The organism is Kocuria sp. WN036 (genome assembly GCF_002287015.1).
Classification (GTDB): domain Bacteria; phylum Actinomycetota; class Actinomycetes; order Actinomycetales; family Micrococcaceae; genus Kocuria; species Kocuria rosea.
The window spans coordinates 169531-282727 of record NZ_NSKF01000003.1 but is presented as its reverse complement, the minus strand read 5'-3'; the positions used below and the strand labels follow the sequence as shown (position 1 = coordinate 282727).

General features: G+C 74.3%; 101 protein-coding genes (2 of these 101 running past the window's edge). 50 read left to right on the top strand and 51 right to left on the bottom strand.

Annotated features, from left to right (window positions below; translation table 11 throughout):
• Positions 1 to 240, top strand: the 3' end of a protein-coding gene (locus CK505_RS04065) for a serine hydrolase (protein WP_141246776.1). Its footprint begins 690 nt before the window's first position; only the last 240 of its 930 coding nucleotides appear in the window; its start codon lies beyond the left edge, outside the window; the stop codon is at positions 238 to 240.
• 66 nt (positions 241 to 306) lie between these two features.
• Here CK505_RS04065 and CK505_RS04060 read toward each other — a convergent pair whose 3' ends face one another.
• From CK505_RS04060 to CK505_RS04045, 4 genes are all read right to left on the bottom strand, one after another.
• Complete coding sequence (locus tag CK505_RS04060; protein ID WP_095650309.1) at positions 307 to 1734, bottom strand: FAD-binding oxidoreductase; 1428 nt, start codon at positions 1732 to 1734, stop codon at positions 307 to 309.
• Between the two features lie 111 nt (positions 1735 to 1845).
• Entirely contained in the window at positions 1846 to 3663 is a 1818-nt protein-coding gene (locus tag CK505_RS04055; protein WP_095650308.1) for a M23 family metallopeptidase, read from the bottom strand.
• 184 nt (positions 3664 to 3847) lie between these two features.
• A complete protein-coding gene (locus CK505_RS04050; protein WP_095650307.1) occupies positions 3848 to 4372 on the bottom strand; it encodes a DinB family protein in 525 nt (174 codons plus the stop codon).
• A 113-nt stretch (positions 4373 to 4485) separates the two neighbouring features.
• Complete coding sequence (locus tag CK505_RS04045) at positions 4486 to 6003, bottom strand: MFS transporter (RefSeq protein ID WP_095650306.1); 1518 nt, start codon at positions 6001 to 6003, stop codon at positions 4486 to 4488.
• Positions 6004 to 6125: 122 nt separating this feature from the next.
• On the opposite strand from CK505_RS04045, the gene CK505_RS04040 reads away from it, so the two are divergent.
• Complete coding sequence (locus CK505_RS04040; RefSeq protein WP_031283706.1) at positions 6126 to 6671, top strand: TetR family transcriptional regulator; 546 nt, start codon at positions 6126 to 6128, stop codon at positions 6669 to 6671.
• Positions 6672 to 6704: 33 nt separating this feature from the next.
• On the opposite strand, the gene CK505_RS04035 is transcribed toward CK505_RS04040, so the two are convergent.
• On the bottom strand, positions 6705 to 7931 hold the full coding sequence (locus tag CK505_RS04035; RefSeq protein WP_095650305.1) for an FAD-dependent oxidoreductase: 1227 nt from the start codon (positions 7929 to 7931) through the stop codon (positions 6705 to 6707).
• Positions 7932 to 8124: 193 nt separating this feature from the next.
• On the opposite strand from CK505_RS04035, the gene CK505_RS04030 reads away from it, so the two are divergent.
• Positions 8125 to 8682, top strand: coding sequence for a dihydrofolate reductase family protein (locus tag CK505_RS04030; RefSeq protein WP_017834740.1), 558 nt, complete (start codon positions 8125 to 8127; stop codon positions 8680 to 8682).
• 21 nt (positions 8683 to 8703) lie between these two features.
• Here CK505_RS04030 and CK505_RS04025 read toward each other — a convergent pair whose 3' ends face one another.
• Complete coding sequence (locus tag CK505_RS04025; RefSeq protein WP_095650304.1) at positions 8704 to 10401, bottom strand: ATP-dependent DNA helicase RecQ; 1698 nt, start codon at positions 10399 to 10401, stop codon at positions 8704 to 8706.
• A 211-nt stretch (positions 10402 to 10612) separates the two neighbouring features.
• Between CK505_RS04025 and CK505_RS04020 the strand changes: the two genes are divergently transcribed.
• Positions 10613 to 11365: a sulfite exporter TauE/SafE family protein gene (locus CK505_RS04020; RefSeq protein WP_017834738.1), complete on the top strand. Its 753-nt coding sequence runs from the start codon at positions 10613 to 10615 to the stop codon at positions 11363 to 11365.
• A gap of 13 nt (positions 11366 to 11378) precedes the next feature.
• On the opposite strand, the gene CK505_RS04015 is transcribed toward CK505_RS04020, so the two are convergent.
• Entirely contained in the window at positions 11379 to 11801 is a 423-nt protein-coding gene (locus CK505_RS04015) for a ChaB family protein (protein ID WP_017834737.1), read from the bottom strand.
• Positions 11802 to 11836: 35 nt separating this feature from the next.
• Entirely contained in the window at positions 11837 to 12739 is a 903-nt protein-coding gene (locus CK505_RS04010) for an SDR family oxidoreductase (protein ID WP_035923348.1), read from the bottom strand.
• Positions 12740 to 12927: 188 nt separating this feature from the next.
• Between CK505_RS04010 and ilvD the strand changes: the two genes are divergently transcribed.
• Entirely contained in the window at positions 12928 to 14619 is a 1692-nt protein-coding gene (gene ilvD / locus CK505_RS04005; protein ID WP_031283704.1) for a dihydroxy-acid dehydratase, read from the top strand.
• Positions 14620 to 14715: 96 nt separating this feature from the next.
• Here ilvD and CK505_RS04000 read toward each other — a convergent pair whose 3' ends face one another.
• Positions 14716 to 15543, bottom strand: a complete 828-nt coding sequence (locus CK505_RS04000; protein WP_095650303.1) for an SRPBCC family protein — start codon at positions 15541 to 15543, stop codon at positions 14716 to 14718.
• 216 nt (positions 15544 to 15759) lie between these two features.
• Between CK505_RS04000 and CK505_RS03995 the strand changes: the two genes are divergently transcribed.
• From CK505_RS03995 to CK505_RS03975, 5 genes are all read left to right on the top strand, one after another.
• Positions 15760 to 16317: a hypothetical protein gene (locus CK505_RS03995; protein ID WP_126346600.1), complete on the top strand. Its 558-nt coding sequence runs from the start codon at positions 15760 to 15762 to the stop codon at positions 16315 to 16317.
• A 10-nt stretch (positions 16318 to 16327) separates the two neighbouring features.
• Entirely contained in the window at positions 16328 to 17560 is a 1233-nt protein-coding gene (locus CK505_RS03990; RefSeq protein WP_095650301.1) for a sensor histidine kinase, read from the top strand.
• Complete coding sequence (locus CK505_RS03985) at positions 17557 to 18261, top strand: response regulator transcription factor (RefSeq protein ID WP_095650300.1); 705 nt, start codon at positions 17557 to 17559, stop codon at positions 18259 to 18261. Before CK505_RS03990 ends, CK505_RS03985 begins: the two co-directional genes overlap by 4 nt.
• A gap of 179 nt (positions 18262 to 18440) precedes the next feature.
• The gene (locus CK505_RS03980) at positions 18441 to 18977 is read left to right on the top strand and encodes a hypothetical protein (RefSeq protein ID WP_017834730.1); all 537 of its coding nucleotides are present in this window, start codon (positions 18441 to 18443) and stop codon (positions 18975 to 18977) included.
• 126 nt (positions 18978 to 19103) lie between these two features.
• Positions 19104 to 19427, top strand: coding sequence for a hypothetical protein (locus CK505_RS03975; protein ID WP_017834729.1), 324 nt, complete (start codon positions 19104 to 19106; stop codon positions 19425 to 19427).
• On the opposite strand, the gene CK505_RS03970 is transcribed toward CK505_RS03975, so the two are convergent.
• From CK505_RS03970 to CK505_RS03950, 5 genes are all read right to left on the bottom strand, one after another.
• A complete protein-coding gene (locus CK505_RS03970; RefSeq protein ID WP_095650331.1) occupies positions 19402 to 19929 on the bottom strand; it encodes an Lrp/AsnC family transcriptional regulator in 528 nt (175 codons plus the stop codon). The two genes, CK505_RS03975 and CK505_RS03970, sit on opposite strands and share 26 nt — an antisense overlap.
• Positions 19930 to 20228: 299 nt before the next feature.
• Positions 20229 to 21248: a permease prefix domain 1-containing protein gene (locus CK505_RS03965; RefSeq protein ID WP_095650299.1), complete on the bottom strand. Its 1020-nt coding sequence runs from the start codon at positions 21246 to 21248 to the stop codon at positions 20229 to 20231.
• A 5-nt stretch (positions 21249 to 21253) separates the two neighbouring features.
• Entirely contained in the window at positions 21254 to 21610 is a 357-nt protein-coding gene (locus CK505_RS03960) for a PadR family transcriptional regulator (protein ID WP_031283698.1), read from the bottom strand.
• 81 nt (positions 21611 to 21691) lie between these two features.
• A complete protein-coding gene (locus CK505_RS03955; RefSeq protein ID WP_095650298.1) occupies positions 21692 to 22483 on the bottom strand; it encodes a nitroreductase family protein in 792 nt (263 codons plus the stop codon).
• A 25-nt stretch (positions 22484 to 22508) separates the two neighbouring features.
• Positions 22509 to 22895, bottom strand: a complete 387-nt coding sequence (locus CK505_RS03950) for a hypothetical protein (protein WP_017834724.1) — start codon at positions 22893 to 22895, stop codon at positions 22509 to 22511.
• 129 nt (positions 22896 to 23024) lie between these two features.
• On the opposite strand from CK505_RS03950, the gene CK505_RS03945 reads away from it, so the two are divergent.
• The 5 genes from CK505_RS03945 to CK505_RS03925 all read left to right on the top strand — a co-directional run bounded on the left by CK505_RS03945 (position 23025) and on the right by CK505_RS03925 (position 28990).
• Positions 23025 to 23792 (top strand): methyltransferase domain-containing protein, encoded by a 768-nt coding sequence (locus CK505_RS03945; protein ID WP_095650297.1) that lies wholly within the window; start codon positions 23025 to 23027, stop codon positions 23790 to 23792.
• 51 nt (positions 23793 to 23843) lie between these two features.
• The gene (locus CK505_RS03940; RefSeq protein WP_095650296.1) at positions 23844 to 25082 is read left to right on the top strand and encodes an NAD-dependent epimerase/dehydratase family protein; all 1239 of its coding nucleotides are present in this window, start codon (positions 23844 to 23846) and stop codon (positions 25080 to 25082) included.
• An 8-nt stretch (positions 25083 to 25090) separates the two neighbouring features.
• Positions 25091 to 26248 (top strand): glycosyltransferase family 1 protein, encoded by a 1158-nt coding sequence (locus tag CK505_RS03935; protein WP_255250883.1) that lies wholly within the window; start codon positions 25091 to 25093, stop codon positions 26246 to 26248.
• A 113-nt stretch (positions 26249 to 26361) separates the two neighbouring features.
• Positions 26362 to 27771, top strand: coding sequence for an MBL fold metallo-hydrolase (locus tag CK505_RS03930; RefSeq protein ID WP_095650294.1), 1410 nt, complete (start codon positions 26362 to 26364; stop codon positions 27769 to 27771).
• 418 nt (positions 27772 to 28189) lie between these two features.
• Positions 28190 to 28990 (top strand): hypothetical protein, encoded by an 801-nt coding sequence (locus CK505_RS03925; protein ID WP_141246775.1) that lies wholly within the window; start codon positions 28190 to 28192, stop codon positions 28988 to 28990.
• A gap of 49 nt (positions 28991 to 29039) precedes the next feature.
• Here the strand turns inward: CK505_RS03925 and CK505_RS03920 are convergent, their stop codons facing one another.
• The gene (locus CK505_RS03920) at positions 29040 to 30122 is read right to left on the bottom strand and encodes an aromatic acid exporter family protein (protein ID WP_095650292.1); all 1083 of its coding nucleotides are present in this window, start codon (positions 30120 to 30122) and stop codon (positions 29040 to 29042) included.
• Positions 30123 to 30203: 81 nt separating this feature from the next.
• On the opposite strand from CK505_RS03920, the gene CK505_RS03915 reads away from it, so the two are divergent.
• Together CK505_RS03915 and CK505_RS03910 are read left to right on the top strand one after the other, a co-directional pair.
• The gene (locus tag CK505_RS03915; protein ID WP_095650291.1) at positions 30204 to 30614 is read left to right on the top strand and encodes a CrcB family protein; all 411 of its coding nucleotides are present in this window, start codon (positions 30204 to 30206) and stop codon (positions 30612 to 30614) included.
• On the top strand, positions 30611 to 30982 hold the full coding sequence (locus CK505_RS03910; protein WP_095650290.1) for a CrcB family protein: 372 nt from the start codon (positions 30611 to 30613) through the stop codon (positions 30980 to 30982). The genes CK505_RS03915 and CK505_RS03910 overlap by 4 nt, the downstream gene beginning before the upstream one ends.
• Before the next feature lie 20 nt (positions 30983 to 31002).
• Here the strand turns inward: CK505_RS03910 and CK505_RS03905 are convergent, their stop codons facing one another.
• The 4 genes from CK505_RS03905 to CK505_RS03890 all read right to left on the bottom strand — a co-directional run bounded on the left by CK505_RS03905 (position 31003) and on the right by CK505_RS03890 (position 36535).
• A complete protein-coding gene (locus CK505_RS03905; RefSeq protein WP_095650289.1) occupies positions 31003 to 32766 on the bottom strand; it encodes an ABC transporter ATP-binding protein in 1764 nt (587 codons plus the stop codon).
• A gap of 13 nt (positions 32767 to 32779) precedes the next feature.
• Entirely contained in the window at positions 32780 to 33742 is a 963-nt protein-coding gene (locus tag CK505_RS03900) for an ABC transporter permease (protein WP_095650288.1), read from the bottom strand.
• Positions 33739 to 34743: an ABC transporter permease gene (locus CK505_RS03895; RefSeq protein ID WP_017834714.1), complete on the bottom strand. Its 1005-nt coding sequence runs from the start codon at positions 34741 to 34743 to the stop codon at positions 33739 to 33741. Before CK505_RS03895 ends, CK505_RS03900 begins: the two co-directional genes overlap by 4 nt.
• A gap of 97 nt (positions 34744 to 34840) precedes the next feature.
• Positions 34841 to 36535 carry an ABC transporter substrate-binding protein gene (locus CK505_RS03890; RefSeq protein WP_095650287.1) on the bottom strand — a complete coding sequence of 565 codons (1695 nt, stop codon included), beginning with the start codon at positions 36533 to 36535 and terminating at the stop codon, positions 34841 to 34843.
• A gap of 287 nt (positions 36536 to 36822) precedes the next feature.
• On the opposite strand from CK505_RS03890, the gene CK505_RS03885 reads away from it, so the two are divergent.
• Entirely contained in the window at positions 36823 to 37080 is a 258-nt protein-coding gene (locus CK505_RS03885) for a DUF6480 family protein (RefSeq protein ID WP_017834712.1), read from the top strand.
• A gap of 74 nt (positions 37081 to 37154) precedes the next feature.
• Here CK505_RS03885 and CK505_RS03880 read toward each other — a convergent pair whose 3' ends face one another.
• On the bottom strand, positions 37155 to 38018 hold the full coding sequence (locus tag CK505_RS03880) for a VOC family protein (RefSeq protein WP_095650286.1): 864 nt from the start codon (positions 38016 to 38018) through the stop codon (positions 37155 to 37157).
• A 281-nt stretch (positions 38019 to 38299) separates the two neighbouring features.
• Here CK505_RS03880 and CK505_RS03875 point away from each other — a divergent pair, with 281 nt between their 5' ends.
• Both CK505_RS03875 and CK505_RS03870 read left to right on the top strand, forming a co-directional pair.
• Positions 38300 to 39298, top strand: a complete 999-nt coding sequence (locus CK505_RS03875) for a zinc-dependent alcohol dehydrogenase family protein (RefSeq protein ID WP_095650285.1) — start codon at positions 38300 to 38302, stop codon at positions 39296 to 39298.
• 169 nt (positions 39299 to 39467) lie between these two features.
• Positions 39468 to 41054: a DUF4389 domain-containing protein gene (locus tag CK505_RS03870; protein ID WP_095650284.1), complete on the top strand. Its 1587-nt coding sequence runs from the start codon at positions 39468 to 39470 to the stop codon at positions 41052 to 41054.
• 58 nt (positions 41055 to 41112) lie between these two features.
• Here CK505_RS03870 and CK505_RS03865 read toward each other — a convergent pair whose 3' ends face one another.
• Positions 41113 to 41874: a DUF6544 family protein gene (locus tag CK505_RS03865; protein WP_141246774.1), complete on the bottom strand. Its 762-nt coding sequence runs from the start codon at positions 41872 to 41874 to the stop codon at positions 41113 to 41115.
• A gap of 360 nt (positions 41875 to 42234) precedes the next feature.
• Between CK505_RS03865 and CK505_RS03860 the strand changes: the two genes are divergently transcribed.
• Positions 42235 to 42468, top strand: coding sequence for a hypothetical protein (locus tag CK505_RS03860; RefSeq protein ID WP_172604889.1), 234 nt, complete (start codon positions 42235 to 42237; stop codon positions 42466 to 42468).
• 279 nt (positions 42469 to 42747) lie between these two features.
• Positions 42748 to 43983, top strand: coding sequence for a VCBS repeat-containing protein (locus tag CK505_RS03855; protein ID WP_095650282.1), 1236 nt, complete (start codon positions 42748 to 42750; stop codon positions 43981 to 43983).
• A gap of 43 nt (positions 43984 to 44026) precedes the next feature.
• Here the strand turns inward: CK505_RS03855 and CK505_RS03850 are convergent, their stop codons facing one another.
• From CK505_RS03850 to CK505_RS03830, 5 genes are all read right to left on the bottom strand, one after another.
• Positions 44027 to 45073: a DNA topoisomerase IB gene (locus CK505_RS03850; protein WP_241482788.1), complete on the bottom strand. Its 1047-nt coding sequence runs from the start codon at positions 45071 to 45073 to the stop codon at positions 44027 to 44029.
• 63 nt (positions 45074 to 45136) lie between these two features.
• Entirely contained in the window at positions 45137 to 46249 is a 1113-nt protein-coding gene (locus CK505_RS03845; RefSeq protein ID WP_017834703.1) for a hypothetical protein, read from the bottom strand.
• 95 nt (positions 46250 to 46344) lie between these two features.
• Positions 46345 to 48744, bottom strand: coding sequence for a GNAT family N-acetyltransferase (locus CK505_RS03840; RefSeq protein ID WP_095650281.1), 2400 nt, complete (start codon positions 48742 to 48744; stop codon positions 46345 to 46347).
• Positions 48741 to 50063, bottom strand: coding sequence for a lysine N(6)-hydroxylase/L-ornithine N(5)-oxygenase family protein (locus CK505_RS03835; protein ID WP_095650280.1), 1323 nt, complete (start codon positions 50061 to 50063; stop codon positions 48741 to 48743). Before CK505_RS03835 ends, CK505_RS03840 begins: the two co-directional genes overlap by 4 nt.
• On the bottom strand, positions 50063 to 51532 hold the full coding sequence (locus CK505_RS03830) for a pyridoxal-dependent decarboxylase (protein ID WP_095650279.1): 1470 nt from the start codon (positions 51530 to 51532) through the stop codon (positions 50063 to 50065). Before CK505_RS03830 ends, CK505_RS03835 begins: the two co-directional genes overlap by 1 nt.
• 207 nt (positions 51533 to 51739) lie before the next feature.
• On the opposite strand from CK505_RS03830, the gene CK505_RS03825 reads away from it, so the two are divergent.
• Genes CK505_RS03825 through CK505_RS03805 form a run of 5 tightly spaced genes read left to right on the top strand, consistent with a single transcriptional unit; the run spans position 51740 to position 57032 of the window.
• Positions 51740 to 52852 carry an iron-siderophore ABC transporter substrate-binding protein gene (locus tag CK505_RS03825; RefSeq protein WP_255250882.1) on the top strand — a complete coding sequence of 371 codons (1113 nt, stop codon included), beginning with the start codon at positions 51740 to 51742 and terminating at the stop codon, positions 52850 to 52852.
• A gap of 13 nt (positions 52853 to 52865) precedes the next feature.
• Positions 52866 to 53957: an iron ABC transporter permease gene (locus tag CK505_RS03820; RefSeq protein ID WP_095650278.1), complete on the top strand. Its 1092-nt coding sequence runs from the start codon at positions 52866 to 52868 to the stop codon at positions 53955 to 53957.
• The gene (locus CK505_RS03815) at positions 53954 to 55033 is read left to right on the top strand and encodes an iron chelate uptake ABC transporter family permease subunit (RefSeq protein WP_095650277.1); all 1080 of its coding nucleotides are present in this window, start codon (positions 53954 to 53956) and stop codon (positions 55031 to 55033) included. The genes CK505_RS03820 and CK505_RS03815 overlap by 4 nt, the downstream gene beginning before the upstream one ends.
• The gene (locus CK505_RS03810) at positions 55030 to 55983 is read left to right on the top strand and encodes an ABC transporter ATP-binding protein (RefSeq protein ID WP_095650276.1); all 954 of its coding nucleotides are present in this window, start codon (positions 55030 to 55032) and stop codon (positions 55981 to 55983) included. The genes CK505_RS03815 and CK505_RS03810 overlap by 4 nt, the downstream gene beginning before the upstream one ends.
• Positions 55980 to 57032: a siderophore-interacting protein gene (locus CK505_RS03805; protein ID WP_255250881.1), complete on the top strand. Its 1053-nt coding sequence runs from the start codon at positions 55980 to 55982 to the stop codon at positions 57030 to 57032. The genes CK505_RS03810 and CK505_RS03805 overlap by 4 nt, the downstream gene beginning before the upstream one ends.
• Positions 57033 to 57086: 54 nt before the next feature.
• Here the strand turns inward: CK505_RS03805 and CK505_RS03800 are convergent, their stop codons facing one another.
• The 3 genes from CK505_RS03800 to CK505_RS03790 form a co-directional block, all read right to left on the bottom strand.
• Complete coding sequence (locus CK505_RS03800) at positions 57087 to 58262, bottom strand: DUF418 domain-containing protein (protein WP_095650275.1); 1176 nt, start codon at positions 58260 to 58262, stop codon at positions 57087 to 57089.
• A 118-nt stretch (positions 58263 to 58380) separates the two neighbouring features.
• Positions 58381 to 59562: a glycosyl hydrolase family 8 gene (locus CK505_RS03795; protein WP_095650274.1), complete on the bottom strand. Its 1182-nt coding sequence runs from the start codon at positions 59560 to 59562 to the stop codon at positions 58381 to 58383.
• A 194-nt stretch (positions 59563 to 59756) separates the two neighbouring features.
• The gene (locus tag CK505_RS03790; RefSeq protein WP_095650273.1) at positions 59757 to 60932 is read right to left on the bottom strand and encodes a sorbosone dehydrogenase family protein; all 1176 of its coding nucleotides are present in this window, start codon (positions 60930 to 60932) and stop codon (positions 59757 to 59759) included.
• A 93-nt stretch (positions 60933 to 61025) separates the two neighbouring features.
• On the opposite strand from CK505_RS03790, the gene CK505_RS03785 reads away from it, so the two are divergent.
• Positions 61026 to 61988: a DMT family transporter gene (locus CK505_RS03785; RefSeq protein WP_095650272.1), complete on the top strand. Its 963-nt coding sequence runs from the start codon at positions 61026 to 61028 to the stop codon at positions 61986 to 61988.
• Between the two features lie 210 nt (positions 61989 to 62198).
• Here CK505_RS03785 and CK505_RS03780 read toward each other — a convergent pair whose 3' ends face one another.
• The gene (locus CK505_RS03780; RefSeq protein WP_095650271.1) at positions 62199 to 63779 is read right to left on the bottom strand and encodes an alpha/beta hydrolase; all 1581 of its coding nucleotides are present in this window, start codon (positions 63777 to 63779) and stop codon (positions 62199 to 62201) included.
• 195 nt (positions 63780 to 63974) lie between these two features.
• Complete coding sequence (locus tag CK505_RS03775) at positions 63975 to 65435, bottom strand: MFS transporter (RefSeq protein ID WP_017834689.1); 1461 nt, start codon at positions 65433 to 65435, stop codon at positions 63975 to 63977.
• 221 nt (positions 65436 to 65656) lie between these two features.
• On the opposite strand from CK505_RS03775, the gene CK505_RS03770 reads away from it, so the two are divergent.
• Positions 65657 to 66583 carry a DUF5996 family protein gene (locus tag CK505_RS03770; RefSeq protein ID WP_095650270.1) on the top strand — a complete coding sequence of 309 codons (927 nt, stop codon included), beginning with the start codon at positions 65657 to 65659 and terminating at the stop codon, positions 66581 to 66583.
• 7 nt (positions 66584 to 66590) lie between these two features.
• On the opposite strand, the gene CK505_RS03765 is transcribed toward CK505_RS03770, so the two are convergent.
• The gene (locus tag CK505_RS03765) at positions 66591 to 67028 is read right to left on the bottom strand and encodes a GNAT family acetyltransferase (RefSeq protein WP_017834687.1); all 438 of its coding nucleotides are present in this window, start codon (positions 67026 to 67028) and stop codon (positions 66591 to 66593) included.
• Between the two features lie 130 nt (positions 67029 to 67158).
• On the opposite strand from CK505_RS03765, the gene CK505_RS03760 reads away from it, so the two are divergent.
• Together CK505_RS03760 and CK505_RS03755 are read left to right on the top strand one after the other, a co-directional pair.
• Entirely contained in the window at positions 67159 to 67773 is a 615-nt protein-coding gene (locus CK505_RS03760) for a hypothetical protein (RefSeq protein ID WP_095650269.1), read from the top strand.
• Entirely contained in the window at positions 67770 to 69368 is a 1599-nt protein-coding gene (locus CK505_RS03755) for a GMC family oxidoreductase (RefSeq protein ID WP_017834685.1), read from the top strand. Before CK505_RS03760 ends, CK505_RS03755 begins: the two co-directional genes overlap by 4 nt.
• A 21-nt stretch (positions 69369 to 69389) precedes the next feature.
• Here the strand turns inward: CK505_RS03755 and CK505_RS03750 are convergent, their stop codons facing one another.
• Positions 69390 to 70187 carry an IclR family transcriptional regulator gene (locus CK505_RS03750; RefSeq protein WP_017834684.1) on the bottom strand — a complete coding sequence of 266 codons (798 nt, stop codon included), beginning with the start codon at positions 70185 to 70187 and terminating at the stop codon, positions 69390 to 69392.
• 82 nt (positions 70188 to 70269) lie between these two features.
• Positions 70270 to 70590 carry a putative quinol monooxygenase gene (locus tag CK505_RS03745; RefSeq protein ID WP_017834683.1) on the bottom strand — a complete coding sequence of 107 codons (321 nt, stop codon included), beginning with the start codon at positions 70588 to 70590 and terminating at the stop codon, positions 70270 to 70272.
• 136 nt (positions 70591 to 70726) lie between these two features.
• On the opposite strand from CK505_RS03745, the gene CK505_RS03740 reads away from it, so the two are divergent.
• From CK505_RS03740 to CK505_RS03730, 3 genes are read left to right on the top strand one after another with little or no spacing between them, the layout of a single operon-like run.
• Positions 70727 to 71110 (top strand): hypothetical protein, encoded by a 384-nt coding sequence (locus CK505_RS03740; RefSeq protein WP_017834682.1) that lies wholly within the window; start codon positions 70727 to 70729, stop codon positions 71108 to 71110.
• 45 nt (positions 71111 to 71155) lie between these two features.
• Positions 71156 to 71866, top strand: a complete 711-nt coding sequence (locus CK505_RS03735; RefSeq protein WP_095650268.1) for a FadR/GntR family transcriptional regulator — start codon at positions 71156 to 71158, stop codon at positions 71864 to 71866.
• A 7-nt stretch (positions 71867 to 71873) separates the two neighbouring features.
• A complete protein-coding gene (locus CK505_RS03730) occupies positions 71874 to 73976 on the top strand; it encodes a bifunctional anthranilate synthase component I family protein/class IV aminotransferase (RefSeq protein WP_095650267.1) in 2103 nt (700 codons plus the stop codon).
• Here the strand turns inward: CK505_RS03730 and CK505_RS03725 are convergent.
• Genes CK505_RS03725 through CK505_RS03715 form a run of 3 tightly spaced genes read right to left on the bottom strand, consistent with a single transcriptional unit; the run spans position 73973 to position 77184 of the window.
• Complete coding sequence (locus CK505_RS03725; protein ID WP_095650266.1) at positions 73973 to 75382, bottom strand: aminomethyltransferase family protein; 1410 nt, start codon at positions 75380 to 75382, stop codon at positions 73973 to 73975. The genes CK505_RS03730 and CK505_RS03725 overlap by 4 nt on opposite strands.
• A 57-nt stretch (positions 75383 to 75439) precedes the next feature.
• The gene (gene purU / locus CK505_RS03720) at positions 75440 to 76294 is read right to left on the bottom strand and encodes a formyltetrahydrofolate deformylase (protein WP_035923823.1); all 855 of its coding nucleotides are present in this window, start codon (positions 76292 to 76294) and stop codon (positions 75440 to 75442) included.
• 17 nt (positions 76295 to 76311) lie between these two features.
• Positions 76312 to 77184, bottom strand: coding sequence for a methylenetetrahydrofolate reductase (locus CK505_RS03715; RefSeq protein WP_095650265.1), 873 nt, complete (start codon positions 77182 to 77184; stop codon positions 76312 to 76314).
• 215 nt (positions 77185 to 77399) lie between these two features.
• On the opposite strand from CK505_RS03715, the gene CK505_RS03710 reads away from it, so the two are divergent.
• The 4 genes from CK505_RS03710 (at position 77400) to CK505_RS03695 (ending at position 83157) form a co-directional block, all read left to right on the top strand.
• Positions 77400 to 78533 (top strand): mandelate racemase/muconate lactonizing enzyme family protein, encoded by a 1134-nt coding sequence (locus CK505_RS03710; protein WP_095650264.1) that lies wholly within the window; start codon positions 77400 to 77402, stop codon positions 78531 to 78533.
• Positions 78534 to 78681: 148 nt separating this feature from the next.
• Positions 78682 to 79956: an ABC transporter substrate-binding protein gene (locus CK505_RS03705; RefSeq protein ID WP_043739617.1), complete on the top strand. Its 1275-nt coding sequence runs from the start codon at positions 78682 to 78684 to the stop codon at positions 79954 to 79956.
• Between the two features lie 112 nt (positions 79957 to 80068).
• Entirely contained in the window at positions 80069 to 82096 is a 2028-nt protein-coding gene (locus CK505_RS03700; RefSeq protein ID WP_095650263.1) for a DUF6807 family protein, read from the top strand.
• Entirely contained in the window at positions 82093 to 83157 is a 1065-nt protein-coding gene (locus CK505_RS03695; protein WP_095650262.1) for a Xaa-Pro peptidase family protein, read from the top strand. The genes CK505_RS03700 and CK505_RS03695 overlap by 4 nt, the downstream gene beginning before the upstream one ends.
• A gap of 80 nt (positions 83158 to 83237) precedes the next feature.
• Here the strand turns inward: CK505_RS03695 and CK505_RS03690 are convergent, their stop codons facing one another.
• From CK505_RS03690 to CK505_RS03650, 9 genes are all read right to left on the bottom strand, one after another.
• Complete coding sequence (locus CK505_RS03690) at positions 83238 to 84329, bottom strand: mandelate racemase/muconate lactonizing enzyme family protein (protein ID WP_095650261.1); 1092 nt, start codon at positions 84327 to 84329, stop codon at positions 83238 to 83240.
• On the bottom strand, positions 84326 to 85291 hold the full coding sequence (locus tag CK505_RS03685) for an NAD(P)-dependent oxidoreductase (protein ID WP_095650260.1): 966 nt from the start codon (positions 85289 to 85291) through the stop codon (positions 84326 to 84328). Before CK505_RS03685 ends, CK505_RS03690 begins: the two co-directional genes overlap by 4 nt.
• The gene (locus CK505_RS03680; RefSeq protein ID WP_095650259.1) at positions 85288 to 86676 is read right to left on the bottom strand and encodes a Gfo/Idh/MocA family protein; all 1389 of its coding nucleotides are present in this window, start codon (positions 86674 to 86676) and stop codon (positions 85288 to 85290) included. Before CK505_RS03680 ends, CK505_RS03685 begins: the two co-directional genes overlap by 4 nt.
• A 110-nt stretch (positions 86677 to 86786) precedes the next feature.
• A complete protein-coding gene (locus CK505_RS03675) occupies positions 86787 to 87731 on the bottom strand; it encodes a carbohydrate ABC transporter permease (RefSeq protein ID WP_172604323.1) in 945 nt (314 codons plus the stop codon).
• Positions 87724 to 88680, bottom strand: coding sequence for a carbohydrate ABC transporter permease (locus CK505_RS03670; RefSeq protein ID WP_017834668.1), 957 nt, complete (start codon positions 88678 to 88680; stop codon positions 87724 to 87726). Before CK505_RS03670 ends, CK505_RS03675 begins: the two co-directional genes overlap by 8 nt.
• Before the next feature lie 163 nt (positions 88681 to 88843).
• The gene (locus CK505_RS03665) at positions 88844 to 90052 is read right to left on the bottom strand and encodes a glycerate kinase (protein WP_255250880.1); all 1209 of its coding nucleotides are present in this window, start codon (positions 90050 to 90052) and stop codon (positions 88844 to 88846) included.
• Between the two features lies 1 nt (position 90053).
• A complete protein-coding gene (locus CK505_RS03660) occupies positions 90054 to 90953 on the bottom strand; it encodes a sugar phosphate isomerase/epimerase (protein WP_095650258.1) in 900 nt (299 codons plus the stop codon).
• Positions 90950 to 92215, bottom strand: a complete 1266-nt coding sequence (locus tag CK505_RS03655; RefSeq protein WP_017834665.1) for a dihydrodipicolinate synthase family protein — start codon at positions 92213 to 92215, stop codon at positions 90950 to 90952. The genes CK505_RS03660 and CK505_RS03655 overlap by 4 nt, the downstream gene beginning before the upstream one ends.
• Positions 92212 to 93414 carry a Gfo/Idh/MocA family protein gene (locus CK505_RS03650; protein ID WP_095650257.1) on the bottom strand — a complete coding sequence of 401 codons (1203 nt, stop codon included), beginning with the start codon at positions 93412 to 93414 and terminating at the stop codon, positions 92212 to 92214. Before CK505_RS03650 ends, CK505_RS03655 begins: the two co-directional genes overlap by 4 nt.
• Before the next feature lie 153 nt (positions 93415 to 93567).
• Between CK505_RS03650 and CK505_RS03645 the strand changes: the two genes are divergently transcribed.
• On the top strand, positions 93568 to 94566 hold the full coding sequence (locus CK505_RS03645; RefSeq protein WP_095650256.1) for a LacI family DNA-binding transcriptional regulator: 999 nt from the start codon (positions 93568 to 93570) through the stop codon (positions 94564 to 94566).
• A 74-nt stretch (positions 94567 to 94640) separates the two neighbouring features.
• Here CK505_RS03645 and CK505_RS03640 read toward each other — a convergent pair whose 3' ends face one another.
• Genes CK505_RS03640 through CK505_RS03625 form a run of 4 tightly spaced genes read right to left on the bottom strand, consistent with a single transcriptional unit; the run spans position 94641 to position 98259 of the window.
• Entirely contained in the window at positions 94641 to 95045 is a 405-nt protein-coding gene (locus tag CK505_RS03640) for a universal stress protein (RefSeq protein ID WP_017834662.1), read from the bottom strand.
• On the bottom strand, positions 95042 to 96595 hold the full coding sequence (locus tag CK505_RS03635; protein ID WP_017834661.1) for a tripartite tricarboxylate transporter permease: 1554 nt from the start codon (positions 96593 to 96595) through the stop codon (positions 95042 to 95044). Before CK505_RS03635 ends, CK505_RS03640 begins: the two co-directional genes overlap by 4 nt.
• A 39-nt stretch (positions 96596 to 96634) precedes the next feature.
• Positions 96635 to 97243: a tripartite tricarboxylate transporter TctB family protein gene (locus CK505_RS03630; RefSeq protein ID WP_229587592.1), complete on the bottom strand. Its 609-nt coding sequence runs from the start codon at positions 97241 to 97243 to the stop codon at positions 96635 to 96637.
• 14 nt (positions 97244 to 97257) lie between these two features.
• Entirely contained in the window at positions 97258 to 98259 is a 1002-nt protein-coding gene (locus tag CK505_RS03625; protein ID WP_017834659.1) for a tripartite tricarboxylate transporter substrate binding protein, read from the bottom strand.
• A 163-nt stretch (positions 98260 to 98422) separates the two neighbouring features.
• On the opposite strand from CK505_RS03625, the gene CK505_RS03620 reads away from it, so the two are divergent.
• The 6 genes from CK505_RS03620 (at position 98423) to CK505_RS03595 (ending at position 105729) form a co-directional block, all read left to right on the top strand.
• Positions 98423 to 99307: a LysR family transcriptional regulator gene (locus tag CK505_RS03620; RefSeq protein WP_095650255.1), complete on the top strand. Its 885-nt coding sequence runs from the start codon at positions 98423 to 98425 to the stop codon at positions 99305 to 99307.
• Positions 99308 to 99439: 132 nt separating this feature from the next.
• Positions 99440 to 100387 carry a 5-dehydro-4-deoxyglucarate dehydratase gene (kdgD, locus tag CK505_RS03615; protein WP_095650254.1) on the top strand — a complete coding sequence of 316 codons (948 nt, stop codon included), beginning with the start codon at positions 99440 to 99442 and terminating at the stop codon, positions 100385 to 100387.
• A 49-nt stretch (positions 100388 to 100436) separates the two neighbouring features.
• Complete coding sequence (locus CK505_RS03610; RefSeq protein ID WP_095650253.1) at positions 100437 to 102062, top strand: aldehyde dehydrogenase (NADP(+)); 1626 nt, start codon at positions 100437 to 100439, stop codon at positions 102060 to 102062.
• Positions 102059 to 103387, top strand: a complete 1329-nt coding sequence (locus tag CK505_RS03605; protein ID WP_095650252.1) for an enolase C-terminal domain-like protein — start codon at positions 102059 to 102061, stop codon at positions 103385 to 103387. The genes CK505_RS03610 and CK505_RS03605 overlap by 4 nt, the downstream gene beginning before the upstream one ends.
• Before the next feature lie 19 nt (positions 103388 to 103406).
• The gene (locus CK505_RS03600; RefSeq protein WP_095650251.1) at positions 103407 to 104384 is read left to right on the top strand and encodes an AEC family transporter; all 978 of its coding nucleotides are present in this window, start codon (positions 103407 to 103409) and stop codon (positions 104382 to 104384) included.
• A gap of 127 nt (positions 104385 to 104511) precedes the next feature.
• Positions 104512 to 105729 carry an MFS transporter gene (locus tag CK505_RS03595; protein WP_017834653.1) on the top strand — a complete coding sequence of 406 codons (1218 nt, stop codon included), beginning with the start codon at positions 104512 to 104514 and terminating at the stop codon, positions 105727 to 105729.
• On the opposite strand, the gene CK505_RS03590 is transcribed toward CK505_RS03595, so the two are convergent.
• Positions 105716 to 106756 (bottom strand): LacI family DNA-binding transcriptional regulator, encoded by a 1041-nt coding sequence (locus CK505_RS03590; protein ID WP_017834652.1) that lies wholly within the window; start codon positions 106754 to 106756, stop codon positions 105716 to 105718. The genes CK505_RS03595 and CK505_RS03590 overlap by 14 nt on opposite strands.
• Positions 106757 to 106948: 192 nt before the next feature.
• Between CK505_RS03590 and CK505_RS03585 the strand changes: the two genes are divergently transcribed.
• The 5 genes from CK505_RS03585 to CK505_RS03565 all read left to right on the top strand — a co-directional run.
• Positions 106949 to 108298: an extracellular solute-binding protein gene (locus CK505_RS03585; RefSeq protein WP_081615857.1), complete on the top strand. Its 1350-nt coding sequence runs from the start codon at positions 106949 to 106951 to the stop codon at positions 108296 to 108298.
• Entirely contained in the window at positions 108298 to 109203 is a 906-nt protein-coding gene (locus CK505_RS03580) for a carbohydrate ABC transporter permease (protein ID WP_017834650.1), read from the top strand. Before CK505_RS03585 ends, CK505_RS03580 begins: the two co-directional genes overlap by 1 nt.
• 4 nt (positions 109204 to 109207) lie before the next feature.
• The gene (locus tag CK505_RS03575) at positions 109208 to 110122 is read left to right on the top strand and encodes a carbohydrate ABC transporter permease (RefSeq protein ID WP_095650250.1); all 915 of its coding nucleotides are present in this window, start codon (positions 109208 to 109210) and stop codon (positions 110120 to 110122) included.
• A 29-nt stretch (positions 110123 to 110151) separates the two neighbouring features.
• Positions 110152 to 112509: a glycoside hydrolase family 3 N-terminal domain-containing protein gene (locus CK505_RS03570; RefSeq protein WP_095650249.1), complete on the top strand. Its 2358-nt coding sequence runs from the start codon at positions 110152 to 110154 to the stop codon at positions 112507 to 112509.
• Between the two features lie 88 nt (positions 112510 to 112597).
• Positions 112598 to 113197, top strand: the 5' portion of a protein-coding gene (locus tag CK505_RS03565; protein ID WP_095650248.1) for an endo-1,4-beta-xylanase. 570 nt of this gene lie beyond the right edge of the window; only the first 600 of its 1170 coding nucleotides appear in the window; it begins with the start codon at positions 112598 to 112600; the stop codon falls past the right edge of the window.

Below are 113197 nucleotides of genomic sequence, written 5' to 3'. Positions count from 1 at the left end.
CAGACCTGGGGCGTGGGCGCGGCCCGCGCGGACGGGTCCGGGGCGGCGGACTCCCTCGTCAAGAACGGGTGGCTGCCGGACGCCGGCGGCGCGTGGGACACCCACAGCGTGGGGCGCACGGTGTCGGGCGGGACCGCCCACCACATCGCGGTGCTGGGCTCCGGCTACCCCTCCGCGGCCTGCGGCCAGGACGTGGCCACCGCCGTGGTCGACCTGTACCTCGCGCTCGGGACCGGCTGAGCTCACGCGGCCGCGTGCGGCGCCCCGGACCGCGCGCCGGTGGCGGGGGCCCTGCCCGGTGTCCGCTCAGGGCCGGCCGGGCGGCACGTTCAGGTTGTGCCGGAAGAGGTTACCGGGATCGTAGCGGTCCTTGAGGGCGGCCAGCCGCTGGTGCTTCTCCCGCCCGTAGGCCAGGCGGACCGCCTCCGCCGGGTCGCCCCCGAGCTCGGCGTCGGGCCCCATGAGGCCGACGTACTCGCCGTGCTCGGCGAACGGCTGCATCGTGTCCCGCACGGTCCGCACGAAGGCCGCGAGGTGCTCGTCGTCGGCCGGGTCGTGCCGGACGCCGTGCACCGTCAGCCAGTACCGCGCGGACCGGTTGGGGAAGGCGGTGGCCTCCTCGGGCACCCTGCCGAAGGCGCCCTCGAGGTGGTGGACGTCGATGCCGGCGCCCCGGCAGGTGATCCCGGCGGCCAGCCCGACGAGGACGTCGACGACCTCGTCGTCCAGCCGGGAGAAGGGAAGGTTGCGCCAGTGGCCGTGCGAGCCCCGGGGGAAGAGCCCGTCCCGCGCCCCCTGCCACGCGAGCCAGGGCGTCGGGCCCATCTCCTCGGCGTCGGGCGGAGCGTCCTCCCGCAGTCCGTCGACGACGTCCAGGCCTGCTGCGTGGTCCTCCGAGACCCAGCTGAACCCCACGGTCAGCACCGGCGCCTCGCCCATCCCGGCCGCCGGGGGCGGGATCGCGAAGGTGAGGACCGGGTTCATCTCGTCCGGCAGACCGCGCGACCACGCGGCGAAGGCGGACAGGGCGCCCTCCCAGCGCGGCCTGCGGTAGTGGAGGTTCCCCGCGAGCACGGCGGACGGCAGCCGGCGGGCCCGGAAGGTGAAGGAGGAGACGACCCCGAGATTGCCGCCGCCGCCGCGGAGCCCCCAGAACAGCCCGGCGTTCTCCTCCTCGCTGACGTGCAGGTGGTCGCCGGCGGCGGTCACGACGTCGGCGGAGTCCAGGTTGTCGAGGCTCAGCCCGTTGCTGCGGGTCAGCCACCCCATGCCCCCGCACAGGGTGAGCCCCGCCACGCCCACCGCGCCGGTGAGGCCGCCGGGAACGGCGAGGCCGTGCCGGGCCGTGGCACGGTCGAGAACGGCGAAGTTGGTGCCGGGCTCCACGCTCACGAGCTGGTTCGCGGGATCGACGACGACGCCCCGCAGCCGCCCGAGGTCCAGCACCAGGCCGCCCTCGACCGTGCCGTGGCCCGCCACGCCGTGCCCGCCGCCCCGCACCGCCAGCGGCAGGCGCGTGCGCTGGGCCGCGGCCAGCGCCAGATCGATGTCGGCGAGGTCCCCGGCCCGCACGAGAGCCCGGGGACGGGCGTCGATCAGGCCGTTCCAGACGCGGCGGGCCCTGTCGTAGTCGGCGTCCCCCGGCTCCACCAGCGCCCCGGCGAGACGGCCCCGGAGTTCCTGGAGCGCCCTGGTCGTCCCGTGGTCCGGCGCACCGTGGTCGGTGGTGCTCATGGCTCCCGCTCCCGCGCGAAAATAATTCGTCGGCCCGGGGCAAATTCTAGTCGTCCGCGTTCCCGACTCGGCAGATGACCTCGTCACGCCTGCATAACTCCGCGCGGGACGTCAGGGACGGACTGTCCCGTCCGCTCCGGCGGCCGGCCCGGGCGCGGCGTCCGGCTCCGCCCCGGCGGCACCGGCGCCCTCTGCGGGGCTGGCCGGGTCGGTGGCCCCGGTCCGGCCGGTGGCCGGCTCGGCCGCGGCCTTCGGCGCCGGGCTGTCCGGCTCCGCGTCCTGGGCGTTCGGGATCCCGTCGCCGTCGCGGTCCGGGTCGTCCTCGTTGCGCAGGCCGTCGCCGTCCAGGTCCGGGTCCTCGTCGTTGCGGAAGCCGTCCCCGTCGAGATCCGGGTCCCCGTGGTTCAGCAGGGGGACGCCGTCGAGGAGATCGCCGTCCAGGTTGTCGTCGTCGACGTCCGGGATCCCGTCCTTGTCGGTGTCCCGCTCCGCGTCCGGAATCCGCGGGGCGACTCCCGGTTCGAGCTCGGGCTCCGCCTCGGGCTGAGGCGCGGGCTTCACCACGGGCTGAGGCTCGGGCTTTACCACGGGCTCGGGTGCCACCGGAGGCAGGTCTGGCTCCTCGAGTACTGGCGGGGCCGGAACGGGATCGGGCACGTCAGGATCGACCGGAGGAGCAGCCGGCACGGATGGGGCAGCCGGCACGGCCGGGATGGCAGGGGTGGCCGGGGTGGCCGGCACGGGTGGGACAGCCGGAGCCGGGGCGGCCTCCGCCTGCTGCACGGGCGGCTTGGCGTTTCCGGCCTTCTCGGCCTCTGCTCGTTTCGCGGCCTCGGCCTCTGCTCGCTTCGCGGCCTCGGCCTTCTTGGCGACCTCCGCCTTCTTCACCGCATCGGCCTTCTTCGCGGCCGCCGCCTTCTTCGCGGCCCCTGCCTTCTTCGCCGCCTCGGTCTTCTTGGCGGCCGCCGCCTTCTTCATCGCATCGGCCTTCTTCGCCGCCTCGGCCTTCTTGGCGGCCTGCGCCTTCTGCGCGGCCGGGTCCTCGACCGTGTCCGGGACGGGGACCTCGAGGGAGTACTTGCTGCGGGAGGCGGGGATGACGCGCATGCCGTCGACCCAGTCGAAGGACTGCGGGTCGACGGCCTGCCCGTCCACCCAGGTCTCGAAGTGCAGGTGCGGGCCCGTGACCCGGACGCCGGTGGCCCCCACCGTGCCGAGCTGCTCGGAGGCGGCGAGCCGGTCCCCGGTCCGGACCCGGACGTCCTCGAGGTGGTTGTAGGTGGTCCTGATCCCGTCCGCGTGGGTGACCTCCACCCGGTTGCCGCCCCAGACGTCCCAGAACACGGCCGTCACCACGCCGTCGAGGGCGGCGACGACGGGCAGGCCCGCCGCGGCGGAGACGTCGGTGCCGTTGTGGAACTCGCGCCCGCCGCGGTCCGGGGCGATCCGCCAGCCGAACTGGCCGCCGGGCAGGACGGCGCCGGGACGGGCCGGCGCGATGATCGTGTTGACGGGCAGCTCGCCCTGGTACAGCTTCGGCGCCTGCCGGCCCGGGCGCACGGTCGAGGCCGACTCGCGCCCCCCGTCACCGCGGCCCGTCCCGGCCCGCCAGGAGCCCTGGCCCGCGCCGCCGTCCCGCACGGGGGAGGTCGTGCGGTCGTCCCGCAGCGGTCCGGCCGGCGGAGCGGTCCGCTCCTGCCCAGCCGCGAGCAGGCTCCATCCGCTGTCCCGCTGCTCCGTCCGCTCCGCGGAGGCCGCCGGGGCGCCGAAGGCCGAGCCCCGGCCCTGCCCGGTGTCCGGGCTGATGCCGGAGCTGACCGCCACGCTGACGGCCACCAGCGCCGAGAACGCGGTGAGCGCGGTCACCGGCGAGGACGCGCGCTGGCGCAGACCGGGGCGGGCGGAACGGCGAGAGGAGTCGCGGGGCATGACGGTGTTTCCCCCAGGATGTCGCGACGAGCGACGTGAAGATCGTGCAGGAGTTCGAGGTGCTGGGACCCAGCGTGATCAGCTTAAGCGAACGGAGTCTGACCACCGAGGAAACTCCCGTCCCCACATCAGCGCCTTGTCATGCGACGACTTGATGCAAACGCAAACACCTCGGGACAGGCGGTCAGCAGGGCCCCGACCACCCGTCCTCGAGCAGACCGCGGGCGTAGGCGGCCTGGCCGAGGTGCTGCGCGGCGTCGTCGACCGTGCTCACCAGGCGGGCGCCACGGGTGACGGGCGGGGTCCACGACCGGTCCACCACGTCGTCCAGCTGAGCCTCCGTGAGTCCGTGCACGTACGCCACGGTGCGCTCGACCACCGCGTCGAGGTAGCCGCGCAGCAGGTCGGGGGACGCCACGCGGATCCGTGCGACGTCCTCCGGCCCGTCTCCGAAACCCATGGAGGAGTCGGGGACGTCGAGGCCGAACCGCCCGCTCCACCCCTCGGCGGTCCACACCTCCTCCGTGCCGGCGAGCTGGGCCACCTGTGCGTCCTGCTGGCGGGACGCGTGCCACACCAGCCAGACCACGGAGTTCGCGGTCCCGCCCGGCATGGTGTGCAGCACCTCCGCCGAGATGCCCTCGAGCACGTGCTCCGCCACCTCGGACGGGCGGCGGGCGGCGTCCTCGAACAGTTCCTGCGGCGTCATCGCGACCACTCCTTCCACACCGGGGGCCGGGCCGGCCCCTGCCGCCGAGCCTACGTCCCCCGGGGCCCGTGGCGCCGGGTCCCGGTGAGGTGACGGCCCGGGGGGCGGGCGGGTCAGCGCACGGCCGGCCGCAGCATGCGGGCGACCGTGAACGCCGCCAGGACCACCACGGCCGTCATGACCAGGGCCGTCCAGTGCATGCCCGCCGTGAACGCGGCGACCGCCGCCTCCTGCACCGCGGGACCGAGCGCCCCGGCGCCCTCCGCGACCTCGACGGCTCCGCCGAGGGTCTCGTGCGCCGCGGCCGAGGAGCCGGCGTCCAGGGCCGCGGGCAGGTCGAGGTGGCGCTGGTAGAACGCGGTCAGCAGTCCGCCGAGCACGGCCGTGCCCAGCACCGCACCGACCTCGTAGCCGGTCTCCGAGATCGCCGAGGCCGCGCCGGCCTTGTGCGGCGGGGCCGCCGTGAGGACGAGGTCGTTGGACAGCGTCTCGGCGAGTCCGATGCCGGTGCCCACCAGGCAGAAGGCCACGAGGACCACCACGGCGCCGGCGGTCGCGGAGAGGTCCGCGAGGGTGACCACGAGGAAGCCGGTCGAGGACAGGAGGATCCCCGCCATGATCACGGTCCGGGGGCTCAGCCACCGCACGGCGCGCACGGCCACAAAGCCGGCGAGGACCGTGAGGACGAGGCCCGGGACCATGGTCAGGCCCGCGGTCATCGGGTCCAGACCGACCACGAGCTGCAGGTACTGGGTCAGCATGAACAGGAACCCGTAGAGCCCCACGTTGCCGAGCACGTTGACGGTGACGCCGCCGCGGAAGCCCGGGTGCCGGAACAGGCCGAGGTCGAGCATCGGGTGCGCCAGGACCGCCTGGCGCCGGACGAACAGCACACCGGCCAGCACGCCGAAGGCCGCGCTGAGCAGACCCTGGAAGAGCTCCCCGGAGGCCGTCGCCGCCTTGATGCCGTAGACCACGGGGGTCATGGCGAGCATGGCGAGCAGCACGGACGGGACGTCCACCGGCCCGGGCCGGGGGTCGCGCGACTCCGGCACCAGCAGGGGGCCGAGCACCAGCAGGGGCAGCAGCACGGGCACGGACATCAGGAACACCGAGCCCCACCAGAAGTGGTTGAGCAGGAAGCCCCCGACGATGGGGCCCAGTGCGGCGCCGCCGCTGAAGCCGCCGGCCCACACCGCGATCGCGATCCGGCGCTGCCCCGGGTCCAGGAAGATGTTGCGCAGCAGGGACAGGGTCGCAGGCATCAGCATCGCGCCGAAGAGCCCCATGGCGGCCCGCCCCGCCACGAGCAGCTCGGCGGTGGGCGCGAAGGCCGACGCCGCGGAGACGGCGGCGAAGCCCGTGCCGCCGATCAGCAGCAGCCGCCGGCGGCCGATCCGGTCCCCCAGGGAGCCCATGGGGATGAGCAGGCCGGCGAGCACGAGGGGGTAGACGTCCACGATCCACAGCAGCTGCGCCCCGGTGGGGTGCAGCGCCTGGGAGATGGTGGGCAGCGCGAAGCTCAGGGCCGTGTTGTCGACCGACACGAGCAGGACGGGCATCATCAGGACCGCGAGCGCGGCCCATTCGCGCGCACCGGCCGTGGGGCGGGGCGTCAGCAGAGTGGTCATGGTTCACCTCCGGGGAACGGATCGGGAGCGGACAGCCTCAGTAACTGTACCGTCTAGACGGTACAGTTATGGGCGAGCTGACACAATGGGCACCACGTCCGACCCAGGGAGGTCTTCCTCACATGCCCCGCCCACCCGTGGCCCGGGACAAGCTCCTGGCCGCCTTCGAGCAGATCGTCCTCGACGACGGCGAGCGCGCCGCGACCCTCGACGCCGTCGCCGCCGCCGCCGGAGTGTCCAAGGGGGGTCTGCTCTACCACTTCCCGCACCGCCAGGCCCTCGTGGACGCGACGCTGCAGCGCCTCGAGGAGCTCATGCAGCTGGACCTCGAGGCCATGGCGGCGGCGCCGGACGGGGCCGCGCGCTACTTCCTGGTCACGTCCCTGTTCGAGGACAGCCGGCTGGACCGGGCCCTGATCGTGGCCTCCCGGCTGGTCCAGGCCGGGGACGAGAACGCCCGGGCCGCCCTGAAGCGGCTCGAGGTGGCATGGTACGAGCTGATCCTCGCGGACGTGGGCGACCCGGTGGTGGCGACCGCGGTCCAGCAGATGGGCGACGGGCTCTACCACAACGCGTCGATCGGCTTGCTGCCCGACGGCAGCGCCCGGCGGCACACCATCCTGGAGCACCTCCTGGCCGCGGTGGACCGGCTCAGCCCACGCCCCTGAGCGCACCGCGCCGGCCGGGCGGGAGGGCCCCCGTCAGGCGCGGGGCAGCGGGCGCACGTGCTCGGGCCGCAGACCGATGCCGATCGCCCGCCCGGTGAGGTGGGGCAGGAACGGCAGCGCCCGGACGAGGCCCAGCGGCACCGGGGGCCGCGGCCGCGCCCCGGTCCGGGCCGGCACGAGCCGGCGGGCCAGCACGAGCTGGAACAGCTGGGTGGCGCGCGCCGGCCACGCCCGCCGGCGCTGCACCCGCGCGAGATCCCGCGCCCGCACCCCGCCGCGCAGCAGCCGCGGCCCGAGCAGGTTCGCCGCCGCGACCGCGTCCTGGATCGCGAGGTTGATGCCCACGCCCCCGGCCGGGGACATCGCGTGCGCGGCGTCGCCGAGGAACAGGATCCCGGGCCGCCACCACCGGCGCAGCCGGTCCACGCGCACACGCAGCAGCTTCACCTGGTCCCAGTCCTCGATCGTGGTGACCCCCTCCCCCAGCCCGGGGGCGAGCGCGCGCACCCGTTCCCGGAAGGCGTCCAGTCCCTGGGCGCGCAGGGCGTCGTGCTCGCCGGCCCGCACGATCATGGCGGCCTGCCAGTAGCCGGTGCGCGGCAGGGCCACCACCGCGCCGTCCCCGGCGTTGAACAGCGGCTGCTCCTGCCCCTCGCGGCGGGGCACGCGGAACCACAGCACGTCCATCCGGGACGGCGAGGCCCTGGGCACCAGGCCGGCCGCGGCCCGCAGCACGGAGTCGCGGCCGTCGGCGGCCAGCACCAGCTCGGCCCGGATCCGCACCGGCGTCCCGTCGTCGTCGTGCGCCGTGACGCCGGTGCACCGGCCGTCCTCGACGAGCAGGCCGTCGGCGGCCGTGGAGCGCAGCAGCCGGAAGCCGGGCATCGCCTCGCCCTTCTCGGCGAGCAGGTCCAGGAAGTCCCACTGCGGCAGGAACGCGATGAACGGGCAGCGCACGGGCAGGCGGTCGAACCGCCCGACCACCACCGTCTCGCCGCCGAGGGAGACGGTGGCGCGCTCCACGCGGGTGTGCGGCAGCGCCAGGACGTCCTCGAGCCAGCCGAGCTCGGCCATCAGCTCGAGGGTGGAGGGGTGCAGGGTGTCGCCGCGGAAGTCGCGCAGGAAGTCCCCGTGCTTCTCCAGCACCACCACGTCCACGCCCTGCCGCGCGAGCAGCACCCCGGCCATCAGCCCGGCCGGGCCGCCGCCCACCACGCAGCACGTGGTCCGCACCTGCTCCGTCGTCCGCTCCGCCGCCACGGGTGCCTCCCGGGCCCTCGCTCGTCCGCTGTCCCTGCCGACGATCCCACCGGGGTGGCGGTCGCGCAAGAGGCGGCCCGGCCCGCGTCCCGGCCGGACGCGTCATCCCCGCCGCCCCCTTCCCCCGGCCGCGCGGGAGCGCGAGAGTGGGAACCGCAGCGCCGGACGCCGACCGCACCGACAGGAGATCCCCATGGGCACGCTGATCGTCACCGAGTTCATCACCCTCGACGGCGTCGTCGACTCCCCCGGCGGCGGCCCGCACCCGCACGCGGGCTGGAGCTTCCGGCACGTGACCTATGACGAGGCGGCCTACGAGCTCAAGGACCGCGAGCAGAAGGAGGCGGCGGCGATGCTGATGGGCCGGGTCAGCTACGACGAGTTCGCCCCCGTCTGGCCGTCGATGGAGGAGTTCGCCGAGTACAACGCCATGCCCAAGTACGTGGTCTCCTCCACCCTGGAGGACCCGCGCTGGCACAACACCTCCGTGCTGCGCTCCCTCGACGAGGTCGCGCGGCTGAAGGCCACGGTCGACGGCACGATCCTCGTGCACGGCAGCGCCACCCTGGCCAAGGGCCTCGCCGCCGCGGATCTCGTGGACCGGTACCACCTGCTGGTGTTCCCCGTGCTGCTCGGCGCGGGCCGCCGTCTCTTCGACGACAGCACCGACACGTTCCGCACCCTGGAGCTGGTGGAGCACGAGGCCTACGCCAACGGCGTCCTCAAGTCCGTCTACGACGTCGTCCGCTGACCGGCGGCCGCCCGTCGGGGCTCACGGTCCCTCATCCGGCCGTTCCCCGGAGCCGCGCACCAGCAGCCCGTCGTGCTCCTCGATCAGGCGCAGGGACAGCTCCTTGTACCCGACCGCGTCGAACAGCACGGTGATCCGGTCCGGCTCCGCGCCCATCACGATCCCGTGGCCCCACTCGCGGTGGGTGACCGGGCTCTGGATCTCCCAGCCGTGCGGGGTGGCGGCGGACCGCTCCGCGGCCTCGGCGGCGGAGCCGGTCTCCGAGCAGGTGTCGCAGTTGCCGCACCAGCCGTCGGTCTCCTCGCCGAAGTAGTGGAGCAGCCAGTCCCGCCGGCACCCGTCCGTCTCGGCGTAGCCCCGCATCATGTCGATCCGCGAGCGGTCGATCCGGTGCTGGGCCTCGGCCTCCGCGAGCGCGGCGGCGACGGCGTCCTCCGGCGCGACCCCGTCCACGGCCCGGTAGCCCTCGGGCCGGGCCAGCACGCCGCCGCTGTGCTCGAGCAGGTGCAGGGCCCGGGCCTGGGCCCGGGGGCCCAGGCCGGTGTGCTCGCGCAGCTCGCGGGCCCGGACCGGCCCGTGCCCGAGGACGGCGCGGAAGACCTCCTCGAGGTCCGCCCGCTCGGGGGCGGCGCCGGCGAAGTACTGCTGGAGCCCCAGGTCCTCGGAGCGGTAGTGCAGCACGGCGAGGGCAGGCCTCCCGTCCCGGCCGGCCCGGCCGATCTCCTGGTAGTAGCTGTCCAGGGAGTCGGGGATGTCCGCGTGCACCACGAAGCGCACGTCCGGCTTGTCGATGCCCATCCCGAAGGCGGTGGTGGCCACCACCACGTCCAGCTCGTCGCCGTGGAACCGGGCGTGCACCTCGTCCCGCTCGGACCTCCGGCGTCCCGCGTGGTAGGCCTCGGCACGCACGCCGCGCCGGACCAGCTCCGCCGCGTAGTCCTCCGTCTCCCGGCGGGTGGCGACGTAGACCAGCCCCGGGCCGGCGAGCCCGGCGACCTCGTCGAGCACCGCCCGGCGCTTGTCGGAGGCCTGGTGGTGGCGCACCACCCGCAGCTCGATGTTGGGCCGGTCGAAGCTGTGCACCAGGACCAGGGGGTCGCGCAGGCCCAGCCGGTCGACGATCTCTGCCCGGGTGTGCGGGGAGGCGGTGGCAGTCAGGGCCACGACGGCCGGGCGCCCCATCCGCTCGACGGCCTCCTGCAGCACCAGGTAGTCAGGGCGGAAGTCGTGGCCCCACGAGGAGATGCAGTGCGCCTCGTCCACCACGAACAGGGACGGCGGGTGCGCGGCGAGCCGCTCGGTGATCTCCTCCCTGGCCAGCTGCTCGGGGGCGAGGAAGAGGAACTTCGCGTCCCCGCGCGCCACGGCGTCCCAGGCGGCGCGCTCGCGCCGCGCCCCCACCGCGGAGTTCACCGCGAAGGCGACCTCCGCCCCGAGGTCCTCGTTGATCGCCTCGACCTGGTCGTGCTGGAGGGCGATCAGCGGGGACACCACCACGGCGGTCCCGGGCAGGGCGGCGCCCGGGACCTGGTAGATCGCGGACTTGCCGTGGCCGGTGGGCATCACCGCCAGGACGTCCCGGCCGGCCGCCGCCGCCGCCATCGCCTCGAGCTGGCCCTCGCGGAACTCCGTGATGCCGAAGCCGGACGCGGCGACCTCCCGGAGCCGTTCCGCGGTGACCGGTGCGGCGCGCCCGCCCGCGCCCGTGGCGGCACCCACCGGCTCAGCGGGGGATCAGGGCGAGGACGGTCGCGGGCCCGTGCCCGCCCTCGTCGTCGTCGACCAGGTCCCGGCTGGTGCCCATGGTGCCGCTCCCGTCCGCTGCCGCACCCTGCGGCCGTCTCTCCTCACGGCCAGGGTAGGCACCGGATCCGGGAATCACCACGGCGGGCCCGTGTGCGGTCCGGGGCCGGGCTGCCGGAGGCGCAGAATGGGACCCGTGGAAATCATCGTCATCGCCGCCCTCGCGATCCTCGTGGGCTCGGTCCTGCAGCGCGTCTCGGGCACGGGGGTCGGCCTGGTCGTGGCCCCGACCCTCGCCCTGCTGCTGGGCCCCGCCACGGGCGTGCTCGTGACCAACGCGACGACGACCGTCTCCGGCTTCCTCATCATGCTCTCGGTGTGGCGCCACGTGGACTGGCGGCGGTTCGCCCTCATCGCCCCGGCCGCGGCGGTGGGCGCCGTGCCGGCGGCGCTCGTGGTCCGCGAGCTGCCCGCCGCCTGGCTGCAGGTGCTGGTGGGCGGCGTGGTGCTGCTGGCCCTCACCACCATGTTCGGGCTCCCCCGCCTGCCCGAGTGGCCGGGGCGGCTGCCCACGGTGCTCGCCGGGGCGATCGGGGGGTTCTTCAACACCACGGCGGGGGTGGCCGGACCGGTCATGGTGATCCACTCCCGGCTGGCCCGCTGGGAGCAGCGCTCCTTCGCCGCGACCCTGCAGCCGGTGTTCATGACGATGGGCGCCCTGTCGGTGCTCACCAAGACCCTGCTGGGCGCGGCGGGGACCGGCGGGATGCCGCCGTGGTGGGTGGCCCCCGGCGTGGTCCTCACGGTGGTGCTGGGCGTGCGGATCGGCGGGGTCGTCGCCCGCCGCGTGTCCCTGAGCACGGCGCGCACGGTCGCTCTGGTCCTCGCGGGGCTGGGCGGGGCGATCACGCTGGTGCGCGGGCTGCTGGGCGTGCTCTGAGCCCGGCCGCCCCTCAGTCCTCGCGGGCCCGGCGCGTCGCGGCGTCGTTGGCCTTCCGGATCGCGTCGACGAGCTCCTTCTTGGTCATGTAGGAGCGCCCCTCCACGTCGAGCCGCTTCGCCACCTCGTAGAGGTGCTCCTTCGAGGAGTTCGCGTCGACCCCGCCGGCGGTCTCCGCGCGGGAGTCGCGGCCGCCCGCGGCGTGCTCGTCGGAGGGCCCGTACTCCTCCTTGCCCTCCCAGTGGTCGCCGACCTTCTCGTGGGTGTGCTTGAGCGCGCTGTAGGCCGTGCGCGCCGCGCGCTCCTCGTCGCCGTACTCCTCGAGCGCGGAGTCGTAGGTCTTGGCGAACGTGTCCTGCGCCTTCTGCCCCGAGCGCTGCAGGGTGGAGGGCAGTTCGCTCTTCTTGGCGTGGTCGTCCTTGCCGGTCTTGGGCACGAGGTGCTCCTTCCGTAGGGGTGTGGGGGCGCGGCTCAGAAGACGGGCATGCCGCCGGTGACGCCGAGGACGGTGCCGCTGACGTAGCTGGCCTCGGCCGGGCTCGCGAGGAAGACGTAGGCGCCGGCCAGCTCGGCGGGCTGGCCGATCCGGCCCAGGGGCGTCTCCTTGCCCATGTTCGCGACCGCTCCGGGCTCCTTCGTGGCGGGCCCCAGCGGGGTCCACACCGGTCCGGGGGCGACCGCGTTGACGCGGATGCCCTCGGGCCCCAGCTCGGCGGCGAGGTTGGCGGTGACGTTGTTCAGCGCGGCCTTCGTGGCCGCGTAGTCGATCATCGACACGGACGGGTCGTAGGCCTGCACGGACGTGGTGTTGATGATGCTGTCCCCGCGGCCGAGGTGCGGCAGCGCCGCCCGGCTGATCCAGAGGGTGCCGTAGAGGTTGGTGCGCACGGCGCGCTCGAGGTCCTCCGTGGCGAGGCCCTTGAGCCCCGCCTCCCCGCGGGCCCAGTGGAAGCCCGCGTTGTTGACGACCACGTTGAGCCCGCCGAGGCCCTCGACCGCCCGGTCCACGATGTCCCGGCAGCTCTGCTCCTCGCGCACGTCGCCGGGGACCAGGACGGCGGTGCGGCCGGCCTTCTCGATCCACCCCACCACGTCCTGGGCGTCCTCCTGCTCCTCGGGCAGGTAGTTGATCGCGACGTCGACCCCCTCCCGCGCGAACGCGATGGCCACGGCGCGGCCGATCCCGGAGTCCCCGCCGGTGATGAGGGCCTTGAGCCCCTCGAGCCGGCCCCTGCCCTCCCAGGACGCCTCGCCGTGGTCGGGGACGGGGTCCATGGCGGCGGTCAGCCCCGGGGGCGTCTGCTGCTGCTCGGGCATCCCGCCCTCGTCGTCGGCCATCGCGCGGGCGTGCTGGGAGACGGGTGCCTCGGGCATGTCGGGCTCCTTCGATCAGGTTGCTTATCGTTTGCTTCTCCCACCCTAGGAGGACGGGCGCCCCCTTGTCTTCCCCCGGGGGCACAATCTTCCGCGCCGGCCGTGGACACCCCTCGACGCTCCTCGAGTTCCGTTGATAGGTTCGCGGCACGCACCCCACCGCGCACCGACGACCCGGGAGAGACCGCATGAGCCCCGACATGAAGCCCCGCAGCCGTCAGGTGACCGACGGCATCGACGCGACCGCCAGCCGCGGCATGCTCCGCGCCGTGGGCATGGGCGACGCCGACTGGGAGAAGCCCCAGATCGGCATCGCGAGCTCCTGGAACGAGATCACCCCCTGCAACCTCTCCCTGGACCGGCTCGCCCAGGGCTGCAAGGAGGGCGTCCACGCCGGCGGCGGCTACCCCCTCCAGTTCGGCACGATCTCGGTCTCGGACGGGATCTCGATGGGCCACGTGGGGATGCACTTCTCGCTGGTCTCGCGCGAGGTCATCGCGGACTCCGTGGAGACGGTGATGCAGGCCGAGCGCCTCGACGGGTCCGTCCTGCTGGCCGGGTGCGACAAGTCCCTGCCGGGCATGCTCATGGCCGCCGCGCGCCTGGACCTGGCCTCGGTGTTCCTCTACGCGGGGACCATCGCCCCGGGGTGGGTGAAGCTCACCGACGGGACCGAGAAGGACGTCACCCTCATCGACGCGTTCGAGGCCGTGGGCGCGTGCAAGGCGGGCCTGATGGGCAGGACGGACCTCGACCGCATCGAGCGGGCCATCTGCCCGGGCGAGGGCGCCTGCGGCGGGATGTACACGGCCAACACGATGGCCTCCGTGGCCGAGGCCCTGGGCATGAGCCTGCCCGGCTCCGCGGCCCCGCCCTCGGCGGACCGGCGGCGCGACCAGTTCGCCCACCGCTCCGGGGAGGCCGTCGTCGAGATGCTCCGGCAGGGCATCACAGCCCGGGACGTCCTGACGAAGGAGGCCTTCGAGAACGCCGTCACCGTGCTCATGGCCCTCGGCGGGTCCACCAACGCCGTCCTGCACCTGCTGGCCATCGCCCACGAGGCGGAGGTGGATCTCACCCTCGAGGACTTCAACCGGATCGGGGACCGCGTCCCGCACCTCGCGGACCTCAAGCCGTTCGGCCGGTACGTCATGAACGACGTCGACCGGCACGGCGGCATCCCGGTGGTCATGAAGGCCCTGCTCGACGCCGGGCTGCTGCACGGGGACGCCCTCACCGTGACCGGCCGCACGGTGGCCGAGAACCTGGCCGCCCTGGACCCCGGGCCCCTGGACGGCGACGTGATCCGCACGCTCGACAATCCGATCCACCGCACGGGCGGGATCACCGTCCTGCACGGCTCCCTGGCGCCGGAGGGCGCGGTGGTGAAGTCCGCGGGCTTCGACGCCGAGGTCTTCGAGGGCCCGGCCCGCGTCTTCGAGCGCGAGCAGGCCGCGATGGACGCCCTGGAGGCCGGGGAGATCACGGCCGGGGACGTGCTCGTGATCCGCTACGAGGGCCCCAAGGGCGGCCCCGGCATGCGCGAGATGCTGGCCATCACCGGGGCGATCAAGGGCGCGGGGCTGGGCAAGGACGTCCTGCTGCTCACGGACGGCCGGTTCTCGGGCGGCACCACGGGTCTGTGCATCGGCCACATCGCGCCGGAGGCCGTCGACGCCGGACCGGTCGCGTTCCTGCGCGACGGCGACCGGATCCGGGTGGATCTGGCGGCCCGCTCCCTGGACCTGCTGGTGGACGCCGAGGAGCTGGCGCGGCGGCGCAGCGGCTGGGCTCCCCTGCGCCCGCAGTACGAGGGCGGCGTGCTGGGCAAGTACGTCAAGCTGGTGCGCTCGGCCTCGCTGGGCGCCGTGACCGGCTGACCGGCCGGTTCCGCCGCCCCGCCGAACGGGACGCCCCGTGCACGCACCGGGCCCCGACCGCGTGCGGTCGGGGCCCGGTGAGTGCGCGGGGACGAATCAGAGCGGGCCGCCCGCGGGGCGGTCGTCGATGCGCCGGGTGGCGGGGTCCACGCCCGGGTCCGCGTCGACGGTGCCGTCGGCGAGCGTCTCGTCCACGGGCGGGATCGGCGGGACCTCCCCGGTCACGGTCTCCCCGGGAGCCCCCGGCGCCACCGGTGCCACCGGTGCGGCCGGCGCCGCGGTCGACTCGAAGGTCACCGGCTCCGTGTCCGGGCCGGAGTCCTTCTTCTTCGCCGCGGCCGCGACCCCGGCGGCGGCCACCCCGGCCGCGGCGACGCCCGCGGCGACCGCCTTGCCCGAGACCCCGGCCTTGCCGTCGTCACCGCGGGAGGCCGCGGCGTGCTCCACGCCGGGCGTGCCGACCGGGGCGCCCTCGTTGACGGAGCCCCGCCAGGCGCCGGTCGCATAGCCCTCGGCCTCGATGAACTTCTTGAACCGCTCGAGGTCGCCCTCGGCCTGGTTCTCGACCACGTTGAGCTTGTCGCCGACCTTCTCCACGAGGCCCTCGGGCTCGTACTCGAGGACCAGGTGCACCTCGGTCCGCCCGTTGCCGGCGTCGCGGAACGTCACGGTGCCGGCGTTGGTGGCGCCCTCGGTGGCGGCCCAGGAGACCCGGCTGTCGGGGACCTGCTCCACGATCTTCGCCTCCCACTGCCGGCGGACGCCGCCGAGCTCGGCGACCCACTGGAGGCGGTCGGCGCCGAGCTGGGTCACGCTCTGCACGCCGTTCATGAAGTGGGGGAAGTCCTCGAACTGGGTCCACTGGTTGTACACGGTGCTCAGCGGCACGTCGACCACGACATTCTTCTCGACCTTGGTGCTCATGGCATCTCCTTCGATCCGTCTCGACGATCAGGGGCGGCGAAGCGTCGCCGATTCGCCAGTGTGCTTACGATACCGCTGGGCGCGCGGTGTGACCAGGGGTCGGCGGCCCGGCCGGCCCCGGGCCGGCCGACACCGGCCCGGGGCGCCCCACGGCGGACTATGGACTTGACGTGGGCGGACGGGGAGAATTGCCGCACGACCTGCGGGGGGCTCGACATGGCGAATCTCGAGACAGAATTCCGGACACTGGTGTCCGTCCAGGACGCGCGGGCAGCTGATGCCGTCGAGGGACACCTGGCGTGGGGACGCCTGGTGGACAGCGACTACGTGCTGGTGCACGGGCCGCCGGACTGGCTGGGACGGGACGTCGACCCCGAGGTGCTGATCGCCCGGGTCGTGTCGGGGCGGACGGACGAGGTCGAGCGGATCAGGATCGCCCGGATCCAGCTGCACGGCGTCCTGCACGACCCCGCGTCCGAGATGACGGGCATCCGGCTCGACCACCCGTCCGGGTGCCCGGCCCAGGGCCCACCGGACGGCGCGGGCTCCGAGCGCCGGCTCGCCACGGGCGCCGAACTGTGCTCGGCCGTGGACACGGTGCTGGGCCCGGCCCCGGCCGAGGAGGCCCCGGACAGCACCGAGGAGGCCCTGCGACCCGTGGTGGCGTGGGAGGAGATCCGGCGCCACTCGATCGTGGAGGACTGCCGGCTGCCCGCTCCTCCCGTCGAGCGGATGTGGATCTGCACCGTCTTCGGCAGGTCCGTGTGCAGCTGAGCGGGACCCGATGAGATCCCGGAGGCACCCCTCGCGCCTGGCCGTGGACCTCGTCGCGGTACCGGTGCTGTGGGGCATCGAGCTCCAGATCACGTGGGACCGCACGGCGGAGCCGGACGCGACCGCCACCTGGGTGGTCGTCCTCACGGCGGCGCTGCTGTACCTGCCCCTGTTCTGGCGCCGGCGCCGGCCCCTGACGGTGCTGGCCCTGGTGTCGCTGGGCGCCGTGGCCGTCCCCCTGCTCGGCTTCGCGTTCCACCCCGTCTTCTGCGTCTGGCTGGCCCTCTTCGCGGCGGCCGCGCACTGCTCCGACCGGAACGCCCTCCTCGGCCTGGCGCTCGCGTTCCTGCCGGTCGCCACGAGCGTGCAGGCCACCGTCCGGGACACTCCCGACCCGTCGATGCGGGTGGCCACGTTCGTCGTCGCCGCGCTGTTCCTCACCGTGGCCCACGTGGTCGTCTTCGGCGTGGGCCGGTGGGTCCGCTGGAGCGTGGCCCAGCGGGCGCTCGTGGCCCGGCTGGCCGCCGCCCGGGCCGAGGCCGAGGAGCGCCAGCGCATCGCCCGCGAGCTGCACGACGTCGTGGCCCACGCGGTGAGCCTCATGGTGCTGCAGGCCGGAGGGGCCGAGCGCGTGATGGACCGGGACCCGGAGCGGGCGCGGGCGGCGCTGCGGCAGGTCGACGAGCTCGGGGAGCAGGCCGTCACGGAGCTGCGGCGCATGCTGGGCCTGCTCTCCCCGGCGCCGTCCGATGCGGCGCAGACCGCGCCGGAGCCAGTGGGTCTGCAGCGATTGGACAGCCTGCTCGACCACCTGCGCACGGCGGGCCGTGCGGTGGAGCTCTGCGTGGCGGGCGAGCCCGGGGCCCTGGAGCCGGCGGTGGACGAGGCCGCGTACCGGATCGCGCAGGAGGCGCTGACCAACGCGGTCAAGCACGCCGCCCCGGACCGCCCGGTCCGGGTCGCCCTCGACTGGGGCCCCCGGGACGTCGAGCTCTCCGTCCGCACGGACGGCGCCGGGGCCCGGGGCCGGCTCTCCGCGCGGCTGTCGACCGGGCACGGGGTGCGGGGGATGGCGGAGCGGGCCCGGGCGGTGGGCGGCGAGGCGACGGCCGGGCCCGATCCGAACGGGGGGTACCTGGTGTCCGCGCGGCTGCCCGTCCGGCCGCCCGGCCCCGGCGACGCCGCGGCGCAGGACGCCGCGGCGACCACGGCGGCCACCGGCCGCGGGGAGGGCACCGGATGACACGGGGCGCGGAATCCGCACCCGTCCGGGTGCTCCTGGTGGACGACGAGGCGATGGTGCGCTCCGGGCTGGCCATGCTCCTCACGGCCGAGCCGGACCTGGTCGTCGTCGGGGAGGCCGCCGACGGCGCTGAGGCCGTCGAGGAGACCGCGCGGCTGCAGCCGGACGTGGTGGTCATGGACGTGCGCATGCCCGGCACGGACGGGGTGGCCGCCACCCGGGTGCTCACCTCCGACGCGTTCCTGGACCGGGTGCCGAACGTCCCCGCCGTCCTGGTGCTGACGACCTTCGACGAGGACGCCGCCGTCCACGCCGCCCTGCGGGCGGGCGCCTCCGGCTTCATCCTCAAGAGCTCCGCGCCGAAGGTCCTGGCGGACGCCGTCCGCTCGCTGGCCCGCGGCGGGGGCTGGCTGGACCCGGACGTGACCCGCAGGCTCCTGACCGAGTTCGGCCGCGGGCCCGACCCCTCCGCCCCTCCGCCGGAGCGGCTGCAGCAGCTGACCCGGCGGGAGCGCGAGGTCCTGGTCGCCGTTGCCCACGGCCTGACGAACTCGGAGATCGCCCGGCGCCTGTTCCTCAGCGAGGCGACCGTGAAGACCCACGTCCACCGGATCTTCCTGAAGCTGGGCGTCAGCGAGCGCGCCCAGGCGGTCACGGCGGCGTTCAAGAGCGGGCTCGTCAAGCCCACCGACCGCTTCTGAGCCCTGCCCCCGGTCCCGCGCGTACCACCCCGGTTGTACGCCGGAGTTCACCTCCCGGGTGGACGCCGGGAGGTGCCCCCCACTGCGACCCTGGTCCTGTCGGTTCGAGAAGTTCCCCTCCGGACCCCGGGCAGGAACCGCCGGCACCCACGAAATCTCTGTCCCGCAGGAGACCCGAAATGTCCATCGAAACCAGCACGACCGCAGCCCCGCAGCCGGCCGGCGCCCGCCGCCACGCCCGCAAGGCGGTGCTGTCCCTGGCCTCCCTGACCCTGGCCGCAGGCGCCCTGCCGCTGCTGGGCGCCCCGGCCCAGGCCGCACCGGCCCAGGCCGCCTCGACGCAGTCCTCGGTGCTCGAGACGGCGTCGCACAAGCCCCACCAGAAGCACTGCTCGGTCGACGCCCACAAGCCGTCCTGGACGTGGCACCACGGGAAGAAGTACGTCAAGTACCCCTTCCACGTGAAGTGCCACAAGGGATACAAGGTGGAGGTCAAGCAGTACTACTACGCGGTGGACAAGCACGACCACCACTACTACACCGGCGGCCACCACGACTACTACTGGGGCGGCTCCTGGGGCGGCGAGCACTGGAAGCACCTGGACCACCACGACGCCAAGAAGGTCTACCACGTGGTCAAGTACCGCTACTACGACGGCAAGCACTGGTCCCCCTGGTACCAGGAGACCAGCCACTGGACCGGTCTCGGCCACTGACCGGACGGCACCGGGGGCCGGCCGGACACCGGACGACCCCCGGACCGCTCCTCCTCCCGACGCCCCCGAGGCCGTCCCCCGGCACTGCGCGCGGGGGACGGGCTCCCGACACCACAAGAGCCGATCATGGACCTCACCCATCAGCACCCCGCCGCCAGGGCCTGGGACCTCGCTCCCGGCGACACCTTCCACGGGCGCACCATCACGGCCGTCCGCGGCGTGGTGGGACTCGCCCTCAGCCCGGTGGCCGTCATCTCCTTCACGGAGGACGACCGGGAGCACCGCGCCCAGGCCCGGATCGGCGCCGCCCACTGCGAGACGCACCAGCACTACGACGACATCATGCTCAGCGCCCGCGCGTGGGTCCGCACCCACGGCCTGCACGAGGGGGACGCCGTGGACCTGGACCGGCTGCGCGCCGAGGTCATGGGCGCGGCCGCCCGGAACTGACCCCGCCCCTCCCCAGGACCTCGTCCCCCGCGAGCAGCGGCGCCACCCGGTACGGGATGACCGTGCGCAGGAACATGCTCGTGGAGGTCCGCAGGATGCCGGGGCACAGCCGGATCTCCTCGGAGACCCGGTAGAGGTCCTCGGGATCCTTCGCCACCACCCGGCACAGCAGGTCCGTCTGCCCCGCGGGGGCGAACACCTCGATGACCTGCGGGATCGCCTGCAGTCCCGCGATCGCCTCGTCGAGCTGGTGCTGGTCGAGCTCCACGGCCACGCTCGCGGCCAGGCCGTAGCCGAGCGCCGCGGGCGTCACCCGGGTGCTGTGCGGGCGCAGCGCGGGGCCCGCACGGTAGCGCTCGAGCCGGGCGTGGATCGTCCCGCGCGCCAGACCGGTGCGCTGGGCCAGGGCCAGCACCGTCATCCGCGGGTCCTCGTCCAGCGCCGCCAGGATCCTCCGGTCCGTTGCGTCCAGCGGACCCGCTGCCGCCCCGCCGTTCGTCATGCTGACCACCGCAGCCCCACTTCCCCGTCTCGATCTGATCGATCTGACCGGTTCCAGAGTAGACGTTTGCGCACAGTGCCGACCAGGGTGTCGAATGATGGTCATACGATGCGCCACCTGACCCGGTTCGGTGCATCCCGGCCGGCGCCGGTCGCCCACGAAGCGTCCCGCGTCCCGCGCTGCCCGGCACCCCGCGGCGGCAGAGGCCCCCTTCCGGCCCGCGGGAGCTCCTCGGAGCTCCCGCGGGCCGAGTGCTTCCCCGGACAGGAGCGCCGGACAGGAGCGACGGGCGCCGCCGCTCAGCGCCGCCGGCCCGTCGACCGGCGGCAGGCGAGGAAGCTCGCCACGAGGTCCCAGACGGTGACGACCACCACGAGCGCGACCCCGATCTGCGCGAACTCCTCGCCCACCCAGCCGCGCTCGCGGAAGACCGGGTTCACCACGGACTCGGTGCGCAGCACGGTGATGAGCAGCGCGGCCATGGCGAGGTCCAGGACGGCGCTGACCCCGAACAGCGCCCAGGACCAGCGGCGGCGGAAGAAGCGCAGCAGCTCCCACCCCCAGGCCAGCAGCACGATCCCCAGGTAGAGCGGCACCCAGGGCGTCCACACGGCGGGGTCGAGCAGGGGCTCGCCGGCGAGCGGGCCCTCACGGAGCAGCGGCCGCGAGAGCAGGAACGGCGCGGCGAAGGCCAGGCCCAGGGCGATGGTGGCCCAGACCAGCTCCCCCACGGTCGAGTCCCGCTCCGGGCGCGGCGGCGGCAGCTGCTCGACCGTCCAGCGCGGGGGCGCCTCCGCCGCCGCCCCGGTCTCCCCCCGGGCGCCGCGCTCCACCGCCTCCGCGACCTCCGTGCGCTCCACCACGGCGAAGACGACGACGGCGATGCCCGCCCCCATGAGCGCCCCCTGGATCGCGGCACCGACCGCGGGGGCGAGCGAGAGCACGAGGTAGGTGACCAGGTCCTCGCGCCCCGCCTCCCCGAAGAGCCGGCCGATCAGGGTGAGCCCGCCGAAGAGGCCGGCCAGGACGGGCACCAGGACCTTCAGCAGCTCGAGGAAGTCGTGGTAGTGCTCGGGCCCGATCAGGTGCCGCGGGCCGGGGCCGTAGTCCTCGGCCAGCAGGGCGGGGTCGCCGAGCCCCTCGAGGGCGCGGCGCTCCGCCTCGGCCGGCGGGAGGCCGTGCGCCACGCCGTCGTCGACCATGTCGGCGACGGTGCCCCGCAGCTCCCGGGACACGTCCTCGCGGGCTCGGGGCGGCAGGCGCCGGGCGACCTCGTGGAGATAGCTCTCGGTGCGCGGGGGGAGGGTGCTGGCGGACATGGCGATCAGTCCTCGGGACGAGTGGGGCGGGCGAGGGTGGACAGGGCGGCGTGCAGCCGGAGCCGCTCGGCCTCGAGGGCGTCCCGGACACGGGCCCCCGGACCGGTGATCCGGTAGAACTTGCGGGGCCGGGACTCGTCGGTGTTCCAGTCGCTCTCGAGCAGGCCCTGCGCCTCGAGCCGGCGCAGCAGCGGGTAGAGCGTGTTGGCCTCGACGTCGAGCCCCGCGTCACCGAGGGTCCGGAGCAGGGCGTAGCCGTAGCGGGGCTCGTCCAGGACGAGCAGGCAGGCCAGGACCACCGTGCCGCGGCGCAGCTCCTGGAAGTGGGAGGCCACGATCGGGTCGCTCGGTTCAGCTGCCATGACCACACGATAGTGTGTGTCACACACTAATGGAAGAGCCGCCCGCCCCACGCCGCGGCTCTCGTCGCCGGCGGGCGGCGCTCAGTCGTCCCAGCCCTCCTGCGGCGTGGCGCAGGACTCCCGGAAGACGTACTGGGAGATCCGGCGCCGCTCCCGGCTGGACCAGTCGATGGCCGGGCGGCGGTGCTCCTCGGGGACGTAGCCCAGGCGGTAGACGGCCATGAGCTCGAGGTCCTCGGGCACGTCCAGCAGGTCCACGACCTCGGCCCACCGGGCGGGCGCCTCCATGGGGAAGGAGATGAACTGGATGCCCATGCCGAGCTCCACGGTGGTCAGCCAGAGGTTCTCCATGGCCGCGCCCATCGAGAACAGCGAGTAGAACCCGGAGAGCTCCCCGGGCCGGTACTCGCGGCGGTCGAGCATCACGCCGATCAGCAGGGGGGAGCCCGCCACGAGCTTGTGGTTCTCCGCGCCCAGGGTCTGGGGCACCCGCAGCCGGTTCATCATCGCCTGCCCGCCCGGGGTGAACGCCTTCTTGGTGAAGGGGCGCAGCACCGCGGGCAGCTTGTCGAAGAGCATCCCGAAGCGCTGCTCCTCCATCTCCTGCCTGCTGAAGCGGAAGTAGCGCTTGTACCGGTCGAAGAAGCTCCCCTCGGCCATCACCTGCGTCATCGAGTCGGCGCTGATCCGGGCGATCCGGTCGATGGTCCCCCGGTCCTCGACCAGCACGAAGCGCCACGGCTGGCTGTTGAACTGGGAGGGTGCGGCCGCGGCCGTGCGCAGCAGCAGCTTCTGATGCTCCGGGGACACCCGGTCCGGCAGGAACGGGCCGTTGGTGGTGCGGCGGTTGAAGACGACGTCGAGGAACTCCATGTGCTCTCCGGTCAGGTCGGGCGGCTCAGCCGGCGCGGGCGGCGCGGGCTCGGAACAGGGCGGTGGCGTAGAACGGCGCCGCGGACAGCGCGGCGAGCGCGTGGCGGCGCGGGTGCCCCTGGGCGGGCGTGCCGAGGTGCGGCAGGGCGGCCAGGGGCAGCAGCGCCGGCGCCAGGGCCCGGCCCGCCGCGCGCCCGGAGGCGGAGGAGGAGCCGGCGGCGAGGACCGCGGCCAGCGCCGTCGTCGTGGTGGTGGTGACGTAGAGGGCGTGGTGGATCCAGCGGAACCGGCCCGTGCGCACGATCCCGGCGCCGACGGAGGCCCCCAGGGCGGCGTTGGCGGCCCAGCACGCGCTCGCGAGGCCGATCCACGGGCCGGGTCGCGAGCCCACGGCGTGCACGGTGTGTCCCACGCGGTCCCCTCCTGCCGTCCGGTCCTGCCCGGCACCGGCCGGGAGCCCCAGTCTAGTGACGGCACCCCGCGCCGCCCCCGGCCCGCCGTGCTCCTTGGCGGATCGTGTCGGCCCGCGGAGAATGGGCAGATGCCCTCCGTCCAGCCGCGCGCCCGGCCCGACCTCTCCCGGCGGGACGCCGAGCTGCGCGAGCTCATGGACGACCCCTGCTGCGACCTCGCCGCGCTGCGGCGCACCTACGCACGCTTCGACGTGGTCAACTCCCTGGTCGCCGGGTGGGCCGCGACCTACCGGCGCCGGATCCGGCCCCTGGCCGTGCCCGGCCGGCCGCTGACCCTCCTGGACGTCGGTGCCGGCGGCGGGGACGTGGCACGCGCCCTGGCCCGGTGGGCGCAGCGGGACGGGATCGACCTGCGGGTCACCGGCATCGACCCGGACGCCCGCGCCCACGAGTGGGCCTCGGCGCGGACCCGCCGCTGGTCGACCCGGCACCCGCGGGCAGTGCCCCCGGTCTTCCGGCGGGTCACCAGCCGGGAGCTGGTCGCGGCCGGCGAGACGTTCGACGTGGTGGTCTCCAACCACCTGCTCCACCACCTGGACCCGGGGCCGGTGCGGGACCTCGCGGCGGACTCGGAGCACCTGGCCGGCCGGCTCGTGCTGCACAACGACCTCGTGCGCAGCCCGGCGGCCTACCGGCTGTACTCGGTGGGCGTGCTGCCCCTGGCCCCGGGCTCCTTCCTGCGCACCGACGGGCTGCGGTCCCTGCGCCGCGCCTACCTGCCCCACGAGCTGCGCGAGCTGACCGGTCCGGGCTGGGAGGTGCTCCCCGGTTCGTTCGGGCACCAGCAGCTGGTCCAGGACCGTTCACTCCCGGTTCACGCGCGTCCTCCACGCTGAGTGCGAGACCGACACGACGGGGCCCGGCAGCGGCCCGGGAACGGAGCACCAGTGAAGATCGCGATCCTCGGCGGCGACGGCTTCTGCGGCTGGCCCGCGGCCCTGCACCTGTCCGCGCGCGGCCACGACGTGGTGGTGGTGGACGACTTCTCCCGCCGCGCCATCGACGTCCGGCTCGGGACGGAGTCGCTGACGCCCATCCGCGGCCTCGACGAGCGCCGCGCGGCCTGGCAGGAGCTGACGGGCCGGCGGATCGGCGCGGCCGAGATCGACCTCGCCGCCGACTACGAGGCGTTCCTCGACCTCCTGGTCGTCGAGCGCCCGGACGCCGTGGTGCACTTCGCGGAGCAGCGGGCGGCGCCGTACTCCATGCGCACCCCGGCCACCAAGCGCTACACCGTGGACAACAACGTCGGCGCCACGCACAACGTGCTGTGCGCGGTCGTGGAGTCCGGGCTGGACGTCCACGTGGTGCACCTGGGCACCATGGGGGTCTACGGGTACGGCACCGCCGGGATGCGCATCCCGGAGGGCTACCTGGACGTGGAGGTCCCCGGACCGCACGGCACGGTGCCCCAGCAGATCCTCTACCCCTCCCGCCCCGGCTCGCTGTACCACATGACCAAGGTCCTGGACCAGACCATGTTCGCGTTCTACGCCAGGAACGACCGCCTGCGGATCACCGACCTGCACCAGGGCATCGTCTGGGGCACCGGCACCGCGGAGACGGCGCTCGACGAGCGGCTCGTCACCCGCTTCGACTACGACGGCGACTACGGCACGGTACTCAACCGCTTCCTCGTCCAGGCGGCGGTCGGCCACCCGCTGACCGTGCACGGCACCGGCGGGCAGACCCGGGCGTTCATCCACCTCCAGGACATGGTCCGGTGCGTGGAGCTGGCCCTGCTCCACCCCCCGGCGGCCGGCGACCGCGTGAAGATCTTCAACCAGATGACGGAGACCCACCGGGTCCGCGACCTCGCGGAGCTCGTGGCCGGGCTCACCGGCGCCGAGGTGGAGATGGTCCCCAATCCCCGCCAGGAGTCCGCGGAGAACGACCTGCACGTGGACAACGACGCGTTCCTGGACCTCGGCCTGCGGCCCACCACCCTGTCGGAGGGGCTGCTGCTCGAGGTCGAGCGGACCGCCGTGCGCTGGGCCCACCGCGTGGACCGCGCCCGCATCCCGGCGACGTCCGTGTGGAACTCCCGCCGGCGCCCGGGGATCCCGGCGCGGCCGGTCCGCTCCGCGGTCCCGGCCGCGCCCGCGCCCATGTCCGCGGGCGCCTGAGCCGACGGATGCGGATCGCGCTCTGGACGGACGTCTTCGCCCCGAACGTCGACGGGGTGGTGACGCGCCTGATGCGCACCCTGGACGAGCTCGGGGACCTCGGCCACGAGGTGCTCGTGCTCACGCCGGGGGATCCGCCCGGGCACTGGGGTCCGCACCGGGTGGTCCGGGCCCCGTCCGTGACGTTCCCCTGGTACCGGGACGTCCGGGGAGGCCTGCCGTCCCCGCGCACGGAGCGGACCGTGTCGGCGTTCCGCCCCGACGTGGTGCACGCCGTGAACCCGGTGTGGTTCGGCGCGTGGGGCGCGCTCTCCGCACGGACGCGGGACCTGCCGCTGCTGGCGTCCTTCCACACCGACGTGCCGCAGTACATGAGCGTGTTCGGGCACGGGCTCGGCGCCCTGCGCCGGCCCGTGGAGCGGTGGATCCGCACGACCCACAACCTCGCCGATGTCAACCTGTGCACGTCGGGGCCCATGGTGGACCGGGCCGCGGCCCTGGGCGTGCGCCGCGTGGCGCTGTGGCCCAAGGGCGTGGACACCGCCCTGTTCCACCCCGCCAGGGCCTCCGCCGCGATGCGGTCCCGGCTCACCGGCGGGCACCCCGGGGAGCGGCTGGTGCTCTCCGTGGGGCGGCTGTCGAGGGAGAAGAACGTGGCGGCGCTGCTCGAGCCGATCCGGCGGCTGCCGGGCACCCGGCTCGCCGTGGTGGGCGACGGCCCGCACCGGCCCGAGCTCGAACGGCGCTTCGCGGGCACCCCCACGGTCTTCCCGGGCCGGCTCGCCGGGGAGGAGCTGGCGGCCGCCTACGCCTCGGCGGACGTGCTCGCCTTCCCGTCCACCACCGAGACGCTGGGTCTCGTGGCCCTGGAGTCCCTGGCGAGCGGGGTGCCGGTGGTCGGCGCCCGGGCCGGCGGCATCCCGTTCGCGGTGGCCCACGGGCGGACGGGGCTGCTCGTGCCGCCCGGCGACGCGGACGCGCTCACCGCCGGCCTGGCCCGGCTGCTCGACGACGCGGCCCTGCGCGCGCGGATGGGCGCCGCCGGCCGCGCGGAGGCCGAGGGCCTCGGCTGGCGGGCCGCGACGGAGTTCCTCGTGGCCTCCTACGAGGAGGCGGTCCGCCGGCACCGGAGCCGCCGGCCGCCGCCCCGGCACCCCCACGGCTAGATACCCCAGGGGGTACTTGCACGATACCCCCAGGGGTATTATCGTTGTGCTCAGGACGACGCGGGAACCCCCTCCGGACACGCGTCACCAGCCATCGAACGAAGGAGAACCCCATGCTGATCGAGCGCATCTACGACGAGGACCTCGCCCAGGCCAGCTACTTCATCGGGTGCCAGCGCACCGGCCAGGCGCTGGTGGTCGACGCCCGCCGCGACATCGACGTCTACCGGGACATGGCCGCGAAGAACGGCATGGAGATCACCGCCGTCACCGAGACCCACATCCACGCCGACTACCTCTCCGGCACCCGCGAGCTGGCTGCGGCCACCGGCGCGGACATCCACGTCTCCGGCGAGGGCGGGGAGGACTGGCAGTACGAGTTCGAGGCCGCCCGCCTGCACGACGGCGACGAGATCCGCATCGGCAACATCGTGGTGGCCGCGGTGCACACCCCGGGCCACACCCCCGAGCACCTGTCCTTCCTGGTCACCGACGGCGCCTTCGCCGACGCCCCGGGCTACCTGCTCACCGGCGACTTCGTGTTCTCCGGCGACCTGGGCCGCCCGGACCTCCTCGACGAGGCCGCCGGCGGCGTGGACACCCGCTTCCTCGGCGCGAAGCAGATGTTCGCCAGCCTCAAGGAGAAGTTCCTGACCCTGCCCGACCACGTCCAGGTCTTCCCGGGCCACGGTGCGGGCTCGGCCTGCGGCAAGGCCCTGGGTGCGATCCCCTCCACCACGGTGGGCTACGAGCGCCTCTACGCCTGGTGGGGCCCCTACCTGGCGGCCGACGACGAGGCCGGCTTCGTCGCCGAGCTGCTCGACGGCCAGCCCGACGCACCGTTCTACTTCGGCCGGATGAAGAACCAGAACCGCCGGGGCCCGGCCGTCATGGGCGAGCGGGCACCCCTGCCCGAGCTCGACCCGCAGCAGGTCGCACAGCAGCTGGCGGCCGGCGAGGTGACCTTCGTGGACACCCGCTCCGCGGACGAGGTGCACGCCGGGACCGTGACCGGGGCGCTGAACATCCCGGCAGGGAAGTCCATCGCGACCTTCGGAGCCTGGGCCGTGAACCCCGAGGCCGACGACCGGCCGCTGGTGCTGCTGGCCCCGGATCAGGAGGCCGCCCAGGAGTTCTGGGACCACCTGGTGCGAGTGGGCATCGACGCCGTGGCCGGCTACGTCACCGGGATCGATGGCCTGCCGCAGACCACCCCGCGGCTGGTCTCCCCCGAGGAGGTCGAGACCTTCGACAAGTCCGTCCTGCTGGACGTGCGCGCCGTGAGCGAGCACACCGCCGGCCACATCCCCGGCTCCACCCAGCTGCACGGCGGCCGGGTCCTGTGGAACCTGGACCGGCTCCCGGAGCAGGGCACGATCGTGACCTACTGCCAGAGCGGGCTGCGCAGCTCGGTCGTGGCCTCGACCCTGCGCCACGCCGGCTACGACGTGGTGGAGCTCGAGGGCTCCTACGCCGCCTGGTCCGCCGGGCAGGAGGCCCTGGAGACCACCCCCGCCGGCTGAGCCCCGCCCCCCTCGGACGGCAGCCCCGCCCCTGACGCCGCGTCCTCCCGGTGCCACCGCACCGGGGGGACGCGGCGTCCTGCGTACCCGGCTCCCGTCCGGTCCGCGCAGGACGGCAACCGGGGACACCCAGGGCGCGCAGGACGCCGCCGGAGCCCAGCGGCCGGGGCCCGTACGCGGCCGGCCCGTTCACTATTGTCAACACGGACTACCGGCAAGTAGTTTGACGGCACAGCAGTCCGTCGGACGCGCTCCGGATCTCCGCGAGCTCCGCGGTGCACACCGCACGACCAGCAGCACGACATTTCCTGTCGCCCCCGCCGCCGCGCGGACCGGCGACGCGGGGGGGAGGTCCTGCCGCGCGCTGCCGGCCGCGGGGCGACCCCGGGGCGACGACCGAGCACAGGAGACACAGGACATGACTGCTGGAAAGACATGGGCGGCCACGGGCGCCACCGCCGCGATGCTGGCCGGAGGCCTCCTCCTCGGGGCCCCGGCGGCCGTCGCGGCCCCGGGGGACCCCGCCTGCCTGCAGGCCACGGCACAGCTGGACGCGGCGCTGGCGGGCGCCGGGCTCACCCCCGAGTCGCTCGGGGCGCTCGACCTCTCGGCCGAGGCCGTGGCCGCCGCCGAGGCGCAGTACGCCGCGCTCGTCGAGGGCGCCGGCGGACCCAGCCTGCAGGAGCTGGAGGCGGCCGCGGCCGCGCTGATGGCGGCCCAGGAGTCCGGCGACGCGGAGGCCGTCGCCCTGGCCGAGGCCCGACTGGTGGAGCTCGACCAGCAGCTCACCATTGCGCTCGGCACGCTCGACCCCGCCGTCGCGGAGCAGGCCGTCGCCGAGGCCGCCGTGGCGTTCGAGGCACTGCTGGCCGAGCTGGCCCTCGACGAGAGCGCGGTCGACCAGTTCCTCGTGCTCCTCGAGCAGGCCGTCCTGGCCTGCGAGGCGCCCGCGGCCCCGGCCCCCGTGGCACCGGTGCTCCCGGCCCCGGCGGAGCCGGCCCCGGCCCCCGTCGTGGCGGCGCCGGTCGTGGCAGCACCCGTCGAGGCAGCACCCGTCGAGACCGCGCCGGTGGAGGTCAACTCGGGTCTCAACATGCAGACGGCCGTCGCGGAGCCGGAGCAGCGTCCCGGCGCCGGCCTGGCCGCGGGCCTGCTCGCCGCGGGGATCGCCGCGAGCGCGGCGGGCGCGCTGCGCCTGCGGCGGCGCAGCCGGTCCTGAGCCGCCCGCCGTCCCGGTGGCCCCACGGGCCCCGGGACGGCGGAGACCCCTATCCCCGGGTCACGGCGCTGCTGCCGGCCGTCGGGGCGGTCGGCGGGTCCAGGACCGCCACGAGCCGGGCGAGGTCCTGGGCCGCGGCCATGACGAGCCGGTCCTCCGCCCGGGAGGGGTCGGTCAGATCGGAGTGGAGCCGGCCCACCAGGGAGCGGACCCGCTCGGCGGCCTCCTCCGGATCCTCATCCGCGGCCCACGCCCGCACCGCGTCGGCGGCGGACTGCACCGCCTCGCCGAGCCGGGCGGTCAGGGCCGCGGGCACCAGCCAGTCGTGCGCCTGGTGGTCGTAGAGCTCGCGCACCGCGTCCGTGAAGCCCCGGAGGTGGAAGATGACGTTCTCGAGCTTCAGCAGGGAGTCGTAGCCCGGGTCCCCCGCGTCCGCGGCGGGTCGCCGCCGCCGCCGGAGCACCATCCGGGGGTTGCCGCGGGCGCTGCGCGCCGACTCGTCGACCGCCTCGCGCACCTCGCCGGTGATCCGCACCAGGGAGTGGTTGCGCCGGCGCCAGTCCCGTCCCCCGGTGGTCCCGGGCTCGGCGAGCTCCCCGGCGACGTCCTCGAGGTAGTCGACGACGACGTTCTGCAGCCGGTCGAGCTGCAGGCGGGCCGTGCGGAAGTCCAGGGGCGGGAGGACCGTCACGTTGACGAGCAGCCCGATCGCCACGCCCACCGACATCTGGACGAGGAAGCCCGCCGAGAAGCCCTCGGCGTCCTGGCCCCCGACGATGAGGACGAACAGCGCGCCGACCGGGACGTACTCCGCACCCGCCCCGAGCCGGCGGATGCCCGCCAGGAGCACGCCCACGCCGACCGCCACCGAGACCGTCACGAGGTTGGGGTCACCCACCAGCAGGACTCCTGCGGCCAGCATGATGCCCAGGGCGATGCCGGCCACCGTCTGCAGCCCCGCGCGCACCGAGCCCAGCACGGTCGGGTACATCGCGGAGATCGCGCCCAGCGGGGCGTAGTACGGGTAGTCGTCGATCACCCCGGGCATCCGCTGGGCCACGACCCAGGACAGGGCCACGGCGAGCGAGGTCTTGAGGGCCAGGAGGATCCGGGCGCCGCGTATCGTCTGCACCCGGACATCCTACGGACCGGCCGGTAGGATCGAGCCCGCCGACCGCTCCCCCCGGGGAGCCCGCCCCCGAGGAGCACCCCCATGAGCCGACCGCCGCACCGGCGCCTGCTGCTGGTCCTCGCCGTGGGAGCCGGCGGGGCGCTGGGCACCGGCGCCCGCCACGGACTCGCCCAGCTGGTGCCGACGGTGGCCGGCTGGCCCCTGGCCACCCTGACCGCGAACCTGCTCGGGGCGTTCCTGCTGGGGATGCTCCTGGAGGTCCTCCTGCGGCGCGGTGCGGAGACCCCCCGCGGGATGCTGCTGCGCCTCGGCGCGGGCACCGGGGCGCTGGGCGGCTTCACGACGTTCTCCTCGCTCGCCCTCGAGACGGAGCGGCTGCTGACCGGCGGGGCCGCGGGACAGGCGCTGGCCTACGTGGGGATCTCGCTGTTCTGCGGGTTCCTGGCGTGCCTCGCCGGCACCGTCCTCGCGGCCCGCGGGCGGCGCGCGTGACCGCCCTGCTGATCTGCCTCCTCGGCGGACTGGGCGCGATGGCCCGGTTCGCGGTGGACGGGACCGTGCGACAGCGGTGGGGGACGTCCTTCCCCGCCGGGACCGTGGTCGTCAACGTGAGCGGCTCGTTCCTGGCCGGTCTCCTGTCCGGGGCCGCACTGGCCGGGGTGCTGGGCGGGCCCGCGGCGTCGGTCGCCGTGATCGGCTTCTGCGGCGGATACACCACCTTCTCCACCGCGATGGCCGACACCGTGCGGCTGGTCCGGGACGGCAGGACGCTCCGGGCGGTGCTCAACGCCGCGGGCACCGGCGCGCTGACCGTGATCGCGGTGCTCGCGGGGCTGGCCGCGACCGCACCGCTGCGCTGAGCGCGGCCGCCCGGCCGGTCTCAGACCCCTACGCGCAGCTCGTTGCCGGGGATGGAGGCCAGCAGCTGCCGGGTGTACGGGTGCTGCGGGTCGGTGAAGATCTCCTCGCTGGCGCCGGCCTCCACCAGCCGGCCGTCCTTCATCACGCACACCTCGTCCGAGATCAGCCGGACCACCGCGAGGTCGTGCGAGATGAACAGGTAGGACAGCCCGAACTCGTCCTGGAGCCGCCCCAGCAGGTCCAGGATCTGCTTCTGCACGAGCACGTCGAGCGCGGACACCGGCTCGTCGCACACGATCAGCTCCGGCTGCAGGGCGAGCGCCCGGGCGATCGCCACGCGCTGGCGCTGGCCGCCGGAGAGCTCGTTGGGGTAGCGGTTGACCGTCGAGGGCGGCAGGGCGACCTCCTCGAGCAGCCACTTCACCCGGTCCTGGCGCTCCGCCCGGGTGCCGCGGCCGTAGGTGGACAGCGGCTCCTCGACGATCCGCCCGATCGTGAACATCGGGTTGAGGGACGAGTACGGGTCCTGGAAGATCGGCTGGACCCGCTGCCGGAACGCGGCCAGCTGCCTGCCCCGGAGTCCTGTCACGTCCTGGCCGTCGAAGCGGATCGACCCGGAGGTGGGCTCGTAGAGCTTCAGCAGCATCCGCGCCGTCGTCGTCTTCCCCGACCCGGACTCGCCCACGATCGCCACGGTCCTGCCGCGGGGCACCGTGAGGGAGACGTCCTGGACCGCGGTGAAGTCCGCCTGGCCCAGCCGCCCCTTGAAGACCTTGGTGAGGTTCTCGATCACCACCAGCGGCTCCCGCGCGGCGGCCCCGGCCGCCTCCTGGGCGGCGGGGGCCGCGACGCCTCCCGCCGTCGGGCCCGAGGCCGACGGACCGGCCGCCGCCGGAGCCGCCGCCGTCGTCCCCGCTCCCGTCCGGCCCGGCGACGGGACGGCCTGCCGGCCCACCCGGGCCGCGGCCACCGAGGGCGCCGCCTGCACGAGGCGGCGGGTGTACTCGTCCTGCGGGTCCTCGAGCACCCGGGCGGACGGGCCGGCCTCGACGATCCGCCCGCGGTGCATCACCACGATGTCCTGGGCGCGCTCCGCGGCCAGGCCCAGGTCGTGGGTGATGAGCAGCACGGACGTGCCGATCTCCTCGGTCATCCGCTCGATCTGGTCCAGGATGGTGCGCTGCACGGTGACGTCGAGGGCGGACGTCGGCTCGTCGGCGATGAGCAGCCGCGGCCGGCAGGCGAGCCCGATCGCGATGAGCGCGCGCTGGCGCATGCCCCCGGAGAACTCGTGCGGGTACTGCCGGGCGCGCCGCTCGGGCTCGGGCAGCCCCGCGGCCGCGAGCGCCGCCACGACCTTCTCGTCCACGTCCCGGCGGGTGGCCAGTCCGTGCACGAGCAGGGTCTCGGCCACCTGGCGGCCGACCGTGGTCACGGGGTTGAGGTTGGACATGGGGTCCTGCGGGACGAGCCCGATCTGCCGGCCGCGGATCCGCCGCATCCGCGCCTCGTCCAGGCCCACGAGCTCCTGGCCCGCGAAGCGGACGGAGCCGCCGGTCACCCGGCCGTTGCCGGGCAGCAGCCCGATCACGGACATGGCGGTGGTGGACTTTCCCGAGCCGGACTCCCCCACGATGGCGAGGGTCCGGCCCTCGCGCAGCGTCAGGGACGCCTCGTGGACGGCCTGGACCGGTCCGTTCATCGTGCTGAAGGCCACGGCGAGGTTCCCGACCTCGAGCAGCGGGGCGGCGTCCGCCCCCGGGGCGTGGTTCTCCGGTCTCATCGGTCGGTGCACCTCACGCGGTTCGTGACTTGGGGTCGAGGGACTCGCGCAGGGACTCCCCCAGCAGGGTGAAGCCCAGGGCGGTGACGGCGATGCACAGGCCGGGCAGGAACGCCAGCTGCGGGGCGATCGACAGCTCGGCCTGGGCGTAGGTGAGCATGCGGCCCCACTCCGCCGTCTGCGGCACGCCGCCGCCCAGGCCCAGGAAGGACAGGGCGGCCGCGTCGATCACCGCGGTGGCCAGCGTCAGGGTGCCCTGGACGATGACCGGCCCGGTGCTGTTGGGCAGCAGGTGGCTCATGGTGATGGTGCGGCGGGACAGGCCCAGGGTCTGGGCGGCGAGGATGTAGTCGGCGCCCCGCTGGGACAGCATCGAGGAGCGCAGCAGGCGGGCGAAGATGGGCACCTGGGAGGCGCCGATCGCGATCATCACGGCCCACTGGCTCTGCCCCATGATCGCGGCGATGGACACCGCGAGCAGCAGGTTGGGCACGGAGAGCAGGATGTCCACGAAGCGCATGATCACGCTGTCCACCCAGCCGCCGAGACCGCCGGCCAGCAGGCCGAGGACCATTCCGCCGATCAGGCCCAGGGCGGTGGAGACCACCCCGATCACCAGGGAGGCGCGGGCCCCCCAGATCAGCTTGGACAGCAGGTCCCCGCCGAAGCGGTCCAGGCCCAGCGGATAGCCCTCGACCTCGCCGGGGCCGGGGATGGTGGTGGGGGTGATCTCGGTGCGCCCGGGCAGCTCCTCGCCGCCGAACGGGGCGAGCCACGGGGCCAGGAGGGCCACGAGCAGGAAGACGCCGACGATCACGGCCCCGGCGATGGCCGCGGGATTGCGGCGCAGCCGGCGGAAGGCGTCCTTCCACAGGCTCGTGCCGACCGCCGCGGTGGTGCCCGGGGTGGTCGTGACGGCCTCGGGGCCCTCGGTGTGCGAGGGGCCGGAGGGGGCAGGAGGAAGTGTGGCGCTCACTGGACACGCACCCGGGGGTCGATGAGGCTGTAGGAGATGTCCACCAGCAGGTTGATCAGGGAGTAGGCCAGGGCGATGAAGATGATGAAGCCCTGCAGCACGGGGTAGTCGAGGGTGAAGATCGCGTCCCGCAGGAACCGGCCGATGCCGTTGAACGCGAAGACGGTCTCGGTGAGCACGGCCCCGGAGATCAGCAGGCCGGTCTGCAGGCCGATGGTGGTGACCACGGGGAGCATGGCGTTGCGCAGGATGTAGCGGCCGCGGATCAGACCGCGCGTCAGGCCCTTGGCGCGGGCGGTGCGCACGTAGTCCGCGCTCTGGACCTCCAGCACCGAGGCCCGGGTGATGCGCACGATGATCGCCAGCGGGATGGTGCCCAGGGCCACGCCCGGCAGGACCAGGTGCAGGAGCGCGTCCCACGCCGCGTCCCACTCGCCGGTGAGGAGGCCGTCGAGGACGAAGAAGTTGGTGTGGTGCGTCGCGTCGATGCGCGGGTCCTGCCGTCCGTCCGCCGGGAAGAGCGGGACCTGGATCGCGAGCAGCCACTTGAGGATGAACGCCAGGAAGAACACGGGGACGGTGACGCCCAGCAGGGACAGCACCACCGAGGAGTGGTCCAGGAGCCTGCCGCGGTGGCGGGCGGCCACGTAGCCGAGCGGGACCCCGATGCCCACGGCGAAGACCAGCGCCACGAGCGAGAGCTCCAGGGTGGCGGGGAAGCGGGTGAGGAACTCCTCGACCACGGGCCGGCCGGTCACGATGGAGGCGCCGAAGTCCCCCCGGAGGAGCTGGCCCGTGTAGACGACGTACTGCTCGAGCAGGGGGCGGTCGAAGCCGTAGACCTCGTTGATGCGGGCCACGGCCTCGGGGGTGGCCTTGTCCCCCAGCAGGGCGGTGGCCGGCCCGCCGGGCAGGGCGCGGACCCACGCGAAGAGCAGGACCGACAGGCCGAGGAGGGTGGGGACGAGCAGGGCGAGCCGCTTGCCGATGACGCGGAGCATTCCGGTCCTTCCGGACGGAGAGGGGCAGAGGGGAGGACCGCCGGGAGGACGGCGGGGGCGGTCCGGGGCGGCGCGCTGCGCCGCCCCGGACCCTGGCTCACTCGCTGAGCTCGATCCTGTTGAAGACCTCGTCGTTGACCGGGCTCACCGGGTAGGACTCCACCCGGGGATCGAAGGCCAGCGACGGCGCCGGGTTGGCCAGGGGCACCGCCGGCAGCAGCTGCATGATCTGCTCGTTGATGTCCTCGTAGACCGGCGTCTGCTCCTCGACGCTGGTCAGCTCGCGGGCCTCGGCCAGCGCCCGGAACAGCTCGGGCTCCGCGAAGCCGAACTCGGGCTTCTCCCGGCCGAAGAACACGCCCACGAAGTTGTCGGTGTCGTTGTAGTCGCCGGTCCAGCCGAGCAGGTGCAGGTCGTGGTCCGGGGTGCCGTTGATGCGGTCGAGGTAGTCCGGGGACCACTTGTCCGGCTGCGGGTTCACGGTGATGCCCACCTCCTCCAGCTGCGCGGTGAGCGTGGTGAACGTCTGCTCGGGGTTCGGCATGTAGGGGCGGGAGACGCCGGTCGGGTAGCTGAAGTCCAGCTCCAGGCCGTCGGCGTAGCCGGCCTCCGCGAGCAGCTCGTGAGCCCGCTCGGGGTCGTACTCGTACTCGGTGACGTCGTCGTTGTAGCCGTTGACGGACTCCGGGATGAACTGGGTGGCCACCGTGGTGCCCTCGGGCAGCGTCTGGGAGACCAGGGCCTCCTTGTCGATGGCGTGCGCGATGGCGCGGCGGACGTCGACGTCCGCGAGCTCCTCCTGCGCCTGGTTGAAGCCGAGGTACAGGATCGTGAACGGGTCGCGGGTGACCACGTTGTAGCCGGCGTCCGTCAGGGCCTGGGTGTCGGCCGGGGCCACCAGGTCGTAGCCGTCCACGCTGCCGGACTCGAGCGCCTGGCGGCGGGCCTGGGGGTCGTCGATGATCCGGAAGATCACGTCGGTGACCTGGCCCTGCTCGCCCCAGTAGTCGTCGTGGGCGGCCAGGACCACCTGGTTGCCCACGTCCCAGGAGTCGAACCGGAACGGCCCGGTGCCCACCGGGTGGCCCTGGGCGTACTCGGAGAGCTCCGGGGACTCCTCCGTGCCGCCGGCGGTGTCCGCGCCGTACTCCTCGAGGGCCGTGGGGGACTGCATGGCGAACGCCGGCAGGGACAGGGCGGCGATGAAACCGGCGAACGGCTTGTTCAGGGTCACCTCGGCCTCCCCCTCCCCCGTGGCCTCGCAGCCGGAGTAGATGGCGTCCTCGGGGGCGTCCGCGAAGCCCTTGAACAGCGAGCCGTAGTAGTAGGCCATGTTCTCGGACTGCAGGAGGCCCTCGAAGTTGTACCAGCGCTCGAAGTTCGCGCAGACGGCCTCGGCATCGAACGCCGTGCCGTCGTGGAAGGTGACGCCCTCCCGGAGCTGGAACGTGTAGGTCCGGCCGTCCTCGGACTGCTCCCACGACTCGGCGAGCAGCGGCTCGGGGTCCGCCGAGCCCTCCTGCACGCCCACGAGACCCTCGAAGATCTGGCGGGAGACGCGGAAGGACTCCCCGTCCTGCGCGAACGCCGGGTCGAGGGTCTTGGGGTCGGACGACGCCGCGAAGACGAACGTGCCGTCGACGTCGCCGCCGGCGGCGGCCTGGGTGGCGCCGGCTCCCCCCTCCTCCCGGTCCGAGGAGAGGCAGCCGGTGAGGACGAGGGCGGCCACGGCGGCCAGGGAGGTGACGGCGAGAGGGCGGCGGGCGCGCCCCGGACGGGATGGCGTGGACATGAACGGACTCCTCGAGGGGCGAGCGGCAGGACCGGCTCCGGGTGGCGGAGCGGGGACGCGGGTCCCCGGGCTGCCGGCAGGCGTGTGACGGGTACCACACGGTACAAGTGATACCACGAGTTGCACTCAAGTCATCTCATGCCCGCGTGGCGGGCATGTTTCCGATCGCGCACACCGGTTCGTCCGCTCCCGGAGCGCCCCGGCGCCCCCACCGTTTCACCAGCAAGCTTGCTATTCTGCTGGGAGCACCCGTTCCAGCACGTCCCACCGGAAGAGAGCAGGACCCCGTGGCCGAGATCAATCCCGAGCAGGCACGCAACGACCCGAAGAAGGCCGGTGACGCCCTGAACGAGGAGTCAGGCCTGAGCATCGAGGGCGACACCCCTCCCGACGCCGGCTCGGGCGTGGGCCCCACCAACCCCGAGCTCGACGTCGACCGGCCCGGCGACTCCTCGAAGGGGAAGCTCGCGCTGGCCGTCATCATCGGCCTCGTGGCGCTGTTCGTGGTGCTGTGGTTCGTCGGCGCCGTCGTGGGGATGTTCTGAGCCCGACGCCCTGAGGCACGGGGCCGCCGCCCCACGCCCCGGCCCGCAGCCTGCCGGAGCGGACAGGGGTGTGCTCACGGCCGGCCGTCGTCCCCGTCGGTGCCGTCGTCGTCCTGGTCGGCGTCCTCGTCGTCCTCCTCCGTCCAGTCCTCCGAGGACGGGCCCATCATGGCGAAGCGCTCGCCGTCCGGGCCGGCGGCGAACACCAGCTCCCCGTAGCCGAACTCCTCCGGCTCCTGGACCAGCGCGCCCCCCGCGGCGACGACCCGCTCGGCGGCGGTGTCGGCGTCGTCGACCTCGAAGCAGACCCACCACAGCGGCGGCGCCTCCTGCAGGTGGTCGACGTCCTCGGCGGCCACGCCGATGCCGCCGGCCGAACGGTCCATGCCCGGGACCGTGAACACCGCGTACGCCTCGTGCCGCGTCCCGATGTCCTGGTACGTGTAGCCGAAGACCTCGGCGTAGAACCGCTCGGCGGCTGTCTGGTCGGTGGTCAGGAGGTCGCACCAGGCCACGGCCCCGTGCTTGCCGACGATGCTGAACCCGGTGTGCTCCTGCGGCTGCCACACCCCGAAGGCCGCCCCCGTGGGATCGATCCACACGCCCATGGTGCCGAAGCTGCCCACGGCCATCGGCTCGAACAGCTGCCGGGCACCGGCCGCCACCGCGGCCCTGCCCGTGGCCACGATGTCGTCGGACGCGAGGTAGACCGCCCACGCGTGCGGGTCGTCCTCCATCTCGGGCAGCGCCGGGGACATCCCCGCCACCGGCTGGCCGTCCACCAGGGCGTTGCAGTAGCCGCCGTACTCCGGGTCCGAGGGCGTGAACCGCCACCCGAGCACGCTCGCGTAGAAGTCCATGGAACGGTCGAGGTCCGAGACCATGATGTCCGCCCAGCACGGAGCCCCCGTGGGCCATCGGTCGATGCGCTCGGTCATCCCTGAGTCCTCTCGTCGCGCGCCGGATCGGGTTCCGCCCGGGTGCCTGCGACGCGGGCCGCACCCGCGCGGTCCTTCGTCCCCCCATGCTCGTCCCCCGCGTCCCGATTGGGAACACCTCCCGCCGAGAAGCGGGGGCGGCCCGCCCGGCCCCGGGCTCCGGGGCCGGGCATTAACATTCCTCGTTTCCTGACGGCGCCCCCGATCCGTTCCTAGACTCGGAGCCAGGACAGGGGTCACGGCCGCGGCCGGAGCCCTCCCGGGGGATCGACGAGGACAGCATGCGTGCGTGGTGGATCGATGAGCCCGGTCCCGCGGCCGGCGGGCCGATGCGCTTCGGGCAGTGCCCCGACCCCGTGCCGGGGCCCGGGGAGCTGCTCCTCCGGGTGCGGGCCTGCGGGGTGTGCCGCACCGACCTGCACCTCGTGGAGGGCGACCTCCCGCTGCACCGGGCGGGGATGATCCCGGGCCACGAGATCGTCGGCGAGGTGGTGGGCGCGGGTCCCGGCTGCGCCCGGTTCCGGAAGGGCGAGCGCGTGGGCGTCGCGTGGCTGCGGCACACCTGCGGCCGCTGCCGGTTCTGCCGCCGCGGCCGGGAGAACCTCTGCACCGCCCCGCGCTTCACCGGGTGGGACCAGGACGGCGGCTACGCGGAGCTCACCCTGGCCCCGGAGGCCTTCGCCTACCGTCTGCCCGAGGAGTTCGACGACGAGCACGCGGCCCCCCTGCTGTGCGCCGGGATCATCGGCTACCGGGCGCTGCGGCGGGCCCACCTGCCGCCCGGGGGCCGGCTGGGCATCTACGGCTTCGGCGCGTCCGCCCACCTCGCCGCCCAGGTGGCCCTGCACCAGGGCGCGGAGGTCCACGTCATGACCCGCTCGGAGGCGGCGCGCGAGCTGGCCCGCGACCTGGGCGCCGCCTTCGTGGGGGAGGCCGACGAGCCTCCCCCGGTGCCGCTGGACGCGGCGATCCTCTTCGCCCCCGTGGGCACCCTCGTCCCCCCGGCGCTGCGCGCCCTGGACCGGGGCGGCACCCTGGCCGTCGCCGGGATCCACCTCAGCGACGTCCCGGCCCTCGACTACGCCACGGAGCTCTTCCAGGAGCGGCAGCTGTGCAGCGTGACCGCCAACACCCGGCAGGACGGCGAGGAATTCCTGCGGCTGGCCGCCCGGCTGGGGCTGCGGCCCACCACCGTCCCCTACCCCCTGCGCGCCGCGGACCGGGCCCTCGCCGACCTGGCCGCGGACCGGATCACGGGGGCCGCCGTCCTGCGCGGGTGAGCCCCTGCCCCACAGGCCCCGGGCCCGGCCGGGACCGAACAGCACCGCAGGGAGCGCACCGCACGGCAGGGCAGCGGACCCGGGAAGCACATCGAAGAGACCACCCGCCGACATCCCGCGGACGCCCCGCACCGGGCTCCGGCCACCGCCCGACTCCTCAGGAGCTCCCGTGAACGAGCACCCCGCCTCCCGCCCACCCCGTCCGGCCGACCGGCAGGACGCTCCGCGCCGCACCAGACCCGGGCAGTGGGTGCTGCTGGTCCTGGGCACCCTGCTGACCGCCCTGGGCCTGGCGGCGCTCGTGAGCGGTCTGGTCCTCGCCGGCGCGGCCGCGGCCCAGCAGGACGGGCGCTTCCTCACCGCGTTCCCGGACCGGCACCAGACCATCACCTACGCCCTGGTGGGCCCGCCCGCCGTGCTCGACGTCGGCGACGCCCAGCTCTCCCCCGTGCCCTTCCTCGACCAGCTCGGCAGGGTGCAGGTGCGCGTGACGGCCGCCGACCCGCAGCAGGACATCTTCGTGGGCGTGGCCGAGACCGCCGACGTCGACCGGTACCTCGACGGCGTCGCCCACGCCGAGCTCGGCCGCGCCACGGAGTCCGGGGACGACACGCGGGCCCGGGTGCCCGGCGAGCGGGTGCCCGACCGGCCCGGGAACCAGACCTTCTGGGCCGACTCGGACCAGGGACCCGGCACCCGGGAGCTGACCCTGGACCTGCGCTCGGGCAGCTGGACGCTCGTGGTGATGAACGCCGACGCCACCCGGCCGGTCTGGGCGGACCTGCAGCTCGGGGCGCGCTCCGACCTCCTGGGCCCCCTGGCCGGCGGCCAGCTGGTCGGCGGGCTGGCCGGGCTGGTCGTGGGTCTCCCGCTGCTGCTGCTCGGCGCCGCCGGACTCGGCCGGGACATCGACCCGCGCACCCCGCCGCGCGGCACGGGCCCGGGCGCGGCCCTCGCCGAGGACCCGGGGCGGGACCGGACCCCGCCGCCGGTCTCGCCCGTGCGCCTGACCGGCTTCCTCGACGCGGGGCTGTCCCGGTGGCTGTGGCTGGTCAAGTGGCTGCTGGTGATCCCGCACCTGATCGTGCTGGCCGTGCTGTGGTTCGCCCTGGTGGTCACCACGGTCGCCGCCGGGTTCGCCATCCTGTTCACGGGCCGGTACCCGCCCTCGTGGTTCTCCTTCAGCGTGGGGGTCCTGCGGTGGAGCTGGCGGGTGGCGTTCTACTCCTACTCGGCCCTGGGCACCGACCGGTACCCGCCCTTCACCCTGGCCCGTGCGGACCATCCGGCGCAGCTGGAGGTCGCCTACCCGGAGCGGCTCTCCCGCGGTCTCGTGCTCGTGAAGTGGTGGCTCCTGGCGATTCCGCACCTGCTGATCGTGGGGGTGCTCACGGGCGGAGGCACGTGGAGCACCACCCGCAGCGGCGACGACGGCACGACGACCACCAGCTGGGGACCGTCCCTGCTCGGGCTGCTCGTGCTGGTGGCCGCCGTGGTCCTGCTCTTCACGGGCCGATACCGTCCCGAGCTGTTCGCGCTGGTCATGGGCATCAACCGCTGGGTCAACCGGGTCCTCGCCTACGTGCTGCTCCTGCGGGACGAGTACCCGCCGTTCCGGCTCGACCAGGGGCCGGTCGAGCCCCGGTCCCCCGCGGCGGCGCCGGTGCCCTGGTCCTCCCCGGTGCCCGACCGGCCGCACGACCGGCCGCAGGACCGGCCCGGGGACGGATCGGTCGACCAGGGACCGAACCGCTGACCGCACGGTCTCCCGGGCAGGTCGCCCCGTTCGGGGAGTCCCGTCCCGGGAGGGCCGCTCAGCGGAACCGGACGCCCTCGATCCGCGCCCGGAAGAACTCGCCCTCGGCCTGCCGGTCGGTGCCCCAGGCCCAGCCGGCGCGCAGGACGGTGGCCACGCGCACGCCGGCGAGATCGGCCTCCTCGGAGAACGCGACCCCGAAGGGGTGGCGGCCGTACCCGGTGCCGTCGGGGTCGCCCCACCGCTGCATGCTCAGCTCCCGGAGCCGGCCGTCCGGGTCGACCCGGATCAGGGCGTCCTCGCGCTCCCCGTCGAGGACCCAGGTCATGACGGCGGTGTCCGGGACGGGCCCCTCCGACCACGCGGCGGCCGGGCAGGCCGACGGCACGACGACCGCCTCGCCGGCGAGCCGCCCGGCGGCGCTGCGCGTGATGTCCGGTCCCGCGGCGGACAGCACGGGCACGAGGCCCAGCAGCCGCCACCGCAGCTCGCCCCCGCCGGGCCCGTACCGGTCGTAGCCCGCGACCGGCAGGCCGAGGACCCGGGTGCGGGCGGCCCAGACGAAGCCGATCCCGGGGGTGATGAGCTGCCGGGCGGAGAAGGGGCGCCACGCGCCGCCGAGCCGGATCTCGCCGCGCATCGACAGCTCCACCGAGACCCACGCCGGGGTGCCGGGCGGCACGGCGTGCCCCAGCCAGCGGCGCGCGGGCTCGGGCAGGCCGGCGAACGCCGCGGTGTCCACCGGGGGCGGCACGGAGTGGCCCGGGCGCTCCAGGTCCGCCCAGTGCCGGCGGGCGCCGCGCGGCAACCGCCCGGTCACGGCCGGACCCCGAGCGGCACGGCGGCGGCCGCGCGGGCGCCCGGCCACCGAACGGGGACGGGGACGGGAACGGACGGCGACAAGGTCCGGGACCGGGTCATGCCTCCCAGGCTAGACCGCCGGACCGGTGCCGGCCCCGCGGCGGGCGCCGGAGCCCGCCGACGCCCTGAATCCTCGGTCGCACTCGGACACGGGACCCGGCGGTGGAGGAGGATGTCCCCATGCGCGTGCACCGGCGCCCGGGGCCCGCGTGCCGGTCAGGCGTTGACTGCCGGCGGCGCCCGCACCAGCATGAGTGCCACGGGCCGCCCGCGGAGCGGCCGCCGGGACCCCGAGTCCCCGAGCACCGGGAGGACGACCATGACGCGCATCGGCACCAGGAGGAGCACCCGGTGGAAGGACCTCACGCCGGGGCAGCGGACCGCGCTGCTGACGCTGGCGTCCGTGCAGGTCTCGCTGGCGGCCACCGCCTGGACGGACCTCGCCCTGCGGCCCGCGGCGGAGGTCAACGGCGGCAAGGGGAAGTGGGCCGCGATCATCGCCGTCAACTTCGTGGGCCCGGTCCTGTACTTCCGGCGCGGCATCCGCCGCTGAGCGGCCCCGGGACGGGGACCCGGGCCTCCGGCCACGGATCCGGGATAACGATTCAGCATGGCACGGAGAACACTTAGCGATCGCATACGCGCGGATCTAGACTGGTCCCACCAGCAGTTCCGTCCGTTCGGCAGAGGGCGGTCACCGGTGGACCCACGGTCCCGGGACCCCGGCCGAGCGCACGGCCGATCGCCGGGCGGTGGGGGCCGACCGGCGCCCCACCCTCCGTCCGGCGATCCGGACCGAGTTCTCCGCTCCTCGGAACCTGGAGGTTCCACCATGAAACGCTCACCGACGGCCCGGCTGCTCACCGGGCTCTCCGCGGCGGCGCTGGCCACCACCGGCATCGCTCTCGCCGGACCGGCCCACGCCGTGTCCACCCAGGGGTTCCTCTCCTACGTCGACGGCTGGCGGGTCGGCCAGCACGTGCGCGAGCTCGCCGACGTCAACGGGGACGGCCGCGCCGACGTCGTGGCCTTCGGCGACCCCGGCGTCTTCGTCGCCCTGGGCCAGACCAACGGCACGTTCGCCGCGCCGGTGCTGAGGGTCCGCGACTTCGGCACCGCGCAGGGCTGGCGCACCGACCGGCACCCGCGCACGGTCGCCGACGTCGACGGCGACGGCCGGGACGATCTCGTCGGCTTCGGCAACGCCGGCGTGATCGTCTCCTACGCGCAGCCCGACGGCAGCTTCACCGCGCCGCAGCTCGAGGTCCGCGAGTTCGGCTGGAACCAGGGCTGGCGGGTCGACCAGCACGTCCGCGAGCTGGCCGACCTCTCCGGGAACGGGACGGCGGACATCGTCGGCTTCGGGTACTCCGGCGTGACCATCTCCCACGGCCGTGCGGACCGCACCTTCGACGGCACCGGCAAGCGGATCGACAGCTACGGCTGGGACCGCGGGTGGCGGATCGACAAGAACCCCCGGATGCTCGCCGACATGGACGGCAACGGGACGGCGGACATCGTGGGCTTCGGCGACGCCGGGACGTACGTCTCCTACTTCTCGGCGCTCGGGGACACGTTCACCCAGCCCGCCCTGGAGATCCGCGACTTCGGGTACGCCCAGGGGTGGCGCGTCGACCAGCACCCCCGGGTCGTCGGCAACGTCAGCGGTCACCTTCCCCCGGACGTGATCGGCTTCGGCCACCGCGGGGCCCTCGCCGCCTACTCCCGGCCCTCCGCCCCGGGCGAGCCCAGGTACCAGCCGGTCTCGCTCGAGCTCGCCGACTTCGGCGCCGCGCAGGGCTGGCGCACCGACCGGCACCCCCGGGACCTCGCGGACATCAACGGCGACGGGATCCTGGACGTGGTCGGCTTCGGCAACGCGGGCGTGCTCGTGGCCTACGGGGACGACGACTTCCTGACCGGGCCCGAGCTGACGTCCGGCTCCTTCGGCTGGGCGGCCGGCTGGGACCCGGCGCGGTATCCGCGCCTGCTCGGGGACGTCGACGGCGACGGCCGCGACGACGTCGTCGGCTTCGGCTACTCGGCCACCTACGTGGGCCTGTCCTGAGCACGGGCCCGGGGCGGCCGCCCGGCCACCCCGGGCCCGCGGCTCAGGTGAGGAATCCGCGCAGGGACCGCTCCGCGGCCCGGTAGGTGGCGGCGTCGATGGTCTCGCCGTCCAGGAACCGGTCGATCACGCGCGGGTCCGTGTAGGAGCTGCGGGCGATGGCGGGGGTGTTGCCCAGGTGCTCGGCGACCTCCCGCATGGCGGCGGACACGGCCTTCTTCCGGGCGCTCTCGCTGGGGCGGGTGCCGGCGCGGGCGGCGAGCGCCATCGCGGCGGTCACCGTGCCCTGCCAGGTGCGGAAGTCCTTGGCGGTGAAGTCGGGGCCGCACCGGTCCCGCACGAAGTCGTTGAGGCGGGCGCTGGTGATGCCGGTCCACTGCCCGTCCTCGTCGCGGAACGCGAGCGCGGTCTCGTCCGGGCCGCGCTCCAGCAGGGGCGCGAGCGCGGCGGCGAGGTCGGCGTCCCGGAGGTCCAGCGTCCACCGGTGCCCGCTCTTGCCGGGGAAGTCGAGGTGCACGTCCCGGCCGTCCACCCGGACGTGCCGGACCAGCAGGGTGGTGACGCCGTAGGAGCCGTTCGACTGGGCGTACTCCTCGTTGCCGATGCGCAGGGCGGCCTCGTCCATGAGCCGGAAGGCCGCCGCGCAGGCCTTCTCCTCCGTGGCGCCCTCCGTCCGCAGCAGCCGGGTGACGGCCGGGCGGGCCTGCGGGAGCGTGTCGCCGAAGTCGAGGACGCGGTCGAACTTCTCGCGGTCCTTCAGCTCCCGCCACCGGGGGTGGTAGATGTACTGGCGCCGTCCGGCGCCGTCGACTCCCGTGGCCTGGATGTGCCCGTTGGGCTGGGGGCTGATCCACACGTCCTTCCAGGCCGGGGGGATCGCCAGCCCGCGGATCCGGTCGAGCTCGTCCCCGTCCTGGACCTTCGTGCCGTCGGCGTGCCGGTAGGCGAACCCCTTGCCGTACCCGCGGCGGGTGATCCCGGGACGGCTGCAGTTGCTGCGCCGCAGGCGCGGCGTGCGGGGCGTGCGGGGTTTCGCGGGGCTCTGCTGCGCGGCGGCCATGGTGTCCTCCCGGGTCGGCTCCGGGAGCACCCCGGGAACACCAAGTCTACTGACTGTCGGCGTCCGCGCGGACGAGGCCCGCGGCGGGTCCGGTCAGGGCTCCGAGCGGGTGTACGCCGCGGCGCGCACGGCGTCGTCGTCCTCCAGCCCGGCGCCGAGGGCCCCGCCCACGGTGGCGAGCGTGGCGGTCAGCCACGCGAGCTTGACGTACTCCACCGCCCCGGCCGGGGCGCCGATCACCGCCGCGAAGACTCCGCCGTCCACGAGCAGCAGCGCCCCGAGCCAGGACAGGGCGAAGACCGCGAGGTAGAAGACGGAGACGCCGATGGCCACGGTGGCGGCGGTGGCGAGGTTGAACAGGGCCACCTGCTCGCGCTCGGCCCGCCGGCGCGGGCGCTCCCACAGCCGGGCGCCGACGACGAGGGCACCGGTCACCGCGGCGATCGACAGCAGACCCAGCAGCCCGAGCCGCCAGGGCCCGTAGGCGGCGGCGAGCAGCCACAGGTCCGAGGCGACCAGGGTGAGCACGCCGGTCGCCGCGGCCAGGGCGAGCGTGCGGGACAGCCGCACCACCAGGGTCCACGGCCGGTTGGCGCGGATCATCCCGAGCAGCAGGCGCACGTTGCCGCCGAGGACGCGGGCCGTGAACTGCACGGCGTTGTCCTCGGGCCGGTCCTCCAGGTCCTCCGACCGCTGCCGCGCCCGCCGCACGAGCTCCTCCTGCGCGTCGGCGTCGTCCGCGTCCTCCGTGTCGTGGCCGAGCAGGTGGCCGACCACCCGCACGGTCGTCTGCCGCACCTTCTGCCCCACGTGCAGGGCGCCGAGGGCCGGGACGGCGACCAGGCCCACGCCGTGCACGGGGCTCAGCTGCGTGAGCACCGGGCTGCGGCCGTCCTTGAGCGGGACGTCCGTGAGGACCACGACGAGGTCCCAGTCCTCGTCCAGCATCCGGTCGCGAGCGGCCTCGAGCAGGTCCAGGCCGTCGGCGGGCGGGACGACCAGCCGGTCGGTCACCGCCGCCACCCGCCAGCGCACCCCGGGATAGCGCGCGTGCAGCGGCCCCGGCAGGGAGGCCGCGAGGTCCCGGGGCAGGGCGCCCGCGATCTGGGGGGAGAGGACGAGGCCGACCAGCAGCTCGGGCACGGAGTCGTGGGCGGGCTCGTGGCCGGGGGCGGGGTCGGCGGTGGCGGAACGGTCGTCGGGCACCGCTCAATCCTGGGGCAGGTCCCGGGGAAACGCCACTCGGGGCCCGGGCGGGCGGGGCCCCGCCCGCCCGGACCCCGAGTGGGGCCGCGTCGTGCTCAGTGCACGGGCACCCGCCCGGCCACCGGGTTCTCCAGGGTCCCGGCGTACTGCAGGGACGCCGCCTGGTCGGTCAGGTCGACCATCTGCAGGGTGTTGAGCAGCTGCAGCCGGTTGAGGCAGGAGTGCTCGAACCGGGGCGCGAAGAGCGGCACGCGGTCCGCGCCGGCCGGGTCGGCGTCGGCGACGTCCTGGAGGCACCGCGCCGCGAGGTCCCAGAACTCGTCCGCGGCCAGCAGCCCGTCGGCCTCGAGCAGGCCCGCGAGGTGCCGCAGCACGCCGTCGAACACGTCCGTGTGCACGGACAGCGCCGCCGTGGCGGGCGGCACCACGTGGCGGATCCGCTCGAGGCCCTCCGGGAGGGGCCGGTCCGTGACGACGGCGACCTCCTCGCCGATGTCCTTCATGACCGCCCGCCGCGGGACGTGCCCGTCCAGCACGAGCACGACGTTCTCGCCGTGCGGCATGAACACGAGGTCGTGGGCGAGCAGGCACCGGGCCACCGGGGCGAGGTACACGGCGAGCAGCCGCCGCACCCACTCCGCGGCGTCCAGCCCGGACGCGCGCACGTGCACGGAGACCAGTGGCGTGCCGCCGGCGTCGACGTGCAGCAGGGACGCGAGGGTCGCGAGCCGCTCCCCGTCCGCGAGGCGGGGCACGGGGCTCTCCCGCCACAGCGCCGCGAGCATCTTGGTGTGGGGGCCCTCGTCCCCGTGGCCGGAGGCGGCGGCGCGGTGGTACGCGTCCCCGGTGTAGCCGACCGCGGCCACCTCCCGCAGGACCGAGAACCCGGCCTCCGCGAGCACCGGGTCGGCCGCGACGACGTCGGCGACCCAGTCGTTGATCGCGGGGGTGTCGCGCATGTACCGGGGGGAGAGCCCCCGGAGGAAGCCCATGTTCTGCACGGCCAGGGCGGTCTTCACGTAGTGCCGGTCGGGACGGGAGACGTTGAAGAACGTGCGGATCGACTGCTGCGCCCGGTGCTCGTCCCCGGTGGTGCCCAGCAGCACGAGGTCCCGGCGGGCGAGGTCGGGGGCGAACGTCACCGCGATCCGGTGCTCCCACTGGTGGGGGTGCACCGGCAGGGGACGGTAGTCCTGCGGGTCCAGGCCCAGACCGGTCAGCCGGGCCCGGAAGCGGGACCGCACGGCCGGGTCCAGCTCGCCGGCCCACAGCTGCTCCTCGGTGCGGCCGCGCCCGGTGTCGAGGCGGCTGAGCTCCCGGCGGACGGCGAGCCACACGAGGCGCACCGGACGGGCGGCCTCGGGGGCGAAGCGGTCGTGCTCGGTGACGCCCATCCCGATCCGGCCGTTGTTGGCCACGAAGCCCGGGTGCCCCTCGGTCATCGCGGCCTCGACGTCCTGGAAGCCCGCCTCCGCGAGCGCGGTCGAGGGCCGGGTCCGGTGCACCAGCTTGTAGGCGGCCGAGGCGAGGGTCCCGGCGATCTCCTCGAGGTAGGTCGCCAGCAGGTGCGGGGGGATGCCGAGCGCGGGGGCCAGCTCCGTGACCAGCGCCTGGGCGTCCGGCTCGGCGTCCGCGCCGTCCACGGAGCGGCGCAGCGAGCCCTCGTCCAGCACCCAGTGCTCCAAGGCGGTGCGCCGGGCGCGGAACCGGTAGCGGACCCGGTCCCCGCCGGTGCGGACCTCGTAGAGCCCCTCCCCCACGGGCTCGGGGGCGATCAGCCGCTCGTGGGCGAACTCGGCCAGGGCCTTGCAGCACAGGTGGCGGTGGGCGATCCGCATCGGGTGCAGGCCGAGGTGGGCGGGCCCGTCGTCGGCCTCCTCCCCGGGGACCGCGACGGGGACCACGGCGGGGACCACGGCGGCCGCGGGGCCCAGCTCGGAGGCCGCGAACCCCTCGGGGGTGCACGTGCTGAGCAGCGCGGTCTTGCCGGGCAGCTCGAGCGGGCCGTGGACCTCGAAGCCGGCGCGGGCGTTGAGCCGGTGGACGGCGGTGTTGCGGACGTCGGGCTCGACGACGACGCGCCGGGCCCCGCGCGCCTCGAAGAGCCAGCGCAGCGTGGCGGCCATGAGGGCGGCGCTCGTGCCCGGCACGGGGGTCCGGGCGGGGGCGAGGAGCAGGTGCATCCCCACGTCGCCGGGCCGGTGCGCGTAGTGGCCGGGGAGGAGCACCGCGCCGGGGTCGTAGGTCTCGACGAGCCCGAGCGGGACGCCGTCGAGGCGGGCCAGCCACGCGTCGCAGTGCGGGTCCTCGGCGACGGCCGCGAAGGCGCGCCGGACGCGCTCGGGGTCGGCGTCGAGCAGGTCCCAGAACCGGGACCGGGGGTGGGTGAGCCAGGCGTGCAGGAGCTCGACGGTGGGCGCGTCCGGGACGAGCGGCTCGAGGGTCAGGACGCCGCCGGGGGTGGCGAGACGAACGGGCGCGGGGCGGGCGGTCATGCGGTCTCCTGGGGGATGTCCTGGGCGGCGCCGCGGGGGACGCCGAAGGTCTGGAAGGCGATGGCGGGCTCGACCGGGTAGACCTCCCGGCCCGTGACGGCCCGGAGGATGACGCTGTTGCGGTAGGCGCCCATGCCGAGGTCGGGGGAGGTCAGGCCGTGGGTGTGCACCTCGGCGTTCTGCACCCAGATCCGGGAGCGCTCGTGGTCGACCGCGTAGTCGCGGGAGACGTCGTAGCGGCCGGCGGGGTCCCACGCGATGTCGTCGAGGACCGGGGCCAGGAAGCCGGGCACCTCGGCGCGGTATCCGGTGGCCAGCACCAGGGCGCCGGTGGGGTGCCGCCAGCCGCGCTCGAGCTCGTCGTCGTGCAGGGCCAGGACCAGGTCGCGGCCGTCCTGCTCGACACCCGTGAGGGTGGTGCTCGTGGTCAGCAGGCCGGCGGGGTGCCCGTGCACCGAGCGGCGGTAGAGCAGCTCGTGGATGTCGTTCACCAGCTCCGCGCTGATCCCCTTGTAGAGGCTGGCGTGCTCGCGGTTGAGCCGGTCCCGCCGGTCCGCGCCGAGGCCGTGGAAGTGGTCCACGTACTCGGGGGAGGTCAGCTCGAGGGTGAGCTTCGTGTACTCCATGGGGAAGAACCGCGGGGAGCGGGTGATCCAGTCCACCCGCGGGCCGTCGGCGCCGGAGCGCTCGAGCAGGTCGCGGTAGACCTCGGCGGCGGACTGGCCGCTGCCGAGCACGGTGACGCTCCCCCGCCCGAGCAGCTCCTCGCGCCGGGGCAGGTAGTCGCTGGTGTGCAGGACGGTGCCGGCGGCGGGGTCCACGCCCGCGGGCACTGCGGGCACCGTGCCGACGCCGAGGACCAGCCGGCGGGTCCGCCACTGCTCCGTCCCGGCGGCCGTCCGGGCCGTGACCACGTAGGCGTCGTCGGCGGGGTCGCGCTCGACGCCGACGACCTCCCGGCCCCAGCGCAGGCTGCCGAGCTGCTCGCTCGCCCACCGGCAGTAGGCGCTGTACTCGGCGCGCAGCGGGTTGAAGTCCTCCCGGATGTAGAACGGGTACAGCCGTCCGGTCCGCTTGAGGTAGTGGAGGAAGGAGTAGGGGGAGGTGGGGTCGGCCAGGGTGACGAGGTCGGCGAGGAACGGGACCTGGATCGTGGCGTCCTCGAGCATCAGCCCGGGGTGCCAGTCGAAGGCGTCCTTCGCGTCGAGGAACACCGCGTCGAGGTCCTCCAGCGGTGCGGCGAGGCAGGCCAGGCCCAGGTTGAAGGGGCCGATCCCGATGCCCAGCAGGTCGTGGACGTGCCCGGTCGCGGGGGCCATCAGCGGGCCCCCGCCGCGGCCTCGAGCGGGCGGGGCGCGGCACCGCGGGGGGCGGCCCGGACGAGGTCCAGCACGCCCCGGACGTCCTCGGTGGTCGTCGCCGGGTTGAGGAGCGTGAGCTTCAGGCACCGGCGGCCGTCGAGGACGGTCGAGGCGACCGCGGCGCGGCCGGAGTCGAACAGCGCGCTCCGCACGGTCTCCACGAGCCGGTCCGCGGCGTCGTCGTCGGCGTCCGGGGACCGGTGCCGGAACAGGACGGTCGAGAGCACGGGCTCGGCCACCAGCTCCAGGTCGGGGGTCTCGTCCACGATCCGGCCCGCCTCCTGGGCGAGCTCCAGCACCCGGTCGAGGGCGCGGCCGATCCCCTCGGCGCCGACGGTGCGCAGGGTCATCCACAGCTTCAGGGCGTCGAAGCGGCGGGTGGTCTGCAGGGACTTGTCCACGAGGTTGGGCCGCACCGCGTGCCGGGGGTTCAGGTACTCGGCGCTCCACGTGGAGAAGCGCAGGCTCCGCCCCTCCCGCAGCAGCAGGGCGGAGGCGGCGACCGGCTGGAACCAGGACTTGTGGAAGTCCACGGTGACGGAGTCCGCCCGTTCGATCCCGTCCAGCCGGTGGCGGTGGGCGGGCGAGACGAGCAGGCCGCCGCCGTAGGCGGCGTCGACGTGCAGCCAGACGCCGTGGGCGGAGCACGCCCGGGCGACGTCGGGCAGGGGGTCGATCGCCCCGAGGTCCGTGGTGCCGGCCGTGGCCACGACCGCGGCGACCTCCGCGCCGGACGCGGCGACCTCGTGCAGGACGCGCTCGAGGGCGACCGGGTCCAGGGCTCCGCCCCGGGCGGCGGGCACGGGCACGACCGCGTCCGCGGACAGGCCCAGCAGGTGCGCCGCCTTCGCGATGCTGAAGTGGGCGTGCTCCCCCGCCACGATCCGCAGCCGCCCGAGCCGCTCCCCGCGGGACGCCGGGTGCGCCCGGGACAGGCGCTCCTCCCGGGCCGTGAACAGCGCCTGGAGGTTGGACTGGGTGCCGCCGGTGGTGAACACGCCGTCCGGCTCGCCCGCGGCGGGGAAGCCGATCCGCGCGGCGGTCCAGTCCACGATCCGCTGCTCGACCAGGGTGGCGGTGGTGCTCTGGTCCCAGGTCTCGACCGCCGTGTTCACCGCGGCGGTGAGCGCCTCGGCGGCCACCGCCGGGATGGCCACGGGACAGTTGAGGTGGGCCATGTAGCCCGGGGCGTGGAAGTGCACGGCGTGGTCGAGGTAGAGCCGCCGGGTCTCCTCGACCACGGCGCCGAGGTCCCCGAGGGGCCGCTCGAGGTCCACCGCGGCGACCAGCTCCTCGAGCTCCTCGGGCGTGGCGGCGGAGCGGGGGCTCCGGGCGCCGGCGAGGTGGACGGCGAGCACGTCGACGGTCTCGTGCAGGGCGCGGGCGTACTGCGCCGGGGTGTCGTGGGTCAGCAGGAAGTCGTGCATGGGCTCCTCGCAGGGGGTGGACGGGGCCGCTCGGGCCCCTCGTGGAGTTAGGCAAGGCATACCTAACCACATCGGCGGAGCGATTACATCATGCTCGTGTTGCGTATTCGCCGGATCACGCCCTAGGGTGATCCCTGTCTTCCGGGTTAGGCAACCCTTGCCTCACCTCGCGTCCTACCGACGGTTCCGCCGTCGACGTCCGAAAGGGTGGCCGTGGCCTCTCTGCTCCCCCGCGCTCCGCGCCCGCTGTCCCCTGCTCCGTCCGCCGTGCGCCGCCGCGTCCTCCCCCCGGCCGCCGTGCTGGCCGCGGGGGCCCTGGTCCTGACCGGGTGCTCCACCGGACCGGCGGGCGGGGAGTCCGGGAGCGGGTCCGCGTCCGCGGAGGGTGCCACGGGCGAGTTCCCGCGCACCGTGGAGCACGCCTTCGGCGAGACCACGATCGAGGAGGCCCCCGAGCGCGTGGCCACGGTGTCCTGGGTCAACCACGACGTCGCCACCGCCCTCGGCGTGGTCCCGGTCGGGGTGCCCGCCCTGGACTTCGGCGCCAACGAGAACGGCTCCACGGACTGGTTCGACGCCGCGCTCGAGGAGTCCGGCGCCGAGGCCCCGGAGACCTACGCCGAGACGGACGGCATCAACTTCGAGGCGATCGCCGCGCTCCAGCCGGACGTCATCCTGGGCGCCTACTCCGGGCTGACGCAGGAGGACTACGACAAGCTCTCCGAGATCGCGCCCGTGGTCGGCTTCCCCGAGGACGCCGTGGCCTACGGGACGTCCTGGCAGGACTCCACCGAGCTCATCGGCCAGGCCCTGGGCCGGGAGGAGCGGGCCGCCGAGGTCGTGGCGGACGTCGAGCAGCAGATCGAGGACGCCGCCGCCGAGCACCCGGAGCTCGAGGGCACGTCCTTCGTGTACGGCACGCTCGACCCGTCCGCGGCCGACCAGATCTTCGCCTACACCGCGGTGGACAACCGCCCCAAGTTCCTCGAGTCCCTCGGCATGGTCCAGTCCGAGGCGGTCGCGGAGGCCGCCGAGGGCAATGAGGACGAGTTCTTCGTCACCTGGTCCCCGGAGCGCGCCGACGAGCTGACCTCCGACGTCTTCGTCAGCTGGGCCGAGGACGACAGCGTGCGCGAGGCCATCGAGAAGGACCCCCTGCTCAGCCGCGTCCCCGCGGTCGAGAACGACGCCCTGGTGCTCCAGAGCGACCAGCAGGAGGTGCTCTCGGTCTCGGCGGCCTCCCCGCTGAGCATCCCGTGGGCGCTCGAGAACGTGCTGCCGGACATCGCCGAGGCCGCCGCGTCCGCCGGCGGTCGGTGAGACCCCGGTCCCGGTGAGCAGCACGAGCACGGTCTCCCCCGCCCGGGCCACCCGGCAGGCCCCCGGCACCGCGCAGCGGCGCCGGGGCCTCGCCCTGTCCGCGGCCGTGCTGCTGCTGGTCCTCGCCGCCGCGGCCTCCCTGTTCTGGGGAGCCCGCTCGGTGGACCCGGCCACCGTGGTCGCCGTGCTCACCGGGCTGCCCGCCGACCTCCTGGAGGGCGGCTGGGCGCAGGTCTCCGCCGGCCTGGGCATCGACGCCGCCGTGGTGCAGAGCAGGATCCCCCGGACCCTGACCGCGGTGCTCGCGGGGGCGGCCCTGGCCGTGGCCGGCGCCGGCATGCAGGGGGTCAGCCGCAACCCGCTGGGCGACCCCGGGCTGCTCGGGCTGACCGCCGGCGCGGCGTGCGCCGTGGTCCTCGGGATCGGCTGGCTCGGCCTCGTGGCCACGTGGCAGCTCACCGCCCTGGCCCTCGCCGGCTCGGCCGTGGCCGCGGTGCTCGTCTTCGGCTCCTCCCGGCTCGGCGGCGGCGCCCCGACCCCCGCGGGCCTGGTCCTCTCCGGCGCGGCCGTGAACGCCGGCTTCACCGCGCTGACCTCCTCCGTGGTGCTGATGCTGCCCGCGGTCCTGGACCGCTTCCGGTTCTGGAGCATCGGTTCGGTCGCCCGCGCCGAGACCACCGACCTCGCCGCCGTGGCGCCGCTCGTGCTGCTCGGCGTGCTCCTCGTGCTCGGCGGCTCCTCGGGGCTCAACGCCATGGCCCTGGGCGACGAGCTCGCCCACGGACTGGGCGTGGACCTGGGCGTGCAGCGCGTCCTCGTCTTCGTGGGCGTGGTCCTGCTCTCCGGCTCGGCCACGGCGCTCGCGGGCCCCATCGCCTTCGTGGGCCTGCTCGTGCCCCACGCCGTGCGCCGCCTCCTCGGCGGCGACTACCGCTGGATCGTCCTGTTCAGCGTGGTCCTGGGCCCCGTGCTGCTCCTCTCGGCCGACGTCCTGGGCCGGGTGCTGACCCCGCCCCAGGAGATCCACGTGGGCGTCACCACCGTGGTGCTGGGCGTGCCCGTGCTGCTGGCGCTGCTGCGCCGGGGCCGGAGCGTGACGCTGTGACCGGCGCCGTGCTCACCCCCGCGCCCGCCGCCCCCGCGGAGCCCGGCGCCGCCGAGCTCGTCCGGGGCGTCCGCCGCGACCGGACCCGCCGCACCCGCCGGGCGGTCGCCCTGCTGGTCCTGGCGCTGCTCGCGGCCCTGGCCGTGCGCGTGCTGCTCGGGCGCTACACCGTGACGGTCCCCGACTTCTTCGCGATCCTCGCCGGGGAGCAGATCCCCGGGGCGAGCTTCATCGTGCTGCAGGAGAAGCTGCCGCGCGCCGTGCTGGGCGCGCTCGCCGGGACCGCCCTCGGCTGCTCGGGCGCCCTGTTCCGCCGGGTGCTCCGAAATCCCCTGGCCAGCCCCGACATCCTGGGCATCACCTACGGCGCCGCGGCGGGAGCCGTGGCCGGCACCGCGCTGTGGGGTCTGCGGGGCACGGCCGTGTCCTGGACCGCCCTGGCCGGGGCGCTGCTCGCCGCGGCCCTCATCGCCACCGCCTCGGTGCGGCTGCGCACCGGGGGGATCGTGGGCGAGCGCTTCCTGCTCGCCGGCATCGGCGTGGCCGCGCTCGCCCAGGCCCTCACCGCGGCCCTGCTGGCACGGCTGTCCCTGAACTCCGCCCAGGACGCCGCCCTCTGGACCGCGGGCTCCCTCAACGCCGCCACGTGGGACCGGATCACGGTCCTCGGGGCGTGCCTGCTGCTGGCCGTGCCCGCGGCCGTGGCCGTGCACCGCGCGCTCGAGCCCGCCGAGCTCGGCCCGGAGCTGGCGGCCGGGCTCGGGGCGCGCCCGGCGCGCAGCCGGGCCCTCGCCCTGGGCCTGGGCGTGCTGCTGGCCGCCGTGGCCACGGCCTCGACCGGCCCGCTCGCCTTCGTGGCACTCATGTCCACCCCGGTGGCCACCGCCCTGACCCGCGGGCGGACCTCGATCGTGGCGTGCGCCCTCGTGGGCGCCGTGGTCGTGGTGGTTGCCGACGCCGTCGGCGCAGGCCTGGTGGCGCAGGTGCAGCTGCCGGCCGGTGTGGTCACGGGCGCCGTGGGCGCCCCCGTGATGCTGTGGCTGCTCGTGCGGCAGCGGAGAGGAGCCCTGGCATGAGCCCCGAGCTGCGCGACGACGTGCGCCCCGTGGAGGAGCCCGTGGCGGACCCCGGGGCCGGCGTCCCCGCGTTCCGGATGCGCGGCCTGTCCCTGGGCTACCAGGACCGCACCGTGGTGCGGGAGGTGGACCTCGACATCCCGCACGGGGCCACCACCGTGCTCATCGGCGCCAACGGCTGCGGCAAGACCACGCTGCTCAAGGGCCTGTCCCGGCAGCTGCGCCCGCTCGCCGGCACGCTCGAGGCGGACGGCCGCGGCGTGCGCGAGTGGCACGCCCGCCAGTACGCCCGCTCGGTCAGCCTCCTGCCGCAGTCGCCCGTGGTCCCGGAGGGCCTGACCGTCGCCGAGCTCGTGGAGCGCGGACGGCACCCGCACCGCCGGTGGTGGGGCGCCCCCTCCCCCGACGACGACGCGGCCGTGGCTCGGGCGATGGAGCTCACCGAGCTCACGGCCCTGGCCGCGCGCCCCGTGGAGGAGCTCTCCGGCGGGCAGCGCCAGCGGGTCTGGATCGCCCTGACCCTGGCCCAGCGCGCCCGCACGATGCTCCTCGACGAGCCCACCTCCTACCTCGATCTGGCGCACCAGGTGGACCTGCTGGACATGCTCCGGGGGCTGGAGCACCCGGACGGGCCGGGTGCCGGCCGGGCCACCGTCGTCGCCGTCCTGCACGAGCTGAACCTGGCCGCGCGCGTGGCCGACCGGCTCGTGGCGATGGCCGCGGGACGGATCGTGGCCGTGGGCACGCCCGCCGAGGTGCTCACCCCCGAGCTGCTGGCCGAGGTCTTCGGGCTCCGGGCGGACGTCGCGCGGGACCCCGTGGGCGGCCGGCCCGTCGTCCTGCCCCGCGGGCGGGCCCGCGAGGGCTCCCACCCCGTACCGCCCGCCGCACCCGTGGCCCTGGAGCCCGCGCCCCGGGCCGCCGCCGAGATCGGAAGGACCCTGCCGTGACCGTCATCCCCACCCCCGAGGCCACCGGTGCCCGCGCGGACTCCGTGCTGTGCGTCGAGGCCGCCGTGACGTCCGTGACCCAGCTGTGCCCGTCCTTCCGCCGGATCACCCTGGCGGGCCCGGAGCTCGCCGGCCTGTCCCCCGCGCTCATCGGGGCCGGGGACCGGACCCGGTGCCGGGACGCCTACATCAAGCTGTTGGTCCCGCCCCCCGGCCGCGAGCCCGAGCGGGCGGACCTGTCCCTGGGGCTGCGGGAGGGCTGGTTCGCCCGGCCCGCCGAGGAGCGCGGGTGGATGCGCACCTACACCGTGCGCGGCGTCCGGCGCACCACGTTCTGCGGGATGGTGGTCCCGGAGCTCGTGATCGACGTGGTGGTGCACGGCGGGCATGCCCAGGACGGCCCGGGCAGCCGGTGGGCGGCCGCCGTGTCCCCCGGCGAGCGCGTGTACCTGCTCGGACCCGGTCCCCAGGAGCGGCCCTGGGCGGCGTGGGACCACGGCGGCGCCCAGCGCGTGCTCGCCGTAGGGGACGAGACCGCCGCCCCGGCCCTGATGTCCGTCGCGGAGGAGTTCACGGACGCCCACCACGGGCTGCCCGCCGGCGGGACCCGCCCCCGCCTCGACGTGGTGCTCGAGGTCCCGCACCCCGAGGACGTCGCCGCCCACCGCCTGCCCGCGGACCTTCCGGACGTTCGGCTGCACGTCCTGCCGCGCGCCGGGGGCGCCGAGCCGGCCGGGCACGGGCACCGGGCCGCGGTGCGCCTCGCGCGCCTGCTCGAGCTGCCCGGCGGAGCCGTGGACGACGTCCTGGCCGGCCGCCGCCCGCAGCGCGGCCGCGGGACGCCCGCCCTGGCGGTCGCGGAGAACGCCGCGGAGCCCCGGGCCTGGTCGGTGGCCGCCCCCGCGCGCGCCGACGCCCCCTACGTGTTCCTCGCCGGCGAGTCCGGCACCGTCAAGGCGCTGCGCCGGCTGTGCGTCGACGCCGCGGGCATCCCCAAGGAGCACGTCTCCTTCATGGGCTACTGGCGGCAGGGGCAGGCGGAGTCCTGAGCGGCCGCGCGCCGGGCCGCCCGGCCGCCGGAGCCGACGCCGGGGTCCGAGGTCTCAGCTCTGGCGGGCCACGGCCGCAGGGGCCCGGCGCGCGCCGGCGGCGCGCGCTGTGAGCTCCTCCAGCGGGCCGCGCGGGAAGCGCCGCAGCCACAGGTGCGCGAAGACCAGCACGGCGGTGCACACCAGCAGCCAGCCGAGCACCGTGGCGGGCAGCCGGTGCTGGGCCGCGGCCACGGCCAGGCCCGCGCCCCAGCCGTAGAACAGCGCCGAGGCCAGGAGGTTCTGCAGCAGGTAGCAGCTCAGGGCGGTCCGGCCGACCTCTGCCAGCCTCCGTGCGGCCCAGGACGGCGGCTGTCCGGGGCGACGCACACCGAGGTGGGCCACGAGGGCCAGCAGACCCAGCGCCACGACCGGGGCGGTGGTGTAGCGGGCGAAGAAGGCACCGGCCTGACCGCCCAGGACGTTCAGGCCGAGGTCCACGGGCAGGGCGGCCCCCAGGCCCAGGACCATGAGCCGCCGCCGCCACCGGCCCCCGTCCGGGACGAGGAGACCGGCCCGCCACAGGAACCGCCCGGCCAGGAACATGACCACCCCCAGTCCGAGGATCAGGACGGGTTCGGCGCGGAACAGGACGACGGCGTCCAGCCGCAGCAGCACGAGCTCCCACCACGTGCCGTCGGCGTAGGGGTTCGGCCGGGCCAGGGCCTCGGCCGGGTCCCCGGCGGGAACGACGGCGAGGACGGCCGTCAGCGCGCCGATCACCGCGACGTGCGCGGCGGCGCACGCCAGGACGACGCCGCGCTGCACCCGCTCCGAGGTGGTCACCAGCCACGCCACGACCATCCCCGTGAGCGCGTAGCCCATCAGGACGTCGAACTCGATGATCAGCAGGTAGTTGAGCAGCCCGTCCAGGAACAGGATCCCCGCCCGCACCCGGTAGGACCGGGGCCACGCGAGTCCGCGCCGCCGGGCGGAGGCGTACTGGACGGCGAGGCCGATCCCGAAGAGGAGCATCAGCAGGCCCAGGAACTTGCCGTTGGCCGCGGCCATCAGCAGCGCCTGGGCAGCGCGCGCCGCTCCGCCGGCGGTGCCGGCCAGCGGATCGGTCAGGTAGCCGAGGAAACCGCCCTGGTGGCTGAAGATCCAGATGTTGGTGGCGAGCGTGCCGAGGATCGCGAGACCGCGGGCCACGTCGAGGGCCGCGATGCGGGAGGGGGCGGGAGCGGGCATGGGTCCACTCTGCCCGGCCCCGGCACGCGGCGGATCCGCCCCGGGGCGGAGCCCGGCGGGGCGACGGTCCGCCGTCGACCGGGCGGGGGCGACGCGCCGCACGGCGGGCCGCGCCGGCTCAGGGGTGGAGGGCGTAGGCGCGGGAGACGCTCACCATGGACAGCAGTTGGATCGAGCTGGAGTAGTAGGACGTGAACTCCGTGCGGGCCGCCAGACAGCGGCCCAGGGCGTCGAGCCAGGCCTGGTCGCCGCCCCAGCGGGCGCCCACGAGCAGGGGCGCGATGAACGCGAGGTCCTGGTAGCCCCCGCCCGGCAGGGTCGCTCCGTCCAGGGTGAAGCCGGAGGGCAGCCGGGCAGGATCACCGCCGCACTTCGACCGCGCCCAGCCGGAGATGCGGGCCGCGGCGGCCCGGGCCTCCGGGTGCCGGGACGCCCCCAGCCGCAGCGGGACGCGGCACGAGTTGTAGTAGTAGTGCCGGTCGTGGCCGGATTCCAGGGTGTGGGCCGGGGCGGGGGCGATGGTCGAGGCGGAGCCCACGGTGAAGTCCGGGAGCAGGCCGGTGCGCGGAGCGTGGACCGACTGCAGGCGCCGGACCGCGGCCAGGTGCCGCCCCCAGACGGCCGCCCAGCTCACGTCCCCCGTGGCGCGGTGGAACGCCCCGAAGTGCCCGATCATCCAGTCGCTCGGGCGCGAGACGTTCTGCCAGGCCCCGTTGGACCAGTCCCCGAGCTCGAGGAGCCCGGTGGTGGGGGAGATCAGGGAGCGCTTGATCGCGGCGATGCGGGTCAGGGCCAGCCGTCGGTAGTCGTACGTCCCCCCGGAGCCCCACCGCTGGTGCGCCATCAGCCACCCCATGGCGAGGTCCAGGTCGCCGTCGGTGGCGCTGTCCCGGCCGTGGTGGGAGACCATGCGGTCGTCCTGCTCGGCGGCGTGCAGGCCCGGGTCGATCCGGGAGGGGTGGTCCAGGACGTAGCGGGTGATCCCGTCGACGTAGCCGCGGGCCCGGGGGTCGAGGGGCGCCAGCTGGGCGCTGAGCATCAGCCCGTACCCCTGCCCCTCCGCCACGTAGGGGTTGGCCCCGTTCTGGGCATCGGCACGGACGGCCCACCAGCCGCGGGCCGCGTCGTGCCGCAGCAGCGACGTCCAGTCGGCCCACAGCGTGCGGATCGCGGCGTCCAGCTGCCGCTGCGTCGTGCTGCTCGGGCTGAGCGTGGTTCCTGCCTGTGCGGGGGTCGTCGGGGCGCCGACGGGGACGGTCGCGAGGGCGGCGCCCAGCGCGAGAAGGGTGCGGCGGTGCATGGGGGAACTCCCTGGGCCCGAGAGGGGGGGGTGGGGTGGGGGTGCGGGAGGGGGATCGTGACGAGGTCGGGGGCCGCGTCACCGGGGGGACCGTTCCGCGGGGGCCGTTCGGGGGACGGTGTCAGGCGCCAGTCAACCGGAGCCGCCCGGCGGGCGGGCGGCACCGGCGCCCTCCGGCGTGTCGTGCGCCCCGCTCAGGAGTCGCCGGCGCTCGCCGTGACGCGCAGGACGGCGTCGTCGTCGCCGTTGGAGGTGGTGACCCACAGCGCGCCCTCGTCGTCGAGGGTCAGCGAGCGCAGCCGGCCGTAGTCGTTCTCCAGCTCCGCCATGCGGGTCAGCCCGGTGACCGCGGTGTCCTCGACCCGGTAGACCCCCACGCCGGTGTTCTTTAGCTCCGCGACCGCCAGCGCGCCCTCCCACGCCCCCCACTGGTCCCCCTCGAGGAAGGCGGCCCCGCTGAGGGCGACCGTCGGGCGCCCGGAGGACCACGCGGCCGGAAGCGCGTCCGGGAACTCCTCGAGATCGGTCATGGGCACGGACTCGTCGTAGCCGGGCGCCGGGTCCCACCCGTAGTTGGCGCCGGGCTCCAGGACGTTGATCTCGTCGTCGGTGCCGGGGCCGTGCTCCGCCGACCACACCGTGCCCGTCCCGGGCTGCACCGCCAGGCCCTGGACGTTGCGGTGGCCCAGGGTGTGGACGGCGGCCCCGGGCCCGTCCCGGTCGGCGAACGGGTTGTCCTCCGGGACCGTGCCGTCGGGGTGCAGCCGCAGCGTCTTGCCCCCGAGCGAGTCGGGGTCCTGCGGGTTCGCGCCCTGCGCGGCGTCCCCGGTGCCCACGAGGAGCGTGCCGTCCGGGACGAAGCGCAGCCGGCAGCCGCTGTGCCGGCCGGAGCTGATGGGCAGGCCGTCGACGACCGTCCCGGTGCGCTCGGCCGCCGCGGCGCCCTCGTCGAGCCGCCAGCGGGTGACCCGCACGTCCTGCGGCCGGCCGTCCCCGGTGCGCGTCGCGTGGCACAGGAAGATCTCCCGGGTCCGCCCGAAGTCCGGGGAGACCTCCAGGCCCATCAGCCCGGCCTCGCTGCCCACGAACAGGTCGTCCAGGTCGGCCGCGACCTCCCGCGTGCCCTGCTCGTCGTGGGCCAGCAGCCGGCCGCCCCGCTCGGTGACCAGTACGGTCCCCTCCGGGGTGCGGGCCACGTCCCACGCGAGCTCGAGCTCGTCCACGACGACCTCGACGTCGAGGGCGGGGGCGTCCGCCGGGGCGCCCAGACGCTCGCCGGTGGCCACGGTCCCGCCACCCTCCGGGGCGCAGGCGCTCAGCAGCAGCACGAGCACGGACAGCGTGCTCACGATCCCCCCGCGGATGTCCATGGTGGCAATCTACTCCGGTCGCCGCCGGGCCGGACCCGTAGGATCGGGGCATCCTGCCCCGGACGGGGCGCGGAGCGGATCGGAGGTGCGCCGGTGGACCACGCCCCGGCCGGTCGTGCCCGGCTGATCCTCCTGGGCGCCGTGGCGCCGGTCGTGTGGGGGACCACCTACGTGGTCACCACCGAGCTGCTGCCGCCGGACCGGCCCATGACCGCCTCCCTCCTGCGGGCCCTCCCCGCCGGGCTGCTGCTGCTCGCCCTGACCCGGCAGCGGCCGCCGCGGGACTGGTGGGGACGGTTCGCGGTGCTCGCGCTGCTCAACTTCGGGGCGTTCTTCCCCCTGCTGTTCCTCGGCGCCTACCGCCTGCCGGGCGGTCTCGCCGCGGTCGTGGGCTCCGCCCAGCCCCTGGTCGCCGCGCTCCTGCTGCTGCTGGCCTTCCGGCAGCGCACGCCGCTGCCCCGGATGCTGTGGGCCCTCGCCGCAGTGGCGGGCGTGTCCGTGGCCGTGTTCGCCGGGACCGTCACCCTGGACGCACTCGGGCTCGCCGCGGCCTTCGCCGGGACCGCGGTCATGGCCGCCGGGGTGGTCCTGACCCGCAGGTGGGGTCTGCCCGACGGCATGAGCGGGCTCGCGGCGACCGGCTGGCAGCTGACCCTGGGCGGTCTGATGATCGCCCCGCTCGTGCCCCTGCTGGACACCGGTGCCTTCTTCCTGGACCTGCCGGCCGTGCTCGGCTACGCCTGGCTGGCGCTGCCCGGCGGCGCCATTGCCTACGCCGCGTGGTTCCACGCCGGCCGGCGCGTGCCGGCCACGAGCCTGACCCTGCTGATCCCGCTGACGCCGGTGACGGCCGCGGTCCTGGGTCTCCTGCTGCTGGACGAGACGCTCACGGGCCTCCAGGCCGCGGGCTTCGGCCTGGCCCTCGTCGCGTCCCTGGCGGGACAGCTGCCGGGGCTGCCCCGCGCCGGGCTCCGCCGCGGGGACGCCGGCCGGTCCCGCCCGGGCGGAGACGGACCACACCGCAGCGGCCGCGGAGCCCGTCACGGTTCTTCATGAGCTGCCGCCGGACGTCCTGCCGGTCGATCGGCGGCGGCGGTCCGCGCCGGTTCGCACGCGGTCCGGAAAATCAAGGGGTGATCCGTGACCGGCGTCTCAGTAGGATGGGGCGAGGCCGCCGGATCTTCCTGATTTCCCTGGTGGCTGGGCCGGTGCGGGGGCGATCTCGTACCGGCCGCTTTCTGCCCGCTCCGCCGCGGGCCCTCCGGCTCAGCAGATCCGCTCCTCCGCGGGCAGCACGCCCTCGAGGAGATGAGCGGTGACCGTCTCGTCGATGCACCGGTTGCCGCTCGCGTAGGATCCGTGCCCCTCGCCCACCCGGGTCAGCAGGTGCCCGCCCTCGAGCTGCTCGGCCAGCGCCTGCGACCACGCGTAGGGCGTGGCCGGGTCCCCCGTGCCGCCGACCACCAGGATGGGCCCGGCACCGGCGGCGTCGATCGGGGCGGGCACGCCGACGGGCTCGTGCGGCCAGGCCCCGCAGGTGACCTCCCCGTGGCTGAACCAGTCGCCGAGGGTCGGGGACGCCTCCTGCAGCTGCGCGTCCAGCGCCGCCATCGCGGCGGGATCGTCGTCCTCGGGACGGTCGAGGCAGTTGATCGCGATGTTCGCCGCGCTGGAGTTGGCGTAGGTGCCGTCGGGTCCCCGGCCGTACGCCAGATCCGCGAGGAGCATCAGTCCCGTCCCGTCCCCGTGCTCCGTGGCCAGCGTGAGGGACTGGGTCAGGAACCACCAGATGCGCGGATCGTAGAGCGGTTTGATGAGCCCGCTGACCGCATTGTCCACGGTGAGCGGCCGACCGTCGGCGGTCGGCAGCGGCTGCACCTCGGTCTGCCGGAGCAGGGCCTCGATCTCGGCCATCCCCTCCTGGACGGTCCCCTCGAACGGGCACCCGTCCAGGGGCAGGCAGGACTCGACGTACACCCGGAGGGCACGTTCGAAGCCGGCGGCCTGGTCGAGGATCATCTCGGAGCCGTCGAGGGACGGATCCACCGCCGCGTCCAGCACGAACCGTCCCGTCCGCTCGGGGAAGAGGTCGGCGTACGTGGCGCCGAGCCGGGTGCCGTAGGAGTAGCCGAGGTAGTCGAGCTCCTCGTCGCCGAGCACCGCCCGCAGGATGTCCAGGTCCCGGGCGGCGCTGACCGTGTCGACCTCGCCGAGCAGCGGGCCGGTGTTCGCCGCGCACGCCGCGGCGAACCGTTCGGCCGCCGCGACGGCCTGGGCCAGGCCCTCCGGGGTGTCGGGGTCGACCGTGGTGGCCCGGCTCGCGTCCATTGCAGCGTCATCGAGGCACTCCACCGCGGTGGAGCTGCCCACGCCCCGCGGGTCGAAGCCCACGATGTCGTACGCGGCCCGGACTCGCGGGTCCAGACCCGCCGCCCACGCCTCGATCGAAGCCGTCCCGGAACCGCCCGGGCCGCCGAAGTTCACGAGCAGGGAACCCTGCCGGGCGGCGGGGTCGGTGCTCGGCACCCGGGTGACCGCCAGCTGGATCTGCCCTGCGGCCGGGTTCTCGTGGTCGAGCGGCACCTGCACCAGGGCGCACTCCGCCGCCGCCCCGCACGGGGTCCAGACGAGCTGCTGGGCGTAGAAGTCCTCGAGCCCGGGCGGCACCTGGGCGGTGACGAGGACGCCGGGCGGCGGCGCGGCGACCGTGGCCGTCCCGGCCGCCGGAGCGGTCGCCAGCAGCACGGCCAGAGCCAGTGCGGAGCCCGCCCGGCGCGTGCGCCGGCGCCTCCGGTCGCGGGGACCGGGGCCGGAGGCGGGGCGGTGGTCGTTCTCGGGAGCACGCATGGCTCACCACTGCTTTCGGTCGGACCGGCCGGACGCCGGTGCGCGAGCACGAGCGCGGACGCGCACGTCAGGATCCTGCCACCGGCCTCGCGGCCCGCCCGGGCACCGGGCGCCCCCGCGCCCCTCGGCCCCGGCCTCCACACCCCACCGGGGTCCCACCAGGGGCTTCAGGCTAGGAGCGCGCCGATCGGGCGGTCAAGGATGTGTCGTGGCGCGAAGGCCTCCCGGCCCGCCCCGCGCCGCGGGCGGTTGGAGGACCACGGCGGACAGCAGCCCGCCCGCCGCGAGCAGGCCCGCGCACAGCCCCATGACCACGGGGAACCCCGCACGGAGCCGGGCCGGGTCGGTGAGACCGGTCTCCCCGAGCCCGCCCACCAGCGGGATCGCCGCGACCGCGAGCAGGCCCGCCGTGCGCGCCACGGCGTTGTTGACCCCGCTGGCCAGCCCGGCCTGCTCCGTGGGCAGCGCGCCGAGGACCGTGGCGGTCAGCGGCGTGACCAGCAGGGTCAGCCCGGCGCCGAACACCGCGGCCGGCACCAGCACCTCCAGGAGGTAGTGCGCCCCGGGCCCGGCCCGGCCCAGCAGGAGCACCCCGAGCGCGGCGATCAGCGGCCCGGCGGTCATGGGCGCCCGCGGACCCACCCGGTGCACCAGGGCGCCCGCGGACGGCGAGAGCAGCAGCATCAGGACGGTGACGGGCAGCAGGGCCAGTCCGGCGGCCACGGGCGAGAACCCGGCTCCCACCTGGAGGGCGACGACGAGGACGAAGAAGACCGCGCCCAGGCCGGCGTAGACCACGAAGGTGATGACGTTCGCCGCCACGAACAGGCGCCGGCGGAACAGGGCGGGCGGCAGCAGCGGGGACCTCGCACGCCGCTCCCGGAGCAGGAACGCCGCCAGCAGGACGGCCCCGGCCGCGAGCGCCCCGCCCGCCGCCGGCACCGACGGGTCGTCGCCGGACGCGGTGGTCAGCCCGAGCGTCAGCGCCCCGAGACCGGCCACCAGCAGCGCCGCGCCGGGCACGTCCAGCTGCGGGCACGCCGCCGGGTTCCTCGACTCGGGGACGTGCCGGCGGGCGATCAGCGCCACGGCGAGCGCCACCGGGAGGTTGACCAGGAACACCCACCGCCACGAGGTGGTCTGGACGAGCCAGCCGCCCGCGAACGGCCCCACGGCCGAGGCGACCCCTGTGAGCCCCGACCAGGCGCCGATGGCGCGGGCGCGGTGCTCCGGGGCGAAGGAGGCCTGCAGGATCGCGAGCGCGGTCGGCACCAGGAGGGCGCCGCCGATCCCCTGGACGGCCCGCGCGGCGACGAGGACGGTGACGTCCGGGGCCAGGCCGCACAGCGCGGAGGCCCCGGCGAAGCAGCCGACGCCGATCAGGAAGATCCGGCGCCGGCCGTACCGGTCCCCCAGTGAGCCGCCGAGCAGGACCAGGGCGGCCAGGGTCAGCGTGTACCCGTTGACCACCCAGGTCAGACCGGTGCTCCCCGCGCCCAGGTCGGCGGCGACGGACGGCAGGGCGATGCTCACCACCGTCGTGTCGATGAACGTCAGGGCCGAGCCGAGCACGGTGGCGGCCAGCACCCAGCGAGCCCGCCGCTCACCCCAGGCCAGCGGCTCGGACGGAGGGCCGTCGCCGGAGGATCGCACCATGGGCAGCTCGTTCCTCCTCGGTACGGGGGTCGGTACCGGGGTCGGTCCCGGGGTCCGGCACGGGGTCGGGCACGGGGCCCCGCCGGAGCACCCCGCGCCGTCACCGGATCGTTCCCGCCCAGTGTCCCACCGGGAGGACCCCCGCGGTCCCGTGCCCGCGGCCCCGGGCGCCCTGGACGGACCGCCCGGTGGGGCAGCACACTGGGTCGCAGGAGGCCACCATGACCCACGTCGCGTTCCCCGAGATGCCCTACGAGTCCTGGCGGGACACCCTGGACACCCTCCACCGGTTCGCGCAGGTGGTCGGCAAGGTGCGGCTGGCGTCCGCGCCGCGGCGCAACCACTGGTGGAACGTGCCGTTCCACCTGACCGGCCGCGGCATCACCACCCGGCCGATGGGACGGGACCCGGTCTTCGCCGTCGACCTCGACCTCCTGGACCACCGCCTCGACGTGAGCACCGCCGCCGGGGCCCGGCACTCCTTCGCCCTGCCGGGGCTGTCCGTCGCCGAGTTCCACGCCCGGGTCCTGCACGCCCTGGAGGCGGTGGGGGTGGAGGTGACGATCGCCCGTCCCCACCCGTTCGACCTGCCCGACTCCGGGCGCCCGTTCGGCGCCGACACCGAGCACGCCGCCTACGACACCGCCGCCGTCACCCGCTACTGGCAGGTCCTCGGCCAGGTGAACCTGCTGCTGGAGGAGTTCGCGGCCGGCTGGTCCGGGAAGACCAGCCCCGTGCACCACTTCTGGCACACGTTCGACATCGCCGTGACCCGCTTCGCGGACCGCTTCGTGGATCCCCCGCCCGGCACGGACCCGGTCACCCGGGAGGCCTACTCCCGGGAGGTCATCAGCTCCGGGTTCTGGTTCGGGGACCCCTCGTTCCCGGAACCGGCCTTCTACTCCTACACCGCCCCGGAGCCCGACGGGCTGGCCGGTGAGCCCCTGCGGCCGGCCGCCGCGTCCTGGCGCGAGCGCGGCGGCAGCCACCTCGCGGTCCTGCGCTACGACGACGTGCGGGCGCTGCCCGATCCGCACGGCGCCGTCCTGGAGTTCTGGGACAGCGCCTACCGGGCGGGGGCGCGCCGCAGCGCCTGGGACTTCGCCCGCTACGACTGCCCGCAGGGCGTCACCGACCCCCTGCGCTGAGCCGGGCTCAGCCGCTCTGCCGGGCCTGCCGCTCGGGGTCGAAGAACTTCCCGAGCACCACGGTGTCCTGGACGGCGTAGCCCATCCGCTCGTAGAACTCCCGGGTCCCCGTGTTCGTGCTGCGGACCATGAGCTGCATCTTCGGGATGCCGCGCCCGGCCACCCACCCCTCGGCGGCGACCATCAGCTCGCGGCCGAGCCCCTGGCCCCGGCGGGACGGGTGCACGGCCACGTAGTACACCCACCCCCGGTGGCCGTCGTGGCCCACCATGGCGGTGCCGGCGAGACGCCCCTCCTCGACGGCGGCCAGGACGGTGGAGGTCGGGCCGGCGAGCGCCCGGTCCAGGTCCGCCCGCGGGTCGTTCCAGGGGCGGGTCAGCCCCGCCTCCTCCCACAGGGACACGGCGTCCTCGTGCAGGTGCTCCGGCAGTCGTTCGACGATCACACGGCCTCCTTCGGTCGGCCCATGCTCTCACGGGCGCCGATTCTCGTCCTGCGATAACGGACCTGGCCCGCGGACGTGCGCTGGCTCACACTCTGAGACACACCCGTCACCGCCGACGAGGAGGAGACCCATGGTCTATCCCGCGAAGTACTCCGCTCTCAACGCCCTCGCCCTGACGGACGAGGCGAAGCGCACCCTCACCCGCGTCATCCGGGTGGCGTTCCCCCACCCCCGGATCCCCGACGGCCCGTACGAACGGATGGCGGAGAAGATCGCCGCCGAGGCCGAGGACTCCACGTGGTTCCGGATGGCCCTGACCCAGGGGCTGCTGACCCTGAACTCGCTCAGCGACGCACCGTTCGTGGAGCTGTCCGACGACGCCGCGCTGAAGGTGCTCAAGCGGATCGCCGACCTCGAGTTCTTCGGCTTCATCCGCCGCACCACCGTGCTGCACCTCTACGACGACCACGAGGTGTGGGAGGCCCTGGGCTACGAGGGCGAGTCCTTCTCGAAGGGCGGCTACCTGCACCGCGGCTTCGACGACCTCGACTGGCTGCCGGACCCGCGCGTCGAGGAGTCCGAGGAGGAGCTGGCCGAGTGCGGGCCCCTCGGCTACCCGGTGGCGACCGCGGCCCCCAAGGAGGGGTGGAACCTGGACCGGCAGGGCGCCTCCGAGACCACCGAGCAGCCCTTCAGCGACCTCTTCAAGGGGTCGGACGTCATCGAGCACGGGGAGACCGCATGACCACCACGCCCCAGGACCAGCAGCGCGCCGCACGGATCGAGCTCGACGACGACTCCGCCGTCGTCGTCATCGGCTCCGGAGCCGGCGGAGGCACCCTCGCCCACGAGCTCACGGAGAAGGGCGTCAAGGTGGTGCTCCTCGAGGCCGGGCCGCACCTGACCAGCGAGGACTGGGTCAACGACGAGTGGGAGGCCTTCCACCAGATGGCCTGGCTGGACCCGCGCACCACCACGGGGTCGTGGCGGATCGCCCGGGACTTCCCCAACCTCCCGGCGTGGATCGTCAAGGCCGTCGGCGGGACCACCACCCACTGGTCCGGGGCCACGCCCCGGTTCAAGGCCCACGAGTTCCGCACGCGCAGCGTCTACGGGCGCGTCGACGGCGCCAACCTCCTGGACTGGCCGATCGGCCTGGAGGACCTCGCCCCGTACTACGACCGGGCCGAGCAGAAGATCGGCAGCACCCACCGCCACGGCCGGCCGCCGCTGCCCGCGAACAACAACTACAAGGTGCTCGCCGCGGGCGCGCAGAAGCTCGGCTACCGGCACTACGCGACCGGCCCCTACGGGACCAACGCGGAGCCCTACGACGGGCGGCCGGCGTCCGTCCAGGACGGGTTCAACTTCCAGGGCGACAAGAACCGCTCGAAGTGGTCCACGCTCGTCTCGGAGATCCCCAAGGCCCTGCGCACCGGGAACCTCGACCTGCGTCCGGACTGCCACGCCGTGCAGATCACCCACACGGAGAAGGGCCTGGTCGACAGCGTGCTCTACGTCGACGGCGAGGGCCGGGTCCAGCGGCAGCGGGCACGGCTGGTGGCGGTGGCGTGCAACGCGATCGAGACGCCCCGGCTGCTCATGCTCTCCGGCTCCCCGCTGTTCCCGGACGGGCTCGCGAACTCCTCCGGGCAGCTGGGCCGCAACTACATGCGGCACACCACGGGCTCGATCTACGCGCAGTTCGACCGGCCGGTGCACATGTACCGGGGCGAGACGATGGCCGGGCTCGTGGCGGACGAGTCCCGGCACGACGTCGACCGCGGCTTCGCCGGGGGCTACTACATGGAGACGATCTCCCTGGGCCCCGCCTTCCTCGCCAGCTTCGTGGACCCCGGCTCCTGGGGGCCGGAGTTCACGGCCCTGCTGGACGGCTACGAGAACACCGCCGGGATGTGGGTGGTGGGCGAGGACATGCCGCAGGAGAGCAACCGGGTGACCCTCAACTCCTCCGTGACGGACCACCTGGGGCTGCCCGTGCCCAACGTGCACTTCGACGACCACCCGAACGACGTGGCGATGCGCAACCACGGCTATCAGCAGGCGTCCCTGCTCTACGAGTCCGTGGGCGCGACCTCCGTGCACCACACGCCGCCCTACCCGTCGACGCACAACATGGGCACGGCCCGGATGAGCGAGCGCCCCGAGGACGGGGTGACCAACGCGTTCGGCCAGACCCACGACGTGCCGAACCTGTTCGTCGCGGACGGCTCCCTGTTCACGACCGGCGCGGCGGCGAACCCGACGCTGACGATCGTGGCCCTGGCCGCCCGGCAGGCGGACTACATCGCCGAGCAGCTGGCGGGACGCCACCTGTAGCCGCCGGACGTGGAGGGCTGCTCAGCCGGTCGCGGACCGGACCGGGCAGCCCTCCGCGGCGCGCAGGGCCCGTCCCACCCGGTCCGCGGCGTCCCGCAGGACCGGCGCGATCGCCCGGTGCCGCCGCTCGAAGTCGGTGGGCCGCAGGGACACGGCCACGGAGCCCAGGGTGCGCCCGGCGGAGTCGACCACCGGCGCGGCCAGGCACGAGGCGCCGGGCACGAACTCCTCGCGCTCCACGGCGACGCCCTCCGCGCGCACCCGCCCGAGCTCGCGCCCCAGCTCGTCCGGCGTGGTGAGCGTGCGGTCCGTCAGGGGGCGCATCCCGTGGCGGCCGAGGTAGTCCGCCACCTCGTCGTCGTCCATGCGGGAGAGCAGGATCTTGCCGAAGGCCGTGGCGTGCGCGCCGCCCGTGAAGCCGAAGTCCATGGGGTCGATGCGCGGCCGGCGCGGGGAGTCGACCACGTGCGCCACCACCACGGCGTCGCCGCGGTAGACCGCGAAGTACGCGGCGGCGTCGGCGCTCCCGTGCAGCTCCCGCACCGCGCGCTGCACGGTGGCGGGGGTCGCGACCTGCTGGCGCAGCGAGGCGTCGAGCGCGTGCAGCTTGTAGCCCAGACCGTAGCGGCGCTGGTCCCGGAGGTGCACCACGTGCTCGGAGGCCACGAGCGTCTGCAGCAGCCGGTAGACCGAGGGCAGCGGCATCCCCAGCTCGGTGCTGATGTCCTTGGCCGTGGCGCCCCGGGGATCCCGCGCGACCACGTCCAGGAGGGCGAAGGCTTTCTGGACGGAGGCCATGCCGGTGTCGCGTGCGGTCATGCCTCACATTGTGGCGTGCCGGGTTGCACATGCCAACAGCCCGGGAGCCTCGCTCCCGGGCCGGCGGCGCGCCGTCGGACGGTCAGCCGACCGTGATCTCCCCCATCCGGTTCCAGCCCGAGGCGGAGATCTGCTCGCTGATGATCTGCGGGGTCTCCACGAGCGCCTGGGGCGCCTCCGCCGTGAACTTCCTGAAGTGGTCGCTGTTCACGTGCGGGCCCGCGCCGTCGTCCGCGAAGGCCTCGACGAGCACGAACTCGTGCGGGTCCTCCACGCTGCGGGACCAGTCGAACCACAGGTTGCCCGGCTCCGCGCGGGTGGCCTCGGTGAACTCCTTCGAGAACTCGACCCAGCGGTCGGCCCACTCCGGCTTCACCTTGAACTTGACGACGATGAAGATCATCCCTGCTCCCCTCTCGCGGACGTCCCGGTTCACCCCGGGACTCTCGGTGCCAGTGTCGCGGCCCGTGGAAGGGCCCGCCAAGGGAGGTTATCGCGGACCGATAACGACGGCGCCCGGCGCACCGTACGGTGGACCCATGACCGATCTGCACCGCACCCCGCCGACCGCGCCGGACGCCGTGGACCTCGACGGGAGGACGTTCGTGGGCGTGTCCAACGCCGCCGACGGGGACGTCGGCTCCGACACGGTCTTCGACTACCACCAGGAGGACGACCTCGTGTGGGCCGAGTACGCGGGCGGCTCGGTGCGCCGGGGCTTCCTCGTCGGCACGCGCGCCGGGGACGGGCTGAGCTTCCGCTACTCGCACCTGGACCGTGCCGGGGAGACCGCCGGCGGGGCGTGCACGTCCCGCATCGAGGTGCTCGGGGACGGCAGGGTGCGCCTGCACGAGACCTGGGCCTGGGAGTCCCGGGCGGGCACGGGGCGCAGCGTGGTCGAGGAGGTCGGCCGCCGGCCCTGACGCCCCGGGCTGCGGGGGCCGCTCCCGGGGTGGGATCATGTCCCCATGAGCCGCAACCTCACCTCCGCCCTCGTGGACGACCTCCGGGCGCGCATCGTGGACGGGCGCATCTCCCCCGGCGAGCGCCTGCCCAGCGAGAGCACCCTGATCGCGGAGCACGGGGTCAGCCGCACGGTGGTGCGCGAGGCCGTCGCCCGGCTGCAGGCGGAGGGGCTCGTGCACACCCGGCGGGGCAGCGGCAGCTTCGTGCTGACCCCTCCGGCCGCGCCCGGCGGGACGAGCCGGCCGGTGCGGACCCTGCAGGACCGGCGCCGCCTGCTGGCCTTCCGCACCGGGGTCGAGTCCGAGGCCGCGGCGCTGGCGGCCACGGCGCGGGAGGAGCACCAGCTCGCCCGGATGGAGGACGCCCTGGCACGGTCCGAGGAGGAGGTCGACAACCCGGCCGCGTCCCTGGAGAACGACTTCGAGTTCCACCGGACCGTGGCGGAGGCCAGCGGGAACCCGTACTACGTGGACGCCCTGACCGGCCTCGGGCCCGCCATGATCACCATGCCGCCGCGCCGGCTGGACGGCGCCCCCGGCGGCGGGCGCGCGGCCCGGGTCGCCGCCGAGCACCGGTCGGTCCTGGACGCGATCCGGGCCCGCGACCCGCTCGCCGCGTCGGCGGCGATGCGCGCGCACCTGGCGAACTCCCGGTGGCGGCTCGAGGCGGAGGCGGGCGACGGGCCGTCCGCGACCGCCCCGGGGAACGGCTGAGGCGGCCGTGACGACGCAGGAGGTCCTCACCGGGGTCCGCCTGTCCCCGGTGCAGATGCTGCGGGCCCTGCGGGACCAGCCCGGGCTGGTGGGGCTGTTCGGCGACTGGTCCGGCGGCGACACCGTGATCGGTGTGCGGCCGCTCCGGGTGCTGGGCGCCGGCGAGGACCCCTTCGCGGCCCTGGACGCCCGGGTCCCGCTGCCGGACGCCCCGTTGCCGGGTGCCGCCCCGGAGGGGGATCCCCCGCCGGACGACCCCCAGGAGGCGGCCTTCGGCGGCGGCTGGATCGGCTACCTCGGCTACCAGCTGGCCCGGCGCCTCGAGCGGCTCCCCGCCGCCCCGCCGCGCCCCGCGCGGCTGCCGGACCACCACCTCGGGTACTACGACCACGTCCTGCGCCACCGCGCCGCGGACGGCGCCTGGGTGCTCGAGTGGCTGCCGGGCACGGACCCGGCCCGGGTGGCGGCCGCGCGGGAGCTCGCCCGCACGGCGCCGGACGCCCCGCACGCACCGGCGCCCTACCGGTGCGGGCCCTTCACGGCCGACGCCTCTGCCGCCGCGCACGCCGCCGCCGTGACCGCGGTGCTGGGCCACATCCGCGACGGCGACGTCTTCCAGACCAACGTCTGCCGCGGTCTCGAGGCCGGTTTCCGGGGCGACCCGCTGGACCTGTTCTGCGCCGGCCAGGAGGCCCTGGCCCCGCGCTTCGCCGCGTTCCTGCGCCTCCCGGAGGGGGCCGCGGTGGCGAGCCTGTCCCCGGAGCTGTTCCTGCGCCGCACCGGGCGCACGGTCCTGACGTCCCCGATCAAGGGCACCGCACCGGCCGCGAGCGACCCCGCGGCGCTGCACGGCTCGGCGAAGAACCGGGCGGAGAACGTCATGATCGTGGACCTGATGCGCAACGACCTCTCCCGGGCGTGCGTGCCCGGGTCGGTGCGCGCCCCGGCCACGCCCCGGGTCGAGCCGCACACCGGGGTCCACCACCTGGTGGCGGACGTGCACGGGCGGCTGCCCGCGGAGCTGGGGGACGGGGCGCTGCTGCGGGCCACGTTCCCCCCGGGGTCCTGCACGGGTGCGCCCAAGATCCGGGCCATGGAGATCGTCAACGCGCTCGAGCCCGCGGCCCGCGAGGTCTACACGGGGGCGATCGGCCGCGCGGGCCCGGCCGGTCTGGTGCTCAACGTGGCGATCCGCACCTTCGAGTTCACCGGCGACCGGGTCCGGCTCGGGGTGGGCGGCGGGATCGTGGCCGACTCCGACCCCGCGGACGAGGCGCACGAGACGCTCGTGAAGGCGGTGCCCCTGCTCGACGCCGTCGGGGCCGTGCTGGACGAGGACCTCCGGCGGGACTGGGACGGGCACCGGCCCGCGACCGTGCTCGAGCTCCTCCCGGCCCTGCCGGTCCTCCCGCCGGCCCGGGAGGAGGGGGTGTTCACCACGCTGCTCGTGCGCGAGGGCGCGCCCGTGGACCTCGAGGCCCACCTCGCCCGGCTCGGCGCCAGCTGCCTCGCCTGCTGCGGTGCGGCCCTGCCCGCAGGCGTCCGCGGCGAGGTGCTGGACCGGGCCGCCGCGCTGCCCGGTCCGCACCGGCTGCGGATCACGGCCGTGCCCGCCCCGGGGGGCGCCGTGACCGTGACGGTCACGGCCACGGCCCTCCCCCCGGAGCCGGTGCCGCCGTGGCGGCTCGTCCCCGTCCGGCTGCCCGGCGGCCTCGGGGGGCACAAGTGGGCGGACCGCCGGGTGCTCGCCCACGAGCCGGTCCCCGGGCTGTGGTCGCGCAGCTGCGACCCGCTGCTCGTGGACGCGGACGGCATGCTCCTGGAGACGGGCCGGGCGAACGTCTTCGTCGTCGTCGACGGCGCCGTGCTCACCCCGCCCGCGGACGGCCGGATCCTGCCCGGGGTGGTGCGCGCCCGCGTGCTGGCGGCGCTGCGCGCCGCCGGCACGGACGTCCGCGAGCGCCCGGTGGCGTGGGCGGAGCTCGCCCGCGCCACCGAGGTGTTCGTGACCAACTCGGTGGCGGGCGTGCACCCCGTCGGGGCGGTCGACGGCCTCGGGCGGTGGGAGCCCGGGCCCGTGCTGCGCGCCCTCGGACCGCTCCTCGGCTAGCGCTGGGCGGAGGCGGTCCGCCACCCGCCGTGGTAGTCCTTGCGCACCACCTCGGAGTAGGGCACGGGGCTGACCACGGCCCGGACCTCGAGCTGCTCGTGCGGTTCCACGGTCGTCTTGCGGCTGCCGCCGTCCGGCTCGCCCCAGACGACCTTCAGCTCGGTGCCCTCGGGCACGTTCGGGTCGACGGTCGCCAGGGACAGGCCCTTGCGCTCGTTGTAGCTGTAGCCGGTGAACATGGACAGGCCCACCGTGCGGCCGTCGGCGTCGACCACCGCGTCGTAGTTGGACGAGCCGTAGTTGGCCAGGGGCAGGTCGAAGTACTTGTAGTCCGGGCCCTCGGTGTCGAAGAGGGAGGCGAAGATCTTCTGCATGTCCTCGGCGTTCCAGGCCAGGGTCGCCTTCCGGCGCTGGGTCGAGGGGTCGACCTGCTCCAGGGCGTCGCGGCCGATGAAGTCGTGGTCGAACTTCACGAAGGACCCGTAGCCCAGCTCCCACGGCGTGAGGTAGTAGTCCTCGATGTTCTCGGAGACGAAGCTGCCGGCGAGCGCGTTGGTGGCCTCGTAGCTGTCCGCCCCGAGCCACCTCCGGTAGTCCGCCGTGCCCTCCCCGGTGTAGATCGCCGGCAGCGGGGACGGGATCCAGCCCGACTCGAGGGTGTTGGAGGGGTACGCCCGGGCGCCGACGGGCACGATGCCGAACTCGGCGCCGGCCTCCAGGATCGTGGCCCGCACCTGGTCGTAGGACTCGTAGGGGCCCCAGATCTCCAGGCCGGGGGCGCCGGCCATGCCGTGGCGCAGGGTGCGCACCCGGGCGCCGCCCACGCTCATGCGGTCCATCGTGAAGAACTTCAGCTGCTCGAGGGGCCCGCCGTTGAGCTTCTCGATGATCTGCCACGCGCTGGGGCCCTGGATCTGGAAGCGCCAGTACTTCCGGACCACGGGCTTGCCCATCGGGCGGGACGGGGAGCGGCGGTCGACCTCGATGTCGACGTCGTAGCCGCCGGTCTCGCCGTGGTAGAGCAGCCAGTTGGCGGCCGGGGCGCGGCCCACGTAGACGTACTCGTCCTCCTCCTGGTGGAACAGGATGCCGTCGCCGATCACGTGGCCGGCCGGGGTGGTGGGCACGTACTGCTTCGCCTTGTTCACGGGGAACGTCCTCGTGCTGTTGATCGCGGTGTCCGAGATCAGTCGCAGGGCGTCCTTGCCGCGGATGAACAGGTTGTCCATGTGGTGGGACTGGTCGTAGAGCACGGCGGTCTCCCGCCACGCCTTCTGCTCGCTGCGCCAGTTGTGGAACTCGGGCGCGACCACGGGGTAGACGTACGCGCCGATCTGCGAGTTGCGGAGCAGCTCGACGGTGCCGTTCGAGGCGTCGAGGACGTCCTGGAGAGTGCGGGGTGCCACGGTTGACTCCTTCTCTGCGGTGGTGTCCCGGCCACGACGGCGCGGCCGGGGCGGGGGTCAGAACACGATGGTCTGGCGGTCGTGCCGGATGATCCGGTCCTGGCAGTGCCACAGCACGGCGCGGGAGAGCACCTGGCGCTCCACGTCCGCGCCGCGGCGGGCGAGCTCCTGCGCGGAGTCCCGGTGCGAGGCCCGGACCACGTCCTGCTCGATGATCGGGCCCTCGTCGAGGTCCTCGGTGACGTAGTGCGCGGTGGCGCCGATGATCTTCACGCCCCGCTCCTTGGCCTTGCGGTACGGCTCGGCCCCGATGAAGGCCGGCAGGAACGAGTGGTGGATGTTGATCACCGGCACCCCGACCTCGGTCAGGAACGTGGAGGACAGGATCTGCATGTAGCGGGCGAGGACCACGAGGTCGACGTTGCCCTGCAGCAGGCGCAGGTGCTCCGCCTCGGCCGCGGCCTTGTCCTGGGTGGGGACGTGGAAGAAGGGGATGCCGAAGCCGCGGACGTCCTCGGCCATGTCGGGGTGGTTGGAGACGACCATGGAGATCGTCATGGGCAGCTCGCCCCGGCGCTGGCGCCAGACGAGGTCGAGCAGGCAGTGGTCGGACTTCGAGGCGAAGATCGCCACGCGCCGCGGCACCGAGAGGTCCGTGAACCGCCACTCCAGCTCGAACCCGTCCGCGAGGGCCGCGCCGAGGTCCTGCTCGAGCGCCGGCCGCAGGGCCGGGTAGCCGGGCAGGTGGAAGACGGTGCGCTGGAAGAACGCCCCGCCCTCGGGGTCGTCCGAGTGCTGGTCGAGGGCCACGATGTTCGCCCCGTGCCGGGCGAGGACCTCGGTGACGACGGCGACGATCCCCGGCTGGTCCCGGCCGTGCACCACGAGGCTGGCGTGGTCCGGGCGGAGCATCGACGGGCGGGCCGCGCTCACGGGGTCCCCCCGTCCGTCCCGAACTCGCGGACCCACTCGGCCGTGGCCCGCAGCCCGCCGAAGGTGTAGAAGTGCAGCAGCACCTGCCCGTGGACGGCGGGGTCGAGGCCGGCGGCGAGGTCGCGCAGGAAGCGGTCCGGGCCCGCGGTGCCCAGCAGGTTCGTCAGGGAGAAGCCGTACTTCTGGACGATGCCCGCCGAGGTGCCCACGCCGAAGCGGCGCGCGTAGCCGAGCAGCCGCCGGACGCCCGCCGGGCCCGGCACCCCGATCCGCACCGGGGTGTCGACGCCGCGGCGGCGCACCTCGGCCAGCCACTCCAGGACCGGGTCCTTGTCGAAGCCGAACTGGGTGATGATCTCGGGCTCGAGGCCCTGCTCGCGGATCGCGGCCGTCTTGTCGGTCAGGGCGGACCAGAGGGCGGCGTCGTCGATGCCGGGGTGGCCCTCCGGGTAGCCGCTGACGCCCACCCCGCGCACGCCGTGCCGCGGGAGCACTCCGGTGCGGATGACGGAGAGGGAGTCCGGGTAGGGGCCCTCGGGGGTCTCGGGGTCCCCGCCCACCACGAACACGTGCTCGGCGGCGCCGACCTCCGCGAGCGCCGCGAGGAACTCCTCGAGCTCGCCCTGGGAGCGCAGCCTCCGCGCCGAGAAGTGGGGCACGGGGACGAAGCCGTGCTCGCGCACCGCGCGGGCCGCGGCCACGCGCATGCCCAGGTCCTCGTTGCCGAGAAAGGTCACGTTGATCCGGGTCCCCGCAGGCACCACGGCGGCGGCCTCCTCCAGGGCCGGCACGTCCTTGCCCGTCATCTCGAGGGAGAAGTCCCGGAGCAGCGCGGCGGCCGGTCCGGCGTGGGGCGGGTCGATCGGCATCGGTCCACATCCTTTCCGCGGCGCGTGCCCGGGGGGCGCGGCGCGGGCACGGGGTTCACACGGTCTCGCCGCCAGTGTTGCAGGTCACAATAACTATGTACAGAGTGTTTCGGGGCCGGGCACCCCGGGGTGGCTCCCGAGATACTAGTCATACAAGTTATTTATTTGTATTATTCATTCTGACCGCCGACGCCGAGACCCTCGAGGATCCCGCCATGCCGTACACCCCGGACACCGTCCGCCACGTCCAGCTCTCCACCGCCACCCTGCCGCTGAGCACCCCGATCTCCGACGCCAAGGTCTTCACCGGCCGGCAGCGGCCGATGACCGAGGTCGTGTTCCTCTTCGCCGAGATCAGCACGGCGCAGGGGCACACCGGGATGGGCTTCAGCTACTCCAAGCGCGCCGGGGGCCCCGCCCAGTACGCCCACGCGAAGGAGGTGGCGGAGGGCCTGATCGGCGAGGACCCCAACGACATCGCCAGGGTGTACGACAAGCTGCTCTGGGCGGGCGCCTCCGTGGGCCGCTCCGGAGTGGCCACCCAGGCGCTGGCCGCGATCGACGTGGCCCTCTGGGACCTCAAGGCCAAGCGCGCCGGGCTGCCGCTGGCCAAGCTGCTGGGCGCCCACCGGGACTCCGTGCGGACCTACAACACCTCCGGCGGGTTCCTCAACGCCTCCCTGGAGGAGGTCCGGGACCGCGCCACCCGCTCCCTCGAGGAGGGCATCGGCGGGATCAAGATCAAGGTGGGCCTGCCCGACTCCGCCGAGGACCTGCGCCGCGTGGCGGGCGTCCGCGAGCACATCGGCGCGGACGTGCCCCTGATGGTCGACGCCAACCAGCAGTGGGACCGCGCCACGGCCCTGCGCATGGGCCGCCGGCTGGAGGAGTTCGACCTCGTCTGGATCGAGGAGCCCCTGGACGCCTACGACGCCGAGGGCCACGCCCAGCTGGCCGCGGCCCTGGACACGCCGATCGCCACCGGCGAGATGCTCGCCTCCGTCGCGGAGCACGTCCGGCTCATCGACGCCCGGGCCTGCGACATCATCCAGCCCGACGCCCCGCGCGTGGGGGGCATCACCCAGTTCCTGCGCCTGGCCGCCCTGGCCGACCAGCGCGGACTGGGCCTGGCCCCCCACTTCGCCATGGAGATCCACCTGCACCTGGCGGCGGCCTATCCGCGCGAGCCGTGGGTGGAGCACTTCGACTGGCTCGACCCCCTCTTCGAGGAGCGCCTGGAGACCCGGGACGGGCGCATGCTCGTCCCCGACCGCCCCGGGCTGGGCGTCACGCTCACCGGCCAGGCCCGCGCCTGGACCACGGACAGCGTGGCCTTCGGCCGGTCGTAGGCACCGCGGCCGGCGCCCCCGGCGGGCGCCGGCGCGACACGGCCGACGAAATCCGAGCGAGCCCTTGACCCGTGAGGCAGGTCACAGCTACGCTCGGGAAAACGCTTTCCAGAAGGCGTTGCCTCGACCCATAGGAGACATGATCAGCATGAAGCGAACGGGAACCCTCGCGAAGGCCGCCACCGTCCTCAGCGTGTCGGCGCTGGCCCTGACCGGCTGCGGCGGCGCCGACGATGCGAACGCCGACGGCAACGTCGAGCTGCGCTTCGCCTGGTGGGGTTCGGACACCCGCCACCAGCAGACGCAGGAGATCATCGACGCCTTCGAGGAGCAGAACCCGGGGGTCACCATCGTGGGCGAGTACGGCGACTTCGGCGGCTACTGGGACAAGCTGGCCACGCAGACGGCCTCCAGCGACGCCCCGGACATCATCCAGATGGACGAGAAGTACCTGCGCGAGTACGCGGACAACGGCGCGCTGCTGGACCTCTCCGACGTGGACGTCGCCGAGCTCGACGAGGGCGTCGTGGACAGCGGCCGGACCGAGGAGGGCCTCTTCGGCGTGGCCACGGGCGTCAACGTGATGGCGATGATGGCGAACCCCACCATCTACGAGGAGGCCGGGGTCGAGCTGCCGGACGACTCCACGTGGACCTGGGACGACTTCTCCGAGGTCTCCCAGCAGATCGCCGAGAACACGGACGTCCACGGCACCAGCGGCCCGAACGAGCCGGCCGGCTTCCAGATCTGGCTGCGCCAGCAGGGCAAGGAGCTCACCACGCCCGAGGGGCAGCTCGGCTTCGAGGCGAGCGACGCCGCCGGCTACCTGGGCATGTGGCACCAGATGATGGAGGACGGCGCCCTGCCCCCGGCCTCGGTGGTCACGGAGGACCAGGAGCCGGGCCCCGACCAGTCGCTCACCGGCACCAACGGCGCGGCCATGGGCATGTGGTGGACCAACCAGCTGAGCGCCCTCAACGCCGCGTCCGGCAACCAGCTCGTCCCGCTCCGCTTCCCGAGCACCGACGGCACCGAGGGCGGCGCGCAGCTCTTCCAGAAGTCGGCCATGTTCATGTCCGCCTCCGCCCGCACCGAGCACCCCGAGGAGGTCAAGGCGTTCATCGACTTCATGGTCAACAGCGAGGAGGCCGGCAAGATCAACCTCGCGGACCGCGGCCTGCCCGCCAACGAGACGGTGCGCGAGGCCGTGCTGCCCGAGCTCAGCGAGGCGGACACCGCGGCCGCGGAGTTCGTCGAGGAGATCCAGCCCGAGCTGGGCGAGGCGCTGCCGGTCCCGCCGCTGGGCTTCAGCACCCTGCAGGAGATCATCTACCGCTACGAGCTCGACGTGCTCTTCGAGCGCTCGACCCCCGAGGAGGCCGCCGAGCGCATGATGTCCGAGATGGAGTCGGCGATCAGCTGACCCCCCGCACACTCCGCGGGCGCCGGACGGCACCGTCCGGCGCCCGCGGCTCCACCTGCCTCCGACAGCCGAACCCGCCCGCCGAACCCGCCCGCCGAATCCAGGAGAACCTGTGCAGACCCAGACCGTGTCCGCCCCCGCCGCCCGCACCGCGCCGGAGGGACCCGTGCGCGTCTGCCTGGTGGGGATCGGCGGCTTCGGCGGACGCCACCTCGCGAACATCCGCCGGCTCGAGGAGGAGGGCCGTGTCCGCCTGGTGGCGGCCGTCGACCGGCGGGTCGACGACGACGGGGTGCTCGGACCGGACGTGCCCATGTTCGGCGACCTGGCGCAGCTGGAGGACGCCGGCCCGGACGTGGACGTCGTGGTGGTCTCCACCCCCATCGACACCCACTTCGACCTCGCCCTGGCCGCCCTCCGGATGGGGGCCGACGTCCTGCTCGAGAAGCCCCCCGTGGCCAGCCTCGACCAGTTCGACCGCCTCCTCGAGGCCGCCGGGGCGGCGGACCGGCTCGTCCAGGTGGGCTTCCAGAGCCTGGGCTCCCACTCCCTGGAGGTCGTCGAGCGACTGCTCGCCAGCGGGGAGATCGGGCGGCTGCGCGCGGTGGGCGCCACGGGGCTGTGGTCCCGGGACACCGACTACTTCACCCGGTCCCCGTGGGCAGGGCGGCGCCGCATCGGCGGGGTGGACGTGGTGGACGGCGTGGTCACCAACCCGCTGGCCCACGCGGTGATGACCGCCCTGCACCTCGCCGGCGCCCGCACCCGCGAGGACGTCGCCGAGCTGAGCACCGAGCTCTACCGCGCCAACGCCATCGAGTCCGACGACACCTCGGTGGTCCGGGTGCGCACCGCGGCCGGGATCCCGGTCACGTGTGCCCTGACCCTGTGCGCCGCCGAGCAGCAGGACCCGTTCATCACCGTGGAGGGCACGGAGGGGCAGGCCGTCCTGCACTACACCCAGGACCGGCTGACCGTCACGGGCCCGGAGGGGACGCGGGTTGTCGAGTCCGGGCGCACGAACCTGCTCGAGAACCTGATCGACGCCCGGGCCCGGGGCACCGCGCTGCTGTGCCCGCTGGTCGCCACGGGGGCCTTCGTGCGGGTGCTGGACGCCGTCCGCACCGCCCCGGACCCCGTCCCGATCGCCCCCGAGCACGTCCGCTGGCACCAGGAGGACGGGACGGCGCCGCGCGCCGTCCTCGACGGGATCGAGGACTGGGCGGTGCGGGCGGTCAGGGCGCAGTCGGACTTCGCCGGCCTGGGCGCCCCCTGGGCGCAACCCGCCGCCACGAGCGGGAGCGTGCTCCTCGGCGAGCGCGAGGTGGCGCAGGTCCGCACGGGCGAGGACGTCGCCCCGACCTCCTCCCCCCGCCCGTTCCTGCACCCCGTGCGGACCCTCGGCGGCGTCGTCCTCACGGACCAGCAGCCCCTGGACCACGTCTGGCACCTGGGGGTCGGCACGGCGCTCCAGGACGTGGACGGCCTCAACTTCTGGGGCGGGCGCACCTACACCCGGGAGGCGCAGCGCTACGTGTGGCGGGAGGACCACGGCCGCGTGCTCCGGGTCGCGGCGCACCACGCCGACGACCGCCTCGACGAGGAGCTCGCCTGGACGGGCCCGGACGGCGCCGCGGTGCTGACCGAGGAGCGCCGCTGGACGTTCCGGCCCGTGCACGAGCGCGCCTGGGAGCTCGGCCTGCGCTTCCGCCTCTCCCCCGCCGGCGACCACCCGGTGCGGCTCGGCAGCCCCGGCTCCAACGGGCGGGCCGGCGGCGGCTACGGAGGATTCTTCTGGCGACTCCCCGCCTGCACCGACGCGGACGTGTTCACCGCGGACGCGGCGGGCGAGCAGGCCGTGCACGGCAGCACCTCCCCGTGGCTCGCCTTCTCCGCCGAGTTCGCGGGGCGCCCCGCGACCCTCGTCCTGCGGCGCGGCGACGACTCGGCCGACCCCTGGTTCGTCCGGCACGCCGGGTACCCGGGGGTGGGTCTCGCCCTGGCCTGGGACGCGCCCGTCACGACGACGACGGACCGGCCGGTCGAGCGGGAGGTGCGCGTGCTCGTCGTCGACGGCCGTCTCGACACCCCCCGGGTGGAGGCCCTGCTCGGGGACGCGGCCCGGGGCCGGACCGCGTGAGCGCCCCGGAGCGGGCGGAGAAGCGCCGGCGGGTCCTGCGGGTGCTGGACGCGCACGGGGTGGACGCCGTGCTGCTGCAGAGCCACTCCGCCGTGTCCTGGTACCTCGACGGCGCGCGCGTGCACGTCTCGCTCGCCGGTCCGCCGGTGGCCGCGGTCCTGGTGCACCGGGACGGTGACGAGGTCGTGACCTCCGCCAACGAGGCCGCCCGCCTGGTGGCCGAGGAGCTGCCCGCGGGCCTCCGGCTGCACGAGGTGCCCTGGCACGGGTCCCTCACGGCGCCGGAGGACTGGTTCCCCGGGGCGCGCGCGATGGCCGTGGCCGCCGAGGAGTGCGTCGCCGCACCGCTGCGGGCGGCGCGGGCCTCGCTGCTCCCCGGCGAGGCGCAGCGCTACGCGCAGCTGTGCCGGGACGCCGCGGCGGTGCTGACCGGGGCGCTGACCCGGGCGACGCCGCGCACCACCGAGCGGGAGCTCGCCGCCGAGCTGACCGCCGGCCTGGTGCGCGCGGGCGCGGAACCCGTCGTGGTGCTGTGCGGGGGCGCCGACCGCCTGCCCCACCGCCACCCCCTGCCGACCGCCGGGCCCCTGGGCCGGCGCGCGATGGCGGTCGTCTGCGCCCGCCGCGGCGGACTCATCGCCAATGCGACCCGCTGGGTGCGCTTCGGCCCGGCCGAGCCCGCCGAGACGGACGCGGAGGCGAGGATCGCGGAGGTCGAGGCCGACGTCCTCGACGCGCTGCGCCCCGGGCTGCCCCTCGCCGACCTGCTGCCGGTGCTCCGGCACGCCTATCCGCGCCACGGCTTCGACGCCGAGGAGTGGACCCGCCACCACCAGGGTGGGCCCGCCGGGTACGCCGGGCGGGACCCGCGGCTCGCCCCCGGGGTGCCGGACCTCGTGCACGAGCACCAGGCCTTCACGTGGAACCCGTCCGCGCCGGGCACGAAGATCGAGGACACGGTGCTGCTGGGTCCCGGCGGCGTCGTGCCCCTGTCCGTGGACCCGCGCTGGCCCGTGGTCCGGGTCCGGGGCCGGGACCGCCCGGCCGTGCTGGAGCGCTGACCGCCCCCGTCCGCCCGCACCGAGCCGGAAGGCCCGCACCCCCGGGGGTGCGGGCCTTCCGGCGGTCCGGGCTCCGGTGCTCAGGGACGCGCACCGTCCAGGGCGGGCAGCACCTGCTGCCGCAGCGCCAGCCCGAGACCGGGCAGGTCCCGGGTCTCCAGCCGCGAGCCGGTCACCAGGACCGGGGACGGCCCGTCCAGGATCCCGAGGTCCGCGAACCCGGCGTCCTCCACGACCTCGACCGTGGTGGGCTCGGCGAGGGTCAGGGCCAGCTGCCCGGAGAGGTCCGGCAGCAGGTGCGGGGCGATCCCCACGCTGTGCGTGCGCGCGAGCTCCACGATCCGCCGGAACGGCGTGATGCCGCCCACCCGGACGATGTTCGGCTGGACGACGTCCACGGCGCCGGCCGTGATGAAGTCCCGGAAGCGGTAGACGTTGTGCAGGTTCTCCCCCAGGGCGATGGGGACCCGGCTGAACCGGCGCAGCTGCCGGTAGCCCTCGAGGTCGTCGGCGCGCAGCGGCTCCTCCAGCCACGACGGCCCGAACTCGGCGAGGGCGTCCAGGGCCCGGCGCGCCGTGGGCAGGTCCCACCGCTGGTTGGCGTCGACCATGAGCCCGCGGTGCGGGCCGAGCAGCTCGCGGACGGCCGCCACGCGTTCCACGTCCTCGCGCAGGTCGGCCCTGCCCACCTTGATCTTGACCGCGCCGAAGCCGGCGGCGACCCACCGGCGCACCTGCTCCTGCAGCTCCTCCAGGGTGTAGTGCAGGTTCACGCCGGAGCCGTAGACGGCCACGCTCTCCTGCCGCCGGCCCAGCAGCGCGGTGATCGAGACCCCGGCCCGGCGCGCCCGCAGGTCCCACAGCGCGAGGTCCACGCCCGCGAACGCCACCCCGGTCAGCCCGGTGCCGCCCTCGTGCAGGTGCTTCCAGGCGTCGTCCCAGAGGGCCTCGGGGTTCTCGGTGCGCCCGCGCACGAAGCCCGCGAGGTCGTCGTCGAGGAGCGCCTTGACGGCCGTCGCCCCGATCGTCGGGGTCCAGGAGAAGCCGGTGCCGGTGGCGCCGTCGTCGGCCACGACCGTGACGGCCACGACGTGGTTCTGCGGGGCCTCCGGCCCCCAGCTGCGCGGCAGCCGGGCCGTGATGAGCTCCGTGTGCAGGGCGGCGATGCTCATGCGGTGTCCTTCCCGTGCCGGCCGGCGCCCGCGGGCTCCCCGGCCGCGGCGGCCACGGGCTCCTCCCGGAGCTCGGTGCGCCAGCTGCGCGCCGGCTCCCAGTCCAGGACCCGGCGGGCCTTGTCGATGCTGAAGGCGGGGGCCGTCCCGGTCAGCCCCGCGGCGAGCTGCTCGCTGCCCGGGACGAACTCGGGCAGCAGCTCCGCGAGCGGGCGCCGGGCCAGGGCGTCGGCGGCGCCCACCAGGAAGGTGTCGCCGTTGCGGATCGCGCCCATCCGTTCCAGCAGCGCCTCCAGGAAGGCCGTGACGTCCCGGGCGTCCACGTAGTTGAACAGCGCCGGCGCGGCGAGCGCGGGGTCGTCGAGCCGCTCCCGCACGGTGTGGCCCTGCTGCGTGGGGGCGCCCTCCCACTCCTCGGGGGCGATCACGTAGCAGGGGCGGAAGGACGCGTAGCGCACGGCCTCGCCCCGGGCGGCGGCGAACATCTGTGCCACCTGCTCCGCCACGTGCTTGGACAGCCCGTAGGCGTGCCACGGCCGGGGAGGGGTCTCCTCCGTGAGCGGGAGCGCGGGCGGCAGCCAGCCCGCCGGGGAGCCGTAGCCCAGCACCGTGGGGCTGCTGGCCATGACGATCCGCCGCACCCCGGCCTCGGTCGCCGCGCCGGCCACGTTGTGCGCGATCACCGCGTTGGTCTGCAGGATGACGTGCTCGGGGGCGCTGAACGGGACGGCGATGGCCGCCAGGTTGATCACGGCGTCCGGGCGGACCGCGCGCATCAGCGCGTGCACGGCGTCCGGGTCGGTGAGCTCCACGCCGCGGTGCTCCACGGCGGGGTGGGAGCCGGCGGGGTCCGCGGGCAGGGACCGGTCGACGCTGAGGACGTCGTAGCCGGCCTCCGCCAGCCCGGCGACCACGCTGCGGCCGAGCCGGCCCGCGCCGCCGGTGACGAGGACGCGGCTCATGCCGGGACCTCGCTCCGGCTCGCCCCGGAGGTCGCCCCCAGGTCCAGCTCGGCGATCCGGACGGGCAGCCCGGACTCGAGGGAGCGGTTGCCGGCGATGCCCACGGCCACCGCCGCCACGCCGTCCCGGTAGCCGGAGGGCCGCCCGTACGGGTCCTCGCCGGGGCCGCGGAAGACGTCGGCCAGCAGCAGCCGGTCCCCGCCGCCGTGGCTGCCCGCCCCGTTGCTGATGACGACCTCCTCGGCGGCGCCCCAGTGGCGCTGGACGGTCAGACGCTCGCCGCGGCTGCGGGCACCGCCCCGGCGGGGGCCCACCGTGACCGAGGGGTCCACCGGGGAGCCACCGCTCGCCGGCAGGACCGCCGCCCGTTCGACGACCTCCAGCTCGGCCCGGCCCTCGGTGCCGTTGACGGCGACCCGGTACCCCTCCCACGGGGAGTGGGCGTTGAGGGAGTAGGAGAGGGTGGCGCCGCGGGCGTAGTCGACCACGAGGGCCAGGTTGTCCTCGATGCTGATCCCGTCGGAGAACACGTCCTGGTCCCGGCGGTACCCGTCGTGGTGCTGGTGGTCGAGGTAGAGCCGGCTCAGCCGCTCGTCGGTGCGCAGGTCCAGGGCGAAGGGGTCGCCCCCGTCGACATCCCGTGCGGGGGCGCCCGCGCGCGCCCGGGCCTCGGCGTTGTCCCGGCCGTAGAACCGCAGCCCGCCCGAGGCGAAGACCCGCTCCGGGGTGTCGGCCAGCCACCAGTTGACCAGGTCGAAGTGGTGGGAGGACTTGTGCACCAGCAGCCCGCCGGAGTTCTCCTTCTGCCGGTGCCAGCGGCGGAAGTAGTCGGCGCCGTGCACGGTGTCGAGCATCCAGCTGAAGTCCACGGAGGTGACCGTGCCGATCGCCCCGGACTGCACGACGTCCTTGAGGGCGGTGTTGCGCGGGGAGTACCGGTAGTTGAAGGTGACCACCACGTGGCGGCCGGTCTCCTCGACGGCCGCGGTGATCCGGCGGCAGCCCTCGGCGTCCACGGTCAGGGGCTTCTCGACGACGGCGTCCGCCCCGGCGCGCAGCGTCTGACAGATGTAGTCGGCGTGGGTGAGGTCGGGGGTGGTGATGATGACCCGGTCGATCCCCTGCTCGCGGATCGTCCGGGTGAGCTCCGCGGGGTCCAGGACGCCGATCCGGACGCCCGAGGTCTCCTCGGCGAGCCGGCGGTAGTGCTCGGCCCGCCCGGGGTTGGTGTCGCCCACCGCCACCAGCTCGGCGACGTCGGCGTGGTCGTCCAGCAGGGAGCGGAGGTACATCTCGCACCGGTTGCCGGTGCCGACCAGGACGTACCGGGTCCGCCTCCCCTGCCGTGCCGTGCCGTCCGTGCCGCTGTGCTCTGCGCTGTCCATCGGTTGCTCCTGGTTCTGGAGGGGTGTGCGGGGGTGGGGGCCGGCGGCCGGGTGTCCCCGGCCCGGGCGGGCCGGGGACACCGGGGCCCCTGCGCGGGGCCCGTCGCCGGCTACTTGATGCCCGTGGTGGCGATGCCCTTCACGAGGAACTTCTGTCCCACGAGGAAGGCGATGAACACCGGCAGCAGGGACACGATCGACATCGCGAACAGGGATCCCCACGAGGACTCCCCGGAGGCGTCCACGAAGGCCCGCAGCGCCACGGGGACGGTGAACATGTTCGGGTCGGTCAGGTAGATCAGGGCGCTGAAGAAGTCGTTCCAGGTCCAGATGAACGTGAAGATCGTGGTGGTGGCCAGGGCCGGGACCATCATCGGCAGGATGATCTGCCCGAAGATCCGGGCGTGCCCGGCGCCGTCGATCCGCGCCGCCTCGTCCATGTCCTTCGGGATGCCGCGGATGAACTGCACCATGAGGAACACGAAGAACGCGTCGGTGGCGAGCAGCTTCGGCACGATCAGGGGCCAGAAGGTGTTCACCCACCCGATCTGGGAGAACATGATGTACTGCGGCACGATCACCACGTGGAACGGCAGCATGATCGTGAGGAGCATGAGGGCGAAGGCCGGCTTCTTGAAGCGGAACTCCAGCCGGGCGAACGCGTAGGCCGCCATGGAGCAGGAGACCAGGTTGCCGACGATGCACCCGAGCACCACCACCGCGGAGTTGAACAGGTACACGCTGAACGGGCTGGACAGGGCGCCCCACCCGTCCGAGTAGTTCGCGGTCTCGAGCGTCTGCAGCAGGATCCCGGGCTCGCGGAAGATGATGTCGTCGGGGCGCAGGGAGCTGGCCACCATCCACAGCAGCGGGTAGATCATCACGCCGCCGGTGAGGATCAGCGCCAGGTGCTTGAGCAGGGAGCGGATCCGTGCCCGGGTCCCCGGACCGCGGGGCTTCGGCGCCGGGGCGCTCTGCGAGCCCTCGGTCTGCGCCGGGACGAGGTCCTGGTCGGCCGTCCGGACGGCGCTGTCGGCGATTGTCGAATTAGTCATCGTAGAACACCCAATACTTAGACGCGATGAAGTTGAGGGCGGTGAACGCCCCGATGATGAGGAGCAGCAGCCAGGCCATGGCCGCGGCGTAGCCCATGTCGAAGCGGCCGAAGCCCGTCTGGTACAGGTACAGCGTGAAGAACATCGTGGAGTCGGACGGACCTCCTCGGCCGCCGGAGACGATGAACGCCTGCGTGAAGGACTGGAACGCCTGGATGATCTGCAGCACCAGGTTGAAGAAGATGATCGGGCTCAGCAGCGGCAGCGTGATCCGGAAGAACTTTGTGATCTTCCCGGCGCCGTCGATGGAGGCCGCCTCGTAGTACATGGTGGGGATCTGGCGCAGGCCCGCGAGGAAGATGATCATCGGCGCCCCGAAGGTCCACACGTGCAGCAGGATGATGCTGCCGAGCGCGGTCCGGGGGTCGGCGATCCAGCCGATGCCCTCGATGCCCACGAGGGCCAGGAGCTGGTTGACCAGTCCGGTGGTGCCGAAGAGCTGCTTCCAGAGGATGGCGATGGCCACCGAGGAGCCGAGCAGCGAGGGCAGGTAGAAGACGGAGCGGTAGAACGCGAGGCCGCGCAGGCCCCGGTCGAGGACCATGGCGATCGCCAGGGCCAGCATGAGCTGCAGCGGCACCCCGACGAGCACGTACGTGAAGGTCACCTGCAGCGAGTTGTGCAGCCGCTCGTCCGCGAGCATCCGGGAGAAGTTCTCCGTCCCGATCCAGTCGGGCGCCCGCATGAGGTTGTAGTCGGTGAAGGAGAGGTAGAGGGACATCAGCATGGGGCCCAGGGTGATGACCACCAGTCCCACGATCCACGGTGCCAGGAAGACCGCCGCGGCCTTGTTGTCCCGCCTGTCGGCGCGGGGCTTCCGCCGGCCGGCCGCACGCTTGGCCCGCTTCCCGGGCAGGCCCTCCCGGGTCAGCTCCTCGACGACGCTCATGCCGGGACCGCCCCTCGGCGCAGCCGCGCCCGGGAGACCCGGAGCGGTTCGGTGTCGATGTGCGTCGTTGTCATCGGTATCTCCTCGAAGCGTGTGGGAAAGCGTTTTCCAGAGCTGCGTTGCGTCCAGGCTAGTGGCCGGTTCCTGTGACGTCAACCACAATCTACGGTTGTGTCGGCGCCCGTCGCGGGGCCGACCCGCCGTCGGACGGGAGCCCGGCCAGGAGCCGCAGCGCCTCGACCGTCGCCGGCGGGCCGTAGCGCTCCGCCTCGTCCTGCGCGGCCCGGACGGACGGCGCGACGCCCACGAGCGAGGCCGCCGCCAGGACCCCCGCGCCGCGCAGCTGCTCCGCGGACAGGCCCAGCCGCCCGGCCACGGCCACGACGGGCACCCCCCGGGCCGCGGCCAGCGCGGCCGCGGCGAGCGGCGCCTTGCCCTGCAGCGACTGGGCGTCCAGCGACCCCTCGCCGACGACGAGCAGGTCCGCGTCCTCGAGCTGCTCCTCGAGCCCTACGAGGGAGGACACGAGGTCGAAGCCGCGCTCGAGCGTCGCCGGGGTCAGGGCCAGGAAGCCGGACGGGAAGCCGCCGGCGGCGCCGGCCCCCGGGAGCAGGAACGGACGGGCGCCCTCGAGACCGGCCAGCAGCCCGGCCCAGCGCCGGAGCGCGGCGTCCAGCTCGCACCGGGCGGCGCGGTTCGCGCCCTTCTGCGGGGCGAAGACGTGCGCGGCCCCGTCGGGGCCGTGCAGCGGGTTCTGCACGTCCACGGCCAGCCGCAGCCGCACCGTGCGCAGCCTCGGGTCCAGGGCGGAGACGTCCAGGCGGGCGGCGGACAGCAGCCCCTCCCCGCCCAGGGGGACGGGCGCGCCGTCGTCGTCGAGGACGTCCAGGCCGAGCGCCCGCAGGGCGCCCGAGCCCCCGTCCGTCATCGCCGAGCCGCCGAGCCCGACGACGACGTCGGTCGCCCCGGCGTCCAGCGCCGCCCGGATCAGCTGGCCACAGCCGTAGCTGTGCGCCGCCCGGGCCGTCGCCGGACTCGGACGTACCTGGTCCAGCCCGCTCGCCTGGGCGGACTCGATGACCGCGGTGGTGGCGCCGGAGGGCGCCGTGAGCAGCGCCCAGCGCGCCCGCACCCTGCCCTCCACGGCGCCCCGGACGAGGGTGCGGCGCAGCCGCGCCCCGGCCGCCACCGCGGCGTCGACGGTGCCCTCGCCCCCGTCGGCCAGGGGCACCGCCCGGATCCGGGCCCCGGGCCGGTGCTCACGCACCCCGGCCGCGAGCACGGCGGCGGCCTCGGCCGCCGTCAGCGACCCCTTGAACTTGTCCGGGGCCACGACCACCCGGGGCCGCTCGCCGAGCACGTGCGGCCCCACGTCAGGCGGTGGCGCGGGCGGGTGCGCCGGTCAGGGACGGCAGCACCAGGGACTCCCAGCGCTCCTTCATCACGGCGAGCACGACGTCCGGGTCCTGGTCGAAGATCTCCTGGTTGAAGATCTCGACCTCGACCGGGCCCCTGTAGCCGGCGGCGGCGACCCAGCGCCCGATCGTGCCGAAGTCGATCACCCCGTCCCCCATCATCCCGCGGGAGAGCAGGGCGTCGGAGGCGATCGGCAGGTTGAAGTCGCAGACCTGGTAGGACGCCAGCCGGCCCTCCGCGCCGGCCCGGGCGATCTGGGTCTCCAGCCCGGGGTCCCACCAGACGTGGAAGGTGTCCACCACCACGCCCACGGCGTCCACCGGGTGCGGGGCGGCGAGGTCCAGGGCCTGTCCGAGCGTGGAGAGCACGGCCCGGTCGGCCGCGTACATGGGGTGGAGCGCCTCGAGCACGAGGCGCACCCCGTGCTCGAGGGCGTAGGGGACGAGCTCGGCGAGCCGTTCGGCCACGCGCTCGCGGGCGGCCACGACGTCCTTGTCGCCCCGGTCGCCCTCGCCGCCCAGGACGTGGGCGGCGGCGGGCAGGCCGCCCACGACCATGATCAGCTCGCTCGTGCCCAGGACCTGGGCCTCCCGGATGGCGGCCCGGTTGCTCTCGAGCGCGGCCCGCTGCCCGGCCTCGTCGGCCGCCGTGAGGAAGCCGCCGCGGCACAGGCTGGAGACCTGCAGCCCGGCCTGCTCGATGATCCGGGCCGCGTTCTCGAGCCCTGCCTCGGCCACGCGGTCGCGCCACACGCCGATGTGCCCCAGCCCGGCGCGGGCGGTGGCGTCCACCGCCTGCTGCAGGGTCAGGCCGCGGGTGGTGCCCGTGTTCAGCGACAGCTGGAAGTCCGCGCTCATGCCGCACCTCCGGTGCTGCCGGCCGGCACGAGAGCCGGTGCGAGGACCGGCGCGCCGAGGCCCGCCGCGTCGAGGAAGGTGCTCATCCGCCGCGCGGCGAGCTCCGGGTCGAGCAGCAGCCCGGCCCGGTCGGCCAGCCTGAACACCTCGACCAGGTGCGGCACGGAGCGGCCCGAGTGCAGTCCGCCGACCATCTGGAACCCCGGCTGGCTGCCGTTGAGCCAGGACAGGAACGCGATGCCGCACTTGTAGTAGAAGGTCGGGGCGCTGAAGACGTGGCGCCCGAGCTCCTCCGTGGCGTCGAGGATCGCCCGCGCCCGGCCGGGCTCCCCGGCGTCGTAGGCCTGCAGCGCGGTGGACGCCGCCGGGTAGATGCCGGCGAAGATCCCCAGCAGCGCGTCGGAGTGCCGGGTGCCGTCGCCGTCGATGAGCTCGGGGTAGTTGAAGTCGTCGCCGGTGTAGAGGCGGACCCCCTCCGGCAGCGCCGCCCGCAGCCGGGTCTCGTGCGCGGCGTCCAGGAGGGAGACCTTGACGCCGTCGACCTGCCCCGGGTGGGACCGGATGAGCTCGAGGAAGGTCTCCGTGGCCGTGTCCACCGCGTCGCTGCCCCAGTAGCCGGCCAGCGCCGGGTCGAACATCGTCCCGAGCCAGTGCAGGACCACCGGGTGCCGGGCCTCGCCCAGGAGCTGGGAGTAGACCCGCAGGTAGTCGTCGGCGTCCCGGGCGGCACGCACCAGTGCGCGGGACGCCATCAGGATGACCTTCGCCCCGGCGCCCTCGACCACCTCGACCTGCTCCCGGTAGGCCTCGAGCACGGCGCGCAGCCCGTTCTCGCCGGGCGTGACGCCCGCCGGGTCCAGCTGGTCCGTGCCCGCCCCGCACGCGATGAGGTCGCGGACGGTCCTGCCCGCCAGGGCCGGGCTGCCGGTGGCCAGCGCCGCCGAGGCCTCGGCGGTCGAGCGCCGGATCAGCTGCTGGGTGGCCGGCCAGTCCAGGCCCATCCCCCGCTGGGCGGTGTCCATGGCGTCGGCCACGCCCAGCCCGTAGGACCAGACGTCGTGGCGGAAGCCCAGGGTCGCGTCCCAGTCCAGCTGCGCCGGCGCCCCGGGGGTGTTGTCCGCGAGCACCAGGGGCACCACGTGCGCGGCGGCGTAGGCCTTGCGCGCGGTGAGGGGCGCCTGCGGCCGGGTCCAGCTCCCCGGCCCGGAGAGCACGTGCTCGGTGCGGGATCCGCTGCCGTCGGGCAGGAGCACGGCGCTCACCGGACGGCCTCGGCGGTGCGCCGCTCGGCCGGGGAGAGCTCGATCGCCGGGATGTCGATGGTGCGGCGCTCGGCCGAGGAGCGCAGGCCAAGCTCGGCCAGCTGCACCCCGCGCGCGGCGGAGAGCAGCCCGAACCGGTGCTCGCGGCCCGCTGCGACGTCGGCCAGGAACTCCTCCCACTGCGCCTTGAAGCCGTTGTCCAGCTCCGCGTTGGCCGGCACCTCCAGCCACTGGTCGCGGAAGGACTCGGTGACGGGCAGGTCCGGGTTCCAGACCGGCTTGGGCGTGTGGGCCCGCTGCTGGGCCACGCACTTGTTCAGCCCGGCGACCGCCGAGCCGTGGGTGCCGTCCACCTGGAACTCCACCAGCTCGTCGCGGTACACGCGCACGGCCCAGGAGGAGTTGATCTGGGCGACCACGGGGTCGCCGTCCGGGGTCTCGAGCTCGAAGACGCCGTAGGCGGCGTCGTCCGCGGTGGCCGGGTACTCGTGGCCCTGCTCGTCCCACCGCGCGGGGATGTGCGTCACGGCGGTCGAGGTGACGGACCGGACCGGGCCCACGATGCCCTCGAGGACGTAGTTCCAGTGGCAGTACATGTCGACGGTCATGGACCCGCCGTCCTCGCGCCGGTAGTTCCAGGACGGGCGCTGGGCCTCCTGGTGCTCGCCCTCGAAGACCCAGTAGCCGAACTCGCCGCGCAGGGACAGGATCCGGCCGAAGAAGCCCTCGTCCACGAGCCGCCGCAGCTTCACGAGACCGGGCAGGTAGAGCTTGTCGTGGACCACGCCGGCGGTGACGCCGCGCTCCTGGGCGATCTGCGCCAGCTCGACCGCCTCGTCCAGGGTCTCGGCGGTCGGCTTCTCGGTGTAGACGTGCTTGCCGGCGCGCATGGCCTTCTTGAGGGTCTCGGCCCGGAGGCTGGTCATGGAGGCGTCGAAGACCACGTCCACGGTGGGGTCCTCGATGACCGCGTCGAGATCGGTGGTCCAGTGCTCCACGCCGTGCCGGCGCGCCAGCTCGGCGACCTTGGCCTCGTTGCGGCCCACGAGGATCGGCTCGACGGTCACGCGGGTGCCGTCCGGCAGGGTCACTCCTCCCTGGTCCCGGATGGGCAGGATCGAGCGCAGCAGGTGCTGGCGGTAGCCCATGCGGCCGGTGATGCCGTTCATGGCGATGCGGAGAACTCGGGGCTCGGACATCATCAACTCCAGAGAATTCGGGAAATTTGTAGGAAAGCGCTTTCCACTCTAGGGTTGGCTCAGTGTGACTGTCAACACGTTCCCGGTCCCGGACTCCCCGGCGCGGGGGCGAGACGCCCACCGGATGCGGTGAGGAGGAAGCAGGACCGGACGATGAGCGCAGTGACCCTCTCCCAGGTGGCCCGGGAGGCCGGGGTGTCCCTGGCCACGGCCTCCCGGGTGCTCAACGGGTCGGACCGCCGGCCGGCCGAGCACATCGCGGAGCGCGTCCGGGACGCCGCGGAGTCCCTCGGCTACGTGGCCAACGCCCAGGCGCAGGCGCTGGCGCGGTCCACCACCGGGCTGGTGGGGCTCGTGGTCCACGACATCGCCGACCCCTACTTCTCCTCGATCGCCAAGGGCGTGCAGCGCCGGGCCCGCACGGACCGGCACCAGCTGCTGCTGGCCGCGACCGACGGCACCGACCAGCTCGACGCCGTCGCGGCCTTCGCGTCCCACCGCACCGACGCGATCATCATGGCGGGCTCGCGGCGGCGGGAGATCGACCCCCGGCTGCTCGCCGAGCTCACCCGCTACCAGAAGAACGGCGGCCGGGTGGTGACCATCGGCCAGGCCTGGCTCGAGGGCGCCGGCGCCGTCACCATCGACAACCGCAGCGCCGGCGACGACCTGACGGACATGCTGATCGGGACGGGCCGGACCCGCTTCGCCTTCCTCGGCGGGCCGGACGAGCTCGCCAGCGCGGCGGAGCGCCGGGCGGGCTTCCGCGCGGCCCTCGAGCGGGCGGGCGTGGAGCCGGAGGCCGAGGTCACGGAGGACTTCAACAGCCAGGGCGGCTACGAGGCCGCACGGGCGCTGGTGGACCGGCTCGGGGCCGACGCCGTGCGCGGGCTCACGGTCGTGGTCGGCAACGACGTCATGGCGCTCGGCGCGATCGCGGGCTTCCGGCACGCCGGGCTCGTGGTGCCGGACGACCTGCGGGTGGCCGGCTTCGACGACATCCCCAACCTGCGGGACTTCTCCCCGGGCCTGACCACCGTGCGCTTCCCCCTGGAGCAGATCGGGGAGACCGCCGCGGACATCGCCCTGAGCCACGACCAGGTCCGGATCGAGCACGTGGTGGGCGAGATCGTGCGGCGCGAGAGCGCCTGACCCCCGCACGGCCGAGGGCGCCGCCGCCGGACTCCTGTCCGACGGCGGCGCCCTCCGTCGTGCGGGGCAGGGGCTCAGAGGTGCGCCTCCCCCGCCTTCACGGCCAGGACCGGCCGGTCGGACTGCAGGAGGATCCGCTGGGCGTGCGAGCCCATGATGAACTTCCCCACCTGGGAGCGCTGGCGCAGGCCGATGACGATCCGGGACACGTCGTGCTCCCGGGCGAGATCGAGGATCTCCTGGGCGAGGTCGTCCCGGTGGGACGGCTGGAGCACGGTGTGCGGGACGCCGGCGGACTCGGCGGCGGAGGTGACGCGGCGCAGGTCGTCGTCGGAGGCGACCGACTTGTCCGCCAGGGCGCCCTCGCGCACGGAGTTGACGATCAGCAGCCGCTCCCCCCGCAGCCGGGCCTCCTCGATGGCGGCGCGGACGGCGGCCTCGCCGACGGGGGTGGGGACGTAACCGACGAGGATGCTCATGCGTTCTCCTTGACAGGGGTGCGGTCGGAGTCCTCGACGGACGGTCCCGCGGGGGACGTCCCGGAGGCGCTGCGACGGCGGAGGGCGGACTGGATGACGGGCAGCACGGCGACGAGCACGAACAGCAGCAGCAGGGTCGCCGAGATGGGGCGGGTGAAGAACCCGGTGACGTCTCCCTCGAAGACGAGCAGGGAGCGGCGCAGGTTGGACTCCAGCAGGGAGCCGAGGACGAAGGCCAGCACCAGGGGGCCGGGCTCGAAGCCGAACTTCTTCATGAGGTAGCCGACGGCGCCGAAGACCACGACGAGCATGACGTCGAACATCGAGTTGTTGATCGTGTAGGCGCCCAGCATCGTGATCAGCACGGTGATGGGGGCGAGGATGGCGCCCCGCACCCGGAGGATGCGCACGAAGACCCCGATGAGGGGGATCGACATGATCAGCAGCAGGATGTTGCCGACGTACATGGAGTTGACCACGCCCCAGAACAGCTCGGGGTCCTGCTGGACGAGCTGCGGGCCCGGCGTGACGCCCTGGATGAGCAGGGCGCCGAACATCAGGGCCATTGTGGCGTTGGCCGGGATGCCCAGGGTGAGCAGGGGGATGAAGGAGCTGGTGGCCGCCGCGTTGTTGGCGGTCTCCGGGCCGGCGACGCCCTCGATGGCGCCCCTGCCGAAGCGCTCGGGCTGCTTGGCCCGCTTCTTCTCCATGGCGTAGGCGGCCATCGAGGAGATCGTGGCGCCGCCGCCGGGCAGGATGCCGAGGAAGAAGCCCAGGACCGAGCCGCGGCCGATGGCCCCGGACGACTGCTTGAGGTCCGCCCGGGAGGGCCAGACGTTGGAGACCTTGTCGGGCGCCTTGGCCGCACGGTGGCGCTCCTCCAGGTTGTGCAGGATCTCGCCGAGGCCGAACAGCCCCATGGCCACGGGCACGAAGTCGATGCCGTCGGCCAGGTTGAGGTTGCCGAACGTGAGCCGTTCGGCTCCGGTGAAGACGTCGCGGCCGACCGTGGCCAGCAGCAGCCCGAAGCACGCGGCGATCAGCGCCTTGGACTTGTTGCCGTTGCTGATGGTGGCCACCAGCAGGATGCCGAGCAGGGCGAGCGCGGTGTACTCGGGCGGACCGAAGTCGAGGGCGAAGCCGGCGACGAGCGGGGCCAGGAAGGTGAGGCCGACGATCGCGACGGTGCCCCCGATGAAGGAGCCGATCGCGGCGATGCCCAGCGCGGTGCCGGCACGGCCCTGCTTGGCCAGCATGTAGCCGTCGAAGACCGTGACCACGGAGCTGGCCTCGCCGGGCAGCCGGAGCAGCACGGAGGTGATGGTCCCGCCGTACTGGGCCCCGTAGAAGATGCCGGCCAGCATGATGATCGCCGTCACCGGTTCGATGCCGTAGGTCAGCGGCAGCAGGATGGCGATGGTCGCGGCGGGGCCCAGGCCGGGCAGCACGCCGATCAGCATGCCGATGGTCACGCCCAGGAGGCAGTACAGCAGGTTGGTCGGTTGGAGGACGACGCCGAAGCCGTCCAGGGCGGGTTGCAGGAAGTCCATGCGGGAGCCTTTGGTCGGTGGCCGCCGTGGCGGCGGCCGTCAGAACAGGTGCGGGATCGACGTGCCGAGGGCGGTGATGAAGATCAGGTAGAAGGCGACGACGACGAGCGCGGAGTACAGGGCCGCGGCCCGCCACGTCTCGCCACCCAGGAACTTCATCCAGACGAAGGACAGGAGCAGGGCGGGGATCTCGAAGCCGATCACGGGCATGAGCAGCACCAGCCCCACGAGGGTCACGAGCCCGCAGGCGGCCAGCAGCGACTCCCGGGTGAACTTCTCCCCCTCTCCTCCGCGCCGGCCCAGGACCAGGTGGGACAGGCCGATCACGACGGCCACGACGCTCACCACGAACGGCCACATGCCGGGGGCCGGCTGCTGCGGTGTGCCCAGTCCCATGCGCAGGGACAGCACGGCCGCGGCAGCCGCCAGCACCGTGACCGCCAGGGTCGAGCCGAGGGCCGCCGCGCGGCCGCCGGGCGGCGGGCCCTCGGCCTCCCACCGGGCGGCGAGCTGCTCCGGGGTGAGCTCCTCGACCGCCGTCTCCGGGTCGTGGAGGACGTCGGCGACGGAGGCCGTGCCGTCCGGGCGGGACTGCTTCATGGAGTCGCTCCTGGCTGTAGTGGTCGGCAGGGCCGTGGTGGTGGTCATGGCGGCGCCGGTCCCTACTCGGCGAGGGAGATGTCGTGCTCCTCGACGAGCTGCTCGTAGCGCTCGGCGAGCTCGGTCCACTCCGCCTCGACCTCCTCGCCGGAGACCTCCCACGGGGTGAGCAGGTTCTGCTCGTTGAAGTCCTGGTAGGCCTCCGACTGCACGGCGGCGTCGAAGGCCTCGACCAGCCGCGCCTTGACGTCGTCCGGGAGCCCTTCGGGAGCGGCCACCGCCCGGTACTGGGAGACGGGGACGTCGTAGCCGGACTCGACGGCGGTGGGCACGTCGGGCAGGAACTCGTTGCGCTCCTCGGAGAACACCACGATCGGCGTCACCTCGCCGGCGTCGATCTGCGGCTTGGCCTCGCCCAGCTGGACGGTGGCGACCTGCACCTGGTCGCCGAGCACGGCGGTCAGCGCCGGGGAGCCGGAGTCGAAGGGCACCTCGGTGCCGGTGATGTCGGCCTGCGCGAACAGCACGGTCTGGGCCAGCTGGGAGCCGGTGCCCACGCCGGTGGTGCCGTAGCTGAACGAGCCCGAGGCGCCCTGCACGTCCTCGAGGGACTCCAAGCCGGACTCCTTGCTCGCGACCATCACGTAGTCGTCCTGGGACAGGCCCTTGAGCACCTCGACGTCGTCCAGGGACACGGCCTCCTCCTCGCCCACGGCCAGCGGCGTGATGGTGATCAGCGAGGCGTTGAGCAGCACCAGATTCTGGCCGTCGGGGGACGCGCCGGCGACCTCCTGGGTGGCGAGGGCGCCGTTGGCGCCGGGCTTGTTCACGACCGGCATCGGGACCCCGAGGTCCTCCGCTGCGGCGTCGGACACGGCGCGGGCGATGAGGTCGGTGGATCCGCCGGCGGCCTGGCCGACGGTCAGGGTGATGGGATCCGTCGGGAAGTCCGCCCCGGAGGCGCTGCTGCCCCCGCCGACGTTGCCGCCGCACGCGCTGAGCGCGAGGAGCGAGGTCGCTGCGGTGACGCCGACGAGCGCCGTGCGGAACGAGGTGTTCTTCATGGGTTCTCCTGAAGGGGTGAGGGATCGGAACCGCCCGACCGGGGCGCGAGAGGACTCGCACCCCTGTGAGTGGCATCACAAGCGGATCGGTTCCCGAGCCTAAAGAGGGATGATGATGCCTGTCCAAGCCAATTCGTGCATTGAGTAATACCCGGAGGACATGATGTTCACACTCGATCAGGCACGGAGCTTCATCGCCGTCGCGGAGGAGCTGCACTTCGGCCGCGCCGCCGTGCGGCTCAACATGACGCAGCCTCCCCTGAGCCGCCAGATCCAGAAGCTCGAGAAGACGGTGGGGGTCGAGCTCCTGGAGCGGGACAACCGCCGGGTGGCGCTCACGGCCGCCGGGCGGGCGTTCCTGGTCGAGGCCCGCAAGCTGGTGGTCGCCGCCGACCGGGCGCCGCTGCTGGCGCGCCGGATCGCCGCCGGGCGCTCGGGGGTGCTGCGGATCGGCTTCACGGCGGCCTCCGGGTTCAGCCTGCTGGGACCGCTGCTCAGCGAGATCGAGCGGGTGCTGCCGGACGTCGACGTCGACCTGCAGGAACTGGTGACCGGCGAGCAGCTGCAGGCGCTCGAGAACGGCGACCTCGACCTCGGGCTCGCCCGCCCGCCCTTCGACACGGAGCTCTTCGAGTCGCAGCTGCTGCTCGCCGAGGACCTGTACGTCGCCGCCCCGGCCGACCACCCGCTGAGCATCCTCAGGCGGCCCGTCACGTCGGCCGACCTCAAGGACCTCCCGCTGATCATGCACTCCCCCACCAAGGCGCGGTACTTCTACGACCACGTGGTGCGGCTCGTGGAGGTGGAGCACCGCAACGTCGTCCACACCGTCAGCCAGGTCCTCACCATGGTGGCGCTCGTGGCCGCGGGGCGAGGAATCGCCTTCGTCCCGGAGTCCGCCCGGCTGCTCGGCATCGACGGCGTGTCCTACCACCGGCTGGCCAGCAGCTCCTCGGGCTCCGTCGAGCTGCACGCCCTGTGGGACCGCACCTCGAAGAATCCCGCCCTCCACCACCTGCTCGACCTCCTGCGCACCCAGCCGCACTGAGCACAGCATCGATGCCCTCAGTGCATGACTCCATTCAAAAACGGCCTTGGACAGCATCAAAAGTCCTCCCTAGGGTGAGACGTGATTCACAGGCAGAACGCCTCACCTCGACCCATGCGAAGGACGACGACCGTGGCCACACACACTCCCCGGGAACTGGCGGACAAGCTCAAGGACGGCCTGCTGTCCTTCCCCGTCACCGCGTTCGACCAGGACCTGCTCTTCGACGAGAGCGCCTACCGCCAGCACCTGTCCTGGCAGGCCTCCTACCCCGTGGCCGGACTCTTCGCCGCCGGCGGCACCGGGGAGGGCTTCTCCCTCACCCCCGAGGAGACCGCCACCGTGGTGGCCGCGGCCGTTGACGAGGTCGCCGGCCGGGTCCCCGTGCTGGCCCCGGCGGCCGGCAACACCGCCCAGGCCGTGCGCAACGCCGCCGACGCGTCCGCCGCCGGGGCCGAGGGCCTGCTGCTGCTGCCCCCCTACCTCACCGAGTGCGACCAGGAGGGCCTGCTCGCCCACGCCTCGGCCGTCTGTGCGGCCACCGACCTCGGGGTCATCGCCTACAACCGGGCCAACGCCATCTACTCCGCCGCCACGATCGCCCGGCTGGCCGAGCGGCACGAGAACTTCATCGGCTTCAAGGACGGCGTCGGCGACATCGAGCACCTCACCAAGGTCTACGCCACCAACGGGGACCGCCTGTTCTACCTGGGCGGGCTGCCCACCGCGGAGACCTTTGCCCTGCCCCTGCTGCAGCTGGGGATGAGCACCTACTCCTCGGCGATGTACAACTTCGTCCCCGAGTTCGCCCTGGAGTTCTACGCCGACGTCCGCGCCCAGGACCGGGCCGCCGTCACGGACAAGCTCAACCGGTTCGTGCTGCCCTACATCGAGATCCGCGACCGGGTGAAGGGCTACGGGGTCTCCATCGTCAAGGGCGGGCTCAAGGCCGTGGGCCGGAACGCCGGCGGGGTCCGCCCCCCGCTCCAGGACCTCACCGAGACCGACCTCGCCGACCTCACCGCCCTCATCGACGCCCTCCCCACCGGCACCCCGGCGGACACCCTGCAGCGGGCCTGACACCAGCCTCTCCCCAAGAGACCGCACGCACAGACAGCGAAGGAAACCCATGTCCGTGAGCACCCAGACCACCACCCTCTCCGGCCACTCGATCATCGCCGGCCGCCAGGTCGTCGGCACCGGCGGCACCACCCACGGCATCGACCCGGCGACCAACGCCGAGCTCGAGCCCGCGTACTCCCTGGTCGACGAGGCCCAGCTCGCCCAGGCCACCGCGGCCGCCGAAGAGGCCTTCGAGTCCTTCAGCAGCCTCGACCCCGAGACCCACGCGGGCTTCCTCGAGAAGGTCGCCGCCAACATCGAGGCCGCCGGCCCCGAGCTGGTGGACCGCGCCTCGACCGAGACCGGACTGCCGAAGCCCCGCCTGCAGGGCGAGCTGGCGCGCACCACCGGGCAGCTGCGGCTGTTCGCCCGTGTGGTGCGGCAGGGCGACCACCGCGGCGTGCGCATCGAGCCGCCCCTGCCGGAGCGCACCCCCCTGCCCCGCCCGGACCTGCGCCAGCGCAAGGTCTCGCTGGGCCCGGTGGCCGTGTTCGGGGCCAGCAACTTCCCGTTCGCCTTCTCCACCGCCGGCGGCGACACCGCCTCCGCGCTGGCAGCCGGCTGCCCGGTGGTCTTCAAGGCGCACAACGCCCACCCCGGCACGGGAGAGATCGTGGGCCGCGCCCTCACGGACGCGGTCCGCGAGAGCGGCCTGCACCCGGGGGTGTTCTCGCTGATCTACGGTCCCGGCGCGAGCATCGGCCAGGCCCTGGTCAGGGACCCGGCCATCAAGGCCGTCGGGTTCACCGGGTCCCGCGGCGCCGGCACGGCGCTGATGGCCACGGCTGCGGCCCGTCCCGAGCCCATTCCGGTGTACGCCGAGATGAGCTCCATCAACCCCGTCTTCCTCTTCGACTCCGCCCTGCGCGGTGACGCCGAGGAGTTCGCCCGCGCCTACGTCACCTCCCTGACGGGCTCCTCCGGGCAGCTGTGCACCAACCCGGGTCTGCTGTTCGTGCCCGAGGGAGAGGCCGGCGACGCGTTCCTGGCTGCCGTCGGGCTCGTGCTGGCCGACGCCGAGGGCGCGACCATGCTCACCCCCGGCATCGCCCGCTCCTGCCGGGAGGGCATCGACGCCCTGGGCTCCCAGGAGGACGTCGAGATCGTGGCCCGCGGCAAGGAGGGCCCCACCGAGAACGCCCCCGCCCCCGTGGTCTTCGGCGCCCAGGTCCCCACCTTCCTCACCAACCCGGTGCTGCAGGAGGAGATCTTCGGCGCCTCGTCCCTGGCGATCCGCTACGGCTCCGCGGAGGAGCTGGTGGCCGCGGCGGCCCGGATGGAGGGCCAGCTGACGGCGAGCCTGTTCCTGTCCGAGGAGGACGTCCCCACCGCGGCCCCGCTGCTTCCGGTGCTGGAGCGCAAGGTGGGCCGGATCCTCGCCAACGGCTGGCCGACCGGCGTAGACGTGGGCGAGGCGATGGTCCACGGCGGCCCGTTCCCGGCGACCTCCGACTCGCGGACCACCTCGGTGGGCACGCTCGCGATCGAAAGGTTCCTCCGCCCCGTGGCCTACCAGAACATCCCCGCCGCCCTGCTGCCCGCGCCCGTGCAGGACGACAACCCGTGGCACCTCAACCGCCGGGTCGACGGCCGCATCCAGCTGGCCGGCCCCCAGGAAGGAGACCGCGCATGAGCGCCCAGCCCACCGTCGCACGGCTCGAGGTCGTGCCCGTCGCGGGGCACGACTCCATGCTGCTCAACCTCTCCGGCGCCCACGGGCCGTTCTTCACCCGCAACGTGGTGATCGTGACGGACTCCGACGGGCGGACCGGCCTGGGCGAGGTCCCGGGCGGGGAGGCGATCCGCGCCACGATCGAGGAGGCTGCCGGGCTGCTGGCGGGGCAGCCCGTGGCGCTGTTCCGCACCCTGCTGCGCCGGGTCGCTGCGGCCTTCGCGGACCGGGACGCCGGCGGGCGCGGCCTGCAGACCTTCGACCTGCGCACCGCCGTGCACGCCGTGACCGGCATCGAGTCCGCCCTCCTGGACCTGCACGGGCAGTTCCTGGGCGTGCCGGTGGCCGAGCTGCTCGGCGACGGGCAGCAGCGCGCCTCGGTGCCCATGCTGGGCTACCTGTTCTTCGTGGGCGACCCGGACAGCACCGGCCTGCCGTATCTGCGCGAGCCCCACGGCGCGGACCAGTGGGAGCGGGTGCGCCGGGAGGAGGCGATGACCCCCGAGGGCATCGTGCGCCTGGCCGAGGCCTCCCGGGAGCGGTACGGCTTCAAGGACTTCAAGCTCAAGGGCGGCGTCCAGGCCGGCGACCTCGAGGTCGACGCCGTCACGGCGATCAAGGAGCGGTTCCCCGAGGCCCGGGTCACCCTCGACCCCAACGGCGGCTGGCTGCTCGAGGAGGCCGTCCGGCTGGGCCGGCGGATGCAGGGCGTGGTCGCCTACGCCGAGGACCCGTGCGGCGCCGAGGGCCGGTTCTCCGGCCGCGAGGTGATGGCGGAGTTCCGGCGGGCCACCGGCCTGCCGACGGCGACGAACATGATCGCCACCGACTGGCGCGAGATGTCCCACGCGGTGCGTGCCGGCGCCGTGGACATCCCGCTGGCGGACCCGCACTTCTGGACGATGGCCGGTTCCGTGCGCGTGGCCCAGCTGTGCCACGAGTTCGGGCTGACGTGGGGCTCCCACTCCAACAACCACTTCGACATCTCCCTGGCCATGTTCACCCACGTGGGTGCGGCGGCACCGGGCGAGATCACCGCGCTGGACACGCACTGGATCTGGCAGGACGGCCAGGGCCTCACCCGGGAGCCGCTGCGCATCCGCGACGGCGAGATCCGGGTGCCCGCGAGCCCGGGCCTCGGCGTGGAGCTGGACCGCGAGCGCCTGGCGGAGGCCCACGAGCTCTACCTCGAGCACGGGCTGGGCGCCCGCGACGACGCCGCGGCCATGCAGTACCTCATCGAGGGCTGGAGCTTCGACCCGAAGCGCCCCTGCCTGGTCCGCTGAGCCGGAGAGGAGCGGCCGGATGACGGGGGTGCTGCTGGGCTTCGGCGTGGTGGCCGTGCTCACGGCCGTCGGTTTCGCCACCGCCGCGCTGCTGCCCGGTGAGGCCCGCACCATGCGTGCGGGCCTCACCCCCGTCATCTACTACCTGACCAATCCGGCGCTGATGGTGGTGCTCGTGGCGGGCACCGACCTCGGGGCCGTGCTCGGGGTCTACACCCCGATCGCCCTCGCCACCGCCGCGGTGGCGGGTGCGCTCTTCGCCCTGTACAGCGGCCTGGTGCTGCGCCGGGGAGCGGCCCGCACGGCGGTCGGCGCCATGGCCTCCTCCTACGTGAACGCCGGGAACATCGGGCTGCCCATCGCGCTCTACGCGGTGGGCAGCGCCGCGCCCGTGGTCTCCGTGCTGCTGGCCCAGCTGCTGGTGATCGCCCCGCTCTATCTGCTCGTGTTCTCCTGGGCCACCCGCCCGTCGCGCCGTGCCGGTCCGGGAGCGGCAATCCGGACGGCGGCCCCCGGGCGGACGAGCACCTCGACCGGCCGCACGATCGTGCGGTCGGTGGCGAACCCCGTCACGGTCGGCACCGCGGCCGGAGTGCTGCTCTCCGCGACCGGCCTGGAGGTGCCCGAGGTGCTGTGGGCCCCCCTCGAGATGCTCGGCCAGGCGTCCGTCCCCCTGCTGCTCCTGCTGTTCGGGATGGGACTGCACGGGCAGCGCCCGTTCCGGAACCGCGCGCTCGTGCCGGACGTGCTCGGCGGGACGCTGGTCAAGGTGGTCGCGATGCCCGTGCTGGCGTGGGCGATCGGCAGGTTCGGGTTCGGCCTGGGCGGCACCGAGCTGCTGGGCGTGGTCGTCATGGCGGCCCTGCCCACGGCCCAGAACGTGTTCCTGTTCTCGTCCCAGTTCCGGATGCCGGCCAACGCCGCCCGCGACATCATCCTCCTCAGCTCGTTCCTCTCCTTCCCGGCCGTCCTCCTCGCCGGCCTGCTCCTGCACTGACCCGGGGCGCCCCGCGTGCACGGCACCGGCGCTGCACGGGGTCGGAGCGCTGTCGCAGTACCGTGGAGCCTGTCCGGGCCGCCCCTCGCGGGGCCGGCCTGCCCGCCAGCCCCGAGGAGACCTCCCCGTGCCGAGCCCGAGCGCCGATCCGCCGAGCGCCCCCACGTCCCGCCGGGCGCTCGTCTACCTCGCCGTGTGCGTGGTCCTGGTGGGCCTGAACCTGCGCACGGTCTTCTCCAGCTTCTCCGCGATCCTCCCGGAGATCACCGCGGCCGCCGGCCTCCCCGGGTGGGCGGTCACCGTGCTGACCACCGCCCCGGTGACGCTGCTCGGCGTCTTCGCGCCGTTCGCGCCGCGCCTGGCCCGCCGGTTCGGGTCCGAGAACGTGCTGCTGGGCGCGATGGTGGTCCTGACCCTGGGCCTGGTGGCCCGCGGGCTGCCCCTGCCCGGGGCGAGCGCCCTGCCGCTGCTGCTCGCGGGGACGGTCGCGTGCGGCGCCGCGATCGCCCTGGGCAACGTGCTGCTGCCGTCCATCGTCAAGCGGGACTTCGCCCACCGGATCGGCCTGATGAGCGGGCTCTACACCACCGCGATCTGCGCGTCCGCCGCCCTCGGCGCGGGCCTCACCTACCCGGTGTTCCAGGCCACGGGCTCCTGGCGGGGCTCCCTGGCGGTGTGGGCGGTGCCCGCGGCCGTGGTGGTGGCGCTGCTCGTGCCGGTGGCGCTCCGCCGCCGGGCGCCCGGCCCCCCGCCGCCAGGGACCGACGGGCCCGGCCCCTGGCGCTCGCCGGTGGCCTGGCAGATCACCCTGTTCATGGTCTTCCAGGCGATGATGTCCTTCAGCGTCTTCGCGTGGCTCGCCCCCATCCTGCGGGACCGCGGGATCGACGGTGCCACCGCCGGGCTGATCGTGGCCGTGTCCATCCTGCTCCAGATGACGGGCTCGCTCTTCGCCCCGGTCCTGGCCGCGCGGATGGCCGACCAGCGGGTGCTCAACGCCGCGGTGGCCCTCATGGCCGGCGGCGGCTTCGTGCTCTCGATCTTCGGGCCCCTCCAGCTGATCTGGGTCTGGACCGGGCTGCTGGGGCTGGGCCAGGGCAGCCTCACCGCCGTGGCCCTGACGATGATCGCGCTGCGGACCCGCAGCAGCCACATGGCGGTGCGGCTCTCGGGCATGATGCAGGGCGTCGGCTACGGCGTGGGCTCCTCGGGCACCTTCCTGGTGGGGCAGCTGCTGCACTGGACCGGGGGCTTCGCCGCGGCGGGCGTCATGTTCGCGGCGGTCGGCACGCTCGCGGCGGTCTTCGGCTGGCAGGCCGGCCGGGCCCGCCTCATCCGGGAGTGACCACCCCGTCCGCCGCGCCCCGGGGCGCGGCGGTGGAGGAGCGCTCGACGAGCGAGGTCTGGAGCTGGAGCGGGTGGACCCGGCGGGACCCGCCGGCCAGCAGGGTGATCGCGCGCTCGACGGCCATCTCGCCCATGGCGTGCAGGGGCTGGCGCACCGTGGTCAGCTTGGGCGAGGCCCAGCGCGCGAGCAGCGTGTCGTCGAAGCCGACCACGCTGAGGTCCTCGGGCACCCGCAGCCCCGCCTGCCGGGCGGCCTCGAAGGCGCCGAGGGCGGCCTCGTCGGAGGCCGCGAACAGGGCCGTGGGCGGATCCTCGAGCTCGAGCAGCTCCTGGGCGCCGGCGAAGCCCGCCTCGTAGCTGAACCCGCCGCCCGTCACGAGCCCGGGGTCGTGCGGCACCCCGGCGTCCTCCAGGGCGCTGCGGTAGCCGGCCAGGCGCTCGCGCGCCGGGACCGAGCCCCCGGCGCCGCTGAGGTGGCCGATCCGGCGGTGCCCGAGCCCCAGGAGGTGGGTGGTGGCCTCGTGCCCGCCGGCCCAGTTGGTGGAGCCGATGCTGGGGACCGTGGACGGCAGGCTGTTCACGGGGTCGATGGCCACCAGCGGGACCTGCGCGTGGGCCGCGGCGGCCACCTGCTCCGCGGTCAGCGGGGTGGTCACGGCGATGACCGCGGTCTCGCCCGTGCGGCCGCAGCGGGCGAACCAGTCCTCGGAGAACGGGGGGACGTCGCCCTGCTCCAGGCTCGGCAGCGTGCTCAGCATGAGGTCGGCCTCGGCGCGGCCGCAGGCGTCCACGGCGCCGGCCATCACCTGGAGGGAGTAGTTGCTCTCGAGGGTGTCGAAGACGAGCACGATGGCCGTCCGGGGCCGGCGGGCGGCCGAGCCCGTGTAGCCGAGGTCGGCGACCGCGGCCCGGACCCGCTCCCGCGTGTCCTCCCCCACGTCGGGGCGTCCGTTGAGCACCTTGGAGACCGTGCCCTTGGAGACGCCGGCCTGGGCGGCCACCTGGCTCAGCGTGGTTCTCTTCATGCGGGACGATCTCCTCGGACGCGGGCGGGTCACGGGCGGACGGCGAAACGTTTCGACGCACTTCGCCGCAGTGGCCCCGGTCACACCAGGGGGTTGACGGGTGTGAAACAGGCCACTTACTCTTCTCGCAACGAAACGCTATACGAAAAGTTTCGTAGGCGCAATGCATTGCTCGACGACGAGGAGAACGCCATGACCACCCACCGCAGCCTCCGCCCCGCGCCCGCCGGCGCGCACCGGGGCCCCTTCTCCCCCCGCTCGCTGTCCCGCATCGCGCTCGTGGGCGCCGCGGCCCTGACCCTGGCCGGGTGCAGCGCCGGGGCCCAGCCCGGCGGCGGGGGCGGCGAGGGCGGCGCCAGCGCCTGGACGCTGACCGGCGGCGCCGAGGAGACGTTCCGCAGCTCCTTCCAGGCGTGGAACGACGCCAACGGCGACAGCCCCATCACCGCCGAGTACTTCGCGAACGACGCCTTCAAGGAGAAGATCCGCACCAGCGTCGGCTCCGGCAACGCGCCGACCCTGATCTACAACTGGGGCGGCGACACCCTGGAGAGCTACGTCGAGAACGGCAGCGTGGTGGAGCTGACCGGGGAGATCCCCGAGATGGAGGAGCGCGCCCTCGACTCCGTGCTGGAGACCGGCAAGGTGGACGGGAAGCTCTACGCCGTCCCGAACAACAACACCCAGCCCGTCATCCTGTACTACAACACCAAGCTCTTCGAGGAGGCCGGCGTCGAGGTCCCCACCACGTGGGAGGAGATGCTGGACGCCGTGGAGGCCTTCAAGGCCGAGGGCGTCACGCCGATCTCCGTGGCCGGCTCCAGCCAGTGGCCGTACCTGATGTGGATCCAGTACCTCACCGACCGGATCGGCGGGCCCGAGGTGTTCCAGGCCGTCGTGGACGGCGAGGAGGACGCGTGGTCGCACCCGGCGATCACCCAGGCCCTGGAGAAGATCCAGGAGCTCGTCGAGGCCGGCGGCTTCGGCGACGCCTACGGATCCGTGGTGGCCGACGCGGGCGCCGACGTGGCGCTCGTGCACACCGACCAGGCGGCCATGATGCTGCACGGCAGCTGGGTCTACTCCAGCTTCCTCACCGACGCCCCCGAGTGGACCGCCGAGGGCAACCTGGGCTACACCACGTTCCCCGAGATCGAGGGCGGACAGGGCGACCCGCAGAACATCGTGGGCAACCCGGCGAACTTCTGGGCCGTGTCCGCGGACGCGTCCGAGGAGGAGCAGGCCACGGCCCTCGAGTACCTCGACGACATGAACCTCGACGACGCCGCGGTCGACACGCTCTTCGACGCCGGGCTGATCCCCGCCGTGGACGGCGTGGAGGACAGGATCGCCGAGACCGAGCACCCGGAGTACCTCGACTTCGCCTACTCGATGGTCCAGGACGCGCCGAACTTCCAGCTCTCCTGGGACCAGGCGCTCCCGGCCGACCAGGGACAGGCCCTGCTGACCAACCTCAGCCAGGTCTTCGCCGGCGAGATGAGCCCCGAGGAGTTCCAGACCGCGATGAACGGGACGCTCTGATGCTCGTGCGCTCCTCCACCCGGCGGAGGGCCCGGGCGGGCGCCGGCCCCAGCAACTGGATGCTGGCGCCCGCCCTGGTCTTCTTCGGCATCTTCGCGATCGGTCCTCTGCTGGGCGTCCTGGTGCTGTCCTTCATGGAGTGGGACGGCCTGGGCACCCCGCAGTGGACCGGGGGCGAGAACTGGGTGTCCGTGCTCGAGAACCCGGTCTCGCGGCAGGCGATGGTGCTGACGGTCCAGCTCACGCTGCTGAGCTACGCCGTGCAGTTCCCGCTGAGCCTGCTGCTCGGCGTGTTCATGGCCGGCCGCCAGCGGTACCGGGAGTTCCTCTCCGTCCTGTACTTCCTGCCGATGCTCTTCTCGGCCGCGGCGATCGGCATCGCCTTCAAGGCCCTGCTCGACCCGAACTTCGGGCTGTCGCGGGCGTTCGACGCGGCGCTGCTGCGGCAGGACTGGCTGGGTGACGGGAGCCTGGCGTTCTACGTCGTCGTCGTCGTCATCTCGTGGTCCTTCATCCCCTTCCACTCGCTGCTCTACCAGGCGGGGGTGCGGCAGATCCCGCGGACCATGTACGAGGCCGCCACCATCGACGGCGCGGGCACGGTGCGGCAGTTCTTCTCGATCACGCTGCCGCAGCTGAAGTACACCATCGTGACGTCCTCCACGCTGATGCTGGTCGGCTCCCTGACCTACTTCGACCTCGTCTTCGCCCTCACCGGAGGCGGGCCCGGCACCGCGACCCGGATCCTGCCCCTGGACATGTACCTGACCGGATTCCGCAGCAACCAGATGGGCGAGGCCAGTGTCCTGGCGGTCATCCTCGTCGCCGTGGGGCTCACCCTCGCCCTCGGCCTGCAACGGCTCACCGGGGCCGAAAAGATGGAGAGCCAGGCGGAAGGTGCGTAGTCCCATGAGCACACGAACCGCGGACACCCGTCCCGTGCGCACGCGGCCCGGGGGCGCGCCCCGCCCGGACGCCCGGCCGGCGGCCGCCCGTCCCGCCCGCCGGCGCCGGGGGCTCCCGAACATCCCGGCGGCCGTCGGCGGCTGGCTGTGGCTGGGCGCGATCATCATCCCGATCTACTACATCGCCATCACGAGCCTGAAGCCCCGCGAGGACTACTACTCCACGAACCCGCTGCTGCCCTCGTCCCCGACGTTCGCGCCGTACGCCACGGTCCTGCAGAACCAGTTCGTCCAGTACTTCCTCAACAGCGTGGTCGTGGTCGTCTTCACGGTGGCCGGGATCGTCTTCCTGTCCCTGCTCGCGTCCTACGTGATCGTGCGCAGCCGGAGCGGGCTGGCCGTGTTCTCGAACCGGCTGTTTCTGCTGGGCATCGCCATCCCGATCCAGGCGACGATCATCCCGATCTACCTGATCATCGTCCAGCTCGGCCTCTACGACACCCTGGCCGCCCTGATCCTGCCCGGGATCGCGTCCGGGATCCCGATCACGGTCCTGATCCTGACGAACTTCATGCGGGACATCCCCAACGAGCTCTACGAGTCCATGACCCTCGACGGCGCCGGCGACTGGAAGGTCTTCCGCACGCTCGTGCTGCCGCTGAGCCTGCCCGCCATCACCACCGTGGGCGTCTACAACGCCCTCAACAGCTGGAACAACTTCCTGTTCCCGCTGATCCTCACGCAGAGCTCCGCGAAGCGCACGCTGCCCCTGTCCCTGTGGACCTACCAGGGGGAGTTCCAGGCCGACATCCCCGCCGTCCTGGCCGCCGTCGTCCTCTCGGCGCTGCCGATCCTCGTCCTCTACGTCTTCGGGCGCCGGCACCTCGTCGCCGGGCTCACCGCCGGCTTCGGCAAGTGACGCGCCCACCGAGCAGAAAGAACACCCCCATGACAGCACCCTGGAACGACCCCGCCCGCCCCGTCGCCGAACGCGTCGACGCCCTGCTGCAGGAGCTGAGCCTCGAGGAGAAGGCCGGTCAGCTCGGCAGCTACTGGCTGCGCCCCGACCCGGAGGAGGCCACGGGCGGCGCGGCCCCCATGGAGTCCGCCTTCGCCGACGACCGCTCGACCTTCGAGGCCGCGATCGCGCACGGTCTCGGCCACATCACCCGGGCCTTCGGCAGCGCGCCGATCTCGGCCGCGGACGGGGTGGAGCACCTGCGCACCCTGCAGCGCCAGGTCGTGGAGACCTCCCGGCTCGGGATCCCGGCCATCGCCCACGAGGAGTGCCTCACCGGGTTCACCACCCTGGGGGCCACCTGCTACCCGGCCGCGATCGCCTGGGGCGCCGCCTTCGACCCCGAGCTGGTCCGCACCATGGCCCGGCACATCGGCGCCGACATGAAGGGCGTGGGCGTCCACCTCGGCCTCTCCCCCGTGCTCGACGTCGTCCGCGACTACCGCTGGGGCCGCGTCGAGGAGACCGTCGGCGAGGACCCCTACCTCGTGGGCACCCTGACCACCGAGTACGTCCGGGGGCTGCAGGAGGCCGGCGTGATCGCCACCCTGAAGCACTTCGCGGGCTACTCCACCTCCCGCGCCGGGCGCAACCACGCCCCCGTCTCGATCGGACCGCGCGAGTTCCGCGACGTCGTCCTCGTGCCCTTCGAGATGGCCGTCAAGCTCGGGCAGGCCGGCGCGGTGATGAACTCCTACGCGGACGTCGACGGCGTCCCGCCCGTCGCCGACCCCGAGCTGCTCACCACCCTCCTGCGGGAGACCTGGGGCTTCGAGGGCACGGTCGTCTCCGACTACTGGGCCGTGAGCTTCCTGGAGTCCATGCACCACGTCGCCGCGGACCCCCGCGACGCCGGCGTCCAGTCGCTCGCGGCCGGGATGGACGTGGAGCTGCCCGAGACCGGCTGCTTCGCGGACCTCGCCGGCGCCGTGCGCGACGGCGCGCTCGACGAGTCCCTGCTCGACCGCGCGGTGCGGCGGGTGCTGACGCAGAAGGTCGAGCTGGGCCTGCTGGATCCGGGCTTCGACCCCGGCACCGCGGGCGGGGCCGTCGACCTCGACTCCCCGGCGAACCGCCGGCTCGCCCGGCGCATGGCCGAGGAGTCCGTCGTCCTGCTCAAGAACGAGGGCGTCCTGCCGCTGGCCCGCGACACCGCCCGGAAGGTCGCGGTCATCGGCCCCAGCGCCGGGCAGCCCCGCGCGTTCCTCGGCTGCTACAGCTTCACCAACCACGTCCTGTCCCGCTTCGGGGAGTCCGGCACCGGCATCGAGATCACCTCGATCGTCGACGCCCTCGCCGAGGAGTTCGCGGACGGGGGGACCACCTTCCGGCACGCCCGCGGCGTCGACTTCACCGACCCCGACACCAGCGGCATCGCCGAGGCCGTGGCCGCGGCCGAGGAGGCCGACCTCGCGGTCGTCACCGTGGGCGACCTCGCCGGGCTCTTCGGCACGGGCACCTCCGGCGAGGGCTGCGACGTCGTGGACCTGTCCCTGCCCGGCCGGCAGGCCGAGCTCGTCGAGGCCGTGCTCGCCACGGGCACCCCGGTGGTCCTCGTGCTCGTGACGGGCCGCCCCTACAGCCTCGGCGCGTTCGACGACCGCTGCGCGGCCGTGGTGCAGGCCTTCATGCCCGGCGAGGAGGGCGGGCACGCCGTCGCCGGAGTGCTCTCCGGGCGGGTGAACCCCTCCGGGCGGCTGCCCGTGGGGATCCCCCGGCACGTGGGCGGGCAGCCCGGCACCTACCTGACCCCCGCCCTGGGCGGATACTCGGAGGGCGTCTCCAACCTGGACCCTCGGCCGCTGTACCCGTTCGGCCACGGCATCGGCTACTCGAGCTTCTCCTACGACGCGCTCGAGCTGTCCGCGGCCGAGATCGGCACCGACGGCACCGTGGAGGCCGCGGTCACCGTGACCAACACCTCCGGCCGGGCCGGCCAGGAGGTCGTCCAGCTGTACCTGAGCGACCCCGTCGCCCAGGTCGTCCGGCCGCTGAAGATGCTCGTCGGCTTCGCCAAGATCGCGCTGGAGGCCGGGCAGAGCGCCCGCGTGGTCTTCTCCGTCCACGCCGACCGCACCTCGTTCACGGGCCGGGCCGTGCGCCGGATCGTGGAGCCGGGCGAGTTCGTCCTGCGCGCCGGCACCTCCAGCGAGGACCTGCCCCTCGAGGGCCGGTTCACGGTCACCGGCACGGTCCGGGACGTGGAGGACGCCGACCGCGTCCTCACGACCCCCGTCGAGGTCCGCGTCGCCGACCGCGCCCTCGCCGCGTCCGCCGACGCCTCCTGAGCCCGGGGCGCGGGCCGCCGTGCGGCCCGCGCCCCGTCCCACCCGTCCCCGCGAATCCCCCACCCCCCCTGATGAAGGAACCCCCGACATGAGCAGACGAGCCCCCCTCCTCCGCGCCGGAGCGGCCACCGCCGTCGCCGCCCTGTGCCTCACCGCGGTCCCCCAGGCCGCGAGCGCCGCCCCGGAGACCCGGCCCCCCGGCCTGGCGAAGCAGGACACCCTGCGCTGGAACACCCCGAAGGACTTCCGCATCGGCAGCGCCGTGGCCGGCGGAGGCCACCACACCAGCGCCGACTACCCGGAGCCCTTCCCCTCCGACCCCGAGTACCGCTCCGTCCTGGCGCGGGAGTTCAGCTCCCTGACCCCCGAGAACCAGATGAAGTGGGAGTTCATCCACCCCGAGGAGGGGGTCTACGAGTTCGGCCCCGCGGACGACATCGTCGACTTCGCCGAGGCCAACGGGCAGGTCGTGCGCGGCCACACCCTGTTCTGGCACAGCCAGAACCCCGACTGGCTCGAGGAAGGCGACTACACCCCCGACGAGCTGCGCGCCATCCTCAAGGAGCACATCCACACGGTGGTCGGCCACTACGAGGGCCGCATCCAGCAGTGGGAGGTCGCCAACGAGATCTTCGACGACAGCGGGAACCTGCGCCTGCAGGAGAACATCTGGCTGCGGGAGCTGGGC

What these genes read in the sequence shown, in the direction of transcription:
- CK505_RS04060 (WP_095650309.1), bottom strand. Translation starts at nt 1,734, where the DNA reads ATGAGCACCACCGACCACGGTGCGCCGGACCACGGGACGACCAGGGCG.
- CK505_RS04055 (WP_095650308.1), bottom strand. Translation starts at nt 3,663, where the DNA reads ATGCCCCGCGACTCCTCTCGCCGTTCCGCCCGCCCCGGTCTGCGCCAG.
- CK505_RS04050 (WP_095650307.1), bottom strand. Translation starts at nt 4,372, where the DNA reads ATGACGCCGCAGGAACTGTTCGAGGACGCCGCCCGCCGCCCGTCCGAG.
- CK505_RS04045 (WP_095650306.1), bottom strand. Translation starts at nt 6,003, where the DNA reads ATGACCACTCTGCTGACGCCCCGCCCCACGGCCGGTGCGCGCGAATGG.
- CK505_RS04040 (WP_031283706.1), top strand. Translation starts at nt 6,126, where the DNA reads ATGCCCCGCCCACCCGTGGCCCGGGACAAGCTCCTGGCCGCCTTCGAG.
- CK505_RS04030 (WP_017834740.1), top strand. Translation starts at nt 8,125, where the DNA reads ATGGGCACGCTGATCGTCACCGAGTTCATCACCCTCGACGGCGTCGTC.
- CK505_RS04020 (WP_017834738.1), top strand. Translation starts at nt 10,613, where the DNA reads ATGGGACCCGTGGAAATCATCGTCATCGCCGCCCTCGCGATCCTCGTG.
- CK505_RS04010 (WP_035923348.1), bottom strand. Translation starts at nt 12,739, where the DNA reads ATGCCCGAGGCACCCGTCTCCCAGCACGCCCGCGCGATGGCCGACGAC.
- ilvD (WP_031283704.1), top strand. Translation starts at nt 12,928, where the DNA reads ATGAGCCCCGACATGAAGCCCCGCAGCCGTCAGGTGACCGACGGCATC.
- CK505_RS04000 (WP_095650303.1), bottom strand. Translation starts at nt 15,543, where the DNA reads ATGAGCACCAAGGTCGAGAAGAATGTCGTGGTCGACGTGCCGCTGAGC.
- CK505_RS03995 (WP_126346600.1), top strand. Translation starts at nt 15,760, where the DNA reads ATGGCGAATCTCGAGACAGAATTCCGGACACTGGTGTCCGTCCAGGAC.
- CK505_RS03990 (WP_095650301.1), top strand. Translation starts at nt 16,328, where the DNA reads ATGAGATCCCGGAGGCACCCCTCGCGCCTGGCCGTGGACCTCGTCGCG.
- CK505_RS03985 (WP_095650300.1), top strand. Translation starts at nt 17,557, where the DNA reads ATGACACGGGGCGCGGAATCCGCACCCGTCCGGGTGCTCCTGGTGGAC.
- CK505_RS03980 (WP_017834730.1), top strand. Translation starts at nt 18,441, where the DNA reads ATGTCCATCGAAACCAGCACGACCGCAGCCCCGCAGCCGGCCGGCGCC.
- CK505_RS03975 (WP_017834729.1), top strand. Translation starts at nt 19,104, where the DNA reads ATGGACCTCACCCATCAGCACCCCGCCGCCAGGGCCTGGGACCTCGCT.
- CK505_RS03970 (WP_095650331.1), bottom strand. Translation starts at nt 19,929, where the DNA reads ATGACGAACGGCGGGGCGGCAGCGGGTCCGCTGGACGCAACGGACCGG.
- CK505_RS03965 (WP_095650299.1), bottom strand. Translation starts at nt 21,248, where the DNA reads ATGTCCGCCAGCACCCTCCCCCCGCGCACCGAGAGCTATCTCCACGAG.
- CK505_RS03960 (WP_031283698.1), bottom strand. Translation starts at nt 21,610, where the DNA reads ATGGCAGCTGAACCGAGCGACCCGATCGTGGCCTCCCACTTCCAGGAG.
- CK505_RS03955 (WP_095650298.1), bottom strand. Translation starts at nt 22,483, where the DNA reads ATGGAGTTCCTCGACGTCGTCTTCAACCGCCGCACCACCAACGGCCCG.
- CK505_RS03945 (WP_095650297.1), top strand. Translation starts at nt 23,025, where the DNA reads ATGCCCTCCGTCCAGCCGCGCGCCCGGCCCGACCTCTCCCGGCGGGAC.
- CK505_RS03935 (WP_255250883.1), top strand. Translation starts at nt 25,091, where the DNA reads ATGCGGATCGCGCTCTGGACGGACGTCTTCGCCCCGAACGTCGACGGG.
- CK505_RS03930 (WP_095650294.1), top strand. Translation starts at nt 26,362, where the DNA reads ATGCTGATCGAGCGCATCTACGACGAGGACCTCGCCCAGGCCAGCTAC.
- CK505_RS03925 (WP_141246775.1), top strand. Translation starts at nt 28,190, where the DNA reads ATGACTGCTGGAAAGACATGGGCGGCCACGGGCGCCACCGCCGCGATG.
- CK505_RS03915 (WP_095650291.1), top strand. Translation starts at nt 30,204, where the DNA reads ATGAGCCGACCGCCGCACCGGCGCCTGCTGCTGGTCCTCGCCGTGGGA.
- CK505_RS03905 (WP_095650289.1), bottom strand. Translation starts at nt 32,766, where the DNA reads ATGAGACCGGAGAACCACGCCCCGGGGGCGGACGCCGCCCCGCTGCTC.
- CK505_RS03895 (WP_017834714.1), bottom strand. Translation starts at nt 34,743, where the DNA reads ATGCTCCGCGTCATCGGCAAGCGGCTCGCCCTGCTCGTCCCCACCCTC.
- CK505_RS03890 (WP_095650287.1), bottom strand. Translation starts at nt 36,535, where the DNA reads ATGTCCACGCCATCCCGTCCGGGGCGCGCCCGCCGCCCTCTCGCCGTC.
- CK505_RS03880 (WP_095650286.1), bottom strand. Translation starts at nt 38,018, where the DNA reads ATGACCGAGCGCATCGACCGATGGCCCACGGGGGCTCCGTGCTGGGCG.
- CK505_RS03875 (WP_095650285.1), top strand. Translation starts at nt 38,300, where the DNA reads ATGCGTGCGTGGTGGATCGATGAGCCCGGTCCCGCGGCCGGCGGGCCG.
- CK505_RS03860 (WP_172604889.1), top strand. Translation starts at nt 42,235, where the DNA reads ATGACGCGCATCGGCACCAGGAGGAGCACCCGGTGGAAGGACCTCACG.
- CK505_RS03855 (WP_095650282.1), top strand. Translation starts at nt 42,748, where the DNA reads ATGAAACGCTCACCGACGGCCCGGCTGCTCACCGGGCTCTCCGCGGCG.
- CK505_RS03840 (WP_095650281.1), bottom strand. Translation starts at nt 48,744, where the DNA reads ATGACCGCCCGCCCCGCGCCCGTTCGTCTCGCCACCCCCGGCGGCGTC.
- CK505_RS03835 (WP_095650280.1), bottom strand. Translation starts at nt 50,063, where the DNA reads ATGGCCCCCGCGACCGGGCACGTCCACGACCTGCTGGGCATCGGGATC.
- CK505_RS03830 (WP_095650279.1), bottom strand. Translation starts at nt 51,532, where the DNA reads ATGCACGACTTCCTGCTGACCCACGACACCCCGGCGCAGTACGCCCGC.
- CK505_RS03810 (WP_095650276.1), top strand. Translation starts at nt 55,030, where the DNA reads ATGAGCCCCGAGCTGCGCGACGACGTGCGCCCCGTGGAGGAGCCCGTG.
- CK505_RS03800 (WP_095650275.1), bottom strand. Translation starts at nt 58,262, where the DNA reads ATGCCCGCTCCCGCCCCCTCCCGCATCGCGGCCCTCGACGTGGCCCGC.
- CK505_RS03795 (WP_095650274.1), bottom strand. Translation starts at nt 59,562, where the DNA reads ATGCACCGCCGCACCCTTCTCGCGCTGGGCGCCGCCCTCGCGACCGTC.
- CK505_RS03790 (WP_095650273.1), bottom strand. Translation starts at nt 60,932, where the DNA reads ATGGACATCCGCGGGGGGATCGTGAGCACGCTGTCCGTGCTCGTGCTG.
- CK505_RS03780 (WP_095650271.1), bottom strand. Translation starts at nt 63,779, where the DNA reads ATGCGTGCTCCCGAGAACGACCACCGCCCCGCCTCCGGCCCCGGTCCC.
- CK505_RS03775 (WP_017834689.1), bottom strand. Translation starts at nt 65,435, where the DNA reads ATGGTGCGATCCTCCGGCGACGGCCCTCCGTCCGAGCCGCTGGCCTGG.
- CK505_RS03770 (WP_095650270.1), top strand. Translation starts at nt 65,657, where the DNA reads ATGACCCACGTCGCGTTCCCCGAGATGCCCTACGAGTCCTGGCGGGAC.
- CK505_RS03760 (WP_095650269.1), top strand. Translation starts at nt 67,159, where the DNA reads ATGGTCTATCCCGCGAAGTACTCCGCTCTCAACGCCCTCGCCCTGACG.
- CK505_RS03755 (WP_017834685.1), top strand. Translation starts at nt 67,770, where the DNA reads ATGACCACCACGCCCCAGGACCAGCAGCGCGCCGCACGGATCGAGCTC.
- CK505_RS03750 (WP_017834684.1), bottom strand. Translation starts at nt 70,187, where the DNA reads ATGACCGCACGCGACACCGGCATGGCCTCCGTCCAGAAAGCCTTCGCC.
- CK505_RS03745 (WP_017834683.1), bottom strand. Translation starts at nt 70,590, where the DNA reads ATGATCTTCATCGTCGTCAAGTTCAAGGTGAAGCCGGAGTGGGCCGAC.
- CK505_RS03740 (WP_017834682.1), top strand. Translation starts at nt 70,727, where the DNA reads ATGACCGATCTGCACCGCACCCCGCCGACCGCGCCGGACGCCGTGGAC.
- CK505_RS03735 (WP_095650268.1), top strand. Translation starts at nt 71,156, where the DNA reads ATGAGCCGCAACCTCACCTCCGCCCTCGTGGACGACCTCCGGGCGCGC.
- purU (WP_035923823.1), bottom strand. Translation starts at nt 76,294, where the DNA reads ATGCTCCGCCCGGACCACGCCAGCCTCGTGGTGCACGGCCGGGACCAG.
- CK505_RS03715 (WP_095650265.1), bottom strand. Translation starts at nt 77,184, where the DNA reads ATGCCGATCGACCCGCCCCACGCCGGACCGGCCGCCGCGCTGCTCCGG.
- CK505_RS03710 (WP_095650264.1), top strand. Translation starts at nt 77,400, where the DNA reads ATGCCGTACACCCCGGACACCGTCCGCCACGTCCAGCTCTCCACCGCC.
- CK505_RS03705 (WP_043739617.1), top strand. Translation starts at nt 78,682, where the DNA reads ATGAAGCGAACGGGAACCCTCGCGAAGGCCGCCACCGTCCTCAGCGTG.
- CK505_RS03690 (WP_095650261.1), bottom strand. Translation starts at nt 84,329, where the DNA reads ATGAGCATCGCCGCCCTGCACACGGAGCTCATCACGGCCCGGCTGCCG.
- CK505_RS03685 (WP_095650260.1), bottom strand. Translation starts at nt 85,291, where the DNA reads ATGAGCCGCGTCCTCGTCACCGGCGGCGCGGGCCGGCTCGGCCGCAGC.
- CK505_RS03680 (WP_095650259.1), bottom strand. Translation starts at nt 86,676, where the DNA reads ATGGACAGCGCAGAGCACAGCGGCACGGACGGCACGGCACGGCAGGGG.
- CK505_RS03675 (WP_172604323.1), bottom strand. Translation starts at nt 87,731, where the DNA reads ATGACTAATTCGACAATCGCCGACAGCGCCGTCCGGACGGCCGACCAG.
- CK505_RS03670 (WP_017834668.1), bottom strand. Translation starts at nt 88,680, where the DNA reads ATGAGCGTCGTCGAGGAGCTGACCCGGGAGGGCCTGCCCGGGAAGCGG.
- CK505_RS03660 (WP_095650258.1), bottom strand. Translation starts at nt 90,953, where the DNA reads ATGAGCGCGGACTTCCAGCTGTCGCTGAACACGGGCACCACCCGCGGC.
- CK505_RS03650 (WP_095650257.1), bottom strand. Translation starts at nt 93,414, where the DNA reads ATGTCCGAGCCCCGAGTTCTCCGCATCGCCATGAACGGCATCACCGGC.
- CK505_RS03645 (WP_095650256.1), top strand. Translation starts at nt 93,568, where the DNA reads ATGAGCGCAGTGACCCTCTCCCAGGTGGCCCGGGAGGCCGGGGTGTCC.
- CK505_RS03640 (WP_017834662.1), bottom strand. Translation starts at nt 95,045, where the DNA reads ATGAGCATCCTCGTCGGTTACGTCCCCACCCCCGTCGGCGAGGCCGCC.
- CK505_RS03635 (WP_017834661.1), bottom strand. Translation starts at nt 96,595, where the DNA reads ATGGACTTCCTGCAACCCGCCCTGGACGGCTTCGGCGTCGTCCTCCAA.
- CK505_RS03630 (WP_229587592.1), bottom strand. Translation starts at nt 97,243, where the DNA reads ATGACCACCACCACGGCCCTGCCGACCACTACAGCCAGGAGCGACTCC.
- CK505_RS03625 (WP_017834659.1), bottom strand. Translation starts at nt 98,259, where the DNA reads ATGAAGAACACCTCGTTCCGCACGGCGCTCGTCGGCGTCACCGCAGCG.
- CK505_RS03620 (WP_095650255.1), top strand. Translation starts at nt 98,423, where the DNA reads ATGTTCACACTCGATCAGGCACGGAGCTTCATCGCCGTCGCGGAGGAG.
- CK505_RS03610 (WP_095650253.1), top strand. Translation starts at nt 100,437, where the DNA reads ATGTCCGTGAGCACCCAGACCACCACCCTCTCCGGCCACTCGATCATC.
- CK505_RS03605 (WP_095650252.1), top strand. Translation starts at nt 102,059, where the DNA reads ATGAGCGCCCAGCCCACCGTCGCACGGCTCGAGGTCGTGCCCGTCGCG.
- CK505_RS03600 (WP_095650251.1), top strand. Translation starts at nt 103,407, where the DNA reads ATGACGGGGGTGCTGCTGGGCTTCGGCGTGGTGGCCGTGCTCACGGCC.
- CK505_RS03590 (WP_017834652.1), bottom strand. Translation starts at nt 106,756, where the DNA reads ATGAAGAGAACCACGCTGAGCCAGGTGGCCGCCCAGGCCGGCGTCTCC.
- CK505_RS03585 (WP_081615857.1), top strand. Translation starts at nt 106,949, where the DNA reads ATGACCACCCACCGCAGCCTCCGCCCCGCGCCCGCCGGCGCGCACCGG.
- CK505_RS03580 (WP_017834650.1), top strand. Translation starts at nt 108,298, where the DNA reads ATGCTCGTGCGCTCCTCCACCCGGCGGAGGGCCCGGGCGGGCGCCGGC.
- CK505_RS03575 (WP_095650250.1), top strand. Translation starts at nt 109,208, where the DNA reads ATGAGCACACGAACCGCGGACACCCGTCCCGTGCGCACGCGGCCCGGG.
- CK505_RS03570 (WP_095650249.1), top strand. Translation starts at nt 110,152, where the DNA reads ATGACAGCACCCTGGAACGACCCCGCCCGCCCCGTCGCCGAACGCGTC.